Annotated in this window: 99 protein-coding genes, 3 tRNA genes and 1 pseudogene (2 of these 103 running past the window's edge); 66 read left to right on the forward strand and 37 right to left on the reverse strand. The window is 68.7% G+C overall.

The features are described from left to right. Both C5E07_RS01590 and C5E07_RS01595 read right to left on the reverse strand, forming a co-directional pair. Positions 1-976 carry the 5' portion of a M20/M25/M40 family metallo-hydrolase gene (locus C5E07_RS01590; RefSeq protein WP_104298165.1) on the reverse strand. The gene continues 434 nt to the left of window position 1, outside the view, so 976 of the gene's 1410 nt are visible here — the first part of the coding sequence; the start codon lies at positions 974-976; the stop codon falls past the left edge of the window. 57 nt (positions 977-1033) lie between these two features. Next, entirely contained in the window at positions 1034-1564 is a 531-nt protein-coding gene (locus tag C5E07_RS01595; protein WP_104298166.1) for a MarR family winged helix-turn-helix transcriptional regulator, read from the reverse strand. A 60-nt stretch (positions 1565-1624) separates the two neighbouring features. On the opposite strand from C5E07_RS01595, the pseudogene C5E07_RS19690 reads away from it, so the two are divergent. Further along, positions 1625-2419 (forward strand): annotated as a pseudogene (locus C5E07_RS19690) (EamA family transporter); the annotation flags it as partial. A 52-nt stretch (positions 2420-2471) separates the two neighbouring features. Here C5E07_RS19690 and C5E07_RS01605 read toward each other — a convergent pair. Further along, positions 2472-3518 (reverse strand): zinc-binding dehydrogenase, encoded by a 1047-nt coding sequence (locus C5E07_RS01605; RefSeq protein ID WP_104298168.1) that lies wholly within the window; start codon positions 3516-3518, stop codon positions 2472-2474. A 161-nt stretch (positions 3519-3679) separates the two neighbouring features. Here C5E07_RS01605 and C5E07_RS01610 point away from each other — a divergent pair, with 161 nt between their 5' ends. The 7 genes from C5E07_RS01610 (at position 3680) to C5E07_RS01640 (ending at position 10808) form a co-directional block, all read left to right on the forward strand. Beyond that, entirely contained in the window at positions 3680-5044 is a 1365-nt protein-coding gene (locus tag C5E07_RS01610) for an ABC transporter substrate-binding protein (protein ID WP_104298169.1), read from the forward strand. Next, complete coding sequence (locus tag C5E07_RS01615; RefSeq protein ID WP_258063741.1) at positions 5041-6012, forward strand: carbohydrate ABC transporter permease; 972 nt, start codon at positions 5041-5043, stop codon at positions 6010-6012. Before C5E07_RS01610 ends, C5E07_RS01615 begins: the two co-directional genes overlap by 4 nt. Continuing rightward, positions 6005-6952, forward strand: a complete 948-nt coding sequence (locus C5E07_RS01620) for a carbohydrate ABC transporter permease (protein ID WP_258063562.1) — start codon at positions 6005-6007, stop codon at positions 6950-6952. Before C5E07_RS01615 ends, C5E07_RS01620 begins: the two co-directional genes overlap by 8 nt. Next, entirely contained in the window at positions 6949-7884 is a 936-nt protein-coding gene (locus tag C5E07_RS01625; protein ID WP_104298170.1) for an amidohydrolase, read from the forward strand. Before C5E07_RS01620 ends, C5E07_RS01625 begins: the two co-directional genes overlap by 4 nt. Beyond that, a complete protein-coding gene (locus C5E07_RS01630; protein WP_258063742.1) occupies positions 7881-8972 on the forward strand; it encodes an aldo/keto reductase in 1092 nt (363 codons plus the stop codon). Before C5E07_RS01625 ends, C5E07_RS01630 begins: the two co-directional genes overlap by 4 nt. Further along, positions 8969-9817: a fumarylacetoacetate hydrolase family protein gene (locus tag C5E07_RS01635; protein WP_104298171.1), complete on the forward strand. Its 849-nt coding sequence runs from the start codon at positions 8969-8971 to the stop codon at positions 9815-9817. The genes C5E07_RS01630 and C5E07_RS01635 overlap by 4 nt, the downstream gene beginning before the upstream one ends. Before the next feature lie 154 nt (positions 9818-9971). Continuing rightward, the gene (locus tag C5E07_RS01640; RefSeq protein WP_104298172.1) at positions 9972-10808 is read left to right on the forward strand and encodes an SDR family NAD(P)-dependent oxidoreductase; all 837 of its coding nucleotides are present in this window, start codon (positions 9972-9974) and stop codon (positions 10806-10808) included. Between the two features lie 67 nt (positions 10809-10875). On the opposite strand, the gene C5E07_RS01645 is transcribed toward C5E07_RS01640, so the two are convergent. Next, complete coding sequence (locus tag C5E07_RS01645) at positions 10876-11409, reverse strand: dihydrofolate reductase (RefSeq protein WP_104298173.1); 534 nt, start codon at positions 11407-11409, stop codon at positions 10876-10878. Next, a complete protein-coding gene (locus tag C5E07_RS01650) occupies positions 11406-12215 on the reverse strand; it encodes a thymidylate synthase (protein WP_104298174.1) in 810 nt (269 codons plus the stop codon). Before C5E07_RS01650 ends, C5E07_RS01645 begins: the two co-directional genes overlap by 4 nt. Positions 12216-12280: 65 nt before the next feature. Here C5E07_RS01650 and C5E07_RS01655 point away from each other — a divergent pair, with 65 nt between their 5' ends. Continuing rightward, positions 12281-13132: a sugar nucleotide-binding protein gene (locus C5E07_RS01655; protein ID WP_104298175.1), complete on the forward strand. Its 852-nt coding sequence runs from the start codon at positions 12281-12283 to the stop codon at positions 13130-13132. Positions 13133-13935: 803 nt separating this feature from the next. Continuing rightward, complete coding sequence (locus C5E07_RS01660; RefSeq protein WP_219820136.1) at positions 13936-15861, forward strand: amidohydrolase; 1926 nt, start codon at positions 13936-13938, stop codon at positions 15859-15861. A 932-nt stretch (positions 15862-16793) separates the two neighbouring features. Here C5E07_RS01660 and C5E07_RS01670 read toward each other — a convergent pair. Further along, positions 16794-17525: a FadR/GntR family transcriptional regulator gene (locus tag C5E07_RS01670; RefSeq protein WP_104244939.1), complete on the reverse strand. Its 732-nt coding sequence runs from the start codon at positions 17523-17525 to the stop codon at positions 16794-16796. 121 nt (positions 17526-17646) lie between these two features. On the opposite strand from C5E07_RS01670, the gene C5E07_RS01675 reads away from it, so the two are divergent. The 10 genes from C5E07_RS01675 (at position 17647) to C5E07_RS01720 (ending at position 29860) form a co-directional block, all read left to right on the forward strand. After that, a complete protein-coding gene (locus tag C5E07_RS01675; RefSeq protein ID WP_104244937.1) occupies positions 17647-18792 on the forward strand; it encodes a mandelate racemase/muconate lactonizing enzyme family protein in 1146 nt (381 codons plus the stop codon). Between the two features lie 279 nt (positions 18793-19071). Beyond that, complete coding sequence (locus C5E07_RS01680; RefSeq protein ID WP_219820135.1) at positions 19072-20217, forward strand: Gfo/Idh/MocA family protein; 1146 nt, start codon at positions 19072-19074, stop codon at positions 20215-20217. Positions 20218-20287: 70 nt separating this feature from the next. Further along, positions 20288-21202 carry a sugar phosphate isomerase/epimerase gene (locus tag C5E07_RS01685; RefSeq protein WP_104298177.1) on the forward strand — a complete coding sequence of 305 codons (915 nt, stop codon included), beginning with the start codon at positions 20288-20290 and terminating at the stop codon, positions 21200-21202. Between the two features lie 171 nt (positions 21203-21373). Next, positions 21374-22129 carry an SDR family NAD(P)-dependent oxidoreductase gene (locus C5E07_RS01690; protein WP_104298178.1) on the forward strand — a complete coding sequence of 252 codons (756 nt, stop codon included), beginning with the start codon at positions 21374-21376 and terminating at the stop codon, positions 22127-22129. Then, the gene (locus C5E07_RS01695; RefSeq protein ID WP_219820133.1) at positions 22126-23313 is read left to right on the forward strand and encodes an aldose 1-epimerase family protein; all 1188 of its coding nucleotides are present in this window, start codon (positions 22126-22128) and stop codon (positions 23311-23313) included. The genes C5E07_RS01690 and C5E07_RS01695 overlap by 4 nt, the downstream gene beginning before the upstream one ends. 98 nt (positions 23314-23411) lie before the next feature. Further along, positions 23412-24830: a CaiB/BaiF CoA-transferase family protein gene (locus C5E07_RS01700; protein WP_146080464.1), complete on the forward strand. Its 1419-nt coding sequence runs from the start codon at positions 23412-23414 to the stop codon at positions 24828-24830. Next, a complete protein-coding gene (locus tag C5E07_RS01705; protein WP_146080465.1) occupies positions 24827-26092 on the forward strand; it encodes an extracellular solute-binding protein in 1266 nt (421 codons plus the stop codon). The genes C5E07_RS01700 and C5E07_RS01705 overlap by 4 nt, the downstream gene beginning before the upstream one ends. Beyond that, complete coding sequence (locus tag C5E07_RS01710) at positions 26089-26883, forward strand: enoyl-CoA hydratase/isomerase family protein (RefSeq protein ID WP_104298179.1); 795 nt, start codon at positions 26089-26091, stop codon at positions 26881-26883. The genes C5E07_RS01705 and C5E07_RS01710 overlap by 4 nt, the downstream gene beginning before the upstream one ends. 731 nt (positions 26884-27614) lie before the next feature. Continuing rightward, positions 27615-28835 (forward strand): fumarylacetoacetate hydrolase family protein, encoded by a 1221-nt coding sequence (locus tag C5E07_RS01715; protein WP_104244997.1) that lies wholly within the window; start codon positions 27615-27617, stop codon positions 28833-28835. Continuing rightward, positions 28832-29860, forward strand: coding sequence for a LacI family DNA-binding transcriptional regulator (locus C5E07_RS01720; protein WP_219819572.1), 1029 nt, complete (start codon positions 28832-28834; stop codon positions 29858-29860). The genes C5E07_RS01715 and C5E07_RS01720 overlap by 4 nt, the downstream gene beginning before the upstream one ends. 131 nt (positions 29861-29991) lie before the next feature. Here C5E07_RS01720 and C5E07_RS01725 read toward each other — a convergent pair whose 3' ends face one another. From C5E07_RS01725 to C5E07_RS01750, 6 genes are all read right to left on the reverse strand, one after another. Beyond that, a complete protein-coding gene (locus tag C5E07_RS01725; RefSeq protein WP_219820132.1) occupies positions 29992-31566 on the reverse strand; it encodes an AMP-binding protein in 1575 nt (524 codons plus the stop codon). Between the two features lie 156 nt (positions 31567-31722). After that, the gene (locus C5E07_RS01730) at positions 31723-32136 is read right to left on the reverse strand and encodes a RidA family protein (RefSeq protein WP_104244985.1); all 414 of its coding nucleotides are present in this window, start codon (positions 32134-32136) and stop codon (positions 31723-31725) included. A gap of 276 nt (positions 32137-32412) precedes the next feature. Beyond that, positions 32413-33447, reverse strand: a complete 1035-nt coding sequence (locus tag C5E07_RS01735; RefSeq protein ID WP_104298181.1) for an ABC transporter permease — start codon at positions 33445-33447, stop codon at positions 32413-32415. Beyond that, on the reverse strand, positions 33444-34463 hold the full coding sequence (locus tag C5E07_RS01740; RefSeq protein ID WP_104298182.1) for an ABC transporter permease: 1020 nt from the start codon (positions 34461-34463) through the stop codon (positions 33444-33446). Before C5E07_RS01740 ends, C5E07_RS01735 begins: the two co-directional genes overlap by 4 nt. Then, positions 34460-36148: a sugar ABC transporter ATP-binding protein gene (locus tag C5E07_RS01745; RefSeq protein WP_104298183.1), complete on the reverse strand. Its 1689-nt coding sequence runs from the start codon at positions 36146-36148 to the stop codon at positions 34460-34462. Before C5E07_RS01745 ends, C5E07_RS01740 begins: the two co-directional genes overlap by 4 nt. A 75-nt stretch (positions 36149-36223) precedes the next feature. Next, the gene (locus tag C5E07_RS01750; protein WP_104298184.1) at positions 36224-37306 is read right to left on the reverse strand and encodes a substrate-binding domain-containing protein; all 1083 of its coding nucleotides are present in this window, start codon (positions 37304-37306) and stop codon (positions 36224-36226) included. 317 nt (positions 37307-37623) lie between these two features. Here C5E07_RS01750 and C5E07_RS01755 point away from each other — a divergent pair, with 317 nt between their 5' ends. After that, a complete protein-coding gene (locus C5E07_RS01755) occupies positions 37624-38412 on the forward strand; it encodes a hypothetical protein (protein WP_104298185.1) in 789 nt (262 codons plus the stop codon). Between the two features lie 149 nt (positions 38413-38561). Here C5E07_RS01755 and C5E07_RS01760 read toward each other — a convergent pair whose 3' ends face one another. Further along, complete coding sequence (locus C5E07_RS01760) at positions 38562-39896, reverse strand: uracil-xanthine permease family protein (RefSeq protein WP_104240255.1); 1335 nt, start codon at positions 39894-39896, stop codon at positions 38562-38564. Positions 39897-40190: 294 nt separating this feature from the next. Here C5E07_RS01760 and C5E07_RS01765 point away from each other — a divergent pair, with 294 nt between their 5' ends. Continuing rightward, entirely contained in the window at positions 40191-41651 is a 1461-nt protein-coding gene (locus C5E07_RS01765) for an NCS2 family permease (protein ID WP_104240336.1), read from the forward strand. A gap of 136 nt (positions 41652-41787) precedes the next feature. Next, positions 41788-43377 (forward strand): carboxylesterase/lipase family protein, encoded by a 1590-nt coding sequence (locus C5E07_RS01770; protein ID WP_104298186.1) that lies wholly within the window; start codon positions 41788-41790, stop codon positions 43375-43377. A gap of 24 nt (positions 43378-43401) precedes the next feature. Here C5E07_RS01770 and C5E07_RS01775 read toward each other — a convergent pair whose 3' ends face one another. Both C5E07_RS01775 and C5E07_RS01780 read right to left on the reverse strand, forming a co-directional pair. Continuing rightward, the gene (locus C5E07_RS01775; RefSeq protein WP_104298187.1) at positions 43402-43938 is read right to left on the reverse strand and encodes an NINE protein; all 537 of its coding nucleotides are present in this window, start codon (positions 43936-43938) and stop codon (positions 43402-43404) included. Positions 43939-44042: 104 nt separating this feature from the next. Beyond that, positions 44043-44963 carry a DUF368 domain-containing protein gene (locus C5E07_RS01780; RefSeq protein ID WP_104298188.1) on the reverse strand — a complete coding sequence of 307 codons (921 nt, stop codon included), beginning with the start codon at positions 44961-44963 and terminating at the stop codon, positions 44043-44045. Between the two features lie 222 nt (positions 44964-45185). On the opposite strand from C5E07_RS01780, the gene C5E07_RS01785 reads away from it, so the two are divergent. Further along, the gene (locus C5E07_RS01785; protein ID WP_104298189.1) at positions 45186-46868 is read left to right on the forward strand and encodes a molybdopterin-dependent oxidoreductase; all 1683 of its coding nucleotides are present in this window, start codon (positions 45186-45188) and stop codon (positions 46866-46868) included. 143 nt (positions 46869-47011) lie between these two features. After that, a complete protein-coding gene (locus C5E07_RS01790; protein WP_146080466.1) occupies positions 47012-47641 on the forward strand; it encodes a hypothetical protein in 630 nt (209 codons plus the stop codon). A gap of 37 nt (positions 47642-47678) precedes the next feature. On the opposite strand, the gene C5E07_RS01795 is transcribed toward C5E07_RS01790, so the two are convergent. From C5E07_RS01795 to C5E07_RS01805, 3 genes are all read right to left on the reverse strand, one after another. Continuing rightward, positions 47679-47751: transfer RNA gene (locus C5E07_RS01795), tRNA-Phe, on the reverse strand. A 79-nt stretch (positions 47752-47830) separates the two neighbouring features. Further along, a tRNA-Asp gene (locus tag C5E07_RS01800) sits at positions 47831-47907 on the reverse strand. Between the two features lie 92 nt (positions 47908-47999). Then, positions 48000-48072, reverse strand: a tRNA-Glu gene (locus C5E07_RS01805). Positions 48073-48432: 360 nt separating this feature from the next. On the opposite strand from C5E07_RS01805, the gene C5E07_RS01810 reads away from it, so the two are divergent. Beyond that, a complete protein-coding gene (locus tag C5E07_RS01810; RefSeq protein WP_104240266.1) occupies positions 48433-50217 on the forward strand; it encodes a peptidoglycan DD-metalloendopeptidase family protein in 1785 nt (594 codons plus the stop codon). Between the two features lie 524 nt (positions 50218-50741). On the opposite strand, the gene ppa is transcribed toward C5E07_RS01810, so the two are convergent. Further along, positions 50742-51230, reverse strand: a complete 489-nt coding sequence (gene ppa / locus C5E07_RS01815; RefSeq protein WP_104240267.1) for an inorganic diphosphatase — start codon at positions 51228-51230, stop codon at positions 50742-50744. A 236-nt stretch (positions 51231-51466) separates the two neighbouring features. Here ppa and C5E07_RS01820 point away from each other — a divergent pair, with 236 nt between their 5' ends. The 4 genes from C5E07_RS01820 (at position 51467) to ftsH (ending at position 55601) form a co-directional block, all read left to right on the forward strand. After that, on the forward strand, positions 51467-51727 hold the full coding sequence (locus C5E07_RS01820) for a PLDc N-terminal domain-containing protein (protein WP_104240337.1): 261 nt from the start codon (positions 51467-51469) through the stop codon (positions 51725-51727). A 95-nt stretch (positions 51728-51822) separates the two neighbouring features. Beyond that, a complete protein-coding gene (tilS, locus tag C5E07_RS01825) occupies positions 51823-52851 on the forward strand; it encodes a tRNA lysidine(34) synthetase TilS (RefSeq protein WP_104298190.1) in 1029 nt (342 codons plus the stop codon). A gap of 61 nt (positions 52852-52912) precedes the next feature. After that, positions 52913-53470: a hypoxanthine phosphoribosyltransferase gene (gene hpt / locus C5E07_RS01830; protein ID WP_104240269.1), complete on the forward strand. Its 558-nt coding sequence runs from the start codon at positions 52913-52915 to the stop codon at positions 53468-53470. Positions 53471-53624: 154 nt separating this feature from the next. Then, positions 53625-55601, forward strand: a complete 1977-nt coding sequence (gene ftsH / locus C5E07_RS01835; RefSeq protein WP_104240270.1) for an ATP-dependent zinc metalloprotease FtsH — start codon at positions 53625-53627, stop codon at positions 55599-55601. Positions 55602-55725: 124 nt separating this feature from the next. Here the strand turns inward: ftsH and C5E07_RS01840 are convergent, their stop codons facing one another. Beyond that, on the reverse strand, positions 55726-55932 hold the full coding sequence (locus tag C5E07_RS01840; protein WP_104298191.1) for a hypothetical protein: 207 nt from the start codon (positions 55930-55932) through the stop codon (positions 55726-55728). Positions 55933-56121: 189 nt separating this feature from the next. Here C5E07_RS01840 and folP point away from each other — a divergent pair, with 189 nt between their 5' ends. The 11 genes from folP (at position 56122) to C5E07_RS01890 (ending at position 66847) form a co-directional block, all read left to right on the forward strand. Continuing rightward, positions 56122-57984 carry a dihydropteroate synthase gene (folP, locus tag C5E07_RS01845; RefSeq protein ID WP_104298192.1) on the forward strand — a complete coding sequence of 621 codons (1863 nt, stop codon included), beginning with the start codon at positions 56122-56124 and terminating at the stop codon, positions 57982-57984. Beyond that, positions 57977-59206 carry a 2-amino-4-hydroxy-6-hydroxymethyldihydropteridine diphosphokinase gene (gene folK / locus C5E07_RS19695; protein WP_181057705.1) on the forward strand — a complete coding sequence of 410 codons (1230 nt, stop codon included), beginning with the start codon at positions 57977-57979 and terminating at the stop codon, positions 59204-59206. Before folP ends, folK begins: the two co-directional genes overlap by 8 nt. Then, positions 59203-59802, forward strand: a complete 600-nt coding sequence (locus C5E07_RS01855; RefSeq protein WP_104298194.1) for a DUF3180 family protein — start codon at positions 59203-59205, stop codon at positions 59800-59802. The genes folK and C5E07_RS01855 overlap by 4 nt, the downstream gene beginning before the upstream one ends. A 144-nt stretch (positions 59803-59946) precedes the next feature. After that, the gene (locus C5E07_RS01860) at positions 59947-61032 is read left to right on the forward strand and encodes a response regulator (protein WP_181057707.1); all 1086 of its coding nucleotides are present in this window, start codon (positions 59947-59949) and stop codon (positions 61030-61032) included. After that, on the forward strand, positions 61029-61991 hold the full coding sequence (locus tag C5E07_RS01865) for an ATP-grasp domain-containing protein (RefSeq protein WP_104298196.1): 963 nt from the start codon (positions 61029-61031) through the stop codon (positions 61989-61991). Before C5E07_RS01860 ends, C5E07_RS01865 begins: the two co-directional genes overlap by 4 nt. Next, on the forward strand, positions 61984-62763 hold the full coding sequence (locus C5E07_RS01870; protein ID WP_104298277.1) for a PHP domain-containing protein: 780 nt from the start codon (positions 61984-61986) through the stop codon (positions 62761-62763). Before C5E07_RS01865 ends, C5E07_RS01870 begins: the two co-directional genes overlap by 8 nt. Next, a complete protein-coding gene (locus tag C5E07_RS01875) occupies positions 62760-64259 on the forward strand; it encodes a glycosyltransferase family 2 protein (protein ID WP_258063743.1) in 1500 nt (499 codons plus the stop codon). Before C5E07_RS01870 ends, C5E07_RS01875 begins: the two co-directional genes overlap by 4 nt. Then, positions 64256-64396, forward strand: coding sequence for a hypothetical protein (locus C5E07_RS19340; RefSeq protein ID WP_160071101.1), 141 nt, complete (start codon positions 64256-64258; stop codon positions 64394-64396). The genes C5E07_RS01875 and C5E07_RS19340 overlap by 4 nt, the downstream gene beginning before the upstream one ends. Further along, complete coding sequence (locus tag C5E07_RS01880; RefSeq protein ID WP_104298197.1) at positions 64393-64752, forward strand: response regulator; 360 nt, start codon at positions 64393-64395, stop codon at positions 64750-64752. Before C5E07_RS19340 ends, C5E07_RS01880 begins: the two co-directional genes overlap by 4 nt. Beyond that, positions 64752-65120: a response regulator transcription factor gene (locus C5E07_RS01885; RefSeq protein ID WP_104298198.1), complete on the forward strand. Its 369-nt coding sequence runs from the start codon at positions 64752-64754 to the stop codon at positions 65118-65120. Before C5E07_RS01880 ends, C5E07_RS01885 begins: the two co-directional genes overlap by 1 nt. After that, entirely contained in the window at positions 65117-66847 is a 1731-nt protein-coding gene (locus C5E07_RS01890) for a cell wall metabolism sensor histidine kinase WalK (protein ID WP_104298199.1), read from the forward strand. The genes C5E07_RS01885 and C5E07_RS01890 overlap by 4 nt, the downstream gene beginning before the upstream one ends. A 57-nt stretch (positions 66848-66904) precedes the next feature. Here the strand turns inward: C5E07_RS01890 and C5E07_RS01895 are convergent, their stop codons facing one another. Then, the gene (locus C5E07_RS01895) at positions 66905-67981 is read right to left on the reverse strand and encodes a GTP-binding protein (protein ID WP_104298200.1); all 1077 of its coding nucleotides are present in this window, start codon (positions 67979-67981) and stop codon (positions 66905-66907) included. Positions 67982-68024: 43 nt separating this feature from the next. Between C5E07_RS01895 and ykgO the strand changes: the two genes are divergently transcribed. Further along, positions 68025-68147, forward strand: a complete 123-nt coding sequence (gene ykgO, locus C5E07_RS01900) for a type B 50S ribosomal protein L36 (protein ID WP_104240281.1) — start codon at positions 68025-68027, stop codon at positions 68145-68147. A 177-nt stretch (positions 68148-68324) separates the two neighbouring features. Then, positions 68325-69314 (forward strand): UDP-glucose 4-epimerase GalE, encoded by a 990-nt coding sequence (gene galE / locus C5E07_RS01905; RefSeq protein ID WP_104298201.1) that lies wholly within the window; start codon positions 68325-68327, stop codon positions 69312-69314. On the opposite strand, the gene C5E07_RS01910 is transcribed toward galE, so the two are convergent. Both C5E07_RS01910 and C5E07_RS01915 read right to left on the reverse strand, forming a co-directional pair. After that, on the reverse strand, positions 69304-70479 hold the full coding sequence (locus tag C5E07_RS01910; protein ID WP_104298202.1) for an acyltransferase: 1176 nt from the start codon (positions 70477-70479) through the stop codon (positions 69304-69306). The two genes, galE and C5E07_RS01910, sit on opposite strands and share 11 nt — an antisense overlap. Before the next feature lie 29 nt (positions 70480-70508). After that, positions 70509-71594, reverse strand: a complete 1086-nt coding sequence (locus tag C5E07_RS01915) for an acyltransferase (protein ID WP_104298203.1) — start codon at positions 71592-71594, stop codon at positions 70509-70511. Between the two features lie 355 nt (positions 71595-71949). On the opposite strand from C5E07_RS01915, the gene C5E07_RS19345 reads away from it, so the two are divergent. The 6 genes from C5E07_RS19345 to C5E07_RS01945 all read left to right on the forward strand — a co-directional run bounded on the left by C5E07_RS19345 (position 71950) and on the right by C5E07_RS01945 (position 79640). Then, a complete protein-coding gene (locus C5E07_RS19345) occupies positions 71950-72555 on the forward strand; it encodes an SGNH/GDSL hydrolase family protein (protein ID WP_181057711.1) in 606 nt (201 codons plus the stop codon). Between the two features lie 212 nt (positions 72556-72767). Then, positions 72768-74231, forward strand: coding sequence for a polysaccharide biosynthesis tyrosine autokinase (locus C5E07_RS01925; RefSeq protein WP_104240285.1), 1464 nt, complete (start codon positions 72768-72770; stop codon positions 74229-74231). Between the two features lie 123 nt (positions 74232-74354). Beyond that, positions 74355-75656, forward strand: a complete 1302-nt coding sequence (locus C5E07_RS01930; protein WP_104298280.1) for a UDP-glucose/GDP-mannose dehydrogenase family protein — start codon at positions 74355-74357, stop codon at positions 75654-75656. Positions 75657-76586: 930 nt separating this feature from the next. Further along, the gene (locus C5E07_RS01935; protein ID WP_104298204.1) at positions 76587-78281 is read left to right on the forward strand and encodes a hypothetical protein; all 1695 of its coding nucleotides are present in this window, start codon (positions 76587-76589) and stop codon (positions 78279-78281) included. 60 nt (positions 78282-78341) lie between these two features. Beyond that, the gene (locus C5E07_RS01940; protein ID WP_104298205.1) at positions 78342-78932 is read left to right on the forward strand and encodes a YdcF family protein; all 591 of its coding nucleotides are present in this window, start codon (positions 78342-78344) and stop codon (positions 78930-78932) included. Positions 78933-78938: 6 nt separating this feature from the next. Next, on the forward strand, positions 78939-79640 hold the full coding sequence (locus C5E07_RS01945) for a PASTA domain-containing protein (protein ID WP_146080467.1): 702 nt from the start codon (positions 78939-78941) through the stop codon (positions 79638-79640). Here the strand turns inward: C5E07_RS01945 and C5E07_RS01950 are convergent. After that, positions 79620-80756, reverse strand: a complete 1137-nt coding sequence (locus C5E07_RS01950) for a glycosyltransferase (protein WP_104298207.1) — start codon at positions 80754-80756, stop codon at positions 79620-79622. The genes C5E07_RS01945 and C5E07_RS01950 overlap by 21 nt on opposite strands. A gap of 317 nt (positions 80757-81073) precedes the next feature. On the opposite strand from C5E07_RS01950, the gene C5E07_RS01955 reads away from it, so the two are divergent. Further along, entirely contained in the window at positions 81074-82156 is a 1083-nt protein-coding gene (locus tag C5E07_RS01955) for a glycosyltransferase family 4 protein (RefSeq protein ID WP_104298208.1), read from the forward strand. A 5-nt stretch (positions 82157-82161) separates the two neighbouring features. Continuing rightward, positions 82162-83223, forward strand: coding sequence for a glycosyltransferase family 4 protein (locus tag C5E07_RS01960; protein WP_104298209.1), 1062 nt, complete (start codon positions 82162-82164; stop codon positions 83221-83223). A gap of 10 nt (positions 83224-83233) precedes the next feature. On the opposite strand, the gene C5E07_RS01965 is transcribed toward C5E07_RS01960, so the two are convergent. The 6 genes from C5E07_RS01965 to C5E07_RS01985 all read right to left on the reverse strand — a co-directional run bounded on the left by C5E07_RS01965 (position 83234) and on the right by C5E07_RS01985 (position 89836). Next, positions 83234-84319 (reverse strand): hypothetical protein, encoded by a 1086-nt coding sequence (locus C5E07_RS01965; RefSeq protein WP_146080468.1) that lies wholly within the window; start codon positions 84317-84319, stop codon positions 83234-83236. Between the two features lie 11 nt (positions 84320-84330). Next, positions 84331-85161, reverse strand: coding sequence for a polysaccharide pyruvyl transferase family protein (locus C5E07_RS01970; protein WP_181057713.1), 831 nt, complete (start codon positions 85159-85161; stop codon positions 84331-84333). Positions 85162-85196: 35 nt separating this feature from the next. Further along, positions 85197-86495 carry an O-antigen ligase gene (locus tag C5E07_RS19350; RefSeq protein WP_181057715.1) on the reverse strand — a complete coding sequence of 433 codons (1299 nt, stop codon included), beginning with the start codon at positions 86493-86495 and terminating at the stop codon, positions 85197-85199. A gap of 79 nt (positions 86496-86574) precedes the next feature. Beyond that, positions 86575-87396, reverse strand: a complete 822-nt coding sequence (locus tag C5E07_RS01975; protein WP_104298212.1) for a polysaccharide pyruvyl transferase family protein — start codon at positions 87394-87396, stop codon at positions 86575-86577. Beyond that, positions 87387-88319 carry a hypothetical protein gene (locus C5E07_RS01980; protein WP_104298213.1) on the reverse strand — a complete coding sequence of 311 codons (933 nt, stop codon included), beginning with the start codon at positions 88317-88319 and terminating at the stop codon, positions 87387-87389. Before C5E07_RS01980 ends, C5E07_RS01975 begins: the two co-directional genes overlap by 10 nt. 35 nt (positions 88320-88354) lie before the next feature. Then, on the reverse strand, positions 88355-89836 hold the full coding sequence (locus C5E07_RS01985; protein ID WP_181057717.1) for a lipopolysaccharide biosynthesis protein: 1482 nt from the start codon (positions 89834-89836) through the stop codon (positions 88355-88357). Positions 89837-90135: 299 nt separating this feature from the next. On the opposite strand from C5E07_RS01985, the gene C5E07_RS01990 reads away from it, so the two are divergent. The 10 genes from C5E07_RS01990 (at position 90136) to C5E07_RS02045 (ending at position 100451) form a co-directional block, all read left to right on the forward strand. Continuing rightward, positions 90136-90378 (forward strand): acyltransferase family protein, encoded by a 243-nt coding sequence (locus C5E07_RS01990; RefSeq protein WP_104298215.1) that lies wholly within the window; start codon positions 90136-90138, stop codon positions 90376-90378. Positions 90379-90966: 588 nt separating this feature from the next. Then, positions 90967-92877 (forward strand): hypothetical protein, encoded by a 1911-nt coding sequence (locus tag C5E07_RS02000; RefSeq protein ID WP_104298217.1) that lies wholly within the window; start codon positions 90967-90969, stop codon positions 92875-92877. 81 nt (positions 92878-92958) lie between these two features. Next, entirely contained in the window at positions 92959-93876 is a 918-nt protein-coding gene (locus C5E07_RS02005) for a UTP--glucose-1-phosphate uridylyltransferase (RefSeq protein WP_104240298.1), read from the forward strand. A 173-nt stretch (positions 93877-94049) separates the two neighbouring features. Continuing rightward, complete coding sequence (locus C5E07_RS02010) at positions 94050-95534, forward strand: phosphatase PAP2 family protein (RefSeq protein ID WP_219820087.1); 1485 nt, start codon at positions 94050-94052, stop codon at positions 95532-95534. Positions 95535-95696: 162 nt separating this feature from the next. Continuing rightward, the gene (locus tag C5E07_RS19355) at positions 95697-96800 is read left to right on the forward strand and encodes a hypothetical protein (protein ID WP_181057719.1); all 1104 of its coding nucleotides are present in this window, start codon (positions 95697-95699) and stop codon (positions 96798-96800) included. Positions 96801-96952: 152 nt separating this feature from the next. Beyond that, complete coding sequence (locus C5E07_RS02025) at positions 96953-97315, forward strand: hypothetical protein (protein ID WP_219820088.1); 363 nt, start codon at positions 96953-96955, stop codon at positions 97313-97315. Positions 97316-97417: 102 nt separating this feature from the next. After that, entirely contained in the window at positions 97418-97804 is a 387-nt protein-coding gene (locus C5E07_RS02030) for a VOC family protein (RefSeq protein WP_104298218.1), read from the forward strand. A 7-nt stretch (positions 97805-97811) separates the two neighbouring features. Continuing rightward, positions 97812-98339, forward strand: coding sequence for a DUF3995 domain-containing protein (locus tag C5E07_RS02035; protein ID WP_258063744.1), 528 nt, complete (start codon positions 97812-97814; stop codon positions 98337-98339). 10 nt (positions 98340-98349) lie between these two features. Further along, positions 98350-99069: a response regulator transcription factor gene (locus C5E07_RS02040; RefSeq protein WP_104298219.1), complete on the forward strand. Its 720-nt coding sequence runs from the start codon at positions 98350-98352 to the stop codon at positions 99067-99069. Next, positions 99069-100451, forward strand: a complete 1383-nt coding sequence (locus C5E07_RS02045) for a HAMP domain-containing sensor histidine kinase (RefSeq protein ID WP_104298220.1) — start codon at positions 99069-99071, stop codon at positions 100449-100451. The genes C5E07_RS02040 and C5E07_RS02045 overlap by 1 nt, the downstream gene beginning before the upstream one ends. 16 nt (positions 100452-100467) lie before the next feature. Here the strand turns inward: C5E07_RS02045 and C5E07_RS02050 are convergent, their stop codons facing one another. From C5E07_RS02050 to C5E07_RS02060, 3 genes are read right to left on the reverse strand one after another with little or no spacing between them, the layout of a single operon-like run. Continuing rightward, the gene (locus C5E07_RS02050) at positions 100468-100725 is read right to left on the reverse strand and encodes a type II toxin-antitoxin system RelE/ParE family toxin (protein WP_104298221.1); all 258 of its coding nucleotides are present in this window, start codon (positions 100723-100725) and stop codon (positions 100468-100470) included. Continuing rightward, complete coding sequence (locus C5E07_RS02055; RefSeq protein ID WP_104298222.1) at positions 100722-100985, reverse strand: type II toxin-antitoxin system Phd/YefM family antitoxin; 264 nt, start codon at positions 100983-100985, stop codon at positions 100722-100724. Before C5E07_RS02055 ends, C5E07_RS02050 begins: the two co-directional genes overlap by 4 nt. Positions 100986-101040: 55 nt before the next feature. Then, positions 101041-102003, reverse strand: coding sequence for a TAXI family TRAP transporter solute-binding subunit (locus C5E07_RS02060; RefSeq protein WP_146080469.1), 963 nt, complete (start codon positions 102001-102003; stop codon positions 101041-101043). Positions 102004-102154: 151 nt separating this feature from the next. On the opposite strand from C5E07_RS02060, the gene dctA reads away from it, so the two are divergent. Further along, a complete protein-coding gene (gene dctA / locus C5E07_RS02065) occupies positions 102155-103714 on the forward strand; it encodes a C4-dicarboxylate transporter DctA (protein ID WP_104298224.1) in 1560 nt (519 codons plus the stop codon). A 419-nt stretch (positions 103715-104133) separates the two neighbouring features. Here the strand turns inward: dctA and C5E07_RS02070 are convergent, their stop codons facing one another. Beyond that, positions 104134-104916, reverse strand: a complete 783-nt coding sequence (locus C5E07_RS02070) for an IclR family transcriptional regulator (RefSeq protein ID WP_104298225.1) — start codon at positions 104914-104916, stop codon at positions 104134-104136. Positions 104917-104942: 26 nt separating this feature from the next. Beyond that, a complete protein-coding gene (gene kduI / locus C5E07_RS02075) occupies positions 104943-105776 on the reverse strand; it encodes a 5-dehydro-4-deoxy-D-glucuronate isomerase (RefSeq protein WP_104240313.1) in 834 nt (277 codons plus the stop codon). Positions 105777-105872: 96 nt separating this feature from the next. On the opposite strand from kduI, the gene C5E07_RS02080 reads away from it, so the two are divergent. The 4 genes from C5E07_RS02080 (at position 105873) to C5E07_RS02095 (ending at position 110070) form a co-directional block, all read left to right on the forward strand. Further along, positions 105873-106622, forward strand: coding sequence for an SDR family oxidoreductase (locus C5E07_RS02080; protein WP_104298226.1), 750 nt, complete (start codon positions 105873-105875; stop codon positions 106620-106622). Continuing rightward, positions 106619-107260 (forward strand): bifunctional 4-hydroxy-2-oxoglutarate aldolase/2-dehydro-3-deoxy-phosphogluconate aldolase, encoded by a 642-nt coding sequence (locus C5E07_RS02085; RefSeq protein ID WP_219820089.1) that lies wholly within the window; start codon positions 106619-106621, stop codon positions 107258-107260. Before C5E07_RS02080 ends, C5E07_RS02085 begins: the two co-directional genes overlap by 4 nt. Beyond that, the gene (locus tag C5E07_RS02090) at positions 107257-108204 is read left to right on the forward strand and encodes a sugar kinase (protein ID WP_104298228.1); all 948 of its coding nucleotides are present in this window, start codon (positions 107257-107259) and stop codon (positions 108202-108204) included. The genes C5E07_RS02085 and C5E07_RS02090 overlap by 4 nt, the downstream gene beginning before the upstream one ends. Before the next feature lie 63 nt (positions 108205-108267). Beyond that, positions 108268-110070, forward strand: a complete 1803-nt coding sequence (locus tag C5E07_RS02095) for a beta-galactosidase family protein (RefSeq protein WP_104298229.1) — start codon at positions 108268-108270, stop codon at positions 110068-110070. A gap of 160 nt (positions 110071-110230) precedes the next feature. Here the strand turns inward: C5E07_RS02095 and C5E07_RS02100 are convergent, their stop codons facing one another. Then, positions 110231-113146: a glycoside hydrolase family 32 protein gene (locus C5E07_RS02100; RefSeq protein ID WP_104298230.1), complete on the reverse strand. Its 2916-nt coding sequence runs from the start codon at positions 113144-113146 to the stop codon at positions 110231-110233. A gap of 149 nt (positions 113147-113295) precedes the next feature. Continuing rightward, positions 113296-114163, reverse strand: partial view of a LacI family DNA-binding transcriptional regulator gene (locus C5E07_RS02105; protein ID WP_308471349.1) — the 3' portion only. The gene runs 185 nt beyond the window's last position; the window shows 868 of its 1053 coding nt (coding positions 186-1053); its start codon lies off the right edge, out of view — the gene reads right to left on this strand; its stop codon occupies positions 113296-113298.

Consider the following 114163-nt stretch of genomic DNA (forward strand, 5'->3'; position numbering starts at 1 on the left):
GGCGTGTCGTCGCGAGGGTCGTCCGGACGAGCGCGGCGGCGTCACCGCCGAGGCGGGCGAGTGCGTGCGCTGCGAGCTGGGGTGCCCTGGTGAGGGTCTCGAGGATGACCTTGCCGGAGCCGTGCGCGTGCGGCGTGAAGGTCGCGAACATCTCACGGGCCACCGGGTTCAGGCGGGCGGGGAACGGGCGTCGCTCGACGCGAGACACCGCCCTCGCGAGGCGCGCCGTCGGTGTCAGCCCGGAGGGTGCTGAGGCGTGCCCCGCGTCGCCGCTCGCCTCGAGGATGACGTTGACCGAGCCCTTCTCGCCGACCCCGATCATGGCGGCTGGCACGTCGATGAACGGCAGGGGAGCATCCACCACGGCACCGCCCTCGTCGAGCACGAGCCACGGTGTCAGGCGGCGCTCGCGGAAGAGCGCGGCGGCCGCGGTGGCGGCGCCGGAGTGCGTCTCCTCGTCGCCGCCGAACCAGAGGTACACGTCGCGCGGGGGCGTGTGGCCCTCTGCGAGCAGCGCCTCGACGGCCTCCATGATGACGCAGAGCGGCCCCTTGTCGTCGAGCGTTCCGCGGCCCCAGACGGAGTCGTCGGCGATGACGCCGTCGAACGGCGGATGCGTCCATCCTTCGGCTTCGAAGGCGGGGACGACGTCGAAGTGCGCCATGAGGACAAGCGGGCCGGATGCCGTCGCGTCGAAGTCGCTGCTGCTGCCGTCGCCGCCGGGGCTCGCGCTGCCCGGCCAGCGGTAGAGCACGCCCCGTTCGGTCACGAGCTCGCGCTCGAGTTGGGCGTTCGCGAGCGGGTACAGCTCCTGCAGGAGCACGAGGAACTCCGCGAACGGGGCGAGGGGGTCGGCGGCGTCGGCGTCGGCGTCTTCGACGGTCCGCACGCGGACCATCCGGGAGAGGCGCGCGGCGATGCCGTCGACGCCCTCGTCGTCGAGGGGGTGGCGGTCCGGGCGGTGCGGATCGAGCATGTCGTCAGTGTAGGTCGCGCCCCGGCCGTCGCTGCGTGGCGGCGGTGGAGGGGGGTGTCAGCTGCCGGGGCGGCGCGCTCCGGCGGCGTCGCGGTTCTCGACCTCGGCGAGCCAGGTGCCGAGGATGCGGGCGAGGGCCGCCCGGTCGTCGGCGCTCACGTCCCCGAGGAGCCGCTCCTCGTTCTCGAGGTGTCGTGTGTAGGCCGCGTCGATGAGCTCGAGCCCGCGCTCGGTGAGCTGCACGACCCGGCCCCGGCCATCCGCATCGCTCACCCTTCTCGTGACGAGGCCCGCGCCTTCGAGCCGGTCGACGCGCTTCGTCATGGCGCCTGTCGTGACCATGGTCGACGCGGCGAGCTCGCTCGGGGTGCGCTCGAAGGGGGCGCCGGCTCGTCGCAGGGTCGCGAGCACGTCGAAGTCGCCTTCGCCGAGTCCGTACTCGCGGTAGACGCGTGTGAGCTCTTCCGTGAGGTGGATGCCGATGCGGTGGATGCGGCCGATGACGCCCATGGGGGAGGCGTCGAGGTCGGGGCGCTCGCGCTCCCACTCGGCCAGGATCTGGGTGACGCGGTCGTCGGGTGCTCGCATGTTGACAGCATACCTTCCGTGGAAGCTAGAGTGGCTTCCATGGAAGCTAAATGGCGCTGGATGCTCATCACCGCGATCGCACCGATCGCCTGGGGGAGCAACTACGCCGTGATCGGGGCGTTCCTGCCCGCCGACTCGCCGCTCTGGGGTGCCGTGCTGCGTGCGCTCCCAGCGGGGCTGGTCCTCCTGCTCATCGCCAGGAAGCTGCCGGAAGGGGCATGGTGGTGGCGCGCGCTGGTGCTCGGCACGATCAACATGAGCGCGTTCTTCGCGCTCGTGTACGTCGCCTCCCAGCTGCTGCCGTCGAGCATCGCCTCGATGATCATGGCGGTCTCGCCCATCGTGATGATGCTGTTCGCCGCGTCGATGCTCGGCGAACGGCTGCGAGCGCTCCCCGTCGCCGGCGCCGCGGTGGGGCTCCTCGGGGTCGTGCTCATGCTCGCGGCCGGATCGACCGCCATCGACTGGCGGGGTGTGCTCGCCTCCGTCGCGGCAATGGCGCTCGCCTCATTCGGCTTCGTGCTCGTCAAGCGGTGGGGGAGCGACGTCAGCCTCCTGCCCCTGACCGCCTGGCAGCTGGTGGGTGGCGGCCTCGTGCTGCTGCCCGTCGCGCTGCTTGTCGAAGGGCCCATCCCCAGCTACGACGGACCAGCCATCGCCGCGCTCGCGTACGTCGGACTCTTCTCGACGGCACTCGCCTACCTCGCCTGGTTCGGCGGGCTCAAGAACCTGCCGGCGGGCACGACGGGGCTCATCGGCCTCCTCAATCCCGTGACGGGGGTCGTGCTCGGAACGCTCCTGGCGGGCGAGGCGCTTGAGGGTCAGCAGGCCATCGGGATGGGGCTCGTGCTCCTCGGGATCCTGCTCGGCCAGCCGATCATCCCTCCGCTGGTCCGGCGCATCCGGTTCAGGTGGAGCAGTCGGAGCGCGAGAGCGACGGGGCGCGAACGTCGACGAGCACCTTCATGGCCCGGCCGCTCTCGAGCGTCGCGAAGGCGTTCGCCGTCTCGCCCAGGGGCACCGTCTCGGTGATGAGCGCGTCGGCGGGGATGACGTCGCGTGCGAGCAGCGACGCGGCCCGCTCGAAGTCCTCGCGCTCGTAGACTCGCGCCCCGACGATGGTGAGCTCGCGCCAGAACACGCGGTGCAGGTCGATGGGGCGCGGCTGCGGGTGGATGGCGACGATCACGAGCGTGCCCCGCACCTTCACGAAGCTCGTCGCGGTCAGCACTGCCGCCGCGGATCCGGAGACCTCGAACACCACGTCGGCGCCGGCCCCGCCGGTCCAGGTCTCGATGGCGTCGGCGGCGTCGGGGGAGGTGGGGTCCGCGACCTCGATGCCGAGCGCCTCTGCGGCAGCCCGACGCTGGGGGTCGAGTTCGAAGAGCCGGACCTCCGCTCCCGCCTCGCGCGCGACGGTGGCGATGAGCACCCCGATGGGGCCCCCTCCGATGATGAGGGCCTTGTCGCCCGCCGTGAGCCCAGAGCGCCGGACGTCATGGGCGGCGACGGCGACGGGCTCGACGAGCGCAGCGTGCGCGAGCGACATACCCTCGGGCAGTCTGACGAGGGTGGATGCCGGCACGTTCCAGTACTCCTGCAGCGCGCCCGTCGAGTCGATGCCGATGAAGTCGAGGTTCTGGCAGATGTGGCTGTGGCCCGCGAGGCAGGCGGGGCACGTGCCGTCCCAGGCGAGCGGCATGACGGTCACGGCATCGCCGTCGGCCCAGCCATCGACGCCGGGGCCGACGGCGGCGATCGTGCCGCTCATCTCGTGGCCGATGACGCCGCTGTGGGTGATGCGCTGATCCATCGCGCCGTGCAGGATGTGGAGGTCGGTGCCGCAGATCCCGACGTAGGCCACGGCGATCTGCACTTCTCCCTCGCCGGGTGGCACGCTCGTGCTCGTGCGGATCTCGATGGTCTTCTGGCCGACGTAATGTGCTGACAGCATCGTTGCTCTCCCGGTCGAGTCTTCAATAGGTGATACATAGTACCAATTGTTGGCAGCGCTACCAGAATCCCTTGCTCTAACGTCAGACGTATGATGTAATCGCATCAGCCCCGACCTGCGGGCAGCAGTCGTCAACGACGTCGACCAGAAAAGGACGCACAATGTTGCAAGATTCGTCCCAGAAGCGCCGCAGCAGGCGCATCGCCACCATCGCGGCAGCTGCTGCCTCAGCTCTCCTGCTCGCCGGATGCTCCGGGGGAGCCGGCGGCGAAGTCAACAGCGAGTACGGCTTCGCGACTGCAGAGCAGGTCGCCGACAGTCCCATCATGGTCTGGGTCGACGCGGCCCGCGAGCCGGCCATCGCCGCCTTCAAGGAAGCCAACCCCGACGTCCCGATCGAGTACGAGGTCTACGACGGCAACGCCGGCGGCAGCGGCACCTTCCAGACCCGCATCGCCCTCATGGACCAGGCCGGCGAGGGCTGGCCCGACGTGGTGTTCTCCACCCAGCAGAACGACGCCTCGTGGGCCTCGCAGCCCGCGCCGGGTGGCGGGCAGGGCTTCGCGGCTCCCCTCAACCAGGGCTTCTTCGACCAGGAGTTCCTCGACGGCTTCTCCGCAGGCGCCCTCGACCCCTCCACGATCGAGGACACCGTCTACGGGCTCCGCAACGACCTCGCGCAGGTCGTCACCTACTACAACCAGCCGCTCCTCGACCAGTTCGGCTACGAGGTGCCCACCACGTGGGAGGAGTACGGAGAGCTCGGCGACAAGCTCGCGGCAGAGCACCCCGGCTACATCCTCGGCAGCGTCGGCGACGCCTTCATGCCCTACGTCTACTACCAGGGCACGCAGTCACCCGTCTTCCAGACCGAAGGCGACACCTTCGTCGCCGACATGGAGGCCTCGAACTCCGTCGAGATCAGCAAGATCCTCGACAAGATGATCGCCAACGGCACGATCGTTCAGGACAGCGTCTTCAGCGCCGAGTTCACGTCCAAGTACGCCGACAAGGTCGTCGTCATGCCCGGGCCGGTCTGGTACACGGGCGCCGTCTTCCAGAGCGCCCTTCAGGTCCCGGAAGGTCAGCTCGGCGTGGCAGCTCCCCTCGCCTGGGAGGGCGAGGAGATCGCCACCGGCAACGTCGGCGGCGGCATCTGGTACGCCTCGAGCCACACGCAGAACCTCGAATCGGTCAAGACGTTCCTCGAGTTCGCGGTGAGCGCCCCCGAGTTCCAGGTCGAGCTCTCGAGCGGCTACCCCGCCTACTCCTCCGCCGCCGAAGGATGGCTCGGCAAGCTCGCCGAGACCAACTACTTCATCGACGGATTCGAGCAGCAGATGATCGACGCCGGCGGCAGCATCTGGAGCGGCTGGGCATCCGCACGCTTCAGCCCGGAGACCGCCTGGGCGACCACCGTCATGCCGGCGATCGCAGACGGCAAGACCATCGAGTCGGTCCTCCCGGACTGGCAGACCGAAGTGCTCAACGAAGCACAGGTGAACGGGTACACGGCCGCCGAATGACCTCCACCCAGGCTGCACCCGCGGTCGGCGCCGCTCTCCTGAGCGACGCCGACCCGGCGGGGCCGAAGAAACCACGCACGGCGAAGCGCAAGCGCGCCGCCAACCCACTCGCGAACGAGACCCGCTTCGGCTACGTCTTCATCAGCGGCTACGTCCTGCTCCTCCTCGCCTTCGGGATCATCCCGACCCTCTACGCGGTCTTCCTGTCGATCACCAAGGACGGCGTGTTCGTCGGAATCGACAACTTCGCGCGGGTCTTCGGCGACTACCGGTTCCTGCCCGCCGTCGGCCACGTCACGCTCTACATCGTGTTCTGGCTCGTCAGCCTCATCATCCTCGTGACGTTCCTGGCGATCATCGTGCACTCGATCCGCGCCAAGTGGCTGAGCGTGAGCATCCGCTTCCTCTACTACATCCCAGGAGCCATCGCAGGGGCGTCGAGCGTCATGCTCTGGCTGTTCCTGCTCGACCCGACCGTCAGCCCCGTCGCCGGACTGCTGCGCGCGATGGGCTACGACTCGCTCATCCGCACCGTCTCCATCGACAACCTGCCCATCGTCTTCACGGTCATCGCGTTCTGGACCGGCGCTGGCAGCTGGATCGTCATCATGTACGGCGCCCTCAACAACATCAGCAACGAGGTCATCGAGGCAGCCAGGGTCGACGGAGCCAACCCGCTCCAGGTCGCCCTCTACATCCAGCTGCCCATGATGACCAAGTGGATCTCCTACATGGGCATCATGTCGCTCGCCGCGGGAACGCAGCTCTTCGTCGAGCCGCGAGTGCTCTCGCAGGCCAGCCGCGGCGTCGTGCCAGAGGACTATTCGCTCAACCAGCTCGCGTACCTCTACGCGTTCAAGCAGGGCGACTTCTCCGGCTCGGCCGCCATCTCCATCACGCTGCTCGTCGTCGCCCTCGCGCTCTCGACGGTCTTCATCCTCAAGGGAAAGCTGTTCGAACGTGACTGACACCGTGCACACCAGGAACGTCGAGCACCAGGACACGGCGCATCCCGTCACCAAGGCGCTCGCCCGCAAGCTGACGCCGGGCGAGTGGATCATGCGCATCGTGCTCGGCGCCGTCATCGCCTCGTTCGTCGTGTTCTTCCTGCTGCCCATCGTGTGGCTGCTGCTCGCGGGCACCAAGGATGCGCGTTCGCTGCTGCTCGAGAACCCCATGTCGTTCGGCTCGTTCGAGCAGCTGGCCGCGAACTGGGAGCAGCTCTTCAGCTTCCAGAACGGCATCTTCCTCACGTGGATCGGCAACTCGGCCCTGTACTCGTTCGGCGCGCTCGTGATCACGCTCATCGTGAGCGTTCCCGCCGGCTACGCGCTCGCGCTCGGCAACTTCCCTGGCCGCAAGGCGCTGCTGCTCGTGACGCTCATCGTCATGCTCATCCCCAACACGGCACTGGTGCTGCCGATCTTCCTCGAGCTGAGCGCGGTGAAGCTCATCGGGTCGCCGCTCGCCGTGATCCTGCCCTTCTCGTTCTTCCCCTTCGGCGTGTACCTGACCTACATCTACTTCTCGACGGCCGTCTCGCGTGACCTGCTTGATGCGGCGCGCATCGACGGCGCGAGCGAGCTGCGGGTCTTCGCGCAGGTCGCGATGCCGCTCGCGGCGCCCGTCATCGCCCTGGTCGGGTTCTTCAGCTTCACGGGCAACTGGAACAACTACTTCCTGCCGTTCCTCATGGTCGGCGGCAAGAACGTGCCGGTGCAGGTCGGCCTCGCCAACCTGCTCTCGAACGTGCCCCAGTTCAACCCCACAACGGCCACGAGCATCGTCATCGAGCTGCCGACGCTGGCCCTCGCGACGCTGCTCTCGGTTGCGCCGATCGTCATCATCTTCCTGTTCTCGCAGCGCTTCCTCGTCTCCGGGATGACCGCGGGCGGCACGAAGGGATGAACGGCGAGACGCTCTCCGCAGTGGATGCGGGTCCCGGCGGCGGCGGACGCCGCGAGCTCGCGGCGCGCATCCCCGTCGACACGCACGTGCACCTCTGGGACCGCTCGCTCGTGCCGCAGACCTGGATCGACCCTGACTCGATGTCGGCCATCGACCGGGACTTCTCGGGCGACCACCTGTCGGAGCAGCTGCGCGAGGCGGGCATCTCGCGCGCCGTGGTCGTGCAGTCCGACCGCACCCTCATCGAGAACGACTACCTCTTCGACGAGGCTCAGCGCGCCCCGGAGCTCGCCGGAGTCGTGGGCTGGGTCGACCTGCGGGCCGGAGCTGCGGGCGTGCGCATCCAGCTGGACGTGCTCAGCGGGCACGCGGGCTCGTCGAAGCTGGTCGGCATCCGCCACCCCGTGCACATCGACGAGGACGAGCGCTGGCTCTCGCGCGACGACGTCGCCGACGGTCTCGCCGAGCTGGGCGCGCGGTCGCTCGCGTTCGACCTCGTGATCCGGCCGTGGCAGCTCGAGCAGGCGGCCCGGCTCGCCGCCCGAGTACCTGGCACGAGCTTCGTGCTCGACCACCTCGGCAAGCCGCCCCTGTCGACGGGGGAGCTCGACGCCTGGAACGCGGGCCTGCGGCAGCTCGCGGCGCTGCCGAACGTCGCCGCCAAGGTCTCCGGCCTCACGATCGAGGACGACTGGGGCGACTGGTCGCAGGAGGCGCTCGAGCGCGCGATCGACCCCGCGCTCGAGCTGTTCGGACCGTCCCGCCTCATGTTCGGCTCCGACTGGCCGCTCGTGCGCCTCACGCGTGGTGGCTACCGGGCCTGGATCGACGCGTATCGATCCGCCACGTCCGCCCTCAGCGCCGACGAGCAGCGGCAGATCGACGCCGGCACCGCCGAGCGTGTCTACGGAATGAGCGAGGTGGCGTCGTGAGCGCCGCCGACGGCTCTGCCGGGATCGGGGTCGGACCTCTGGAGTCCGCATCCGCCCCCGCCGACTCGCGAGCACGCAGCGGAGGCCTCGAACGGCGACGCCTCGGCGAGACCGACGTGCGCGTGAGCCGCATCGGCTTCGGCGCCGCCTCCCTCGGCAACCTCTACCGCGAGACGGGTGACGAGGAAGCGGCAGGAGCAGTCACGGCGGCGTGGGAAGCGGGCATCCGCTTCTTCGACACGGCACCGCACTACGGGCTCGGGCTCTCGGAGCGGCGCCTCGGCGCGGCCCTCGCGGCCTACCCGCGCGACGAGCTCGTCATCTCGACGAAGGTCGGCCGCCTGCTGGTGCCCAACCCGAATCCGACGGGCGTCGACGACGGATTCGTCGTGCCCGACGACCTCACACGTGCCTGGGACTTCAGCCGAGACGGCGTGCTCCAGAGCCTCGAGGGCAGCCTCGAACGGCTCGGCACCGACCGCGTCGACATCGTCTTCGTGCACGACCCCGACGCGTTCAGCGAGGGCGCCGCCCGCGAAGCGCTCGTGACGCTCCGCGAGCTGCGCGACGAAGGCGTCGTGGGTGCCATCGGCGTCGGCACCAACGAGACCCACCAGCTCGGCGAGCTCTTCGACGAGCGCCTCATCGACGTCGCCATGCTCGCCGGCCGCTACACGCTCCTCGAGCAGCCGGGCCTCGACGCCGTCCTCGAACCTGCCAGGCGCTCCGGCGCCTCCGTCATCGCGGTCGGCGTCTACAACTCGGGCCTTCTCTCGACCCCACGCCCAGGATCGGACGCCGTCTACAACTACCTGCCGGCCCCGCCGGAGGTGCTCGAGCGGGTGCACCGCATCGCCGAGCTCTGCGAGCGGCACGGCGTCACGCTCCCGGATGCGGCACTCGCGTTCCCTCTGCAGCACCCCGCCGTCGCCGGCATCGCCCTCGGCATGCGGAACGCGGCCCAGGTGCACGACAACCTCAGACGCGCATCCGTCGCCGTGCCGGACGAACTCTGGCGCGACCTCGCCGACCACAGGCTCATCGACCCGAGAAGCTTCACCACCGACCACCAGGAGGACCCCAAGTGAGATTCGTTCAGCGCCGTGACGGCAACCGAGTCGTGCCAGGCATCGTCGACGGCGACCACGTCTACGACCTCGCCGGCGTCGACCGGGTCGACGGCGCGCTCCTCGCCCGCTCCGACGACGAGCTCGGCGAACTCGAAGCGGCCGCCCTCGGCACCGTCGGCCGCGAGCTCGAGGGCCTCGATCTCGCGGCCCCCATCGCGCGCCCCGGGAAGATCGTCTGCATCGGCCTCAACTACCGCGACCACGCCGAAGAGACCGGCGCCGCCATCCCAGAGGAACCCGTCATCTTCATGAAGGACCCGTCGACGATCGTCGGCCCCTTCGACGCCGTGCGCATCCCCCGCACCTCCGTCAAGACCGACTGGGAAGTGGAGCTCGGCATCGTCATCGCTCGTGAAGCCCGCTACCTCGCCTCGCCGGACGCCGCCGCCGCCGTCATCGGCGGCTACGTGCTCTCCCACGACGTCAGCGAGCGCGAGTTCCAGCTCGAACACGGCGGCCAGTGGGACAAGGGCAAGAGCTGCGAGACCTTCAACCCCCTCGGCCCGTGGGTCGCGACGCCGGACGAGATCGCCGACGTGCAGGCCCTCGGCCTCCGCCTCAGCGTCAACGGCGTCCCGCGGCAGAACGGCACGACCGCCGACCAGGTCTTCGACGTCAACCACGTCGTCTGGTACCTCAGCCAGTTCATGGTGCTGCAGCCGGGCGACCTCATCAACACGGGCACTCCCGCCGGTGTCGCCCTCGGCATCGAGGGCAACCCCTACCTGCGCGACGGTGACGTCGTCGAGCTGTCCATCGACGGCCTCGGCACCGCCCGCCAGCGCTTCGAGGACGCCTCGTGATCGCGTCCGCGTCCGCGTCGGCGTCGGCGTCGGCGTCGGCGTGCGCGTCCGCGGTCCCCGGCGCTGTCGCCACCAGCCGTCTGCGGATGGGTTTCGCGCTTCGGGATGGCTTGCACGCCATCCCGAAGCGCGGAAGCCATCCGCAAACAGCGGGATGCTCGGGGGCAGCGGCGTGAGCGGCGGCGGCACGAGCCCCAGCACCGGCGACAGCAGGAGCAGCGGCGGGACCGACCGCGACGGAGAGTTCGGCGGGAGGGTCGCGATCGTCACGGGCGGCGCATCCGGGATCGGTGCCGCCGTCGCGGAGGAGCTGCTGGCTCGCGGCGCGCAGCTCGCCGTGTTCGACCTCGACGGGGCCTCGGTTGCAGGGCCGGCACTCGGCGTGAGCGTCGATGTGTCCGACCGGGCCTCGGTGGATGCCGGGGTCGCGGCCGTGCTCGACCGCTTCGGGCGGCTCGACGTCGTCGTGAACTGCGCGGGCATCGGCGCCTTCGGCACGGTCGAGGACTCGAGCGACGACGACTGGGCGCGCGTGCTCGACGTCAACGTGCGGGGCGTCGCCCGCGTGTGCGCGGCAGCGATGCCGGCCTTGCGCGAGTCGGACGCGGCGGCCATCGTGAACCTCACCTCGATCGCCGCGACGACGGGAATCCAGCAGCGCGCGCTGTACTCGGCGACGAAGGGCGCCGTGCACGCGCTGACGCTCGCGATGGCGGCCGACCACGTGCACGACGGCATCCGCGTCAACGCCGTCTCGCCGGGCACGACCGACACGCCCTGGGTGCAGCGGATGGTCGCGAACGTCGCCGATCCGGAAGCGGAACGCGCCGCCATGAACGCCCGCCAGCCGACGGGCAGGCTCGTCACGCCGGCCGAGGTGGCAGGGGCGGTCGCGTACCTCGCGTCGCCGCTCTCCGCGTCGACGACGGGCAGCGTCCTGTCGGTCGACGGGGGCTTCGGCGGGCTCCGAGTGAGACCCGTGCAGGCGTAGGCCCGTGTCCAGTCTGCGCTGACTGCCCGAGGCCCGACGCCGTCGTTGCGAGCCCGGCGCCTCTGGCCTAGCGAGACAGGCTGACGAACCTGTACCGGATGCCGGTGCGCGAGGTGAGCCAGCCCTCCGACGGCTCACGGGCTTCCGCCGACCACTCCTCGCCAGACCAGTCAGGGGCGTGCGCGTCGCCAGGGACGTCGAGGTCGATCTCAGTCACCTCGAGGCGGTCGGCGCGCGCGATGGCCTCCCGGTAGAGCTCCCCTCCGCCCATGACCCACACGTCGGCGTCGGCGTTTGCATTGGCGTCGGCGTTTGCATTCGTGCCCGTGCCCACGAGGGCGAGCGCCTCCTCGAGCGACCCGGCGCGCTCGGCCCCCTCTGCGGCCCAGCCGGCCTGCCGCGTCACGACGATATTCCGACGCCCCGGCAGGGGACGGAAGCGTTCCGGGAGCGAGTCCCAGGTCTTGCGGCCCATGATCACGGGATGCTTGAGCGTGACGGCCTTGAAGTGCGCCAGGTCCTCGGGCACGTGCCAGGGGATGCCGCCCTCGGCCCCGATCACGCCGCCGCGCGCCTGCGCCCAGACGAGCCCGACGCTCATACCGCGATCGCCGCGCGGATCGTGGGGTGGTGCTCGTAGTTCGCGACCTCGAAGTCCTCGAACTCGTAGTCGAAGATCGTGTCGGGGGTGCGGTGGATGCGCAGCTGCGGGTACGGGTACGGGTCCCGCGTCAGCTGCTCCCGCACCTGCTCCTCGTGGTTGTCGTAGATGTGCACGTCGCCGCCCGTCCACACGAACTCACCGGGCTCGAGCCCCGTCTGCTGCGCCACCATGAGCGTCAGCATGGCGTAGGAGGCGATGTTGAACGGCACGCCGAGGAACAGGTCGGCGCTGCGCTGGTACAGCTGGCAGGAGAGCTTGCCGTCGGCGACGTAGAACTGGAACAGGGCGTGGCACGGGGGCAGCGCCATGGTGGAGATCTCGGCCGGGTTCCAGGCCGTGACGATGTGGCGGCGGGAGTCGGGGTTGTCGCGGATCTGTGCCACGACCTGCTCGATCTGGTCGATGTGGCCGCCCTCGGGGGTCGGCCAGGAGCGCCACTGCACGCCGTACACGGGGCCGAGGTCGCCGTTCTCGTCGGCCCACTCGTCCCAGATCTTCACGCCGCGCTCCTGCAGCCAGCGCACGTTCGAGTCTCCGCGGAGGAACCACAGCAGCTCGTACGCGATGGACTTGAAGTGCACGCGCTTCGTCGTGATGAGCGGGAAGCTCTCCGACAGGTCGAACCGAAGCTGGCGGCCGAACACGCTGCGCGTCCCCGTGCCGGTGCGGTCGGACTTGCGGGCGCCGGTCTCGAGCACGTCGCGCAGCAGGTCTTCGTACGGGGTCTTGATCTCCGAAGTCACGTCCCGAGGATACGCCTCGGCGCCCTCTAGGGCATCTCGCGGGAGGCGACACCTACGCTCGTGGCATGAGCACCCCCGCAGCCTCCCCGTCCGCGCCCGAACGTCTGCTGATCGCCGGCTTCGGCAAGCTCGGCGCGCGACTGGGGGAGCGGTACGCGGCCCGCGGCACCGAGGTGCTCGGCGTGCGGCGCGGCGAGCGCACGGCGGGCGAGGGCATCGAGCTCATCCGCGCCGACCTGACCGACTCGGGCGCCGCGCCCCTCAGCATGCCCGGCGTCGACGCGCTGGTCATCACGCTCCCGCCGCCCTCTGTGGACGGCGTCGTCGCGCCCGACGGCTACCGGCGCTCCCTCGAGACGCTCGCGGCGAGCCTGCCGAGCATCCCGGAGCGGGTCGTGTTCGTGTCATCGACGCGTGTGTTCGAAGGCAGGGGCGACGGCTCCTCGATCAGCGAGACGGACGCGCCGGCACCGACCTCGGACCGGGGCCGCGCGCTCGTCGACGGCGAGCGACGCGCGGTCGAGCTATTCGGCGCCACCGTCGTGCGGCCATCGGGAATCTACGGCCCGGGGCGGGACAGCCTCATCCGGCGTGTGCTCGCTGGCGACCCCATCCAGTACGCCCGCCGGACGAATCGGGTGCACGAGACCGACCTCGTGCGCGCCATCGAGGCGCTGCTCGAGCGGGCAGACGCGCCCCAACTGCTGCACGCGACCGACGCCAGCCCGGCTTCCCTCGGCGAGGTCGCGACCTTCGTGGCGGGCGAGCTGGGCGTGGATGCGCCCCCGCGCATCCACCCGGAAGAAGCGGGCGGCACCCTGCTGAGCGGCGAGCGGATGCACGCATTCCTCGGTGCCCTCGACTACCCCGGCTACCGTGACGGCTACGCCGAGATGGTGCGCCTGCGCGCGGCTTGACCCCGTCCGCCGCCGCCCTCCCGCTGCGCCTGCCCGTCTTCGCCCGGCCTTCGCGCGTCCCTCCCCGCTCCGCCCGCCCCTCCCCGCCGCGCAGGGCTGAGTTGTGGTCGTTCTCACGCGTTGTTGACGACCACAAGTCCGCTTTGGGCGTGCGCGCGCCCCGCCCACCTTGCCCGTCGGCGTTCTCCCGCTGTGCCTGCCCCTCCCGCTGCGCCTCGCCCTTTTTGCCCGGCCTTTGCGCGTGCCTCCCCGTTCCGCGTGCCCTTCCGCTGCTTCCTGGTTATGCACGTCCCTCCCCGTTCCGCGCAGGGTTGAGTTGTGGTTGTTCTGGCGCGTTCTTGACGACCACAAGTCCGCTTTGGACGTGCGCGCGGCCCGCCGCCGCATCCGCCGCAGTTCTCCCGCTGCGCCACGACTTCGCGTGCCCCTCCCGGTCCGCCCGCCCTGCGCGGGCCCCCTTCTGCTCAGGCCTCGTGTGCTTCCCCCGCTTGCCCAGAGTTGAGTTGTGGTTGTTCTGGCGCGTTCTTGACGACCACAAGTCCGCTTTGGACGTGCGTGCCGAGCTTGGCGGGCACGCCGGATGCCCGGGCGCGGGTTGGGGGGATGGCGGGGTGCGGGGTGATTGGTGCGCACAGCTTGGTGCGGACGGGGCGGTCGCCAGCGCGAGTTCGAGAGAAGCGACGCGCGCGGCAGCGATGCCGGTGCGCGGCATACTGGTGGCGTCGCCGCGAGGCGCCTGCTCCGCCCCGAGCTCCACCCCGCACTCGTCGCCCGTCACCAAGGGCGACGCCCGAAGGAGTCGCATGCCCGAGCCAGAAGCCCCCGACGAGACCGCGGGTGTGCCCTCACCCGCGTCCAGCTCACCATCGGTGCTCGACTCCGGGCAGTCCGTTCCGGGACAGCCCGTTCCCGTGCAGCCTGTTCCGGAGCAGCAGGTTCTCGGGCACCCCGTTCTAGGACAGCACGTTCCCGCGTTGCCCGACTCCGCGCAGCCCGTTCCCGCGTTCGCTGACGCTGACGCGTTCATCCTCACCGCCGGCACCATCGTGACGATGGATGCGCAGCTGCCGCGTGCATCCGCCGTCGCGGTCGCCGGCGCGAAGATCGTCGCCGTCGGCACGCTCGCCGAGTGCGCGGAGGTTCTGCCGGGGGCCCCGGTGCTCGATAGCGGCGCGCCCGTGCTCATGCCCGGCTTCATCGACCCGCACAGCCACCCGTTCCTGAGCGGACTCGCCACGCAGCTGCCTGCGCTGTCGATCGCGCCGTGGAAGGCGCCGCGCTGGAGCGACGTGCTCAGCATCTTCTCGCAGGCGATGGCGGAGAACGACGCGGGTCTTCCCCTGCTCTTCAACGGCTTCGATGCGCTCCTGCACGGTCGCCCGGCCCCGACGGCCGCCGACCTCGATGAGATCTTCGGCGACCGGATCGCTGTGGTCGTCGACAACTCCGGGCATGCCTGTTCGTTCACGTCGGCGCTCATCCGCAGTCGCGGCTGGGACGCGCATCCGCCCGCCGACCCGATCGGGGGATCCTTCGCGCGCGACGCCGACGGCGCCCTCACCGGCATCTCATACGAGATCCCCGCCAACACGGCCGTGCTCGGACCCGTCATGCAGCAGCTCGGCGGCAACCCTCTCGGCAGCGCAGCCGAGTACTACGCCCTCATGGCGCGCGCCGGCATCACCTCGACGTCCGACATGACGTTCTCCGCCGACCTCGCCCCCGCCTACGAGGCGCTCGCCGTCATGCCGTCTTCGCCGCTGCGTGTGAGCCTGTGGGAGGTGTCGACCGCCGCAGATCCGGGGGCTTCCGCAACGTTCGCCGCGGGGGAGGAGCGTCTCGTCAAGCAGGGCGTGAAGCTCTGGACCGATGGGTCCCCGTGGATCGGCAACGTCGCCACCTCGTTCCCGTACGTCGCGAGCGAGGCGACCGAGCGAGCGGGCATCGACCCCGCGACGGCGGGTGGCGCATCCGCCATGAACTACTCGCGAGCACAGGTGGATGCGATCCTCGACCGCTGCGCGCCGCTCGGCTGGCAGATGTCGTTCCACGCGAACGGCGACCTGGCCATCGACTTCGCTCTCGACGCCTACGAGCGCGCGCTCGCCGAGCACGGTCTGCTCGGCACCGACCACCGCTGGCGCATCGAGCACGCGGGGGCTGGGCGCCGCGAGCAGTTCGAGCGGGCCGCGCGCCTCGGCGTCCACGTCTCGCTCGCGCCGTTCCAGTACTACTTCTGGGGCGACCTCCTCGACGGGCACATGTTCGCGCCCGAGCACGGCGCGCGCTGGCAGGCGTTCGCCGAGGCGGTCGAGGCGGGGGTCGTGGTGTCGCTGCACAACGACGGCTCCGTGTCCCCGCCGGCCCCCATCCTGAACGTGCAGACGGCCGCGACCCGGCGCACGAGCAGCGGGCGCATCCACGCCCCGCAGCAGGCGATCTCGGTGGATGCGGCGCTCAAGTCCCACACGATCGACGCGGCCCGCACCCTCCACCGGGAGCATCTCGTCGGATCGATCGCGGTGGGCAAGCTCGCCGACTTCGTGGAGCTGAGCGCCGACCCGTACGAGGTGACGCCCCGCTACCTCTCGGAGCGCGTGCAGGTCCTCGGAACGTGGGTGGATGGGGCGCGCGTCGACCTGCTGGAGTTCCTCGCCGCGGCGCACGCCAGCGACCCCGCGCCGCACGTCCACCACGCGGCACGCGGCCACACGGGGCACGGCTGCTGAGTCGCGCGGGCCAGGCCGGGCCGGGCGGGCAGGGTCAGTCCGGGCCGGGCCGGGCCGGGCCTGGCGGGCAGGGTCTCGCGTGCGGGGCCTGGCGGGGCCGGTCCTGGCGGGCCGGGTCTCGCGTGCGGATTCTCGCGGGCTGGGCCGGGCCGCGCGCGGTTGCGTGCCGAGTCTTGCGCGCCGGGCCGCGCGCGCCGGCCCGCCAGAGTTGTGGCCTGGTGCGGTTGGGGCCGGGGTAAGCGGCATCTCCCCACAACTCTCTGCGGGAGGGGCGTCGGCGTGGCGGCCGGGGTTCGTCCGCGTGCGTATCCGCGTCCGCGGAGTTGTGGTTTGGTGCGTTTGGGGGCGGAGTGGGGAGCACTTGGCCACAACTCTCCGAGCGTCCTGGGTCCTGGTGTGAGTGGACAGGTTCCGCTGGCCGCTGGCCGCTGGCTGCTGGCTGCTCGCCCTTCGCCGTTGGGGCTCGGGCTCAGAGGTCGGTGGACCCGACCCGACTCGGCGCCCACAGAGTTGTCGCTTGGTGCGGTTGGGGGCGGGATGGGCAGCGCTTGCCCACAACTCTTTGATCGCTCGCGCTCTTTGGAACCGCGTCCGCTCCCACAGCGTTGTGGCTTGGTGCGGTTGGGGTCGGGGGTAGCGGCATCTCCCCACAACTCTCTGCGGGAGGGGCGTCGGCGTGGCGTCGTGGGTGCGTCCGCGTCCGCGTCCCCGTTCGCGTTCGCGGAGTTGTGGCTTGGTGCGGTCGGGGCGGCGTGGGGAGCACTTGGCCACAACTCCGGGGCGCGCTGCCGCTGCCGCTGCTGCTGCAGTGGAGCCCGAGCCCGAGCCCGAGCCAGAGCCAGAGCCCGCCGCAGAGCCCGAGCCCGAGCCAGAGCCCGCCGCAGAGCCCGAGCCCGAGCCCGCGCCCGCGCGAGCCCCAGGCGCCGGCCGCGCTAGTCGCGGATGCGGCGCCGCTCCCACGCGAGCGCGATGTGCTCGCGCATCTCTCTGGCGGCCGCCTCGCTGTCGCCGGCTTCGATGGCGGCGTAGACGCGCTCGTGCTCTTCGAGGGTGAGGCGCACGGCGTCGGCACCCGGAGCGCCGTAGTAGCGGCTGCTCTCGCCGGCGCGCTTCGACAGGCTGCGGGCGATGCCCGAGGCGAGGCGGTCGCCGGCGGTGTCCATGACGGAGAAGTGGAAGGCGACATCCGCGGCGGCGAACGCGTCGCGCTCGTCGGCGGTGGCGTGCATGGTCTCGAGGTGGTCGTGGATGACGCGCAGCTCGTCGTCGCTCCGGCTCGTGGCGGCGGCCGCGGCGATGCTCGACTCGAGCTGCCCGCGCACGACGGCGAGCTCGTCGAGGATGCCGAGCGTCTCGTCGTTCTCGATCATGGTGCCGAGCACGACCTTGTCGAGGATGTTCCACTCGGACTGCGGGGCGATCTGCGTTCCGCGTCCTTGCACGACGGAGACCATCCCCTTCTCCTCGAGGCGCTTCATGGACTCGCGGATGACGGTGCGGCTGACGCCGAAGTTCTCGCACAGCTCGGTCTCGGTGGGGAGGAGGTCGCCTGGTGCGACTTCTCCGGTGACGATGGCGGAGACGAGGTCGTGCACGACCTGCACGCCGAGCCTCGCGGCGGGCGTGCGGTGGGTGCCGAGCCGGGGCGTCGTGGTGCTGGACATGCGGTGATTGTAGTCACGAAGTGGCCCGCGAATCCGCGCACACGAGCAAAAGCCAGAAAAACGTATGACGAATAAATCATGTGATGTATGCTGAATCTCCCATCTGAAGATCAAGGACGATATGAAGATCACCGGCTTCCGCTTGCTCACCACCCGGCACGACTGGGGGCGGTCGATCGGCGACGTCAACGGCCACATCCGCGCCGCAGTCACCGACGTCCCGATCGTGATCCTCGAGACCGACGAGGGGGTCGAGGGGGTTGGCATCGGCTCGCACGCCGACGTCGCCAGGCTCTTCCCGGCGCTCGAGGGGGAAGACCCCCGAGGGGTCTCGGCGCTCTTCGACCGGATGCTCGCGCAGGTCTTCAAGTCCGGTCACGCGGGTGCCACCTACGGCGGGGTCGCGACGCTCGATGCCGCGCTCTGGGACCTCAAGGCGAAGCTCGCCGGCGAGCCCCTCTGGCGCCTGCTCGGCGGACGCGACAGGTTCGTGCCCGGGTATGCATCCGGCCTCGACATCGCACTCGACGACGGCGAGCTCGTCTCCTTCTATGAGGACTTCGCCGAGCGCGGCTACGTCGCCGGCAAGCTCAAGGGCGGCGTCGACCCGGTCGCCGATCTGCGTCGGCTGCGGCTCCTGCGCGGCGTGCTCGCTCGCAACACCCCGAGTCCGGGCCTCATGCTCGATGCCAATGAGTCGTGGCAGGTGAAGCAGGCGGTGAGGTACGTCTCCGCGATCGAGAGCGAGATCGACCTCCTGTGGGTCGAGGAGCCGCTGCGGCGCTGGGATGCGCTCGGTCACGCGCGCCTGTCGGCGGCGGTGCGCGCGGCGGTCGCGACGGGGGAGAACCTGACGGGCGTCGACCAGTTCCGTCCGCTCTTCGACGCGGGGGCGCCCGACATCGTGCAGGCTGGCGCCATCTGGGGGGTCACGCACGTGCTCCGCCTCGCCTACGCGGCGGATGCCAGGAACCTCCCCGTGAGCCCGGTGGGCTACAACACGAATCCGGCCGTCGCCGCCGCCATGACCGCGGTGCCGAATCACCTGACGACCGAGGTGCAGGCCCTGCACTGGGCTCACGGCATGAGCGTCGATCAGGAGTTCGCCGACGGTGGCATCGTGCTCGGGGACCAGGTTGGGTCCGGCATCAGCATCGACGAGTCTGCGATCGTGGATGCGGGGCGCGGCTGGGCGGACCCGGCCGGCCCGCACATGCGCCCGTCTCGTGCTGGGCTGCGGGTCGTGCTCGATGGCGTCGAGCGCTGAGCTGGCGCCTGGTGGGCGGCGGGCGCTGCGGTTGGCGCGCGAGAGTTGTGGGCAGGTGTCGCTGGCGGCCAGGACGAGCGCGTCGGGCCACAACTCGGCGCGGTGGGGGCGCCTTTGGGGTGCGATCACGTCGGCGGGCGAAGAACCTGCCGTGAGGACTTGCGGCGGGGTCCTCGCATCGGTACATTAGGTGCAATGGCAGCGCTACCAGTAGCGCTCACATAGACCGGTTTCCCATCCGGTTCGCACACGCTCACGCAACGGCGCGAAGGAGTCGCAGTGTCCACGAGTTCCCTTGAAACGCAGGCCGGAGAGGCCGAGGCCGGCAGCGCCGCCCTCCTGCCGGACGGCCCCGTGCGGGCCCGCTCCGCCAAGATCGGCGCCATCGGCGCTGGCGCCATCATGGCAGACCAGCACCTCGCGGCCTACAGCGAAGCCGGTTTCCCCGTCGTCGCGATCGCCTCCAGAACCAAGGCCAACGCCCAGCGCGTCGCCGAGCGGTGGGGAATCCCGACCGTGCACGACACCCCAGAGCAGCTCATCGAGGACCCCGAGGTCGAGATCGTCGACATCGCGTACCCGCCCGACCTGCAGCCCGCGCTCATCCGCAAGGCCCTCGCGCAGCCGCATGTCAAGGCGGTGCTGGCCCAGAAGCCCCTCGCCCTCACGCTCGACGAGGCCATCGCGCTCCGCGACGAGGCCCAGGCTGCCGGGAAGATCCTCTCCGTCAACCAGAACATGCGCTACGACCAGTCGATCCGCGTGCTCAAGCAGCTCCTCGAGCGCGGCGAGCTCGGCGAGCCCGTCTTCGTCGAGATCGACATGAAGGCCGTGCCCCACTGGCAGGGCTTCCTCGAGGGCTACGACCGCCTCACGCTCGCCAATATGAGCGTGCACCACCTCGACGTCCTCCGCTTCCTCTTCGGCGACCCCGACGAGATCATGACCGTCACCCGCTCCGACCCGCGCACCCAGTTCCCGCACACCGACGGCATCGTCGTCTCCACCCTGCGCTTCCCCGGCGGGCTCCTTGCCCTCTCGACGGAAGACGTGTGGGGCGGCCCGCGCGAAGAGGGGTTCGACGACGACTTCTCCATCACCTGGCGAGTGGAGGGGACGCGCGGCGTCGCGAAGGGCACGATCGGCTGGCCGAGCGGCACGCCGTCGACCATCACGTACGCCTCGGCAGCCCGCGCCGACGGGGGGCCGTCGACCGACGGCAAGTGGGTGACGCCCACCTGGGACACGCACTGGTTCCCGCACGCGTTCATCGGCGTCATGGAGCAGCTCCAGCACGCCGTCGAGACCGGCAGCGAGCCCGCCCTCACCGTCGCAGACAACGTCAAGACCGTCGCCCTCATCGAGGCCGGCTACCGCTCCATCGCCGAACGGCGCCCCGTGCGCCTCGACGAGTTCCCCCTCTGACCTCGACCCCCGCATCCACTCACCACCCCTCAACGGGCCAACGGCCCCAAGCGAAGGAGCAAAGAAGCTCATGATCCAAGTCGGCATCTTCAGCGGATACTTCCCCTACGACCTCAAGACCACCGCCCAGAAGGCGCGCGAGCTCGGCTTCAACACCGTCCAGCTCGACCTGCACTTCAAGGACCTCGACCTCACGGCGGGCCAGATCACGAAGGAGAAGGCGAAGCTCGTCGCCGACACCTTCCGCGACAACAACCTCCCCATCTCGGCGATCTCGGGATACACGAACATCGTGCACCCGGACCCGGATCATCGCCGCGCGAACGTCGACTACCTGAAGGAGATCATCCGCAACGCGCGCTCCTTCGGAACGCCGTACGTCATCAGCGAGTCGGGCACCTTCAACCCCGACAGCGAGTGGGACAGCGACCCGCACAACAAGACCGAGGACGCCTACGAGCAGGTGCGCGACGTGCTCGCCGAGCTCGCCCAGGAAGCGTACGACCACGGCTCGATCTTCCTGCTCGAGACGTACGTCAACAACGTCATCGGCTCGGTCCGCGAGACGGTGCGCGTGTTCAACGACATCCGCTCGCCCGGCATCGAGCTGCTCATGGACCCGACCAACTACTTCGACGCGTCGAATATCGACGACCAGGCCGGCGTGCTCAACGAGGTCTTCGACACGCTCGCCGACAAGGTGCGCGTCGCCCATGCCAAGGACGTCAAGCGGGCGGGCGACGACAAGAGCGAGAAGCACGCCGACATCGGCGACGACGACGCGCTCGCGTCGCACACCTTCCGCGGCGTCGGCGAGATCGAGCTGCCGGCCGCGGGCCTCGGCTCGCTGGACTACGAGCTGTATCTGCAGCGACTCGCGGAGCGCAGCCCGAATGCGCCGCTCATCATCGAGCACCTCGACGAGTCGGACATCCCGCGCGCGAAGAAGTTCATCGACGACATCCTGCGCAAGTACTCGATCTAGCCGGCGCTCGCGCCCAACGGGGCGCGGCGCGCAGCGGCCAGCTTCCGTGATGACTCGAGCCGGATCGCCCGAAGAGGGTGGCGTCCGGCCGAGTTGTCACGGAGATTGGACGGGGCGGGCAGCGGTGCACGCAGGGTCAGCAGACAACAACGGGCTTCGGCCGGAGGAACCATGACGGAAACAGGTGAGAAGCCGGTCGCGATCGTGACCGGTGCTGGCGGATCGCTCGGACGGGCCACCGCCCTGCGACTCGGGCGCGACGGCTACGCCGTCGCCGTGCTCGGGCGAGGCGGCGCGACGCTGGCGGAGACGGCGGACGAGCTGCGGGCTGCGGGCATCCCCACCTACGTGCTCGAGGTCGACCTGCGCGACGCCGCCGCCATCAAGGCGGCCGTGCGCGAGGCGGAAACCGAGTTCGGGCCAGTGCACGCGCTCATCAACAACGCCGCGATCTACCCGCCGACGCCGTTCTTCGACATCACGGTGGAGGAGTTCGACGACGTCGTCGCGGTGAACCAGCGCGGCTACTTCGTTGCGGCGCAGGCGGCGGCCGAGCTGATGCGCGAGCGCGGCACCGGCGCGATCGTCAACATCGGCTCCATCACGTGGAGCGGCGGATGGGACAAGCTCGCGAGCTACGTCACGACGAAGGGCGCCGCCGTCGCAATGACGCGGGCCCTCGCCCGTGAGCTCGGCGAGTTCGGGATCCGCGTGAACCTCCTCTCTCCGGGGGCCTTCCCGACGAAGGCCGAGGAGATCCACGAGAATCCCGAGCAGTACACGCAGTTCGTGCTCGACCACCAGTCGCTGAAGCGGCGCGGTGACCCTGACGAGGTCGCGAGCGTCATCTCCTTCCTGGTGGGCAACGACTCGAGCTTCGTGACCGGGCAGACGATCAACGTCGATGGCGGATGGGTGATGATGTGAGCGAGCAGCAGACTTCAGGGGCGGCGGCACGGACCGGGGCGGCGGGCGCCGGTGGCACGGACGGGGTCGACGTCTTCGGCGCCGAGCTGTCGATGGCCGATCTCCGGAGGCGCACGGGCGACCTCTCCGCCGTGGCGGGCATCCGCCAGGTGGTGCTCGACAACGGCGTGGAGCGCGGCGTGCGGGCGATCGACCTGCGCACCTCCGCTGGCCTCGAGCTCGAGGTGCTCGTCGACCGGGCGTTCGACCTCGGCTCGATGCGCTTCCGCGGTGCCCCCATCGGGTGGCGCAGTGGCAACGGGTTCCGGCATCCCGGCCTGCACGAGCACAACGACGAGGGCGGACTCTCCTGGCTGCGTGCGCTCGATGGGCTGCTCGTCTCCGGTGGGCTCGACCACACGCTCTTCGGCGGCGAGGTGGATGCGACCCGCTACAACTACCCGCCGAAGCAGACCGTCACGCACGGGCTGCACGGGCGGCTGACCGCGATTCCGGCGCGGCTGCTCGAGGCGCGTGAGCTCGAGCGCGACGGTCGAGTGGTGCTGCGGGTCGTCGGCGAGGTGATCCAGGCGACGGCGTTCGGTGAGCATCTGCGCCTGACGCGCACGATCGAGCTCGACTTCGACGGTCGCGAGGTGCGCTTCGACGATGTCGTCGACAACCTCGGGTTCGACCCGACGCCCCACATGTTCCTGTACCACATCAACGTCGGCTGGCCCTTCCTGGACGAGGGTGCGAGGTTCGTCGCACCCATCACGAAGCACCTCTGGCAGTCGGACTCGGTGGCCGAGCAGGGCGCGAGCTACCGGGTCATGCCCGCTCCGATCGACGGGTTCGTGGAGCAGGTCACCGAGCATGAGCTCGTGGCCGGCGACGACGGCAGGCACCGCGTCGCGCTCATCACGGCCGGTGGCGAGCGGGGGATCGAGCTGAGCTGGGAGGCTGCGGGCATGCCCCACTTCTTCGAGTGGCAGAACCTGCGCAGCGGCCAGTACGGCATCGGGCTCGAGCCGAGCACGCACCACGTGTCCGGGGATGCGGCTTCGCGCCAGGATGGCACGGCCCTGTTCCTCGAGCACGGGGAGTCGCGCAGCTACTCGACGACGATCCGCGTGCTCGACGGTGTCGCGGAGACGAGCGCGGCCGAGGCCGCTATTCGCGCTATCGGCGATCAGCCGGAATGAACCTTCATGCCCGGGGCTGACGACGAGGTTGGATCCGGGCGTCCTACACTTGACATGTTAGCGCTGCCAGCGGCGCATCCACCGAAACGAGGAACACCATGAGCGGCGCAGACGGCACCAGCGACACCCACCAAGCAGACTCCGGGGCAGGCGGTGGGATCCTCTCCGGCATCCGCGTGCTCGACTGCTCGATCGCCATGGCCGGCCCCTTCGCCGCGCAGCGCCTCGGCGACCTCGGCGCCGACGTCATCAAGGTCGAACCACCAGCAGGCGAATGGCAGCGCCACGCACCGGCCGGAGGCGCGGCGGGCAACGAGATCAACGTCTCCTTCCTCTCCCTCAACCGCAACAAGCGCTCCATCGCGCTCGACCTCAAGTCCGACGACGGCCGCGAAGTGCTGCGAGAGCTCGTCGCCACGAGCGACGTGTTCCTCCAGAACTACCGGCCGGGTGTCGCCGCCCGCCTCGGCGTCGACTACGAGACGCTGCGCGCCATCAACCCCAGCATCGTCTACGTGTCCGTCTCCGGATACGGCGAGGACGGGCCCTACAAGATGCGCCCAGGCCAGGACCTTCTGCTCCAGGCCATGAGCGGTGCCATGCTCTCCACGGGCCGCGACGGCGAACCCCCGCAGGCCGCCGGCCAGTACCTCGTCGACGCCATCACCGCATCCACCGCCTTCGAAGGCGTGCTCGCGGCGCTCTTCCACCGGGAGCGCACGGGCGAAGGCCAGCTCGTGACCGTCAACATGCTCGACGCCATCACGACCCTGCAGATGCAGGAGCTGTCCGTGTTCACCGCAGGCGGCGTGCCCCAGCAGCGCAGCGCCGAACCGCACGCGCACGTCTACATCCGCTCGCCCTACGGCTCCTTCGCGACCTCGGACGGCTTCATCGTGCTCGCCATGCCCGACCTCGAAGAGCTCGGCCGCACGATCGGGGAGGACAGCTTCATCGGCCTCCACACGCTCGACGACTCGTGGCGCCTCCGCGACGAGGTCTTCGCCAAGACCGCCGCCCGCCTCGCGACCAACACGAGCGCGCACTGGCTCGACGCCTTCTCGAAGACCTCGATCTGGGCCGGCCCCGTGTACGGCTACGCCGACCTCGTCGCCGACCCGCAGATCGCGCACAACGGCACCTTCGTCGAATACGAGCACCCGACCGAAGGGCTCGTCAAGACGCCGGGCTTCCCCTACAAGTTCTCCAAGACGCCCGCCCGCATCGACCGTGGCGCGCCCCTCACCGGTGAGCACACACGCGAGATCCTCGGCGAGCTCGGTCACGCCGCCGCGCACATCACGGAGCTCGCCGAGCGCGGCGCCATCGCCGTGCGCGACACCCTGACGAACGTGCAGGAGCACCTCGACGGCGCCGTGCTCGCCGACGGCGCCGTCCTGCCGGGCGGATCGGACGCGGCGCTGCCGGGAGAAGGCGCACCGGAGAGTGTCGCCGCGGCCGCCCCCGCGGCCGCCCCAGCGCCGGCCCACGCGGAAGCCGCCGGCGAACGATCATGAGCGAGAGCTCGCCGTCCTCCCCGGACACCAGCACGGGCGGGGCCCGCTACCGGGGCCTTACCTGGGACCACCCCCGCGGCCGGAACGCGCTCGAAGCGGCGGCAGCGCTCACCGCCGCAGCCCCTGGAAGCCGACAGGCGCTGATCGAGTGGGACGCGCATCCGCTCGAAGGCTTCGAATCGGCCCCCATCGCCGAGTTGGCCGAGCGCTACGACCTCATCGTGCTCGACCACCCCCACCTCGGCGAAGCGCTCGCGAGCGGCTCGTTCGTGCCGCTCGAGGAGATCTTCGACGCCGCCCTGCTCGACCGCGTGGCCGCCGACGCCATCGGCCCGAGCTTCACCTCCTACTCGCTCCAGGGCTCGCAGTGGGCGCTGCCGCTCGACGCCGCGACGCAGGTCTCCGCCGCCAGGGCCGACCTCCTCGCGGGCGAGATTCCGAACACCTGGGACGACGTCCTCGCCCTCTCGGAGCGCACCAGCGTGGCCCTCTCGCTGGCTGGCCCCCACGCCTTCCTCACCTTCGCGTCCGTGCTCGCGGGCGCTGGCGCGCCGCTTGCCGACGCCCCCGACTGTGGCTCCCTCTTCTCCTCCCGCCCCCTCGCCCGCGAGGCCTTCGAGGTGCTCGCGACCATCGCCCGCCGCTCACCCGCGGCGACGCACAGCGAGAACCCCATCGCCCTCCTCGAGCGCATGAGCAGCACCGACTCGCTCGCCTACGTGCCGCTCGTCTACGGCTACGTCACCTCCTCCTCACCCACCCTCCAGTTCCGGGATGCACCCCGCTGGGGCACCTCCGCCCGCCTCGGCTCCACGATCGGCGGGACCGGCATCGCCATCTCGAGACGCTGCCGCGTCACCCCGGAGCTCACCGCCCACCTCGCGTGGCTGCTCGACGCAGAGACGCAGCGCACCTTCATCCCGGAGCACGACGGCCAGCCCGGCCTCCGCTCCGCCTGGCACGACGACGCCGTCAACGAGGCCTCGCACGACTTCTACGCCAAGACCGCGACGACCATCGAAGAGTCCTGGGTGCGGCCGCGCTACGACGGGTACATCGCCTTCCAGACGGCGGCGTCCGCGCTGCTCCGCGACGCGCTGCTCGGCGACGTCTCCTCGTCGACCGACGCTGCAGCTTCGACAGCCCTCGCCGAGCGGTGCCTCGACGCGCTGGACGCGGCCTTCGCTGCATCCACGCGCATCGATGCCCCAGCCACGCGCATCCACCCAGCCACCCCAACCACCTCAGGAGTCACCCCATGACCGGCAGCGTTCCCCAGCTGGAGACCGACGAGATCCTCGTCGACCTCGACGGCTTCACCGCGACCGTCACCATCAACCGCCCCGCGAAGCTCAACTCGGTGACGCAGGAGATGTCCGACGCCCTCGTGAGCGTCGCGACCTGGGCCAACGAGAGCGACGACGTGCGCGTCGTGATCCTCACCGGGGCCGGCGAGCGCTCGTTCTGTGCGGGCAGCGACATCCGCTCCCTCGACAAGTACGCGACCCCGTGGGACTTCCGCAACCGCGAGGACTACTGCGACGCACTCCGAGCGCTGCGCAAGCCGATCATCGCCGCCATCAACGGCTACGCCTTCGGCGGCGGACTCGAGACGGCCATGATCTGCGACATCCGCCTCGCCGCCGACACCGCGTCGCTTGCCGCCCCAGAGATCAAACTCGGCTGGATCGGCGGCGGTGGCATGGCCTCGTTCCTCGCCCACTCGGCGGGCGCCAGCAACGCCGCCCTCATGCTCCTCACCGGGGACCCCATCTCCGCGCAGCAGGCTCAGGCCTGGGGCATCGTGTCCGAGGTGCTGCCGGGGGAGCAGCTGCTCGCACGCGCCCGTGAGCTCGCCGCGACCATCGCATCCCGCCCGCCCATCGCCGCCGAGACGGCGAAGGCCAACCTCCGCGCCTCGTTCAACATGGGCCAGGACGCGGCCGTCGCCTACGAACGCGACCTCCAGACCATCACCTTCGCGACCGCCGACGCCGACGAGGGCCGCGCCGCCTTCGCCGAGAAGCGCCAGGGCACCTTCCGCCGCCGTTAGCCACGGCTCGCGCCATGCTGCCGCACGTCCTGTCCCACCCCGCCGCACCTCGTCTCGTCTATCCCGTCCAGTTCAGTCCCGTCCCGTCCCGTCCCGTCCCGTCCAGTCCAGTCCAGTCCCGTCCCGTCCCGTCTCCGGGTCCTCGTCCACCCCACCAGCCCCCACCCCACTTTCGATTCGGGATGGCTTCCTCGCTTCGGGATGGGATGCAAACCATCCCGAAGCGTGAAACCCATCCCGAATCGGGTGGCGCACGGCACGCCTCGCCACCTCACGCCTCGCCACGGAACGCCACGCCACGCCACCGCACGCCACGCCACCTCCGGCCCGAACTCGAGGACCTCGCTTGACCCGCCCACTTTCGTTTCGGGATGGCTTCCTCGCCTCGGGATGGGATGCAAACCATCCCGAGGCGTCAAACCCATCCCGAATCGGGTGGCGCACGGCACGGCACGGCACGCCTCACCACCGCAGGCCTCGCCACGGAACGCCACCGCACGCCACGCCACCTCCGGCCCGAACTCGAGGACCTCGCTTGACCCGCCCACTTTCGTCTCGGGATGGCTTCCTCGCCTCGGGATGGGATGCAAACCATCCCGAGGCGTGAAACCCATCCCGAATCGGGTGGGGTGCAGACCCGAGACCCGAGACCCGAGCCCCGAGCCCCACGCCCCGAGCCCCACGACCCACGCCCCACGACAATCTTCACGACCAGAACCTCAGGAGCTCACATGACATCGCAGCAGACAGCAGCAGGCCAGCAGGCGGCAGCAGGATGGTCGGGCAGCGCAGCCCAGGCGCTCCCGGCCGACGGCACGACCGGCACTCTCGTCGGTCGCGTCTGGGACCCGGCCGTCGGCGGCCCATCTCCGGTTCTCGTGACCGAGGCGGGCGTGCTCGACCTGAGCCGGACGTTCGCGACGGTGAGCGACATCACCGAGGCCCCCGACCCGGCCGCGGCCGTGCGGGCTGCGGCAACGGATGCGCCCAGCCTCGGGTCGCTCGAGGAGCTCTTCGCGAACACGGAGCCCGATACCCGCGACGAGTCGAAGCCGTGGCTCCTCGCCCCCGTCGACCTCCACGTGCTGAAGGCAGCCGGCGTGACGTTCGCGGTCTCCATGATCGAGCGGGTCATCGAGGAGCGGGTGCGCGGCGACATCGAGGCGGCGGCACGGATGCGCGAGCAGATCCTCGCCGAGATCGGCACGGACCTCGCGAGCCTCAAGCCAGGTTCGGAGGAGGCGACGGCCCTCAAGGCGTACCTCGTGGGAGAGGGCCTGTGGAGCCAGTACCTCGAGGTCGGCATCGGACCCGACGCGGAGATCTTCACGAAGGGCCCGACGCTGTCCGCGATGGGCACGGCCGTCCAGGTGGGCGTGCACTCCTCCTCTGAGTGGAACAACCCGGAGCCGGAGGTGGCGCTGCTCATCGCATCCACGGGCGCGATCGTGGGCGCGACGCTCGCGAACGACGTGAACCTGCGCGACATCGAGGGCCGTTCGGCGCTGCTGCTGCCGAAGGCGAAGGACAACAACGCGTCGTGCGGACTCGGCCCGTTCATCCGTCTGTTCGACGGCGACTTCGACCTCGACTCGGTGCGGGGGATGACCGTGGAGCTCGACATCGTGGGCCTCGACGGCTTCACGCTGCACGGGTCGTCGGACCTCGCCCAGATCTCCCGCGACCCCGCCGACCTCGCCGCCCAGCTGCTCGGCCCCCACCACCAGTACCCGGACGGGGCCGTGCTGATGCTCGGCACCATGTTCGCGCCCATCGTCGACCGCGACCAGCCCGACCACGGCTTCACGCACCACGCCGGGGACGTCGTGCGCATCTCCTCACCTGCCCTCGGTAGTCTGGTGGGCCAGGTACAGAGCAGTGAGGGGTGTGCGCCGTGGACATTCGGGATCGCAGCGCTCATGCGCAACCTGGCGGCCAGAAGGCTGCTGTGACCAGGCGGTCGACGCAGAAGGTGACGCTCACCGACGTCGCCGCGTCTGCGGGCGTCTCGCCGCAGACGGTGTCGCGGGTGCTGCGGACGCCGGAGCTGGTGTCCGCTGACACGCTCGAGCGGGTGCAGTCGGCGATCGGCGCGCTCGGCTACGTGCCGAACCTGGCCGCGTCGAACCTCGCGTCGAACCGGTCGATGACCGTCGCTGCGATCGTCCCGTCGATCTCCGCGTCCGTGTTCGCGGATGCGCTGCACGGCTTGGAGGCGATGCTCTCGCCGTTCGGCTATCAGCTGTTCATCGGCACGACGGGGTACAGCCCCGAGCATGAGGAGGAGCTCGTCCGCGCGTTCCTGGGGCGTCGGCCGGATGGCATGTTCATCGTCGGTGCGCAGCACACGGATGCGGCATCGACGCTGCTGCGTGCATCCGGGATCCCCGTCGTCGAGGCGTGGGATTCGAGCGAGAACCCCGTCGACAACCTGATCGGCTTCTCCAACGAGGACGCCATCCGCGCGCTCGTCGAGTATGTGCAGGGCAAGGGGTACGAGCATCCGACGTTCGCGGGCTCCTTCCAGTCCGGCGACTTCCGCGCCGCGGCGAGACGCGAGAGCTTCGAGGCCTCGGTCGCCGAGCTGTACCCGGGCGAGCCGGTGCGGGTCGTCGACTCCGGGGTCGCGTCGGTGGACCTCGAGACTGGCCGTGACCTGCTCGACGCGGCGCTCCGCGAGCATCCCGAGACCGATGCGCTCATGTTCGCGAGCGATGTCTTCGCGGCGGGTGCCGTGCTGGAGTGTGCTCGCCGCGGGGTCTCCGTGCCGGGTGAGCTCGCGGTGACGGGGTTCGGCGACTTCGAGTTGTCGTCGCACCTCACGCCCACGCTCACGACGGTTGCTGTGCCGAACCGTGAGATCGGCACGAAGGCGGGCGAGCTGCTGCTGGCGCGCATGAGTCGTGGTGGCGCGGATGCTCCCCAGGGGGAGACGGTCGACCTCGGCTTCGAGATCGTGGCCCGCGAAAGCGCCTAGCGTCCCTCTTCTAGCCCCCTCTTCTCGCCGAGGGCTGAGTTGTGGTCGTTTTGCGGCCGTCTTGACGACCACAACTCAGCTCTCGGCGGGCGTAGGCGCGCGCGGGCGGGCGGGCGCGGCGCTCGCGCGCGTCAGCGGCCGCGGAGGTCCTTGCGAAGGATCTTCCCCGAGGCCGACTTCGGGATGACGTCGATGAACGCGACGGCCCGCACCTTCTTGTGGGGCGCGACGTGGCCCGCGACGAAGGCCTCGACGCCCGCCTCGTCGAGGGGCGAGCCCTCGCGGCGCACGACGAATGCCTTCGGGATCTCCTGCCCGTCGGCATCCAGCGCCCCGACGACGGCCGAGTCGGTGATGTCGGGGTGCGTGAGCAGCAGCGCCTCGAGTTCGGCGGGCGCGACCTGGTAGCCCTTGTACTTGATGAGCTCCTTGAGCCGGTCGACGATGGTGAACTCGCCCAGTGGGCCGACCGTGGCGATGTCGCCGGTGTGCAGGAAGCCGTCGCTGTCGACCGCCTCGTGGGTGGCGTCGTCGCGGCCGAGGTAGCCGAGCATGATCTGGGGTCCGCGCACCCAGATCTCGCCCGGCTCGCTCTGCCCGTCTTCGACTGCGTCGATCTCCTTGCCCGTGTCGACCGAGACGAGCTTCACCTCCGTGTTGGCGATGGGCACGCCGACGGACCCGAGCGACATGCCGGTCTCCGTGGGCGGCAGCACGTGCGTGACGGGGCTCGCCTCGCTCATCCCGTAGCCCTGCCTCGTGCGGGTACCGATGCGGTCGGCGACGGCTTTCATGAGGGCGGCGTCGATGGGGGCTGCTCCGGAGAAGACGGACCGCACGCTCGACAGGTCGAACGTGTCGATGAGCGGATGCTTCGCGAGGGCGACTGCGATGGGCGGCGCGATGAACAGGTACGTGCATCGATGCGTCTCGATGATGCGGAGGAACTCGCCGAGCTCGAACTTCGGCATGGTGACGAGTCTGGCCCGCTTCTTGATGGCGATGTCGAGGAGCACGGTCATGCCGTAGATGTGGAAGAAGGGGAGGAGCGCCAGCACGACGTCGTCGTCCTCGACGTCGAGGACGGGGTAGGTCTGCACGACGTTGGCGACGAGGTTCGTGTGGCTGAGCATGACGCCCTTCGGCTTGCCCGTCGTGCCGGATGAGTAGGGGAGCACAGCGACGTGCGTGGCGGGGTCGAAGCTCACCTCTGGGGCGGGGAGTCCCGCGGCGAGCAGCTCGCGGAGGTCGTGGTAGCCCTCTGCGCCGTCGAGGACGATGATGGCGTCCTGCTCGAGGCCGGCGGCGATGGCGCCGGCGTGCGCCTGCTGGAGGAGGGGGCTCACCGTGAAGAGGAGCTTCGCGCCGGAGTCGCGCAGCTGCGTCTCGATCTCCTCCGCGGTGTAGAGCGCGTTGATGGTGGTGGCTGTCGCGCCGGAGCGGAGGATGCCGTGGAACACCGATGCGAAGGCGGGCACGTTCGGGCAGTGGAGGGCGACGACGTCGCCGAGTCCGAGCCCGCCCCCGGCGAGCGCGCCCGCGATGAGCTCGATGTGCTGCTTGAGGGTCCCGAAGGTCGTCTCGGCGCCGGTGGTGCCGTCGACGATCGCGGTGCGGGCGGCATCTGCTTCGCTGAGCTCGGAGAAGAGGAAGTCGAAGACCGAGACGTTCGGGATCTGCTCGTCTGGGTAGGGGCTCTTGAACACGGCGATCTCCTTTGATCGATACGCGGGCGGCACGGCGGGCGGATTGCGCCCGTCCGCGCCTGTCAGGTGGGTGCACGTCTCGCACCCGCTGCCCATACTGCTGACCGCAGATGGGAGCAACCCCAGCGACCCGCTCAGGAGGACGCCGACGGCGGGTTACTCCGCAGGCGCGACGGCGGCCACGGCTTCGATCTCCACGAGCTGGTGGTCGTAGCCGAGCACGGTGACGCCGAGGAGGGTGCTCGGGACGTCGTGGTCGCCGAACGCGTCGCGGACGACCTCCCACGCGGTGACGAGGTCGGCTTGCGAGGTGGATGCGACGAGCACGCGGGTGCTGGCGACGTCGCTGAGCTCGGCCCCGGCTTCGGCGAGGGCGACGCGCAGGTTCTCGACGCACTTGGCTGCCTGCCCGGCGTAGTCCCCGATCGCGGCGGTCGTGCCGTCGTCGTTGAGCGGGCAGGCGCCGGCGGGGAAGATGAGGCGGGCGCTGGGCTCGACGGCGGAGGCGTAGGCGTACTCGGCGGCGTCGCTGAGTGTGCTGGCTCGGATGAGGGAGACGAAGGTCGACACGGGTGTTCTCCTGCGCTGGATGCTGGTCGGACGGGGGGGAGACGCTTCGGGTCGGCGGTGCGACGGGGAGGTGCGCTTCGCGGACTTCCGGAGCACAGAGAGCGTACCTACGTTCTGGGGGCGACGCAGCCGGCACGCGAGGTTGGCGAACGGTCAGGGCTGCGGCGACGGGAGTCCTCGCCGCACCACCCTTCGGCAGAGTTGTGGCCTCCTGTCGCTCCCGGGGGCGGGAACAGCAGGAGGCCACAATTCTGCGCCAGCGAGGCGGAATGCGGGCTAGCCGCGCTTGCGCCCGTAGAGGGAGATCACGACGAGGATGATGGCGCCGTAGATGAGCTGCTGCACGTTGGAGCCCAGGTTGAGGACGGTGACGAGCGTCGCGACCTGGCCGAGCACGAGCGCGCCGCCGACCGTGCCGACCACCGATCCTCGGCCGCCGAAGATGGACGCTCCACCCACGACGACTGCGGCGACGGAGGAGAGCAGGTAGCTGTCGCCCATGGTCGCGGACGCCTGCTGGAAGTAGCCGACGATGACCATGCCGGCGAAGGCGGCGAGCATGCCCGAGATGACGTACCCGGTGATGCGGATGCGGTCGACGGGGAGGCCTGCGAGCCTCGCCGTCTCGGGGGCCGCACCGACGAGGAAGAGGGAGCGTCCCCATCCGGTGTAGCTGAGGACGAGCTGCAGCACGACCATGAGCACGAGTCCGAGGGGGAGGACCGCGGCCATGGAGAGTCCGAGGACGCTGATCTGCGCGGAGGTGATCGCCGTGATGAAGTCGGGGATCTGCGTCAGCTCGGAGAAGTTGAACTGCAGCAGGATCACGCCGAACAGGAGGCCGTTCATGGCGATCGTCGTGACGATGGGGGTGAGGCCGAGCTTCGCGATGACGAGCCCGTTGAGGAGTCCGATGACGGCGCCTGCGAGGAGCGCGCCGAGGAACGCGCCGAACGGGCCGAGGGGGCCGACCATGGCGAGGAACGACAGCGCGGAGAACGCGATCGTGTTGGGGACGGACAGGTCGATGCCGGCCTGGATGACGGCGAACGTCTGCCCGAACGAGGCGATGGAGAGGATGATCGCGAAGGTCGCCGTGCCGATGAGCGACTCGATCGTGATGAGGTTCGGGCGGATGATGCCGCCGATGAGGAACAGCACGAGGAATGCGACCAGCGGCCACACGCTGCGGGGGACTCGCGCGAGCAGCGACTTGGACGGCGCGTACTCGACCTCGTGGTCGCCGGGGGCGGGGGCTCCCTCGCCTGCCGTCCCGGCATTGCCGACTGCGGCCGGAACTGTTGCGGTCATGACCGTGCTCCCTTCCGAGCGAACGACAGCTTTCGCCAGACGACGGGGATGCCCACGACCGAGACGATGATGAGCGCCGAGATGACGTACTGCCAGTACGAGTTGATGCCTGCGAAGAAGAGCAGGTTGCCGATGAGGCCGAGGGTGATGCCGGCGAGGATGGTGCCGATGATGCTGCCTCGTCCGCCCGTGAAGCTGGCGCCGGCGAGGGCGACGGCGGCGATCGAGGAGAGCAGGTAGGGGTCGCCGCTTCGCGGGTCGCCGGTCATGGTGGAGCCGGCGAGCATGATGGCGCCCGTGGCGGTGAGCACGCCGGCGATGCCGAAGGCGGCGAGCTTCGTGAGGCGGGCGTTGAGGCCCGCGGCGCGGATGCTGTCCATGTTCGATCCGACGCCGTAGATGTGCCTGCCGAGGGCGCTGCGCTGCAGGACGAACCAGAGCAGCACGGCGATGATGGTCAGCCAGACGAGGGCGACGGGCACGAAGGGGATGGCCTCGCCGCTCGTCGCAAGGTGGAACTCGGTGGTGATGTTGCCGCCTGGCCTGTCCATGACCTCGCGGGCGAGCGAGCCGAAGATGAAGGCGCTCGCCAGCGTCACCGCGATGGCGGGGAGTCCCCCGTAGGAGACGAGGAATCCGTTGAAGAGGCCGCAGGCGAGGCCGGTCGCGAGGCCGAGGAGCACGGCGATGGGGATGGGCACGACCTCGGTCTGGGCCGCGAAGACCACGTTGGAGAGGCTCATGATGGCGCCGATGGAGATGTCGATGCCGCCGACGAGCACGATGAGCAGCTGGCCGAGCGCGACGAACGCGAGCGGCACGACGAGGTTCGCGGCCGTCTGCAGCTGGAAGCGCGTGAGCAGCTCCGGGTTGATGATGAGGTAGACGACCAGGAACACGACGAACGCCGCGGCGGGGGCGAACGCGCCCTCGCGTCGCAGCCTGACGAGTCCCTGTCGGCGCGCGACGGCCCGGGTGGCCGGCTGCGCCGGTGGAGGGGTGACGGTGGCGGTCATCTGCTGCTCCTCGATGTCTTCTCGCGCGCTGCCCTGCCGCGCGTTGGCGTCTTCGCGGCTTCGCTCGCCGCTTCCTCGAGCTCGGCGGCCGAGACGGTCTGGATGCTGCCCGTCACGCCGACAGCGGCGCCGACGATGGCATCCGCGGTCAGTCGCTCACCGGCGAGCTCGTCGGTGATCTGCCCGTTGTAGAGCACGAGCACCCGGTGGCACACGTGCACGAGCTCCTCGACCTCGGTGGAGAACCAGAGGACGCCGACGCCCTGCTTCGCGAGGTCGACGATCGCGCCGTACAGCTCCTGCTTGGCACGCACGTCGATGCCGCGCGTGGGGTCGTGCAGCAGGATGACGGACCGGGAGCGGTTCATCCACCTGCCGAAGACGAGCTTCTGCTGGTTGCCGCCGGAGAGCGAGCCGGCCGCTTCGAGGGGGCCGCGCGTTCGCACGGAGAGGGCGGCGAGCACGCCGTCGAGCCAGCCGCGCTCGCGGGCGAGACGTGGCTTGCCGCCGAGCTGCCAGGCCTTGAACCAGGGCGCGAGGAGGTTCTCTCCGACGCCGAGCTCGAGCGCGAGCCCTTCCTTCTTGCGGTCTTCCGGCACGTAGCCGAGGCCGCGGCGCACGCCGCGGACGGGCGTGAGGCGGGTGACGGAGTCGCCGTCGATCGTCCACGAGTCTGCCGTGGCGGCGGATGCGCCGAACAGCGCGCGCAGCAGCTCAGCCTGCCCGTGCCCCGCGAGACCGCCGATGCCGACGATCTCGCCCGCGCCGATGGTGAGCGAGATGCCGTGCACGCCTTCGGCTCGCAGCCCTTCCACGTCGAGGACGTCGCCCTCGCGGGTCCGGGCGGGCGGGTCGGGGAAGAACCGCTCGGCCTTGCGGCCGGCCATGAGCGAGATGAGCTCGTCGTCGGTCCAGGAGCCGCGAGAGAACTCTCCGGCGAGGCCGCCGTCGCGCAGCACGATGCCGCGGTCGGCGATCTCGGCGATCTCCCCGAGTCGGTGCGACACGTAGATGACGCTGCCGCCGCGTGCGGTGAGCTCGCGGATGCGGGTGAACAGCCACTCGACACCGGGAGGGGTGAGGGCGGATGACGCTTCGTCGAGGATGAGCAGCTTCGGCTCGCCGGCGAAGGCCCGCGCGATCTCGACGAGCTGCCGGTTGGCGAGCGACAGGTCGGAGACGAGCGCCCGAGGGTCGATCTGGGGGAGGTCGAGCGAATCGAGCAGGGCGCTCGCCGCGCTGATTGCCTTCTTCTGCGAGAAGCCGCGCAGCGGTGCCCCGTCCGGGAGGCTCAGGTTCTCGGCGACGGTCCATTCGGGCACCAGGGCCAGCTCCTGGAACGCGCAGCGCACGCCGGAACGACGCGACAGTCGCACGCTCCCTGAGGCGAGCGGCGCATCCTCGACCGTGATGGTGCCGGACGTGGGGGTGACCGCGCCCGCCAGCATCTTCGCGACGGTGCTCTTTCCCGCGCCGTTCTCGCCCACGAGGGCGAGCACCTCGCCGGGGTGGCAGACGAAGCTCACCCCCTGCACGGCCTTGACCGGGCCGTAGCTCTTCACCAGGTCGGTCGCGACGAGGAGCGCCTCGCCCGACCCCGCGTTCCCGGTGCGTGCCGGCCGGGTGGCTTCCGCCTGCCCGGGCGCCGCGGCGGCGTCCGCGGCGCCCACTTCACTTGCATTCATGACTCGATGTGTCCTCGCTGATCGATTCGAGTGAGAGCTCGCGGCAGCCCTGCTGGTGAGGGCTGCCGCGGTGCCCTAGGACCCGGAGTAGTACTCCATGACGTCCTCGAGCTTCAGGTCGAGGCCGGGGAAGTCGTAGCCGAGCTGGAAGTTCGCGGGGCGATCTTCGAGGCAGTAGTCGGCGGCGTTCTCAGTGGTGATCTCGAGCGGCGGGAAGAACTGCTCGCGTTCGATCTCCTGGCCTTCGAGGAGCAGGACGGCCTGCTCGAGGCCCTTCGCGTAGATCGACGGCTGGCCGAAGATCATGTTGCCCGTGAAGCCTTCCGGGGCGTACTTGACGAGGGCGCAGGCCTCGCCGTTGTAGCCGGAGCCGCCGACGGTGGGGACGAAGGGGATGCCGGCGGCCTTGTAGGCCTCGGCCACGCCCTGGCCTCCCGTGAGGAAGGAGTAGACGCCGCCGATGTCCGGGTTGGAGCGGAGGATGTTGGCCATCGACTCCTGCGCCGTGGCCTCGTTCCAGCCGTTGGTGTCCTGGGCGACGACGGATGCGCCGCCGGCCTCGAGCGCGTCGATGACGCCCGGCATGGAGCCCTCGTTGAGGGGCACACCGGCGAGGCCCTCGAGCACCGCGACGTCCTTGTTGTCGGTGAGGTTCTCGAGCAGCCATTCGGCGCCGATGGTGCCGGCGCTCGCCCAGTCGGTGGAGACGGTGTAGACGTCCTCGCTCTCGTAGGGCCCGCCGTTGGCGATCACGGGGATGCCCTGCGCGGTCGCCTGCGCGATGGCGGGGTCCGCGCCGCTGGAGGAGGCCGGGTCGAAGAGGATGAGGTCGACGCCGTCGGCGATGAGGTTCTGCATGGCGGCGTTCTGCTGGGCCGCGTCGTTGTCGTCGGTGCGCACGATCTTGAGCTCGACCTTGTCGATGTACTCGGGGGAGTTCGCGAGCGCCTGGAGGGAGGCGAGGCCCATCTCGCGCCAGGCCTGGCCGCCGAGGGGCTGCTGGAAGCCGATGACGAACTTGCCGTCCTCGCCTCCTGCGGAACCGCCGCCACCTTCTGCCGGTGCGCTCGTGCATCCGGCGAGGAGGACCACGGCGGAGGCCGTGGCGACGAGTGCTGTGCCCATCCTGAAGCGCGATTTGGGTCGACGAGTGTGCATGATTTCTCCTTTGAAATCTGGCGGATGCTGCTGGCGGCGTGAGTGGGGTGGAGGGCCTCTGACCGAGATCCGGGGCTGTTCGCCAGCTTGCTTCGTGACACTAGCCCAAAAATGGCAGCGCTACCAGTAGCGCTGCCAAATTGGCTGTGGACAGTTATCCGAATGCGGTCGCCAAGCCGGTGGCGGGTCTCCGTGAGCTGTCCCGCGCGTCTTGCCGCACATGTCTGCTGGGGTGGGGAAGGGCCTGAGTGGCTGAGGGGTCTGCGGCCGGGGCGGGGCTGCGCTGAGTAGTGTGGCCAAGGACGAGGGGATGCGACGTGAGACCACAAGCGGAGATTCCAGAGGCCGTCGGCGCGAAGACGCGAGCGCGGCTCCAGGAGACGCTCGCGCGACGTGCCGAGCTGCTCGGTGGCGGGGCGGATGCACGCGCCGAGTCGAGCGAGAATGCGGGTGCTGCCGCATCCACCGGAGCATCCACCCCGGCACCCACACACCCAGCGCCCGAGCCGACCTCGGGTGCCGCCGAGAGCATCGGCGAGGCGTCCCGGCACGAGTGGGTGGCGCCGCCGATGCACTCCGACGCGGCGATCCGCGCGCAGACCGGGCAGGGATGGGACGACTGGATCGACGCGATCGACGCGGGTGTGGGGCGCGACGCGGCGCATCCGCGCATCGTCGAGTGGGTCATGGCGAACTCGGCGCAGAACGGCTGGTGGAGCCAGGGCATCGCGGTCAGCTTCGAGCGCATGACGGGCCGGCGTCTCGCGGGGCAGATGCCGGACGGCACGTTCACGGCGAACCGCTCGCGAACGCTGCCCGTCGACCGCGAGGTGCTCAGGGCGCTGATCGCCGACGACGCGGCCCGGGGTGCGCTGCTCGGCTTCGAGACGGAGTTCCGCTCCAAGGTCGCGTCGAAGACCTACAAGGTGCTCATCGCTCGCGACGCGCAGCCGTTCGGTGGGCTCCTGTTCACGTTCGACGCTGCACCGAACGGGCGCACGAAGCTCGCGATCGCGCACGAGAAGCTGCAGGTGGTCGACGAGATCGAGCTGTGGAAAGCCCACTGGGGCGCATGGCTTGACGCCCTCGAGCTGGCCCTCTCCTAGCCCTCCTAGCCCTCCTAGCCCTCCTCACTCTCCCTCCCTCCCTCCTCTCCCGAACGTCGAAAGCGGACTTGTGGTCGTCAAACTCGAGGTTTGACGACCACAAGTCCGCTTTCGGCAGAGTTGAGGGGTGGGCGTAGCGAGGGATGCGGCTAGCGCGTTGTGCGCTCCGCATCCGCTGCCCCGTCGGCGCCGGCGACGAGGTCGTCACCAGCGTCGTCGGCGTCGGAGCCACGGAGCCGGGCGATGCCGCTCATGAGGTGGTAGACGACGAGCGTCGCCACGGTGCCGAGGACGATGCCGCCGAACGTGACCTGACCGCTGTTGATGGTGAAGTCGCCGATCGCGACGATGAGGCCGACGCCCGCCGTGAACTGGTTGGTCGGTGACGAGAAGTCGACCTTGTTCTCGAGCCAGATGCGCACGCCGATGATGCCGATCAGGCCGTACAGGGCGGTGGTGATGCCGCCGAGCACACCGCCGGGGACGCTCGCGATGAGCACGCCCACCTTGGGGGAGAGGGCGAGGAGGATGGCGGCGATCGCCGCGACCCAGTATGCGGCCGTCGAGTAGACGCGGGTTGCCGACATGACGCCGATGTTCTCGCCGTACGTGGTCGTGGGGGAGCCGCCGCCGAAGCCGGAGAGCACGGTCGCGAGGCCGTCCGCGAGCAGCGCGCGGCCGGCCATGGGGTCGAGGTTGCGGTTCGTGAGCTGGCCGACGCCCTTCACGTGACCGACGTTCTCGGCGATGAGCGCGAGCACGACGGGCACGAACATGAGGTAGACGAGGAGGTGCTCGGCGGCGAAGACGGGGGCCGTGAACGTGGGGAGCCCGATCCACGCGGCCTCGTCGAGCCCGGCGAGGTCGACCTGGCCCATGAACGCGGCGACGATGTAGCCGACGACCACGCCGATGAGGATCGACAGGCGACCGATCATGCCCTTGAAGGCGACGGCGACGACGATGACCGTCAGCAGCGTGATGGAGGCGACGATCGGGGAGGCTTCGAAGTTGTTCTTCGCGGCGGGTGCGAGGTTGAAGCCGATGAGGGCGACGATCGTTCCTGCCACGACGGGCGGCATGAGCAGGTTGATCCAGCGCGTGCCCGCGAGGTTCACGATGAGGCCGACGACGGCGAGGAGCGCGCCGACGACGATGATGCCGGCGAGGGCGACGCCCTGCCCGTCGGATGCGACGGCGGCGAGGATCGGCGCGATGAACGCGAACGATGAGCCGAGGTAGCTGGGCACCCGGTTGCGGGTGATGAGGAGGAACAGCATCGTGCCGATGCCGGAGAACAGCAGCGTCGTCGATGGCGGGAAGCCGGTGAGCAGCGGCACCAGGAATGTCGCTCCGAACATCGCGACGACGTGCTGCGCGCCGAGGCCGATGGTGCGCGGCCAGGTGAGCCGCTCCTCGGGGAGCACGATGTCGCTCGCGGGGACGTTCTTGCCGTCTCCGTGCAGTTTCCAGGGCAGTGCCACGGTGGTCTCGCTTCCAGGTCGTTCGGCGGGGTTGGGCCTGCGCGGGGGAGCGGCGCGTGACCTCTACGAGATTAGGGGATCGGGTGAGGGTCGGCGCGCCCGGGGTCGCGGCGGGGTCGGTCGCTGCGTTCGGTGCGCGCCTCGCGGGTCTCGCGCGCTGACTACGCTTGTCCCTGTTAACGCGAGCAGCACGATCAGGGGAGCCGCATGAGCGACAGCCACGAGTCCGCAGGCGATCACGAGCAGGCGGGAGCTGGCGACCTCGGTCACGCGGCGGCTCCGGCCCGCGCGACGATGGTCGCGCCGACGAGACGCGGCAGCGGCTCGACGTTCAAGGAGCGCATCGACACGTTCTTCGAGATCACGCATCGGGGCTCGAGCGTGCCGCGGGAGATCCGCGGCGGGCTCGTCACGTTCATGACGATGGCGTACATCGTCATCCTGAACCCGCTCATCCTCGGCGGCTTCTCGCAGGACCAGGCCACGCTCGACGTGGAGGGCGGTTGGCTGCAGGCCTCGCAGGTGGCGGCGGTCACGGGGCTCACGGCGGGTGTGATGACGATCCTCTTCGGTGTCATCGCGAACCTGCCGTTCGGTCTCGCAGCGGGGCTCGGCATCAACTCCTTCCTGGCCGTCAACGTCGTGCAGCAGGTGACGTGGGCTGAGGCGATGGGGCTCGTCGTCATCAACGGCCTGGTCATCGTGGTGCTCTCGGCGACCCGTCTGCGCGAGATGATCTTCCACGCCGTGCCGCCGCAGCTGAAGACGGCGATCACGGTGGGCATCGGCCTGTTCCTGGCCTTCATCGGGCTCGTGGATGCGGGCTTCGTCACATCCTCGGGGAACGCGTCGCCGCCCGTCCAGCTGGGTGTCGGCGGCTCGGTCACTACGGTGCCGACGCTCATCTTCGTGGTGGGGCTCATCGTGATGGGCGTGCTCATGGCGCGCCGCGTGAAGGGCGCGCTGCTCATCGGAATCGTCGGCACGACGGTCGTCGCGGTTGTGGTCGAGGCGATCATGAAGCTCGGCCCGGCGTTCGAGAACGAGGGCGGATGGTCGCTCAACGTGCCGGTGCTGCCGACGCAGATCGTCTCGGTCCCGGACCTGGGCCTGATCGGCGCGTTCGATTTCGGCGCGTTCGAGCGCATCGGCGTCCTGGCGGGCGTGATGCTCGTCTTCACGCTCGTGTTCACGAACTTCTTCGACGCGGTCGGCTCCCTGACGGGTCTCACGCGCGAAGCGGGCCTGCAGGACAAGCAGGGCAACTTCCCTCGCCTCAAATCGTCGCTGGTCGTCGAGGGCATCGGCGCCGTCGCGGGTGGCGCGACGTCGAGCTCGTCGAACACGATCTTCGTCGACTCTGCGGCCGGAGTCGGCGAGGGGGCCCGCACTGGCCTCGCGAGCGTCGTGACGGGCGTCATGTTCCTGCTCGCGATGTTCTTCACCCCGTTGACGCAGATCGTGCCGCTCGAGGTGGCCGCCGCGGCGCTGGTCGTCGTCGGTGTGCTCATGGTGTCTCAGGTGCGCGAGCTGAAGTGGGACGACTTCTCCGTCGCGCTCCCCGTGTTCTTGACGATCGTCATCATGCCGCTCACCTACTCCATCGCGAACGGCATCGGCGCCGGCTTCATCTCGTGGGTGCTCGTGCAGACCCTCACGGGCAAGGCCCGCAAGGTGTCTCCGCTGCTGTGGATCGTGGCGGTCGGCTTCCTCATCTACTTCGCCCGGGGCCCCATCGAGGGCATGTTCGAGTAGTCCCGCTCGGCTGGCGGGACGCGTCCATCCCGTGACGTGACGCGCACGAGTCGGCCGGCTCCGCGGCACGCCGCAGCTGGCGTGTGCGGTGGGAAGCTGGCACTCCACTCGTCCCTCCCGAACGCCGGAGCAGCTCATGGACTCAGCCGCTGGACCGAACACGACCCCCCGAGGCCTCTCCGTCTCGGATCCGCTCGTCGAAACGCGAGACGGAACGCTTCGCGGGACTTCAGACGGACGCACCGAGCGCTGGCTCGGTGTCCGCTATGCGCAGGCGCCAACAGGTGATCGCCGCTGGCGTGCCCCGGTGCCCGTGGAGTCGTGGGCGGGAGTGCGGGACGCGCGAGCCCTTCCGCCGATCGCCCCGCAGCTTCGCATGAAGGCTGTCGACATGGGGGAGCGAGCGATGACGGATGAGGACTGCCTGTTCGTGAACGTGTGGCGCCCAACGGCGGCCGGTGAACCTGGTGCGGCCCCGCGGGCCGTCATGGTGTGGGTACACGGCGGCGCGTACGTGATCGGAGGAACCTCGGAGCCGATCTACGACGGGGCGGCGCTGGCGGAGCGCGGCGACCTGATCGTCGTGTCGCTCGGCTACCGTCTCGGCGGTCTCGGATTCCTCGAGCTCTCGACGCTCGAGGGAGCAGCGCAGGCGTTCGATTCGAACCTCGCGATGCGGGATGTTCTCTGCGCGCTCGAGTGGGTGCAGACGAACATCGGCGCGTTCGGAGGTGACCCCGAACGGGTGACGGTCTTCGGGGAGTCAGCTGGTGCAGGCATCGTCTCGACGTTGCTCGCGACGCCGTCAGCGCGGGGACTGCTCTCCGCGGCGATCGTCGAGAGTTCACCGGCGACGAGCATGTACGGCCTTGCACGAGCGAAGATCGTGGCCGAGCGATTCGTCGCCAAGCTGGGCATCGACGATGCTGCCGCGCTGCGTGCGCTCCCGGTCTCGAGCATCATCGAGACCTCGGCCGAGCTGTTCGCTGAGATCCCGACCGAGTTTCCAGGGACGCTTGCGTTCGCGCCTGTCGTCGACGGAGATCTGGTTCCGGAGCATCCAGTGACGGTGCTCAGCGAGGGCCGAGGGCTGCCTGTTCCGCTCATCATCGGAACGAATCGTGATGAGGCGACGTTCTTCAAGGCCTCGAACTCACCACTGCTTCCGGTCGGTGAGCAAGCGCTGACGACCATGATCACCTCCATCGCCGCCGAGAACCCCACCGTCGAGATGCCGGATCGCGAGCACATCCTGGAGGCCTATGAGGGCGTCCGGCAACGGCTTGTGGGCCTCGGCGTGGTGAGGGATGTGGCCTTCCGGATGCCGACGGCGTGGATAGCTGAGGGCCACTCGCGGATCGCCCCCACGTTCCTCTACAGATTCGACTTCTCGACACCGCTGTTGAGAGTGCTCCGACTCGGCGCGACGCATGCGTCCGAGCTTTCGCTCGTCTGGGGCAACCTCGACACTGACCCTCGTGGACTGGCGTACAAACTCGGCGGGCGAAGGCAAGCCGGGGAGGTGTCTGACCGGATGCTCGCCCTCTGGACGTCGTTCGCGCGCGAGGGGCGGCCCACCGACGGGGGCTTGCCGGGCGCGGTGCCGTGGCCCGCGTTTGGGGCGGCCCGCTCGACCCTCGTCATCGACCATGCAGATCGGGTCGTCGACGACCTCGACGCGGACCTCCGTACCGCCTGGGGCGACCGGGCTTTCTCGCTCAGCTGAGCCGGGACCGGCGCCGGACGTGCGCTAGTACTGACCCGGGTACGATCTGCCGCCGCCGGCCGGACCGTAGCCCTGGTTCGCCGCGTACGCGCCTGCCCCGGCGAGGCGAGCGTTGGCTTCGCGCACGAACTGCGGGATGAGGAAGAGCTCGACGATGACCCAGATCGCGACGCCGAACATGAGCAGGAGCCCGATGCCGAGCCACGAGGTGGCGATTCCGACGAGGTACAGGACGAGCTGCGTGATGGCGATGCCGGTGCGCCCCAGATAGAAGTTGTGGATGCCGAGCCCGCCGAGGAAGATCGCGAGCACGTAGGTGATGCCGACCTCCTTGCCTCCGCTGACCACGACGGTCTGCTGGTAGAGCATGGGAGCCCCGGTTGCCTGCGACTGCGCTGGCGCGTACTGGCCCCACTGCGCGCCGTCCCAGTAGCGCTGTCGTCCTGTCGGGTCGGGGTACCAGCCGGCGGCGGGGGAGGATGGTGCGCCGTTCGCCTGCGACGATCGCGATTGGCCGTCGTCGGGCTGCGAGGCGTACGGGTCCGTTGGAACGAGGCTCATCGGGCACTTCCCTGCTGTCGAGTGGATGCGCGTCTCATGCTACCGAGCACCTCCGACATCGCGCGGGCTGGCCTGTGAAATCGCGCCCGGACGCCCGGCGCGAGCTACGCGTGCGCTTCGGGAGCGCGACGGAGCGCGCGGCGCACGAGCAGGCCCTCGGCGATGAGGAGGGCGGCGACGATCGCGGCACCGAGGAGGAACCAGAGCACGGGGCCGACGACGTCCCCGGAAGCCCAGAGCAGTTCGCGGTCCTCGGTCTGCCAGGGCCAGAGGGCGCGGAGCGAGCCCGCCATGAGGCCCGTCATGAGGGCCAGCGTCACGCGGCGGTGCTTGGAGAGCAGCCACAGCAGCACCTGGACGAAGAGGGCGAGGCCCGTGATGGCGCCGACGGCGAAGATGGCGACGTACCCGAGGTCGAGCGAGTTGAGGGCCCGCAGCGTCGGCTCGTACATGCCGGTCGTGACGAGCACGAAGGAGCCGGAGACACCGGGCAGGACCAGCGCGCAGACGGCGACGGCGGCGGAGACGAAGATGGCGAGCGCGGAGGGGTCGGCGTCGTTGGCCGAGGGGAGCCCCGTGAGCACGAAGCTCAGGACCGCGGCGGGCACCGCGATGGCGTAGTCCCGCAGCTGCCAGCGGGCGCCGAGCATGCGTGCGGGGACGATGAGGGAGACGGCGATGAGTCCCGCGAAGAGCGCCCGCGAGGGGATGGGGTGCGCCTCGATGAGCGGGGCGACGAGGCGAGCCCCGACGACGATCGCGACGAGCATCCCGATGCCGATCGGGAGCACCATGCCCCACCTCACCTGCGCGAAGTGCTCGCGAGCCCGGTTCAGGCCTCGTCGGCGCAGCGTGTCGGCGACGGCGCGGACGACACCCCGCACGAGGTGGCCGGCCGAATCGATGAGGGTCTCGTAGACGCCGATCAGCAGCGCGATGGTTCCACCGCTCACGCCGGGGATGATCTCGGTCACGCCGATGAGCGCGCCCCGAAGCAGATTGGCGAGGACGTTGAGCGCTGACAAACCGGCCCTTCTCGGGCGCCGGGGTCGGAACGGCGCCGGATGCACGTGCGCCGGGTGACGCGGCGCAAAGCCCCCAGTCTGCCAGGCGCGGTGGGTGACCGCACCCGAGCCGGTCTCGTGCAGGCGGCCCCTGGGGCCCGCCTCTGGTCACTATTCACAGGGGATGCACACCATCCGCCCACACTCAGCCCGGCCGGGTTTCGCGCGCGTAGCGTGTCCGCCATGTCCCTCGAAACCAGTCCCGAACAGGTGAGAACGCGCCGTCGTCGCCTCCGCGAGTCCGTTCCGGCGGGCCTCGCCGGGATCGGCGCGGCGGCCCTCGGCGTCGGCCTCGGAGAGCTCACGGCTGCGTTCCTGCAGACCACCGCGAGCCCCATCGTCGCGGTGGGCGCGCTGCTCATCGACCTCGCCCCGCCGTGGGCGAAGGACACCGCGATCGCCCTGTTCGGAACCGCGGACAAGATCGCGCTGATCGCGCTCGTCGCGGTGGTGCTCGTCCTCCTCGCCGCGGTCGCCGGGGTGCTCGAGTTGCGGCGCCCGCCGTGGGGTCGGGTCGTCCTCGGACTCATCGCCGCCATCGGCGCCGTCGCTGTCGCCACCCGCACTCCCTTCTCTCCGCTCGACACGGTGCCTCCGCTGCTCGCGATGGTCGTCGCCGTGCTGACGCTGCAGTTCCTCGCCAAGACCCTCGACGGTGCTGAGCAGCGCGCGCGTCAGCGGTCCCGCGAGGCGGCCGTCGCGGCGACGCGGAGCTCCGCGGTCGGAGCGACGGGCCGTGCCGCCGCGTCCGACTGGGATGAAGACCTCGACGTTCGCGGGGACACGACGCCCGCCGGAGTCGATCGCCGCCGCTTCCTGATCTACACCGGTGCCTCCGTCATCGTCGGTGCCATCGCCGCGGCATCCGGTGCCGCACTCTCTGCCGGGACCCGCGCCGTCACGGCGGTGCGTGAGGCGATCGCGCTGCCGCAGGCGGCCGTGCGCGCCGCGGCGGTTCCCGCCGGAGCCCAGTTCGAGATCCCCGGTCTCCCACCGGTCGTCACGCCCAACGAGGACTTCTACCGCATCGACACCGCGCTGAGCGTGCCGCTCGTGAACCCGGAGGGCTGGTCGCTGCGCATCCACGGCCTCGTCGACAACGAGGTCACGATCACCTGGGACGAGCTCCTCGCCCTGCCGCTCGAAGAGAGCATCACGACCCTCATGTGCGTGTCGAACGAGGTCGGCGGCGGCCTCATCGGCAACGCCCTCTGGCTCGGCTACCCGCTGCGCGAGCTGCTGAAGCGCGCTAGACCACAGGCCGACGCCGACATGGTGCTCTCGAAGTCCGTCGACGGCTGGACGGCGAGCACCCCCATCGGCGCTCTCACCGACGACCGCAACGCGATCCTCGCGGTCGGCATGAACGGCGAGACCCTGCCAGCCGAACACGGATTCCCCGTGCGGATGGTCGTGCCAGGCCTCTACGGGTACGTCTCGGCGACGAAGTGGGTCGTCGACCTCGAGGTGACGCGCTTCGACCGCGTCAACGCGTACTGGACCGACCGCGGCTGGAGCGCGGAGGGCCCGATCAAGATCGGCTCCCGCATCGACGTGCCAAGCGGCGGCAGCCTCAACGCGGGCCCCACGACGATCGCCGGCTTCGCGTGGCAGCAGCACACCGGCATCGAAGCGGTGGAGGTGCAGATCGATGACGGCGAGTGGATGCCGACGGAGCTCGCGGCCCCCATCTCGGACGACACGTGGCTGCAGTGGAAGCTCGACTGGGATGCCCCGGCGGGCGAGCACTCCGTGAAGGTCCGCGCCACGTCGAGCGACGGCGAGGTGCAGACGGATGCGCGCGCCAACGTCGTCCCAGACGGCGCGACCGGCCACCACGAGATCACGGTCAACGTCACGGCCTGACGCGTCGCTGTTCTCCTGCCCCTGCTTCCGTCCCCACCCGCACGGAAGTGAGCGAGACGCACCCTCGTCTCGCGAAGAACCTGCATCTGGCTGACGGATGTGCTGCAGCGGGCCGTTGACGGCACCCCGCTAGCCTGATCGGGATGCCCCCACATTCCGCTCAAGCGCGCCCCCGTCCGTCGACCGTCCGGGATCTGCCGCGTGCCGCGTGGATCTCGGCCCGCGCGTCCACGCCGAACCTCCCGTTGGCGGTGCTGTCGGTGCCGATCTACGCGTTCTCGATCCTGCCGATGACCCTGCGGGGTGGCCTCTACCTCGACAGGACGCGCACGGGAACCGTGCTGTTCGAGCGCCGGAGGCCCATCCTCGACGGGTTTGTCGTCGCGCTCGTGACGATCGCGGCGTTCGTGCTCTGGGTGGCCTGCATCCTGGTCTTCGACGCCACGACCGTGCTGCTGCTCGGCTTCTCCGTCTACGCCGTGCTGCTCGCGGGTGCCGTGATCGCGCTGGTGCAGCCGGGTGGGACGACGCTGTCGGCGTCCGGTCCTGAGACCCCGAAAGGGGATCGGTGGATGGTCGCGGCCCTCGCGCAGCATCCTGGCACGCGGCTGACGGCAGTCATGCTCGCGAGGCGCCTCATCGAGCACGCGCCTGCCGGTTCCGTGCTGGTCGCGGCGGCGGCGACGGATGCACTGCTCGAGCGCTACGTGCGGGCCGGCTTCACCGCGGGGCGGGCGCGGCGCGTCTACCGCCTGGCGCCTGCGCAGACATAAAGAAACCCCGCCATGTAGAAGCTAGGCGGGGTTTCAGTGGCTCCGACGGGCGTCGATCCCGTGACCTCACGATTTTCAGTCGTGCGCTCTACCAACTGAGCTACAGAGCCGGAGGCCGAGGCCTCGTGGCGACGCACTGATGTTCGTCACCGTTGCAAATTGCCCTCTTCGAGAAGAGGGCAAGATGCTTGGCGACCCTGACGGGACTTGAACCCGCGACCTCCGCCGTGACAGGGCGGCGCGCTAACCAACTGCGCTACAGGGCCTTACTGTGGTGTCTCAGCCGGGGCTGATTCATCCGTATTCGATTGCGACAGTTCAATGTACAGCATCTCAGCACCTGGTGTTGTCACGACCGTGACCCCAACGGGATTCGAACCCGTGTTAACGCCGTGAAAGGGCGCCGTCCTAGGCCGCTAAACGATGGGGCCGAGTGCTTGTAGCTGACTTGACTACCGAGAGAAAAGCATAGGGGCGTTTTTCCTTCGCGGCAAATCGGGTGCCGCATCGGTGCCTCTTCGGCGTGTCGTGGAGTGCTCAGGTGGTGGCGAGCGCAGGCTTCGTCGTGACCGGATGTTCCCCGAGATGCGCGGAATCCCGGTGCAGACGGCGACCCGGTACGTGATTTGTCACCCGGGTCTCTGTGACGCGCTAGGCAGATGTTGACAAACTTGTTACTGTTTCTCGTGTTGTTGGTGTGAAACGAGTGGCTGCAGTGGTAGATGCGGTCTCGCGTTGCCGCAGAGGCGTCCGCCTCGTTCCGCACCCAAGATTCATCACGAGGAGAGCGCATGCCCGCCACCAGGAGCCCGAAGCCCCTGCGACTTCGCAACCGCTGGCGCACACCGCTCGTCGGTGCGGCATCCGCAGCAGTCCTCGCCGCGTTTGCGCTCGCAGCCGGCCCAGCTTTCGCTGCCGATGACGGCTACGCGACCTGGGAGGACGTCGTCGCCGCAGAGGGCAACGTCGACCGCCAGGAAGCGCTCATCAGCGAGATCGAGCAGCAGATCGCAGACCTCGACGCGAAGGTCACCGCAGCCGCCGCGCAGGCGAAGACCGCAGGCGAAGAGCACGGCAAGGCGCAGACCGCGTCGAGCGAGAAGTTCGCCGAGGTCACCATCCTGCAGGACCAGGCCGATGCTGCCGAAGAGAAGGCATCGACCTCTCGTGAGAAGGCGGGCCAGCTCGCCGCCGCCATGAGTACGCGAGGCGCGGGCGACCCCAAGCTGGCGCTCTTCCTCAACCCCGGCGACGCCGACACGCTCCTCTACCAGCTCGGCACCATCAGCAAGCTCTCCGAGCAGACCGACGGCATCTACAACCAGGCCGTGACCGAGAAGAACACAGCGGACGTGCTCGGAACGCAGGCGACCACCGCGCACGACGAGTTGGCGAAGCTCGAGTCCGAGGCGAAGACGAAGTTCGACACGGCGCAGGCCGAGCAGGTCGTCCTCCAGAACGAGAAGTACCTCGCTGACAGCAAGAAGGCCGACCTCCAGGCCATGCTCGCTCCGCTCAAGGAGAAGCGCGATGTCACCGCCACCGACTACGCGGCCGGTGAGAAGCTGCGTCAGGAGCAGGTCGCGCAGACCAACCGCGAGCGTGCCGAGGCGGCCGCCGCGTACCAGGAAGAGGCCTACGCGCAGGCCGTCGCCGAGGCTGAGGCCGCCGGCGTGCAGGCCCCGCCGAAGCCGGACATCTCCAGCGAGGCTCCGGCAGTGAACGCGCCGCTCGCGCCTGCCGACCCGACCGACACCTCCGTCGCGCCCGAGACGCTGCGCCCGCCGCAGCAGGTCACGCCCCCGCGCCAGCCATCGACCCCGCCGACGGCGACGGCCGACCCGACTGCTCCGGTCACGCCCCAGCAGCCGACCACGCCCGCCGAGTCCCCGGCCCCGGCACCGAGCCAGGAACCGGTCACCCCGCAGCCGACGACGGCACCGGAGCCGACAGCTGCACCGGAACCCTCGACCCCCGCTGAGCCACAGCCGACGGCAGCGCCCACGGCGGCTCCCGAGCCGGAGCCCACGAAGCCCGACATCGAGATACTCCCGGAAGAGCCGCAGAAGCCTGACGTCGAGCTCGAGCCGGAACCCGAGCCGGAGCCGGAGGTCGTCCCACCGACGACGCCCGAGACCCCGAACGGTGTCCTCGCCGGCTACTACGGCCCGATCAGCAGTGGCGTCGTCACCGATGAGTACGGCATGCGCCTGCACCCGATCTTCGGCACCTACCGCATGCACAACGGCCTCGACCTCGGGGTCAACGGCGGCACGTGCGGCGCCCCGCTCTACGCGGTGCACAGCGGCACGATCACGTACGCCGGCTACAACGGCGGCTTCGGCAACCACGTCGTGCTCGACTTCGGCAACGGCACCGAGGTCTCCTACTCGCACATCATGGACGGCGGCATCAACGTCTACGTCGGCCAGACCGTGAACGCGGGAGACGTGCTCGCCTACGCCGGCACCACCGGTTCGTCCACCGGCTGCCACCTGCACTTCGAGCTGAAGTACTGGGGCACGCTGATGGACCCGAAGCCGTGGCTCGCCTCGGCAGGCATCTACTACTACTGATCCGCACGGACGTCAGCTGACGTCAGCGCGCACGAGAGGGCGGCTCCTCGCTTCGGCGGGGGCCGCCCTTCTGCGTGCTTGCGAGCCTTCTGTGCCCGCCGCCGCCCCGCCGCCGCCCGTGCCGGCCGCTGTCCGCTGCTCTTCCTGCCCGCCGCTGGCAGCCGCTGCGTCGTGTCGGTCGCTGGCCGCCGTTGTCCCCGCCCGCCGCCGCTGTCCACTTGCGTGACGGTTCGGGCATCGGCGCGCTCTGAGGGTCCCTGCGGCTGGTTTCGTCACGGAAGCTGGACAGCGACGGGATCGGCCGCACCGGGCGCTGACCAACATGAGTGCAGATTGGGGCTGATTCAAGCGGATCGACGCCGCGAGCCCCAGATCTGCACTCATGTTGGTCACGCGCAGCGCCAAGTCCCCGCAGCGCCGAGTCCGCGCACGACCAAGTCCGCGCACGACGAAGCCCCGCAGCCACTTCTGCAGTGGATGCGGGGCTTCGTCAGCCGGTCACCGGTCTGGCCGGTGAGCTGCGCCTACTCGGCGGGCTTGTACTGCGCGATGGAGCGCTCGATGATCGCCTCGGCGGCGGCGGCGTCGCCCCACGCCTCGACCTTGACCCACTTGCCGGGCTCGAGGTCCTTGTAGTGCTCGAAGAAGTGCTTGAGCTGGTCCTTGGTGGAGTCGTCGACGTCGCCGAGGTCCTGGATCTTCGCCCAGCGGGGGTCCTTCGCCGGCACGCAGAGGATCTTGTCGTCTCCGCCGGCCTCGTCGGCCATGTTGAGGACGCCGACGGGGCGCACCTTGAGTCCGACACCCGGGAAGAGCGGGTACTCGAGCAGCACGAGTGCGTCGAGGGGGTCGCCGTCGTCGGCGAGGGTGTGCTCGAAGTAGCCGTAGTCGACGGGGTACACGAACGGAGTGAAGAGCACGCGGTCGAGGAAGACGCGGCCGGTCTCGTGGTCGACCTCGTACTTGTTGTGGCTTCCGCGCGGGATTTCGATGACGACGTCGTAGCTGCCCATGGCGCTCCTTCGTTGCGCCTGGTGGCGCTCATTCTGTGTGGCTTGTCGGCGGGCCCGGTGTGGCGCTGCTCGCCGCACGAAACCGTTGGTTTCGTTCGGCTTCAGGGTAGTGGATGCGCCTCGCTCGGGGCTGCGGATGCGCGGTTCGCGTCGCGCGGTTCGGCGTCGGGCGCGGCGGGGGTGCTGTGTGACCCCGGAATGATCGCCGGGCGCACGGTCGTGGCATGCTGGTCTCCATGGTTGATCTCAAGGAAGCGCTGCACGTCGATCCGTTCATCCCGCTCCGGGAGGGGACTGGCCAGGCGCTTCCGCACGCGTTGACGCTGGGGACGGCGTTGGCGGCTGGTGTGCAGTTCACGCTGCTCGGGGCCGCGCTGCTGAGCCTGCTGCGCCGCAAGCCGAGCCAGGTGCGGGGTTCGCGACTCGCGTGGGGCGCGTTCTCGCTGGTGAACTTCGTGGGTCCCATCTCCTACTTCCTCTTCGGTCGCAAGCGTTGAGCCGTCTGCCCGTTTCCGGGGCTCGCGGGTTCGTCCTTCTGGGATGTTCCGGCTTCGAGCGTGACGGTTCGCGCGGGCGCGTTTAGGCTGTACCTGTGTCAGATCGCCCTCGCCTCACTCCAGCTGTTGCCGACCTTCGTCGAGCCGTCCGTGGTTCTCTCCTCGGGCGCGTGCAGAAGGGCGACCGCATTCTCGTCGCGCTGAGTGGTGGTCCGGACTCGCTGGCGCTCGCTGCCGCGACGGCGTTCGAGGCGAAGCGCCTCGAGGTCGAGGCTGGCGCGGTCATCATCGACCACGATCTGCAGGAGGGTTCTGCGCGGGTCGCGGAGCGCGCCGCAGAGCAGGCAGCCGAGCTCGGGCTCGCCCCGGTGAGCGTCGTGCGTGTGAGCGTGGAAGACGTCGGAGCCGGTCCCGAGGCATCTGCCCGGGTGGCCCGCTACGAGGCGATCGAGGCGGTGCGCGTCGAGACGGGTGCGCCGTGGGTCCTCCTTGGGCACACACTGGACGACCAGGCGGAGACGGTCCTGCTTGGCCTGGCTCGCGGCTCCGGAGCGAAGAGCCTGCACGGCATGGCGCCGGTCACTGGCGCTCTGCTGCGGCCGCTGCTCGGCGTCCACCGCGCGGTGACGGTGCAGGCGTGCGAAGACCAGGGGCTCTCGCCGTGGATCGACCCGCACAACAGCGACCCCGCGTACACGCGTGTGCGCGTTCGCGACACGGTCCTCCCGCTGCTCGAGAAGGAGCTCGGCCCCGGCATCTCGGAGGCGCTCGCTCGCACGGCGACGACGCTCCGCGAGGATTCTGAGACGCTGGATGCGCTTGCGCTCGAGTGGGCGCACGAGATCGTCAACACCGATGCGGACGGCCGCATCTCCCTCGATGTCGGCGGCATCGTCGCGCAGCCTCCGGCGCTGCGTCAGCGCATCTGCCGCATCGTCGCCGAGCAGGGCTTCGGCGTCTCGCTCACTCGTGGGCACACGATGGCGGTCACGGCGCTGGCGACGGAGTGGCGCGGGCAGGGCCCCGTCGATCTGCCTGGCATCCGGGTCGAGCGCGAGAAGGGTCGCATCCTGTTCGGGGCGACGGCCTCCGCGCACGACGACCACCTCGACGAGACCGCCTAGCTTCACCCGTTTCGCACACCGCGCTCGCTTCGTCGAGCGCTGAACCACCCAGGGAGCCAGGATGCGCGCTACTGATATTCCGAACGACGTCCGCGAGGTCCTCATCACGGAGGAGGAGATCCAGGCGAAGCTCGCCGAGATCGCCCGCCGTATCGAGAGCGACTACGCCGAGTGCGAGCCGCTGCTCATCGGTGTGCTGAAGGGCGCGGTCATGGTCGTGTCCGACCTGTCGCGGGAGCTGACGATTCCGCTGAAGATGGACTGGATGGCGGTGAGCTCGTACGGTTCCGGCACGGAGTCGAGCGGTGTGGTGCGCATCCTCAAGGACCTCGACACGGACCTCACGGGTCGCCACGTGCTCATCGTCGAGGACATCATCGACTCGGGGCTGACGCTGTCGTGGCTCAAGCAGAACCTGGAGTCGCGGGGCCCCGCCTCGGTCGAGATCTGCACGCTGCTGCGCAAGCCCGAGCGGCTCAAGTCGGATGTCCCCGTGCGCTACGTCGGCTTCGACGTGCCGAACGAGTTCGTGGTGGGCTACGGCCTCGACTACGACGAGCAGTACCGGCACCTGCGCGACATCATCGTGCTCCAGCCGCACGTGTACGGCGGCGAGTAGGCGCGCACGCTCGAGCGGATGCGCCGCGCGCCTGCAGCGAACACTGGACGCCGGTGTCGGGGGCCGCGGGTACCATGACTTTCGATTGAGCGCCCTGGTGCGCTGGCGAAGAACCGGCTGAAAGGCACCGAGCACGCCACTCGAGTCTCGACTTATGAAGCAAGTTACCAAGATTTTCAAGAGCCCGATCTTCATCGTGGTGCTCGCCGTGCTGGTCATCGGCCTGGGCTTCAGTCTCATCAACGGCAGCGGCACCCGCGAGGTGACGACGCAGCAGGGCCTTCAGCTTCTCCAGGAGAAGAAGGCCGACAAGGTCGTCATCGTGAACGGCGACAACCGCGTCGACATGGAGCTCGCGCAGGCCGACCCCGAGTACGGCCAGAACGTGCAGTTCTACTTCGTGGATGCGCGCGCCGACGATGTCGTTTCGGCGGTCGACTCGGCTGCTCCCGCTGGCGGCTACGACGACGACGTGCCTCAGCCGAGCTGGCTGCTCTCGGCGGTGAGCATCCTGTTCCCGCTGCTGCTCATCGGCTTCTTCATCTGGATCCTCTTCGCCGGCGGCCTCGGTGGCGGCGGCGGTCGTGGGGTCATGCAGTTCGGCAAGTCGAAGGCGAAGCTGGTCTCGAAGGAGAGCCCGCAGGTCACGTTCGACGACGTCGCTGGCGCGAACGAGGCGCTGGAGGAGCTGCAGGAGATCAAGGAGTTCCTCAAGGAGCCGGCCAAGTTCCAGGCTGTGGGCGCTCGCATCCCGAAGGGCGTGCTGCTGTACGGCCCTCCGGGAACGGGCAAGACGCTGCTGGCCCGTGCGGTCGCCGGTGAGGCTGGCGTGCCGTTCTACTCGATCTCCGGTTCGGACTTCGTCGAGATGTTCGTGGGTGTCGGCGCGAGCCGAGTCCGTGACCTCTTCGAGCAGGCGAAGCAGAACTCGCCCGCCATCATCTTCGTCGACGAGATCGACGCGGTCGGACGCCACCGTGGTGTGGGGATCGGCGGCGGCAACGACGAGCGAGAGCAGACGCTGAACCAGCTCCTCGTGGAGATGGACGGCTTCGATGGGTCGACGAACGTCATCCTCATCGCCGCGACGAACCGCCCCGATGTGCTCGACCCGGCCCTGCTCCGTCCTGGTCGCTTCGACCGGCAGATCGGCGTGGACGCCCCCGACCTCGACGGACGCGCCCGCATCCTCGGCGTGCATGCCAAGGGCAAGCCGCTCTCGCAGGACGTCGACCTCCGTGTCATCGCCCGAAAGACGCCCGGCTTCACGGGTGCAGACCTCGCCAACGTGCTGAACGAGGCGGCCCTGCTCACGGCTCGCTCCAACGCGCAGATCATCGACAACGAGGCGCTGGATGAGGCGGTCGACCGTGTCATCGCCGGCCCGCAGCGTCGCAGCCGCGTCATGAACGACCAGGAGCGCCTCATCACGGCGTACCACGAGGGTGGGCACGCGCTTGCTGCCGCGGCGATGCGCCACACCGACCCGGTGACGAAGATCACGATCCTCCCGCGTGGTCGCGCGCTCGGCTACACGATGGTGCTCCCACTGGAAGACAAGTACTCGGTCACCCGCAACGAGCTCCTCGACCAGCTGTCGTACGCGATGGGCGGACGCGTTGCGGAGGAGATCGTCTTCCACGACCCCACGACGGGCGCGTCGAACGACATCGAGAAGGCCACGAAGACGGCGCGCAAGATGGTCACGGAGTACGGCATGACCGCATCCGTCGGCTCGGTGAAGCTCGGAGAGTCGTCGGCCGAGACGGTGTACGGCCAGCAGGCGGGAGCCGGGCGCAACTACTCGGAGTCGGTTGCGGAGACCGTCGACCGCGAGGTGCGCCTGCTCATCGAGCAGGCCCACGACGAGGCGTGGAAGGTCATCAACGACAACCGCGACATTCTCGACCAGCTGGCGGCGGAGCTGCTCGAGAAGGAGACGCTCGACCACATCCGCCTCGACGAGATCTTCAAGCCCGTTCGGAAGCTCCCGGAGCGCCCGCAGTGGCTGTCGAGCCCCGACCGTCCCGTGAGCGCGCTGCCGCCGGTGCCGCTCAAGCCGCACATCCCGGTCGACCAGATGGACCCGATCGAACATGCGCAGGATGGCGGAGCCGAGCTCGGCTTCTAGGCCCCACGACACGCCGCACGCCGCACGGTGAGCGTACGCCACGCGAGAGGAATGCAGGCTCCCAGATCTGGGAGCCTGCATTCCTCGTCAGCGGGTGGGTCTCACGCGCTGCGTGGGTCGCGGCTCAGCCGGTGCCGCCTCTCGCCTTCTTGAGGGCGGAGACGGTCACGCCGATGCTGACGGCCGCGAGGGGCACGATGAGGATGGCCATCTGCAGCAGGTTCCATCCGAGCGCGAGGAAGAGCGCGGTCGCGCCGACGGTGACGACCCACAGTGCGATGGCGAGTGGGGTGGATGCGAAGCTCCGGAAGCCGGGCCGGTCGCCGGTCATGGTGACTCCTCTGCTCGTCGGTCCTTCGACCCTCTCGAGATCCACCGGGTCTTGTCAAGCTGGCGGCGTCTCGCACAGGGACCGCTGAGTGCGACGCGCGCGGCGAGGCCGGGGGTGCGCGCGGGGTTCGATTCGCGGGAGGATGGAACCAGACCCGCGCCGCGGGCCACGCGGAGTGAGGACTTGCAGATGAACGACATCGATTCGGGGTCGGTGGGGCGCATCGACCTGGTGCGTGCTCAGGCGGCTGTCCGGGAGTTCCTGTCGGCGATCGGTGAAGATCCTGATCGCCCTGGGCTCGAGCGCACGCCGGTCCGTGTGGCTGAGGCGGCGCTCGAGCTGTTCGGCGGTGTCGGTGTGGATGCGCGCGGGCCGCTCGCGAGTGCGAGGTTCCCGGTGGCGGAGATCGAGTCGCCGTTCGAAGAGGATGCTGGGGTGGCTGTGACCGGGGGAGTGTCGCAGCCTGTCGTGCTGCGAGATCTCGCGTTCCGGTCGGTATGCGAGCATCATCTGCTGCCGTTCTCGGGGCGTGTGCACCTCGCGTACGTGCCGTCTGCGTCGATCGTGGGGTTCGGCCGTCTGCACCGCATGCTCGAGACGCTCTCCGCACGCCCGACGCTGCAGGAGCGGCTCGGCGACGAGCTTGTCGACGTCATGATGTCGGCGCTGGATGCGCGTGGTGCCCTCGCGGTGATCGAGGCGAGTCACGCCTGCGCGGGGCTTCGCGGCTCCCGCCAGCAGGCCGGCACCGTGGTGACGGTGTCGGCGCGCGGGGAGCTGTCGGACCCGGTGGCCCGGGCGGAGATCATGGGGCTGATCGGCTCGCAGTCCCAGGCGCAGGTCACCTCGGCGCCCGAGGTTCCCGAGGGCGCTGCCGGATCCGATCAGCCAGTCGCGGTGCAGGGGCAGGTGCTGCGCGGTGCGCGGTTCGATCCGGTGCGCCGCTCTCGCTCGACGGCGGGCGAGGACGACGCGCCGCTGTTCGTCGAGCAGGAGGCCTCGGGGTCCGAGCAGGCGCTGGCGTTCGAGGCGTCGGCCTCGGCTGCGGAGGCGCAGTCGGGTGCGGGTCTTCCGGCCGCGGAGACGCCGACCGAAGCCGCTGGCTCAGCCGCGGTCGCCAGCTCGGTGGATGAGGCCGACGACACTGGGCCGGTGACGACGAACACGAGGCCGTTCGCCCTGCCGCAGCGCTTCACGAACCTGCTGCAGCCGGCTATCCCGAAGCGTCCGCGCATCCTGGGCATCCTGAACATCACGCCTGATTCGTTCAGCGACGGCGGCAGGTTCGAGGACCTGTTCAGCGAGAAGCGCCGCACGAAGCGGGCCATGCGACGCGCTCGGGAGCTCGTCGACCAGGGCGCAGACATCATCGACGTCGGCGGCGAGTCGACGCGGCCGGGCGCGGTGCGGGTGCCGCAGGAGGAGGAGGCGGCCCGCGTACTGCCGGTCGTCAAGGAGCTGGCGGCGCTCGGTGTGCTGGTGAGCATCGACACGATGTACGCGAAGACGGCCGCGGCTGCGCTCGCACTCGGTGCTGAGTACGTCAACGACGTGTCCGGTGGTCTGGCCGATCCGGCGATGCTCGAGGTGGTCGCCGAGAGCCGGAGCCCGTTCATCCTGAGCCACTGGCGCGGCCATTCGGTGCGCATGAACGAGCTCGCCGACTACCGCGACCCGGCGGCGGAGATCCTGGCCGAGCTGGCCGGTGCGCGAGACCGCGCCGTCGCGGCGGGGCTCGACGAGGCTCAGATCGTCCTGGATCCGGGCCTCGGGTTCGCGAAGCGCAGGGATGACAACTGGGCGGTGCTGCGCGAGCTCGAGCAGTTCGTGGCGCTCGGGCACCCGCTGCTCGTGGGCGCCTCCCGGAAGCGCTTCACGGGCGAGATGCTGCGCTCGGACGCGCAGGTGACGGAGCGTGACCTGCCGACGGCGGTCATCACGGCGCTGGCGGCGAAGGCGGGCATCTGGGGCGTGCGTGTCCACAATGTCGAGGCGAACCGGGTGGCGTTGGATGTCGTCGCCTCCTGGCGTGAAGGAGCACAGGATGACTGACCACATGAGCGGGCACGAGCCGGACCTCGATCGGCGGCGCGGTGCGGAGGTGCGGGCGGCCCAGGCGGTCGCGGCCGGCGGGCAGGCGCACGAGCACGCGTTCACGCGTGAGCGGGTCGCGGATGCGAGTGGCGGCGGCGCCGATCTGGCGCCTGGTGCGGTGGCGGCTCTTCGCCCCGGCGCGCCCGAGCCTGAGCTCGACCGCATCCTCATCACGCGCATGCATGCGCGCGGGCATCACGGTGTCTTCGATCACGAGCGCCGCGATGGTCAGGATTTCTATGTCGACGCGGAGGCGTGGGTCGATGCGGCGGCGGCTTCGTCGAGCGACCACATCGGCGACACCCTGCACTACGGGGAGTGGATGCACGCGCTGCACGCGATCGTGACGGGCGAGCCGGTCGATCTCATCGAGACGCTCGCGGAGCGTCTCGCGTCGGCGACGTTCGGCTTCGACGATGCCGTGGCCGTGCGCATCACGGTGCACAAGCCGCAGGCGCCGGTCGCGCTGGACTTCGAGGACGTGGCGGTGAGCATCCTCCGGCACCGGCCGACGCTGCGGGGCGATCATCTCGAGTCGTCGGCGGCCCACGCGGTGTCGGCGAGCGCGGAGGACGACTTCCACGCCCGTGAGGCGGCAGCAGCGGCGGCGGCGGGAACGGCGTCCGACGCGGCGATCGTGATCGGCTCCGGGGGTGCTCCGAACGTCGCACCCGCGGAGCCGGCGCGTCAGGTCCGTCAGGCCGTGATCGCGCTCGGCGCGAACCTCGGCGACCGGGAGGCGACGCTGAGGTCGGCCCTTCGGAGCATCACCGAGCTGCCTGACACGAAGCTCGTCGCGGCCTCGAGCTTCTACGAGACCCCGGCGCTCACGCTCGAGGGGGTCAGCGAGGAGGCGCCCGCGTACCGAAATGCGGTGGTGCTCGTCGACACAAAGCTGCCGGCGACGGAGCTCCTGCGGGCGCTGCACGCGATCGAGGATGCGCATGGGCGCACCCGCGAGACGCGGTGGGGGAGCCGGACGCTGGATCTCGACCTCATCCAGGTGGCCGGCGAGGTCAGCAGCGGCGAGTTGGTGCTGCCGCATCCGCGGGCGCACCAGCGCGCGTTCGTGCTCGCTCCGTGGCTGGAGGTCGATCCGCGCGCGCAGCTCGCCCCTCACGGCAGCGTCGCTGAGCTGCGGGCCGCGGCGGAGGATCGCGTCGAGCGGATCGCTCAGTGAACCTGGCGAGCAGAACGAGGCCGGGCCTGCTCGTCGGGCTCGGCGTCATCGGCGGTGTGCTGGCCTGGTGTGTGGAGACGTGGCTCGTGAGCTCCGGGCGCGCCGTCGTGGCGCCCCCGCTGACGATGCCGTTGACGCTTGCTGTTCTCGCGGGGCTGCTGCTGTGGCTTGCGTGGCCGATCCGCGCGTACACGCGCCGTCTGTGGCGTGAGCGTCGAGATGCCGAGTCTCGGAGGCGGGCCCCCGGGCTCGAGCGAGACCGGTCGTCGAGCGACGGCGCGCGTCCAGAAGATGGCGCCACGGAGCCACAACGTGAGTCGAAGGGGAAGCGCGTCGACCCGCAGTACGCGTTCCGGGTTCTCGCGTTCGCGCGCGCGGCGAGCCTCGCGTCGTCGCTGCTGGCCGGTGCGGCGCTCGGCGTCCTGGCGTTCGCGGTGACTCGCACGGTGCCGCCTGAGGAGCCCATCTGGCACGCGGTCCTCTCGCTGGTCGGGGCAGTGGCTCTGCTCGTCGTGGGCCTTATCGCGGAGTCGTGGTGTCGCATTCCTCCGGGGGGAGAGGAGCCGACGGCATCGCAGGATGCGGTCGCCGCGTAGCGGTCGTCGTCGAGGTTCCGCGTCGCCCGAATGGCGGCAAGTTCATAGGCATTCCCTTTTCGTATTCTCCGGGTATTTCTCACGCATTCGAGAATCGCCGGAAGCGGGTGCCGCCGGTTGCTTTTCCGATTACTGTTGGCGACTATGCCAGAGGCTTCGTACCGCATTCTCATCATCGAAGACGATGGCGACGTCGCCGAGTTCCTGGAGACGGTGCTTCGGAGGCGCCTCGGATGCGAGGTTCGCGTGCTTCGGGACGCGGTTGCCGTGCTGATGCACGTGAATGACTTCAACCCCGACCTGGTGCTCACCGATGTCGAGCTGCCGGGGGCGAACGGACTCGAGGTTCTCGGGAGTCTGCGAGAGATCAAGCCAGATCTGCCCGTCGTCGTCATGACGGCACACGCCTCCGTCGAGTACGCGGTGCGCGCTCTGCGCGATCGCGCCGACGAGTTCCTGCAGAAGCCCATCCCTGGTGCGCTGCTGGTGAGCACAGTGCAGCGTCTTGTCGAGGCGGCGAGGGCCAAGCGAGCGCGCAGCCCGCGCCGGCGGGTGCTCGCGATCGGTGCGCATCCGGACGACGTGGAGATCGGCGTCGGCGGCACGTTGGCGGCGCATGCGGCTGCTGGCGACTCGATCGTGATCCTCACCCTGTCTCGCGGCGGCCGCGGCGGTGACGCTGCGGATCGGCAGCACGAGTCGCTTGCCTCTGCGGAGTCGCTCGGTGCTCGTCTCTTCCTCGAGGACCTCACGGATACCGCGATTCCGAACAATGACCCGACGGTGGGCATCATCGAGCGGGTGATCGCGGAGACCAACCCGACGATCGTCTACACGCATTCTCGGAATGACCGCCATCAAGACCATCGTGCCGTGCACGAGGCGACGCTCGTCGCGAGTCGGCGGGTCGCGAGTGTGGCCTGTTATCAGAGCCCGTCGTCGACGATCGACTTTCGTCCGACGCGGTTCGTGACCGTCGACGGATTCACGGATATGAAGCTCGGTCTGCTTGCGCAATTCGCGTCGCAGGCCGACATCCGCGACTACCTGGCGCCGGACTTCGTGCTCTCCGCCGCACGGTACTGGTCGCGCTTCGGCACTGGCACGTACAGCGAGCCGCTCGAGGTGATCCGGGATGCGAGTAGCATCACTGCGGAGCGCGGCGACGGTGAGTTCGCGACGGTGCATAATCTGGGCACGACTGAGACTGAGAAGAAGAACCGCGCATGAGATTTCGAGTCCTGGTCACGGGTGCCGGCGGGCCGGCTGGAGTGGCGGTCATCCGCTCTCTCCTCGGTCGAGATGACCTCGAGGTGTTCGCCGCCGACATGGACGGCTGGGCGAGCGGCCTGTACCTGGTGGATGAAGCGCATCGGAGGCTCGTTCCTCCTGGCCTCTCCGAGGGCTTCTGCGACGCGCTGATCGACCTGGTCGCCGCCGACGGCATCGATGTGCTCGTGTCGACCGTCGACGTGGAGCTCCCGCCGCTCGCGGCGCGACGCGCGGAGCTCGGCGCGGTCCTCGCGGCGCCCTCCGCGGAGGCGCTCGCGACGTGCCTCGACAAGTGGCTGCTGGTGCAGGCGTGCGAGCCGCACGCACTGGTGCCGGCCACGGCTCTGCTCGACGACGAGGGCATCGCGCGCGACTGGGTGTTCCCGGTCATCGTGAAGCCCCGCAGCGGTGCGGGCTCTCGCGGAGTGCACCTCGTGCATTCGCGGGAGGAGCTCGAGGCGAAGACGCGGGATACTGCGCTGCTCATCCAGGAGAACCTCCCGGGCGACGAGTTCTCCGTGGACGTCGTGATGGGTGCCGACGGCGAGGCGATCGCGGCGGTTCCCCGTCTGCGTGCTCGCGTCGATTCCGGCGTGGCGGTCGCCGGCAGGACGGTGCACCGCGCTGAGCTCGAGGAGACGGCCGCCGCCTGCGCCCGTGCGGCTGGGCTCGTGGGGGTGGCGAACGTGCAGCTGCGGTACAGCACCGATGGTCGCCCCGCGCTGCTGGAGATCAACCCGAGGTTCTCTGGCGCCATGCCGTTGACGATCGCGGCCGGTGTCGATATGCCGTCGCTCGCAGTGGATATCGCGCTCGAACGGCCGGTTCCGTCGCGCGTCGAGTTCCGTGAGGTCGCGAATGTCCGCTTCCTCGAGGATGTGTTCCTGCCCTTTGACGAAGTTCTCGCTCGTGACTGACACGAAGGCGGGTCCCGGTCTCGAAGCGCTGCTGCTCGGCGACTGGCATGTCCATTCCGATTTCTCGGACGACGCGGAGAGTCCCATCTCGGCGAACGTCCGTGCCGCCGAACAGCGCGGCCTGGTGACGATGCGGGCGACCGATCACGTGCGCGGCAGCACGGCCTGGGTGCCGGACTTCGTGGCTGCGGTCGTCGCGGCGAGGCGCACCACCGGGGTCGAGCTGGTGATCGGCGTCGAGGCGAAGATCATGGATGCGCGGGGCACGCTCGACGTGCCGAGCGACCTGCGGGTGGGGGCCGGAGGGGTGGATGGCATCGTCATCGCCGATCATCAGTTCCCTGGTCCGGAGGGCCCGTGGTCGCCGCGTGAGACGCGGGAGCGTCTGGCGGCTGGTCTTGCGGTCGAGGATGCACTCGATCTGCTGATCGGGGCGACGATCGGCGCGATGCGGACGGCTGGTGGCGGTGCGCAGCTGGCGCATCCCTTCTCGATCCTTCCCAAGGTGGGCATCGAAGAGTCTCAGCTCTCTGCGGAGCACCTCTCGGCGTGGGCGTCTGCCGCTCGTGAGACGGGAACCTCCATCGAGGTGAACGAGAAGTGGGTTTGCCCGAGTTCGCGGGCGATCGAGGCTGCTCTCTCGGAGGGGGCGACGCTGGTCGCCTCGACGGATAGCCACCGTGCTGCTGACGTCGGTGTCTATGCCCGGGTTCGCGAGCTGCTGGCGGAGGTGCCCGCGTTCGGTTCGTCGGACGCCGGGGGGCTCGCGTGAGCGCCGACGCCTGGCTCGATATCGGCGGTGCGGTGCTGGCGACGATCTTCGTCGTGTTCGTCGCCATCGGCGCTATACCGGCCTTCACGATGGCCTACCAGTTCCTCATCGTGCCGCTGCACGCTCGTTTCAACCACTACGAGAAGGCTGCGCCGTACCTGCCGAACGTGGCCGTCGTCGTCCCGGCGTGGAACGAGGGGGCGGTGATCGGCGGGTCCATCGACCGGCTCATGGCCCTGGAGTACCCGCCGGAGCGGCTCAGGGTGTACGTCGTCGACGACGCGTCGACGGACGACACTCCTGACGTCGTCCTCGAGCGTGCCGGTCGGTACCCGGGCCGGGTCTTCCACCTTCGTCGCGAGAAGGGCGGGGAGGGCAAGGCGCACACCTTGAACCACGGGCTCCGCCGCGTGCTCAGCGAGGACTGGATGGAGGCGCTGCTCATCATGGACGCCGACGTCATCTACCTTCCGGATTCGATGCGGAAGATGACGAGGCATCTCGCCGACCCCGAGGTGGGGTCGGTCACGGCCTACATCAGCGAGGGCAGCCTGCGCAAGAACTACCTGACGCGGTTCATCGCGTTCGAGTACGTCCTGTCGCAGGTCGGCAGCCGGCGTGCGCAGAATGTGCTCGGAGCTCTGGCCTGCCTCGCTGGAGGTGCGCAGCTGCATTCGCGCGAGAACCTGCTTGCCATCGGCGGGCAGATCGACACGAGCTCGCTGGCGGAGGACACGGTCACCACGTTCGAGACGCAGCTCTCGGGGCGCAAGGTGGTGTTCGAGCCGCACGCTGTCGTGCTCGCCGAGGAGCCGCGTCACGTCGGGGATCTCTGGAAGCAGCGGCTTCGCTGGGCCAGGGGCAACGTGCAGCTGACAAAGCGGTACAGCCACCTCTGGTTCCGCCCGTCGAAGGAGCACAAGCTCGGCACGATCTCGTTCGGCCTCTTCTGGTTCAGCGTGTTCCTGCTGCCGGTGCTGATGCTGCTCTCGTCGGTGGGCCTCATCGGCTTGTACCTGATGGATTCGCCGCTTGCCATGCTCGTGTTCCGCGCGCTCTGGATCGTGGTGGGCTGCGCATACGTGTACATCATGCTGTTCGCCGCACAGCTCGATCCGAAGGTGGGCAGGGTGGCGTGGCGTGAGGTCTTGCTCTTCCCCGGGCTGATCTCGATGGTCGTGCTGCTGGCGGCGTTCTTCCCCGGCCTGTTCGAGCAGCGCATCCCGGCGATGTTCGGTCTGACGCTCACCGAGGGCGGATACGACGCGTGGAACCTGGCGATCTTCGCGTGGATCTCGCTGTGCATGGTCGCGGCGTGGGGCATGAAGCTGATCGACTCGACGAAGTTCGGCCGGGTGGTGAATCCGTTCCTCGTCTACCTCATCGGCTACGGGCCGATTCTCTGCGCGGTGACGTTCGACTCCTACATCAAGGAGGCGCGCGGCGCCGCGATGACGTGGGACAAGACGGAGAAGAGCGGAGCCGTGCTGGCATGAGCGAGTTGGGTGAACGCCGTCTGACGGAGGAGATCAAGCGGGACGCCAGAGCGGAGAACCGCCTGTACCTGCAGGCGACGCTGGCGTTGGTCGGCGTCGCAGTGCTGGTCGTCGTGAGAGAGGTGTTCTTCCTGTGAGCGCTGACCAGTTGCGGGTGCTGATCGTGGACGACAATGCGGACCAGCGCGAGCTGCTGCGCACGCAGTTCCGGAAGGCGGGGTGCGCCGCGAAGTCGGCGGCGACGCTCGACGAGGCCCTTGCGAGCATCCGCGTGGAGGTCCCGGACGTCGCGGTGATCGACCTGCTGCTGGGGGTCGGGAGCGGCTGGGAGGTGCGGGAGCGGATCTGCGAGCTGGTTCCCGAGGTGGCGATCGTCATCTCCTCGGTGCTCGACGAGAGCGACTACCCGAGCTCGGACGATGTGCTCCCGAAGCCGTTCACGGGCAAGCAGGTCAAGGGACTTGTCGCGCGTCTGCGTGCGAGGCGCACCTGATGGCGGCGAGGGTGGTGATCGCGGATGACGACGACGACATCCGCTTCCTGCTCGAGACTGCCGCGCGACGGGCCGGCTTCGAGATCATCGGCTCGTACGGCGATGGGGTGAGCGCGCTGCGGGCCGCCCTCGAGTCGGTGCCGGATCTGCTGCTCCTGGACGTCTCAATGCCTGGGCTGTCGGGGCTCGAAGTGCTCGCGCGCGTGCGCGCCCAGGAGGGCGACGTTCGGGCGCACGCGATCATCGTGTCGGCCAACGCCAATGTCGTGGCGCAGGAGGCTGGTGAGGCGGCGGGCGCGGATGACTATCTGACGAAGCCCTTCTCGCTGGCGAGTCTCGTCGCGAAGCTCAGAGAGGTCCAGCCATGAGCGTCTCCGTGAAGAGTCCGTTCGGCCAGTTCACGGTCGACACGACGTCGCCCGCCATCCGTCAGCTCGCGTCGGTGCTCGGCCTGCTGATAGCGCTCGGGGCCATCCTCCTCGTTCCCGGGGCCCTGATCACGGAGCCCGTTCCGGCGTGGACGGGGGTGGTGATCGTCGTCGCCCTCGCGGGAGCTGCCTTCCTGGTTCCGTGGGACACAGCGCCGCCGTGCACGCGGCTGATCCTCCCCATGGCTTCCATGCTCGCCCTTGGCCTCTTCCGCGTGGGAACCGGTGGGGCGCTGTCGATGTTCACGTCCCTCGTCCTCCTGCCGCTGATCTTCATCGCGACCGAGCCCGGGCGTCGGGCGATCTGGTGTGCCATCGGCACGCTGCTGGTAACGCTCGCGCTTCCCTACCTCATGGGGACGGCGCCGTGGAATGATCCGCAGATCCTGCGGATCGTCTTCACGCCGCTGGTGTTCGCGGTCATCGCGAGCGTCATCAACGAGATGTCCCACCGTGCCAGGGTGCAGGTGGAAAGCGCCAGGCTCTATGCCGAGGAGCGCGAGCGACGCCTGCTGGAGGTGCAGGCGAGCGAGAAGGCGCGCGAGGTGGCCACCCGTGAGCTGCGCGCCTCGGAGGCCTTCAACCTCAGCGTCTGGAACGCGGCGGTCCACGAGATCGCCATCGTGACGGAGCTCGACGGGACGATCGTGGCGTGGGGGCCAGGGGCGCGCAACCTCCTCGGTCCGTCGTCCTCTGCTGTCGTCGGCAAACGCAATGTCACGGACTTCCTCTCCGAGGTCTCCGCGTCCGCGATCCGCGGCGAAGGCGATGACGACGAGGACGGGAGCCGTCTGCTGCGCCGTCTGGTCGAGACCGCGGGATGCAACGAGCAGGCCGGCACGCTGGTCGAGCTCGTTCGCGCCGAGGACGAACCCATGCCGGCGCTCATGACGTGTGCTCCTCGCAAGACGCCGGATGGTGAGACGGTCGGCCACATCTTCATCGCCTACGACATGACGCCGGTGAACGAGGCGTCTCGGCTCAAGGACGAGTTCGTGGGCACCATCTCGCACGAGCTGCGCACGCCCCTGAGCTCGATCCTCGGCTACCTCGAGCTCGCCCGCGATGAGGAGAGCGGCCCGCTGAACGACGAGCAGCGCCACTATCTGGACGTCGCGGAGCGCAATGCGAACCGCCTGCTGTCGCTGGTCGGCGACCTGCTCTTCGTCGCGCAGGTCGATGCCGGGAAGGTGCCGATGGAGTTCTCGCCGGTGCGTCTGGGGGAGGTCGTGCGGCTTTCCCTGGAGACGGCCCTGCCGACTGCTGCGCAGGCGTCGGTCGAGTTGGTCGGCGAGGCCGGCGGCGAGGACGTCGTCCTCTCCGGGGACGCGATGCGGCTCGGGCAGGCGATCGACAATCTGATCTCGAACGCGGTGAAGTTCACTCCGGAGGGCGGCGTCGTCCGTGTCGGGGTGCGGCGTGACGGGAACGAGGTCGTAGTCTACGTCTCGGACACCGGCATGGGCATTCCCGAGGAGGAGATGCACCGCCTCTTCACCAAGTTCTTCCGTGCTACGACGGCCACGAAGCAGGCGGTCCCCGGTGTGGGTCTCGGCCTGAACATCACGCTCGCCATCGTGAAGGCGCACCGTGGGCGCCTCGAGGCGTCCAGCACGGTCGGCAGTGGCACGACGTTCGAGATCCACCTCCCGCTCTCCGCGCGCTGAGGGCGGCTACGCCCAGGGCGGTCTCGGAGGGTGGGCCGGGCTCGTCTCCTCAGCCGGTCATTCCCACCCGGGGAACGGGTCGGCGTAGTCGCACCAGGCACTGGGGCCCGCGATGAGCTCCTCGTCGGTGAGGGCGCACTCGTGGAGCAGGCTGGCGATGGCGTCGGTGCGGAGCTGGCGCCCGAAGACGGCAATCGACGTGCCGAGGGGTGCGTCGGGGTCCGAGCTCGTGACGCCCGATGCCCCGAGCTGGATGTTGCCTCCCGTGCTCGACCAGTCGCCGACGTGATCTGCCCTGTTGGCGAGGCGGAAGTGTCCGCGTGATCGGGTGATGAGCCCGACCTGCTCGGGGGTGAGGTTCGCGAGACCGGCGGCGAGGCGCTCCGGGTGGAACGGTCGTGGCTCGGTGAAGACGGTGCAGTCGATGTGGCCGCGGGCTGGCGGGAAGTGCGTGCGGTCGTCGAGGCGCAGCATCCATCCGGCGGTCGAGGCGAGCTGGTGTGCGAGCCCTGGTCGGATCGGTCTGAGGTGCCTGCCGAGGTCCGAGGCCGCGGCCGGGGTGGTGATGACCGCCGTCGGGTTGAGCTGCTGGATGAGCGTGCAGGTCTCGCTGACGTGGCCAGAGGGGTGTGCGTCGGCTCCGGTGAGCACGACGATGGTGGCGAACTCGAGCTGCTCGGCGAGCGTGGCGGAGGTGTTGGCATCCTCGGGTAGCGGCGTGCCTTCTTGGAAGAGGAGGCGTCGGATGTCGCCGATGCTCGCGACGGTGATGAACTCTCTGGCCCCGACGGTGACGTCGGCGGTGTCCGGCGCGGAGGGGTGGCTGCGTGCCTCGGCGATGACGTGGTCTATGGCCAGGCCGACGCTCTGCGTCTCGGCGTCCGAGGAGAGCTCGACGATGATGTTGCCCCTGCGTCCGTCCGCGGCTTGCCGGAGGAGGTCGTCGGCGATGTCGACGCCGAGTTCCAGGGCGTTCGTCTGCTCGTCGCCGAACTCCGTGACGGGTGTCGGTCCGCTCGGTTCTCCGCACATGAGCGCGGTGACGAGCTGTCGGCCCGAGGTCTCGAGCCCGCTGACGAGTGTCAGGCCGAGCGAGCTGGTGACGGTCTGGGCGCTTGGTCGATCGGAGGTCATGGGGCTAGTCTAATGAGAAAGGTTCTCAAGAAGAAAGGTCCTCGTGAAAGTTCGCAACTCGCTCAAGGCGCTCAAGAAGGTCCCTGGTGCGCAGATCGTACGTCGTCGCGGCCGCGTCTTCGTCATCAACAAGAAGAACCCGCGCATGAAAGCCAGGCAGGGCTGAGTCCGTTCCCATGATCGTTTCGCTTCGTTTAGGCGCGCGATCAGGGAGATCGGCCACGGTCGGCCCGGGCGGCTCCGAGAACTGCCAGAATGTCGGAGGGCGCGCTTCGGTGGGCTCGACGACATCGGCAACGGCGCGCAGGAGCGCGTCGATTGCGCACCTCTGAGGGGATTCTCCATGACTGTGCTCATCACCGGCGGCGCCGGCTACATCGGCGCTCACGTGCTCGCGGCCCTCGAGGCTCGCGGAGACAAGGTGGTTGTCATCGACGACCTCACGACGGGAACGGCGGAGAAGGTCGGTGCCACGCCGCACTTCGACTTCGACATCTCGACGACGGGTGCGGCGGACGCGCTGGCCGACATCATGCAGGCGCTCGAGGTGACGAGCGTCGTGCACTTCGCCGCGAAGAAGCAGGTGGGGGAGTCGGTCGCGAGGCCCGCGTGGTACTACCAGCAGAACATGGGTGGCCTCGCGAACGTGCTCGAGGCGATGCAGCGGGCAAACGTGAAGAGCCTCGTGTTCTCGTCATCGGCGGCGGTGTACGGACTCGGCACGGGCTCGGACGAGCCGATCCGCGAGTCTGACGTGAAGAACCCCATCAATCCGTACGGGCAGACGAAGCTCGCCGGCGAGTGGCTCGTGCAGGCGGCGGCGAAGGCGGCGGGCATCAGCGCCGTCTCGCTGCGCTACTTCAACGTGGCCGGTGCTGGCAGCGACGAGCTGGCCGACCGCTTCGCCCTGAACCTCGTGCCGATGATCTTCGAGAAGCTCGCGGAGGACAAGGCGCCGCTCGTGTTCGGCGACGACTACCCGACTCCGGATGGCACGTGCGTGCGCGACTACGTGCACGTCGTCGACCTGGCCGACGCGCACCTGGCGGTGCTCGACGCCATCGCGGCGGGCACGCCGGTGTCTGCCGAGTACAACGTGGGTCGCGGTGAGGGCTACTCGGTGTTCGAGGTGGTGGATGCGGTGCGCCGCGCGAGCGGTCTGTCGTTCGAGCCCGAGGTGGCCCCGCGTCGGCCAGGCGACCCTGCCCTCCTGGTGGCTGACGCATCCCGGATCAAAGACGAGCTCGGCTGGACCGCGCAGTACACGCTCGACGACATGGTGATGTCCGCCTGGTCGGGCTTCGAGCGCAACGGGGCCCCGCTCAAGGCGTAGCGGGGCTCCCGCTCGTCCGCAGCTTGGGGAAGACGAATGCGGCGTCACCTACCGGCCACCGCCGCAGCCAGCAGAACAGACAGCTGAGGCCGATCGCGACGACCGTGTTGATGATCAGCATCCAGGTGGGGTCGAGCAGGCCCCAGTCGCCGACCCACGAGGTGATCATGATCTGCGCGGGGTAGTGGACCACGTAGAAGACCACCGAGTTCCGGCCGATGTACTGCAGCCAGCGGGCGCTGTCGCCGTCGCGGCCGCGCGTCGTGCCGGTGAGGCGCCGCGTGATCATGATGATGGCCGCGACGCCGGCGAGCACGACGGGGATCCACACGAGCTCGTAGCGGTCGATGAGGCGCGTTGCGGCGGTGAGGGATACGTCACTTGGCGCGGTCGAGCTGGTGTCGGAGACCAGGCGGAGTGCTTGGTCGAGGCCGAAGTAGGTGCCGTGGGTCTGGCCGATGAGCAGTGCCCCGAAGCCGACGGCGGTCAGCGTGCAGGCGATGATCACCGGCCACCGCTCGAAGCGCGCGAGCTGGCCGCGGTACTGCGCGATGAGGTGGCCGGCGAAGAAGAAACCACCGTAGTAGGCCAGGTCTCCGAGCGGGACGAGGGGGACGATTCCGCGGGTGGAGAGGATCGCGCTGAGCGCCCAGAGTCCGAGCGGGACGACCGCGAACCAGGGGCCGCGGATGCGCGTGAGCAGGGGAGCGACCAGGTAGTAGATCGCCAGGTAGAAGATGAACCACAGCCAGCTGAGAGCTATCCAGCTGCTGGGCTGCGTCCAGCCGTCCTGCATGGTGACGAGCCAGTAGACCGTGCCCCAGACGAGGTAGGGCCAGAGCAGCGTGCGCAGCTTGCCCGCGAAGTACGCGGGGCCGGTCTTCGCGAGGGAGCGGCCGAGCAGCATGCCGGAGAGCAGCAGCAGCGTGCTCATGCGGTAGGGGGCGAAGAACGTGTTGAGGTCGCTGATGAGGCTCGTCGGCGCGACGTCGATGAGGAAGATGGGGATCGCGCTGGCGTGGAAGGTGACGACCAGCAGGATCGCGGCACCGCGCACGAGGTCCATCCAGTGCTCGCGGCCCGAGGCGGGCGGGGTCGCCTGGCGCGATGGGCCTCGAGGCGACGGCCGCTCGGTGGGTGCGAGTGCGTGGGCTGGTGTGGTCATCGGGCTTTCAGACGGGGCGCGGGCGGGGGTCACCGTGCACGTGCCGGGCTCAGCTGCTCTCGTCTCGGGAAGACGAAGAGCGCATCCACGACGCGGCTGCGGCGGCGGAGTGCGACAGCGGCGAACGCTACGGCAAGTGCGGCCAGGATGCACGCGGTCATCATCATGGGCTGTGCGGTGACGCCCCAGGAATCGAGTAGCTTCACGACCACGATCTGCAGCGGGTAGTGGACGAGGTAGAAGACGATCGAGTTGCGGCCGACATACTGCAGCGCGCGGGACAGCGCGGACTGGCGGGCGCCGTCGAGCGCTCCGCGGACGCGTCTCGCGAGCAGCATGGTGCCCGTGATCCCGGCGAGCACGACGGGAACCCAGATCAGGTCGAAGCGCTCGATGGCGCCGTTGTCGTCGGTTGCCGGTGTCTCCGCGCCGCCGAGGGCCAGGCCGTGCTCCTGGAGCACGAGGAGGACCGCGAAGATGGAGCTGCCGGCGAGGAGCGCGAGCATCGTCGGCGTCGTGTCGAAGCGGCGCAGCCGGTGCCGGTTCTCGGCGACGAGGTAGCCGGCGAAGAAGAAGCCGCCGTAGTAGGCGAGGTCGAAGAGGGTGCCGTCCGGCGCGGCGATGCTCAGCAGCCAGAGGGTCACCGGCACGGAGGCGAACCAGGGGCTCGGGATCCGGGTGAGCAGCGGCGCGGCGAGGTAGGCGAGGAACAGGCAGAGGATGAACCAGAGCCAGCTGCGGGTGATCCAGCCGTCCGGGCGCATCCACTCTGTCGCGTTCTCGGTGGCGATCCAGAAGATGACGAGCCACACCACGTAGGGCCAGGCGAGGGTGCGGAGCTTGCCGGCGTAGTAGTGACCGCGCGGTTTGGCGAGGGCGAGGGGGAGGAGTAGTCCAGACAGCAGCATGAGCGAGGTCATGCGGAAGGGCGCGAAGTACAGGGTGAGGTCGTCGATGACCGTGCCCGGGGTGACTTCTGCGATGTGCATGGGCACGTCGATGGCGTGGTTGGCGATGACGAGCAGGATGGCGGCGCCGCGGATGATGTCGATCCACCGTTCGCGGTGGCGGGGGAGGGTCGCCGCGGGCTGTCTCGCCGCGTCGTGTGCTGCCATGAATTCCCCGTCTCGCCGTGTCTCGACGCTACACTTCCCGGTTTTCTGGGCCGGAACATGGCGAATCGAGACAAAGTTCGGACCAATTCCGGGGCTAAATCCCGGGGATTTGAGCGTGTCGGGGCAATCGAAAGTTCCCAGGGGAGTATCAGCTTGGCCGATGGGCCGGTACGATCACATGGAAATGAAAACACGCAACCAGAGTGCGCGTCGTTGGCCCCAGCTGACACTGCTCGTGGTCGTGGCTCTCGCTGCGGTCGCGTTGGTGGCTTTGGCGTTCATGCCACGTGAGGCCCCCGCGGGGGCTGGCGCAGAACCTATTCTTACGATCTCCAGCTCAGAAGACGCCGGTTCGGTGACGAGCTCCGCTGGTGGTCCATCCGCTTCGGCGCCATCCGCGACCCCTGCGGGCACCGGCCTGACCGTCGCGTTCATCGGCGATTCCTACACCGAGGGTGTCGGCGCGAGCGACCCGTCGCTGCGCTGGACGACCCTGCTGGCTTCAGCCAACGGCTGGGAAGAGCTGAACCTCGGCGTGAGCGGCGCGAGCTACGGCCAGGGCCTCGAGGAGTGGAACTCCTACGCGCTCCAGGTCGAAGAGGCGATCGCGGCCGAGCCGGACGTGGTCATCGTCTCCGGCGGTCTGAACATGTCGGAGCTCGACCAGGAGCTCGGCGTCGAGTCGGTCTTCACCGACCTCCGTGCCGGTCTGCCGGATGCCCGCATCCTCGCGGTCTCGCCGTTCTGGGTCAGCACGGCGTACCCCGCCCAGCTGGCGCTCACGAGCGAGCTCATCGAGGCTGACGTCACTTCCGTCGGCGGCCAGTACCTGGATGTCGGTCACCTCTTCGAGGACGAGTTCCAGTACTTCGAGCTCGACGGCCTGCACCCGGACGACGCCGGCCACCAGCTCATCGCGAACGCGGTCGACGCCGGCCTTCCGGTGGAGATCGGCGGCTGATCGTCGCTCGGCACCGAAGTGTGGTCACTCTGCGACTGATTGATCACATTTCACGAATTTACAGCCCAATAACATCACACCAGTAGTATGAGGCCGGGCTCGCCCCAGCTTGCCTGAGATACCCCCTGCGCTCCGAACCGCGAGCCACCCGTTTCGTGCCAGCCGCGAAAGCGGCAGCGGCACGAGCGCAAGAGACACACGGACGGACCTTTATGGAACTGCGCGACTACCTGCGAATCCTGCACAAAAACTGGATCATCATCTTGATCTGCACGCTTGCGGGGGTCGCTGGCGGTGCCGGCGTCTCGCTGCTGCAGACACCGAAGTACTCCTCGACGGCGGAACTCTACGTCTCGGTGCGCTCCTCTGACGGTGCCGTTGTCCAGGAGCTGAACCAGGGAACCTCGTTCGCCCGGCAGGCAGTGCAGTCGTACACGACAGTCGTCAACAAGGAGATCGTGACCTCACGGGTCATCGCGGAGCTCGGCCTCAACATGACGCCGGCGGAACTCGCCTCCAAGATCACGGCGACCAACGAGCTCAACACGGTTGTCATCGAGATCGCGGTCACTGACGAGGACCCGGTCCAGGCCGCGTCCATCGCGAACTCCGTGGCCACGAACTTCATCGATGTGATCGTCAACGAGCTGGAGAAGCCGGACGGCGCGTCGCCCAGCCTCGTGAAGATCGAACCTGTGCAGTCGGCTCAGCCCTCGGGAACCGCCGTCAGCCCTCGAGTGCCCATGAACGTCGGATTCGGCGCCCTGATCGGGCTCCTGGTCGGTCTGGGAATCGCCTTCCTCCGCCAGTTCGTCGACACGAAGGTCCGGAGCACTCACGACATCGCGCAGATCACTGACCGTCCGATCATCGGCACGATCACGTTCGACCCGGATGCCGGCAAGCGTCCGCTCATCGTGCACGAGGAGCCGAAGAGCCCGAAGGCCGAGTCCTACCGTGCTCTGCGCACGAACCTGCGCTTCATGGACATCGAGAACACTCGCCACAGCTTCGTCGTGACGAGCTCGCTCCCCTCGGAGGGCAAGAGCACCACGTCCGCGAACATCGCGATCGCGCTCGCCGAGCAGGGCGCCAAGGTCGTCCTGGTCGATGGCGACCTCCGCAAGCCGAAGGTCGCGACCACCATGGGCGTCGACGGCTCGGTTGGTCTGACCGACCTCCTGAGCGGCCGCGCAGAGCCCAAGGACGTCCTGCAGCGCTGGGGCCGTGGTCGCCTCTACGTGCTCCCCGCCGGTCGCATCCCCCCGAACCCGAGCGAGCTGCTCGGCTCCCACACGATGCAGCAGGTCCACGACCAGCTGCTCGCCGAGCACGACTACGTCATCATCGATGCGCCCCCGCTGCTCCTCGTCACCGATGGTGCGGTGCTGAGCGAGCTCGCCCACGGCACGCTCCTCGTCGTCGCGAGCGGGCAGACCCCGCGCTCGGCGCTCGCCGGCGCGGTCGCCCAGCTCGAGGGCATCGGCTCCGAGGTCTCGGGAATCGTCGTCACGAAGGTTCCGACCAAGGGCCCTGACTCCTACGCCTACGGCTCGTACGGCGCCTACGGTGCGTACTACGGGACGGATGAGGCCGGCAACCCGACGACCGAGTACCGCAAGATCGGCACGGGGCAGATGCCGATCATCAGCGCGAAGTCCAGGCGCAACAACTAGTCCTCGAATGCGTTGCCCAGTGCGCGGAGACCTCCGAGCACTGGGCAACGCGCACGTTCCTCAAGAAATCATCCCCCAGCCCGGTCTTCAGTCAGTCGGGTGAGATTCATGGAGAAGAAGCAGATGCGAGTTTCCGTTATCGGATGCGGGTACCTGGGAGCCGTCCACGCCTCGGCGATGGCCGAGCTCGGTCACGAGGTCATCGGCATCGACGTCGACGAGCGGAAGATCGAGGCCCTGGCCGCCGGTCAGCCACCCTTCTTCGAGCCCGGTCTCCCCGAGATCCTGACGTCGGCCACGGCGAGCGGGAACCTCGAGTTCAGCACCGATATCGCAGCGGCGGCCTCAGCCACGGTGCACTTCATCGCGGTGGGCACCCCGCAGGCCAAGGACAGCGCTTCAGCTGACCTCACCTATGTTGATGCGGCGCTCTACGGGCTCCTCCCGCACCTCAAGGCCGGGGACCTCATCGTCGGCAAGTCCACGGTCCCCGTTGGAACCGCGGAGCGTCTCGCCGCCATCGTCGCCGAGCACGGAAGCGGCGCCACGCTCGCCTGGAACCCGGAGTTCCTCCGTGAGGGCTTTGCGGTCAAGGACACGCTCGAGCCCGACCGCCTCGTCTACGGCGTCGCTGACCAGACCGCGGCCGACGTCCTCGACGAGGTCTACGCGCAGGCCCTGTCCACCGGCACACCTCGCATCATCACCGACTACGCGACGGCAGAGCTCGTCAAGGTCGCGGCGAACGCGTTCCTCGCCACGAAGATCAGCTTCATCAACGCCATGGCGGAGATCTCCGAGGTCGTCGGTGCCGATGTCAAGGAGCTCGCGGATGCGATCGGACACGATGTGCGCATCGGTCGCAAGTTCTTGAACGCGGGTGTCGGGTTCGGCGGCGGCTGCCTCCCGAAGGACATCCGTGCGTTCACGGCTCGCGCCGAAGAGCTCGGACGTGGCGAGTCGGTCGCCTTCTTGAAGCAGGTGGATGCGATCAACCTGCGGCGTCGCCAGCGGGTCATCGATCTGGCTGTGGACGCGCTGGACGGATCCGTGAACGGCAAGAAGATCGCCGTGCTCGGCGTGACCTTCAAGCCGGAGTCCGATGACGTGCGTGATTCGCCTGCCCTCGACGTCGCCGTGCAGCTCAAGGGGCTCGGCGCGAACGTCGTCGCGACGGACCCGCAGGGCATCGAGAACGCCCGTCGGCGCCACCCGCAGCTTCAGTACGTCGAGTCGACCGAGGAAGCCCTCCGCGACGCCGAGGTGATCGTGCTGGTGACCGAGTGGGCCGAGTACCGTGCGCTCGACCCGGCCGCGGCAGCTCAGCTCGTCGCGAACCGCGCGATCATCGACGGCAGGAACGTGCTCGACCCGGCTGCGTGGCGTGAGGCGGGTTGGAACTTCGTCGGCATGGGACGACGCTAGCTGCGCGAGCTCGGAGGTGCAGGTGCGCGGGGAAAGGCTCTGGCGTCGAACGGGATCGTCAGAGTCCGTTCGTTGACTCGAAACATAACCCGGTTAGGCTTGGAGCGGCGCGAATGGGGCATCCCAGCTTGACTCGGCAAGTCCCGGCGACTTTCGGGGAACACTGACCCGCCAGTCGAAAGCGAGTCTCGCAGGTGTGCGCGTCACGTCCGACTTCGCCTTGATCAGCAAGGAGTGCCGAGCATGACAGAACCGTCCAAGCATGCGTTGAGTAGGCGAGGCCTCCTTCGAGCGGCCATCATCGGCGGCGCTGTTTCTACGGTCGGATTGTTCGCGGCGCAGAACCCCGCACATGCCGCGACCGCGTCGTTGGCGAAGATACGCACTCTGAGTTCGACCTGGACGCCGGCAGACCGCGCTTTGTACACGGAAACGTCAGCGATCGCTGCCTACTACGAACGCTCCCTGGCAGCGGTGACCAACGCGATGGTCGGCGATGGACCGGTAGCGGCGGGAGCCGGTCGACACGTGGCACCAAGAGGGTGGTTCACGGGCAAGTACTGGAGAGCAGCCGCGTCAACATGGTGGAACGCGCGCACTCAGGAGCACATCTCCACGCTCGCCTACTTCCTTGCGAACGACGAACCGTGGAATGTGGAGTACCGGGGTAACCGCGAGCTGAGGCTTCGACTCCTCGCTGCGATAGAAACCTACGCAGCAACACAGCTCGCGGATGGCTTCTTCCCTGAGGATTCAGGCGCACAGAGCGATGCTGCCGTTCCAAACCCGACGGTTGTGTCTGGTCTTGCTGCCACTGCATTCGGGGTGCAGGCCATGGCCTCCACCTTCGGTCTTCTCACGAAAGATCGTGCGACTGCCCCCGCAGCAGACCAAGGCGCAATTGACGCCGCGCTCTCCTCGCTGCGAAGCATGATCGGCAAAGCCGTGGCGACTGGTCTCGACCCCAACTCGCAGCTCTGGGGCCGCGCTGAGATTGACGTCGCCAATCAGCCAATCGGCATGATCGCTGCGGCAGTGCTCGCGGCCTTCGAGATACCAGACGATCGAACAGCACTTTTGGCAAACGTGCCCGCGACGTTGGCCATCATCGCTGAGCGTGGGATCTCAACAAGCGGCCACACCGTGGAGCGCAAGGCCTACGACTACGGGTACACGGCGAACGTTGCAGTTCCGGACCTTGCAGTCATCGCTCGCCTAGCTCGCGAGATGGGACGAGGAGACGTCGCCACCACGACCGAGGACATCGCCCAGCAGGTGACTAGGTTCGTGACACACACAGTGTTCTTCGAGCCGACTCCAGGACCGGATGGCTCCCCGAACTATGTGGAAGGCTTCCACTACGCTGGCCTTTCCGCCCGCAACACCGTCTTCACCTTCCAGCCCTACGATGCGATCCCCGGAGCCTGGAAGGCACCCCTCGGGAAGTCGAACCAGACGCAGAGCTCGCTGACCCCGAGTCGCGACCTGCTCGCGGTGACTCCCGAGTTCGCCGCGTTGCACCCCTCTCAGGAAGCGGTGCAGGCCTGGTTCGACAACTGGGTGAGCGACCCCGCCATGTACCCGATCACGGATTGGGCGGCGAGGGTGCTCTCCGGGAGCCGCGAGCTGCTCAGCCCACGTCGCCTTCTCGGGACGGTGCAGACCGTCGCACCCGCCCCGAGTGATGCTGAGCGTCGCGCCTCCGCCGCCGACTACCCGTATTTCACCGCCGCGTCGAGCAATACCCTGCTGGCGGACACCGCCCCGACGGCGCCCGAGATCCTGCCGCGCTGGTACGGGTTCGTGCAGAGGAAGAACTTCCATCTGGGCTTCCAGTACGGATTGAACAGACTCGAGAACCTCGCGTACGAGGGTGACACGAAAGCTCGCCCGCGCTACGGCCCGGGGATCCTCTGGACTCCGACCCGAGGCACGGTCGTCCTGTCCTCGAACGAGCCCGTCGCGAAGCTCTCGGGCTCCAAGGTGGTCAGGGACAACGAGGCCATCGACCGGAGCTGGGGCACCTACGCTGGCAAGACGGCGACCGGGTACGCCGAAGCCCTCACCCCGATGATCGCGACCTCGAGAAGCGCCTCAGGTGCGGTGATGGGCGCCGGGGAATCCACTGGGGCGTTCACGGTGACCGCCGTGAGCTCGGCGAAGTCGCCAGTCATGACGACGACCCTGCGGTTCAACGCCGGCCGGGTCTTCGGCAGCATGCAGGGCGAGCAGGACCGGTTTGTGCGACGCGTTCAGACACCCGGAAGAACCGGGTACCACTGCATCCCCCTGCTCCTGGGCCCGGAGGACCATATCGAGTTCTCCGTGCAGCCGTCTGCGGTCGTCGGTGCGGTGGTCGACAGCTCGGTGAGTGGACGCCCGCTCGTCGTGAACTCGCAGCTCAAGTCCACGCTCAGAGTATCGACCGACCGGTTCACCATCGTCACGGGCGCGAACCGAGCGAATCGGCTCACCTTCATGTTCTCCGAGGGCACCAGGGCGTCGGCGTCCGAGCTCTCGTTCCTCGTGTACGAGAAGACGTACTTGTCGACCGCGAAGCGGCGCGTGGTCGTCAAGGTCCCCCACGGGGCCGACTTCACGGAGACGATCGTGTTCGGCGACTGAGCGCCCCAGCGGCTCACACGCGAGTCACCAAGAGAGCGGGTATCGTTTCATCTTCATTCGGTGGTCACGACGACGTGCTTCCTTCTAGCTCTGGAGGTTCTTGTGCGTCGGCTCGTTCTCTGGCTTTCTGTTGGCGCGTTCGTCGTCGTCGCGGCGCTGGTCGCGGCGACGATCGTCTACGTCTTCCCGGCTTCGGACGATGTCGAGCATGCCAACGCCGTCATCGTCCTCGGACCAGCGACACCCGACCGTGTCGCGCTCGGCCAGCAACTCGTCGATGAAGGCCGCGCCGATCGCATGATCATCTCGGCGGGGAGGCCCGGCTGGGCCTACGACAAGGCCTCCATTCCCGAGTGCCGTGATCGCACAGCTGACTGCTTCATGCCGGTGCCTGCCACCACTGCCGGTGAGGCTCTGAAAATTGCGGAGATTGCTGAACGCGACAGTTGGACCTCGGTCGCAGTCGTTACCGCGACGCCACACGTCGCCCGCGCGCGGACCATCTTCGAGTCCTGCAGCGGGATCGCCGTAGATGTCGTGGCACCCCCAGCAGTACTTGAGCCTGGGGGGTGGCTCTACGAGTTCGCGTACCAAACAGGTGGCTATGCGAAATTTGCCATCGTCGGCTGCGCGCAACCCGACACGGCCTAGGCGATCATGACGACGCCAGAAACTGGTCGGTCGAAACCGCCGCTCAAGGCAGCACTGCTCTTTCTGTGCGCGGTGCTGCTTGTCGCTCTCTCCGGGGTGCTGCTCTTCTCGGTCAGCGACTTCACCCAGCCGAAGCCGCCCCCGACGTCCAGCGAGGCCCTTCCGCCGACGAGCGCCGTGGCGACCCAGGTGCCGGTCGTCGTGGGCCTCAGCGTGGACGAGGCGGCCGCGCGGCTCTTTGAGGCAGGCCTTGCACCGATCTACATCTCGGAGCGTGACATCGACTGGGAACCGGAGGACCGGATCGTCGTGACTGCCTGGCCCCAGTCCGGTGAGATCACGGAGGATGGGACGGTCGCCCTCCGCGTGTCGGCACCGGTGCGATCACCGCAGGGCAGCGGCTCGGGGAGCGATGCCCAGGCGCTTCTCGAGCGGCTGTGGCAGGTGCAGGACTTCGCAGACGGGTTCGATCGACCGCACGATGGTGGCGCCGCGAGCTGGTACGTGGGCGAGGTCAGCGGCTCAGTCAGTGACGGGCTCCAGGTCGAGCTCCGCGTAGACTCGGGCTCGGTGAGCGACACCGACCGGCGTCGCTTGGTCGCTGAGATCGGCACCCTGGTCAAGGGTACGTACCCCGATCTCGAGAAGGTCGTGCTGACCACCTCGGACGGAGTGCCGGTCGAGTGGTCAGCGGCGTCCGGCGGCTGACTTCTTCCCAGACCGCCCTCGTCGCGCCAGCTTGTCGAGGCTCTCCTCGTAGCGCGCGCACACGCCTTCCCACGAGTATTCCGCTCGGCCGCGAGCGAACGCACGAGCGCTCAGGTCCTCCTGCAGAGCTGGGTCGCCCAGGAGGCGGAGGACACCGTCCGCGATGGCTGACGGTGTGGGCTCGACGAAGACCGCCGCGTCGTCGAGCACCTCTCGGTTGTAGACGGTGTTCCGCGCCACGGTCGGTGCGGCGCACGACATCGCCTGAACGAGCGCCGGGTTCGTGCCGCCAACGCTGTGTCCATGGAAATAGGCTCCAGCGTGCTGCCAGAGCGAGTGCAACCGGTCGTCATCGCTGACGTGGCCGAGCCAGTGCACCCTGGCGTTCGCATCTGCGAGCTTCTGTGCCTTGTCGTCGAGCTCGCCACCGTAGCCGGTTGAGCCGACGATGACCACGTGGTGCGTCTTCGCGACGGTCTCCGCCGCTTCGAGGAACTCGCCCACCGTGTTCTCCGGCACGAACCTCGCGACCGCCAGGGCGTATCCGCGGTGCGTCAGGCCGGGCTCGATGGGGAGGTCCTCCGGCACATCGCCACCGTAGGGAATGAAGACACCGTCGCGACGGAAGTCCCTGCGCCAACGATCGCCGATGGCGTGCGCGTCGAAGACGAGCTCGTCCGCCCACCACGCGGTCGCCTTGGCTCCTCCTCGGAACATGGCCTTCGCCAGGCGCCCCCACTTGGCGCGATCCCACTCGATGCCGTCGACGTTGAGCAGCGTCGGGACTCCGCGTGCGCGGAGGAAGGGGAGCCAGAACCCATTGGCGACGTTCATCACGAGCGCGACGTCAGGGCGGCGCCTGGACGCGTCGAACATGGCCGTCGCGCCGTACGACAGCGTGCTGAGGGACTTCGACTCGATGCCTCGAGTCACGGGAGTGTGCACGCGTGGGTCGCGCGTCGGGTCGCCCTCTTTCGTGGAGCCATCCCTGCCGTAGACAGTCACGTCCCAGCCCTGGTCGACGAGGTACGGAGCAAGGCGCCGAACGGCTGTCTCGAAGCCGCCGTAGTAGCTCGGGTAACCGCGAGTACCGATGATCGCGACTGATCGATTCATCAGGTCAGGCCTCTTTCGCGTTGAGGTGGGAAGGGGGTGAACGTCAGTCCTGCGACTCGCAGGGCTGAGGTCGACCGACCTCCAGCGCAGGTGGGGGATGCGCTAACGGGGGGAAACGAGCGCGACGCGATGCGATAGCTCGATCACGCTACACTCTATGGCATCCCCGATGACGGTCCTGTTTCGTGCGAAGACTCATGCTTCTGCGAGTCAGGACCGAGCTGTTTGCACGTGCCTGAACCTACCGAAAGGCCCAGCCGATCGTGACTCGCGTCCTCCTTACCCATCCTGGTGCGGAGCTGTACGGAAGTGATCGCATGGCCGTAGCCTCGGTGCGTGCGCTCGTCGAAGCCGGCGACCAGGTGGATGTGGTGCTGCCGTCTGACGGACCGCTCGTGCCGCTCCTCACGGAGGCGGGCGCCAGGGTGCTCGTTCTCCCTCTTCCCGTGCTGCGCAAGGCGATGCTGCGCCCCCTCAAGCTGCTGCAGCTCGCAGCCACGATGCCGCGCACGATCGTGCGGTCGATGAGGGTCCTGCGTCGCCTCGAAACCGACGTGGTCTACGTCAACACGATCACGCAGCCCTGGTGGCTCCTCGCGGCGGCCTTGGCGAAGAAGCCGAGGCTCGTGCACGTGCGCGAAGCGGAATCAGAGCAGCCGGCGATCGTCCGCAAGGTGCTGCTCGCTCCGCTGGCACTCGCGACCCGAGTGGTCTGCAACAGTAAGGCCACTGAGCGATACGTGCTCGACGATGCGTCCGGCGTCACGGGCAAGACCTCGGTCCTGTACAACGGCAAGGACTGGGCCCCGTACGAGGCTCCGGCGTTCGAAGGGTTCGCGGAGCCCGTTCGCCTGCTCCTGGTGGGGCGCATCAGCCCTCGCAAGGGCACCGACACCGCGATCGAGGCTGTCCACCTCCTCAGGCAGCGAGGCATCGACACGAAGCTGACGCTCATCGGTGACGTGTTCGACGGGTACGAGTGGTACCGGGACGAGCTCGGCGCGCAGATCGCGAAGCACGGTCTCGAGGATGCCGTCGTCTTCGCCGGCTTCGACCCGGAGCCAGCGGAGCGCTTCGGAGAAGCGGACCTGGTGCTCGTCCCATCGCGGCTCGAGCCGTTCGGAACCGTGGCGGCCGAAGGCATGGCCGCGGGTCGGTGCACGATCGTCGCTCGCACGCAGGGTCTGGTGGAGATCGTCGACTCGGCAGAAGTCGGGCTGACCTTCGAGGCCGAGAACGCTGGGGAGCTGGCCGAGGCCTGCGCGCAGCTCATCGCCGACCCGGATCGGGCTGTGGCCATGGCTGCCGCGGGACGCGCCCGAGTCCTCGAGCGGTTCTCGACTGAGCAGTACGCGGCAGGGACGCGTTCCATCGTCGCCGAACTCGAGAAGAGCGTCTGAGCGACATGAAGGTCTGTATCGTCTCCGTCCCACTCACCACGAGGAGCGGCGTCTACCGCTCCACCTACGACCTCGTGACCGCCGCGCGGGAAGCCGGCCTCGACTGGTCCGGGATCATCGCCATGAGGCCGAGCGCACTCGGCTCCCCGCCGCAGGGCGATCTCGGAGTGCACGAGACCACGATCGACGTGCACGGCATGAAGCTGATCCCGGCGATCAGGCGGCTTCTGCTGAGCCGTGCCGAGTTCCGCGAGGCCGATGTCGTCATCACGATGATCGGCCAGAGCGACATCGCGGTGAGCGGCCTTGGAAGCAACCGGCCGAGCACGTGGGTCTCGTTCGTCCGCGGACTGCCGTGGCCGGCGCACGGTGAGGCGAAAGCGCTGCGCCGAGTGCTCCAGCGAGTTCTCGTGACCCGTGCCATGCGGAAAGCCGACGAGGTCTGGGCGACGACGACGGTGCTCGCCGACGGAGTCCGCTCTGCGGTCGATCCGGTGATCGTGCCGGCTGGGGTCCCCTCGGTCGAGCGCATCGCTGACGGGTCACTGGGACGGGACGGGCACCTCGTGTTCGCCGGTCGCCTCGACCGCGACAAGCGCCCACTCTTCTTCGCTGAGATCGTGCGCCGGACGGGGGCGCTGGCCAAGGCGTTCGGCGCCGGCCCATTGCAGGGCGAGCTCGAGCAGTCACGGCCCGAGACGCTCGACATCTCCGGCTGGGTGGACCCGGCCGCCCTCTGGCAGGGAGCGACGGCCTTCCTCGGCACGTCGAGCCGTGAGGCGTTCGGCAGGAGCGCGGTCGAGGCCGCGCAGCACGGCGTCCCCGTGATCCTCTCGCGGGACTACGGTGCCGCACCGTTCCTCATCACGGACCCCGAGCTCGTGGATGCCTTCGTGCTGCCGAGCGAGCCCGTCGAGCTGTGGGTCGACGCGGTTCAACGACTCCTCGACGACGAGGCGCTGCGGCGACGGCTCTCGGATCACCTCGTGGAGAACGCACGCGAGATCACCATCGAGCGGTCGGTTGCACGCGTCGACGCTCGCCTCCGGGAGTTGGCGGCCGGCTGAGAGCCTGCCCTCAGGCGGCTTGATCCGGAGCGGCGACTGCTGCGGCAACCCGCGCACGCATGTCCGCGGCTCGGGCGGCTCGGGCTCCGCGCAGCGCCCGGTACAGGCGCACGTGTGCGAGGCCGGTGGTCGCCCACGAGCGACGCTCGGAGAAGGCGGAGGCTGACGTGCGCCGTGCCGGGGCATCCCGATAGGCCGCTTCCAGCACCTCACCCGTGAGAGGTCCCTGGTAGAGCGTGAGGAGTTCCGACCCGACCTCTCGCTGGAGCGCGAGGTTGGAGGAGCTGACCGGCGCGAGCACGGGGCACCCGAAGCTCAGCGCGTAGATGAGGGCGCCCGAGTTGTACATCTGGAGGTACGGGAGCACCACGAGTCTGCTCTCGGCGAGCTGATCGAGAAGCTCGGGGTCTTCGACGAAGCGCGCATCGAACGCCGTGCCGGGATGCGCATCCGCGAGCTGCTGGATCGCGTGACGGTACTGCGCGTTCTTCGCGGCACCGAGGATGACCAGGCTCGACCCAGGCAGCCGCTGCTGGTCGTAGCTCTCGATGAGGGACTCGATGCCCTTGTAAGGGCGAACGAGGCCGAAGTGGAGGATCTGGTGCACCACGCGTTCCTGAGACGCCCAGCCCTCCTCCTTGTGCTGACGCAGAAGTGGGACGTAGTCCCCGTGGGGCACGGTGACCCCCAGCGAGAGGTCGTTGTCTTCTGAGCTGTTGAGGTAGATGCGCACGTCGACGGCCCGGATCAGGAGGTCGATCGCGAACGCTGTGGTCCGCCGCCCTGCTTCGTGGGGCTTGAGATTGTGCACCGTCCACACCAGCGTCTTGCGGGTGAGCCGGATGCGCATGACCAGGGCGACAAGGAGGAAGGACTTCAGGAGCTCACGCACGGCGGAAGGGGCGACGACAAGAGCGTCGGGCCAGTGCAGGTGGAAGATGTCCCAGCGGCCGATGAGCGCCGTCTTCCACGAGAAGAACTGCAGGTCGACGTCGTCGGCGAGCGCTTGTGCGAGAAATGCCGTGTACGGGTTCCCACCTCCGGGCGGCCGGTTGTAGGACATCAGCACTCTGGGCTTCGGGGGAACGCTCGACATGTTCAGTGCCCTCAGCTCGCCGTGGTCCACAGATCGGTGGGGAAGGCCGCTTCGAGGGGCGCGGGGTCCCAGGCGGCAAGCGGGTCCTCCGTCGAGGCCGTCCGGGCAGGAAGCAGCTGCAGAGCCTCGTCGAGGTTCGAGGCGATCGTCCAACTGCTCCTCCCCGTGCCGCGGAAGTAGTCCTCGTACTTGAAGACAGGCTCGACGGGAGAGGCGATGAGCACGACCGGCACGCCGAGCATCTCGGCGAAGACGAGTGCGTGGAGTGAGCTTGTGACGAGTGCCTCGCTCCCGGCGATGCGGGCTGCGATCTCGTCCACGGAGCGCCTGGGGCTGAAGAAGTCCGGGTGGCTGCGGTACTCCCGCGCGTCGTTGAGGTTCGGGATGACGCTCAAGCGCCGGGACGGGAGGAGCGGGTGCCGCGCGCGCAATCCGTCGCCCAGCAGCAGAGCCGGGTCGCCGTAGACCTCGGGGGCGTCGATTCCGCGCTCGCGGCGAAGCCATTCCCGGGTGAGCGGCCCCCGCACAGCGCGCACATCGAGTCGAGTGAAGCGGTGGGCTTGCTCGACCGTCTTGCCGTTGACGCCGGTTCCCCAGATCACGTCGTTGTCGACGGCGAAGTGCATGACGGATCCGACGGAGAAGAGCGTTCGCGTCGAGTCCACCGCCTGGTGGGGGCCCGAGCCGAGTCGGGACTCGGCGACCTGCGCGACGACCTGCGGGCCGATCAGATCACCGAAGTTGTTCTTCCGGGGCCCGAATGTGCGACCTGCGAGTCGCAGACGACGGTACCGGTGGGGGTTCCACATGAATGCGGGCACACCGTGGACGTGCTTGAGCACAGGCTTCTCCTGGAATGTTCGTTGGGAGGGAGTCGTCAGCGCAAGCGCAGACCCTTGGCAGCGGGACGGATCGGCAGGGCGGCGACCGGCGGCGGCAGTTCGACGGGCTTCTTCGCGAGCTTCCCGCTGAAGTAGCCGAATGTGAAGAACCAGATGTGGAGCAGGAAGCCTCCTGCGAATCCCCATCCGGTCAAGCCCACGACGATCATTGCCATGGTCAGGGTGAAGAGCGCGAGCCCGGAATCTGAGTGCTGATTCTTCCTGTTGTAGTCGCGAAGGCCCTTGATCACCAGAGCGACCATCGGTCCAAAGAAGAGGAGTGCCCCTACGACACCTTGTTCTGCCGTGACGTAGTAGAACACGTTGTGCACAGGCCACCCACGCGCGGTGAGCGCATCGAACTGGCCGAAGTAGGTGATGTAGTTTCCCGGCCCGATGCCGAGCATGAGATTTCTACCGATGTGCTCCTGCGCGACGGCAAGGAGGTGCTCTCGTTCTCCACCGAGGGGGTCCTGCTGGAAGCGGGCGAGGATGGCATCAAGAGAGAGCGCGCCAACGAGCGCGATCGCGCCACCGAACCAGATACGTCGCTTCATGACGCCCTTGCCGCGCTGGAGAATGATCCAGAGCCCGAGCATGCCGATCAGCGCGATGAAGTTCGTGCGACTCGCTGAGAGGCCGACCCCCAGCAGGCCGGCGAGCATCGCGAACGTCGCTGCGCGAGCGACCACCTTGTCGGTGGACGTGCTCAGCGGCAGCGCGATCGCCGTCAGGCAGATGACGATCTTCCCCAGGTTGCCGGGGTGCCCAGCCGTACCCGCCGAGCGTCCGGATTCGAGGATGGATGCTTCGGAGACGGCGGCGAACCAGGAGAGGCCGAAGCTCTGGCCCAGCGCGATGAGCGCTTGGAAGCCGAGGATGGCGAGGATCGCGAAAGCAAGCCAACGTTCGAGTTGAGGAGCTGTCTCGGCCCGTCCGACGAACGTCCCGACAAACCAGGCGAGAATCGCGACGAGGATGAGCGTTAGAGCGTCTCCCGAGACGTGCGGATTCGTCCAGCCGGTGGTCACCATGAGGATCAGGTAGGCCACCAACGGGATGAAGACGACAGGAATCGGTAGCCGCGGCTTAGCGAAGATGGCGATGATGACGCAGATGAAGAGGCTCACTGTGGACAACGGCACCGGGTCGAACCCGAACAGGTACACCTGGCTGCGTGGGAAGAGCGCAAGGCCCACGAGCGCGACGAGCGCGACGGTGGTCGTGGCTCCGGCGACGCGAAGGCCAATCAGTGTCGCGACGACGATGAGGATCGGCAGGAGGACTTCGGTCATCGAACCAATTCCTTTCTCGGTGCGTCAGCGCTCTGCTGACTTTCGGGTTCCTTCATACTCACAGGTCAGAGCCGCGCCGTCACGCGGAGGATGCGGATGCGATGCCGCGTTCGACGAGTTCGGCTCGAGTGGGGAACGCGAAGTCGTCGAGGGTCTTCTGAATGTGGACCGGGGAGCCGAGGCGAGGCTCGCGCAGGGCCTCGTCGATGGAGACGGGGGTCGACCAGGGGAGGTCGACTGATGCGAAGTAGTCCTGGTACTTGAGTTCAGGCTCGCCGTTGACCGGTGCCACGAGCTTGACGGGACGTCCGAGCGCATGCGCGAAGATCAGCCCGTGGAGCGACGAGGTGTAGACGAACTCCGCGCGCAGGATCTCGCGAACCAGGTCCTCCGGCTCGCAGTCGATGCTGACGAGGGAGAACTCGCGGCGGCGGCGGAAGAGCGGCAGGTCGCGGTAATGGGGGATGAAGATGACCCGACCCGCTTCGGCCTGGGTCTCGGCGCAGGTCTTGGCGTAGATGGACTCGACTGCGAGACCGGGGTCGAGCTGTGATGTGACGTTCGAGGTGTCGTACCCGGCTTCGTCAAGGGCTCGCATCGTCAGCGGCCCACGCACGGCGCGGATGTCGGAAGGCCCCTCTGCCGCAGCAGGAAGCTCACGACCCTTCGTCCCGACCCCGCACACGATGTCACCAGGCAGCGCGCGATGGATGACGGAGCCGACGAGCAGCAGGCGCCCGCCGATGTCGGTCAGGTTGTCCGGCTCGTCGTCGTAGAGGAATCGTACGAGGTCTCGATTGAAGAGGTCGCCGGCGTTGCCGACCCGCAGCTTGCCTCGTCGGGGGATCGAGAAGCGACGGGTCCGGTCGACCGGGTCCCAGTAGAACGTCTTTACTGCCACAGTGCCTGCTCCTCGATTTCCGCGATGCCGAATTTCACGTCATTGACTCCGTAGCTGAGCCGAACCGTCGACCCGAGGACATCGGCCCCGGCGAAGTAGCTTGCGCTCAGCAGATTGCGATTGTGGACGCCTCGCCGTGGGAGAGCGCTTGCGACCGAGTGCACCAGGCGGTGCTTGGAGAACTCCACCGTCGGTGTCGTCGTGTCGAGCCGAGAGATGCGCACGGGGCGTCCGACGTAGGCGCGCTTGGACCGGATGGAGAAGCGCTCGTGCGCCATGAGCACGAGCGAGCCATCTGCGGTCAGGCAGGGCTGAGAGCCGATGGTGGTCGCTCGAGGAACCCTCACCGGGTACTGGGCGTCGTGCCGCGTGAGCTCGAAGGTGATGTCCGGCGTCTCGCCGACCTGCCCGTCGACGCGGAGGAGCGTCATGAGCGGTTGCAGGCTGTAGATGCCGCCAAGCTCCCCGTCGGAGAGCTGGTGGAACGCCCAGTTCTTCTCGATGCGCTGCCGTTCGGCGTTGGCGAGCTGCACTCGGCTCGGTGCGGACAGCACGGGGGCGACCCTCATGATGAAGATGTCGTTCTGAGCTCCGCTCGGCCATCCCGTGTTGAAGGTCGCGAACACCCCGTCCTTCGTCGCGAAGAGCTTTGGGTCGGCGACCGGGGCGACCCCGTGCGAGCCTGCGTGGGCGGTGAGATCGACGACCGTCCAGTCGTCGCTCCCGACCGGGGCCGAGGCGAGATATGCCCGGAATGGCTTCTGGCCGCTCTCGTCGAGCGCTCGGAAGGAGACATGCAGTGCGTTGTCGCGCTCGAGGACGCACACGTTGAAGACGTCGCTCAGGCCAGCGTCGTGTGCTGCCGAGCGCAGACTTGTCGACAGCGCCAGGTTCTGGCGTCTGACCAGCGTGCGAAAGACCATTCGAACGTGACTCCTCGTAGCACTGCGGGGGGATGTCACGCGGACCGGCGACGCAGTTTTCGTACCAGTCCGATGATCGTCGTCCGCTGCTCACGACCGGCGACGAACCACAGGACGCCGAGATACAGTGCGAACGCGGTGATGGCCGCTGGCACGGTGTACCCGACGACGCGGGGCTCAACCGCAGCCCACGGTGTCAGGTCGAGGATCAGCAGCAACGCGACCATCGGGACGGCGGCAATTGTACATCGGATGAGCTGCCCCATGTAGGGGCCGATGGCGATCGAGGCCTGCTTCGCCAGCAGCACGAGGCGCAGCGGCCAGAGCAGGATCACGCGGACGCTGCGGGAGAGCGCCACCCCCTGGATGCCGAACGGCAAGGCGACGAACAGCAGAATGACGCCCACGATGTTCTGGGCGAGCGCGAGTCCGAAGGCGGATTTCGCTCGACCTGCTGCGATGAGCACGCTTCCATCGAAGTAGGTCACGGAAACCAGGATGATCGACGGGATCAGGAGCTGGAACACCGGAATCGAGGCCACCCATTCCTCGCCGAAGAGGTAGGGGATGAAGTCCGGCGCGAGCAGCCCCAGGATGAGGAAGACCGGGATCGCGACTGCGGACGAGGCGAAGGTGAGGCTGCGCATGACCACGTTGGTCTTCGCGACGTCTCCCTGTGTTCGGGAGAAGGTGGTCAGCGAGACGCGGCCGACCACCGAGGTCACGAGCTCCGAGGTGATCGTGAGGATCCGCTGCGCGAAGAAGTAATAGCCGAGCGCGGTCGGATTGATGGCAGCGCCGATCACGAGCTTGTCGATGTTCGCCTGCGTCGCGCTGAGCAGCTCCACGCCGAGGACACTGAAGCCGATCGAGGCCATGGAGCGCAGCGAGGTCCAGGAGAACTCGAACTTGGGACGCCAGCGTGAGGCCGCCCAGAGCGTCACGAATCCGACGAAGCTCTGCACCAGGGCCTGCCCGACGAGCGCCCAGACGCCGTAGCCCATGATCGCCATGGGGACCGCGACGCCGGCGCCGGCCACCGTGCCCGCGAGCTTGCGGATGGAGAGCTGCTTGAAGTGGAAGTCGCGTTCGAGGAGTGCCGCCGGGGTGCTGCTCAGTGCGGCGAGCACGATCGCGATCGACTGCACACGCAGGATGTCGCCAAGCTCCGGTTCGCCGAGCAGGAGCGCGATGAGCGGCGCGCTGAAGAAGAGGGCGACGTAGATGACGACCGAGATGCCGAGGCTGGTCCAGAAGGTCGTCGACGCGTCTTTGGGCTCCAGGGTGAGCCGCTGGACGAGCACCTTGTTGAAGCTCGAGTCGACGAACACCTGCAGGATCGCGGTGAAGACCGTGGAGAGGGCGAGGAGCCCGAAGTCTCCCGGTGCGATGAACCGAGCCAGGAGCGCGAAGACGCCGAGCGCGATGAACCGCGAGGCCCATCGCTCGAGGACGATCCATCCGATGCCGCGGACAGCTTTCGCGCCGATTCCGTCGTCGTCGGGTGCAACGGTCATGGTCTGGTGGCCTCCAACTGCTGGTAGCGCGAACCAAGCGGCCCGCATGACATTATCAGGGGCGTGCAGGCTTGGGGCCCACCTTCCCCACCGTTGAACCTCGGCTGGCTGGGCCGTCTGCGAGGCTCATCCCGCGACGGTCGGACCGACGGCTTTGTGTGCTCGTGGATGTTAGTCGCACAGCTCTCTTAGGCTCGTTTTCAGTGCGAGATGCTTCGCACACCATTTGCTGCGGACCAAGCGGTCCGACTCGAGCAACCGCCCCAGAATCTGCCCTGTCGTGTACGAAAGTTAGAACCATGCGCGAATCATGGATGGACGCGATGCGAGGGATCGCGATGCTGCTTGTGGTCCTCTTTCATGCTGGTACTGGTGTCGCCTACCTCGGGGATTTCTATCCGCGTGGAATTGATGCCTTCAATCAAGTGGTCGAGCCGTACCGAATGCCGGCGCTGATGTTCTTGTCGGGTATGTTGTTGCGCAGATCGCTCTCGAAGTCAGCAGTGCCGTCCTTCGGGGGTGTAGTGCACAAGATCGGGTGACCGTATCTGCTTTGGAGCCTGATCGGCTTGGTGTTGGCTGGCGACGTCATTTTCGCTGGGGCACTGGTACGCGCAGCACCGATCAGTGGTGGATGTGTGGCTGCGACGCCCCTTTGTCTGGATTATCGCTGTCGCTTCGGCTGCGACCTCGTCATGGTTCAACGTGGTCGGATTTAAAGTAGTGTACGAACCAATTTTCGTGCTTGGGGTTATTGGGTCCATCTACTTGGCGATGCGCTTGGTACCGCTCATCCCAGCTGGGAAGCCTAGGCAATTTCTAGAGTATCTTGGTGTGAATTCGATTGTTTTGTACATTGTCCACCTCTTTGCGATTAGAGTTGCGGGAACACTGCTGGCGATGGTGGATGTGACCGACCCGTATGTGCAGTATCCGATATTCGTGATCTTTGGGCTTGGGTCAGGGATACTTCTCATGCGGATAATCAAGTGGCAACCGTGGCTGAATGGACTGTTTGTGTGGCCGTTTAGTCGCCGGGTTTCTGCGTTGTAGAGGCCGCAATTCAACTGTGCTCCTCAAATAGCGTTTTATCCACTATGCTCTTGGCATCCCCCGACGTCGGAGAACTCATGAAGAAGTTCCACGCCCTTGTATGCGCGCTGCTCGCCGGACTCCTCGTCGGAGGCGTCGCCGCAGCCCCCGCAGCGGCAGAGCCTGCCATCGTGGCGCAGGTTGCCAGCGAGGAGCCAGAGCTGCTCTCCCTGGAGATCGTGTCCTCCCTCAAGGTCAAGGGAGGCGAAGAGATCCGATTCAACTGGACCGTCCGCAGCAAAGCGGACATCGACTACTCCTACGTCAGCCTGCAAGCTGTAACCCCGAAGAGAGGGGAGCAGGACTATCAGGACGTTGGCTTCGACGTCACGGAGCCGACCACGCGGGACGGGGACATCGTCTCCGGAACGGACTCGCTCGTCGTGGGCGGGTCGTCTTGGGGTGCGCGCACTTGGTACGTCTCCGTCTTCCGGTTCATTGATGTCGAAGGCAACATCCTTTTCGCGTACCACGGCGACAACGACACAGTCGCGAATGTCCCGAGGATCCACGTCGATGGCAGGAATGGTGACAAGGACGGCCCCGAGCTCTTGTCTGTGTCCATGGAACCACCTGGTGACCTGGTGCTCGGCGACCAGTTCACCATCGACTACACCGCACGGGACCCAGCCGGAGTCGCAAGCGTCGGCTTCACCGTCTCCACTCCTGATGGGTCCGAGCGGGCAGCGGGGTCCGCGCCTGACCGTGTCGACGGGGACATCGTCTCTGGAACGGTCACCTTCACGGTCGATCGACCGTACTGGAGGATCAGCGAGTACACAGTGGTGAGTTCCCGGCTGCTCGACTCGTTCGAGAATGCGCGGGTGGTCAATGCGGCAGACAACGCGGTGCTCACCGCGCTGCCGTCCTTCAACGTGACCTACATCGGGGAGCCTGACAACTCGCCTCCCGAGTTCGTAACCGCGAGGTTCCTCTCGCCTCAGATCATCTGGGGCCAGCAGGAAGTGCTCGTCGAATGGCGGGCTCGAGACGACAGCGAGATCCAGGACATGGTGGTCATCCTTGAAGGTCCGGATGGTGAGGAGTACGTGATGTACAACCGTGGTCTGATTCCCCGGACGAAGGACGCAGACGGCCTGTTCACCAGCATCGCCTTCACTCACTTCGAGCCTCCCGCGGGCCCGGACGGGACCTACACGGTCACCGGCATCGCTTTCAGGGATATCTACTACAACATCAGCGTCGTGAATGCGGAAGACAACTGCATCCTCGCGTCCCTGCCCACCTTCACCTTCCTCGGCTACTGGGTGACCGAGCCCCCGGCGCCCACGGCTGCCCCGACGCCCAGCGAGACCGAGGTGCCGGCGGTGTGCCAGACGGCCGCCCCCACCGAGTCGCCGGTTCCGACCGAGACGGCGGTTCCGACGGAGACTGCTGTTCCGACCGAGACGGCGGTTCCGACGGGGACTGCTGTTCCAACGGAGACGGCGCTTCCGACGGAGACTGCGGTTCCGACGGAGACGGCGCTTCCGACGGAGACTGCGGTTCCGACGGAGACTGCGGTTCCGACGGAGACGGCCCTTCCGACGGAGACGGCCGTTCCGACGGAGACGACGACAGCGACCGCCGCGCCCACTTCAACCCAGGCGCCGACCGCCTCGGCTCCGCCGGAGACGGCTCCTCCCACCCAGTCCACGGAACCGGTGCCCGGTGAAACGGAGCCCGAGCCCACCTGGTGGGCAACGCCGACCGTGCATCCAGTGCCGTCCGAATCCGCGACCCGACCAGCGGCCCCCGGATCTCCGTCTGCATCATCGACCGCTGGCGTGCCGGCGGCGACCGCAGCACCGACGGATGGCGGAACAGGCCTCGCGACGACCGGAACCGACGGAGGCGGCCCTTGGGCGATCTTCCTCGCCGGGAGCGCCCTGCTCCTCGGGGCTGCCTTGTTCCTCGGGCGGCGGATGCCCACGAAGTCGCAGAAGTAGCGGACCTGCCGCGAAACGCGCAGGACCTCGCGGACCGGGCTTCGAAACCTCCTGGATACCGAATTCCAATACGCTAGCTTCATGCGCGCACCAATAACCAAGGCTGTCATCCCCGCGGCAGGCCTCGGGACTCGCTTCCTGCCTGCCACGAAGGCCATCCCGAAAGAGATGCTCCCCGTCGTCGACCGCCCCGCCATCCAATACGTCGTGGAGGAGGCTGTCGAGGCCGGCCTCTCCGACGTGCTCATGATCACCGGCAGACATAAGGCGTCGCTCGAGAACCACTTCGACCGCGTGGCCGAACTCGAGACGCTCCTCGCGGCTCGCGGTGAGCACGAGAAGCTCGCCCGCGTGAACGCCGCGACCAACCTCGCCGATGTGCACTACCTCCGTCAGGGCGACCCGCTCGGCCTCGGCCACGCCGTGCTTCGCGCCAAGCAGCACATCGGTCACGAGCCGTTCGCCGTGCTCCTCGGCGACGACATCATGTCCTCCGGCGGATCCCTGCTCAAGCGCATGATCGAGGTGCACGAGCAGACCGGCGCCAGCGTCGTCGCGCTCCAGGAGATCGACCTCGACCAGATCTCCGCGTATGGAGTCGCCGCCTACGACACGAGCATCCCGCGCGAACAGGGCGTCGTCGGCCCCGACACGATCCAGCTGACCGGGCTCGTCGAGAAGCCCGCCCGTGAAGACGCGCCCTCGAACCTCGCCGTCATCGGTCGCTACCTGCTGCGCCCCGAGGTGTTCGAGGTCCTCGAGCGCACAGCCCCCGGCCGCGGCGGGGAGATCCAGCTCACCGACGCCCTCGAGGTGCTCGCCGGCGACCCCGAGGCGTTCGGCGGAGTCGTGGGCGTCGTCTACGGCGGACGCCGCTACGACACCGGCAACAAGCTCGAGTACATCAAGGCGACCGTCGAGCTCGCGAGCCAGGACCCGAAGCTCGGTCCCGAGCTCCGCCCTTGGCTGCAGTCTTTCGCGGCGCAGATCGCCGACTGAGCCGAGACGATCACGAGACGGGGGCCCTGCGCAGGACGCGCCGGGTCCCCGTTCTGCTTCTCGCAGATCTCCGCGACCTCGTTCACTAGCCGGTCACCTAGTGGACATCGGCTGATTTCCCCGGGCCTCTACGCTCGCCGGGTTCATCCCCCGACCGTTAGGCCGAACCCCGCATGCGCATCACGACGTCTCGACGACGCCTCGCTTCCACCATCGCTGTGACGACCGGGCTGGGGGTGCTCCTCTCCGGCTTCGGCGCGGGGGCAGCATCCGCCGCCGAGCCGTTCACCGACGACCAGCTCGCCTACGACTACCCGTCGAACGCCGAGTACGACTACGTGCCGATCATGGACCAGTTCTCCTGGCTCGTCACCGACCGCGCCGACATCATCGCGCTCAACGACAGCCAGACCGTCGACATCAACACCTCGGCCACCCCCGAGCAGGTCGAGCGCGCGATCGTCGACCAGTACGACGACATGTCGGTCTCCATGGCCGACGGCCTCGGCGAGAACCTCGGTGCGATCTACACCGAGGCGCGCCTCGCGGGCGAGCTCCCGAAGATCGACGCGCTCCTCGCGAAGAGCGGCGGCCTCGTCGGGTACTACTCCTCGTCGAACCCGTCGAAGAACTACTTCGACTACGACCGCCCCTACATCCGCTTCCCCGAGCTGCTCCAGTACCGCGACAAGGAGGGCGGCGACGCCTGGGACTCCACGAGCGGCGCCTACCCCAGCGGTCACACCTCGCAGGCGTACTGGCAGGGCACGTCGCTCTCGATGATGCTGCCAGAGCTCGCCCCGCAGATCCTCGCGCGCACCTCCGAAGCCGGGAACAACCGCATCGTCATGGCAGCGCACTACCCGCTCGACGTGATGAGCGGACGCATGATGGGACAGCACATCGTCGAGCGCCGCATGAGCGACCCCGCGTTCCGCGAGCTCTTCGCCGAGGCCGAGGCCGAGCTGCGCGGCGTGCTCGAGGCCGGATGCGGCGCCGCCCTCGCCGACTGCATCGAGGCCGACACCCCGTACCTCTCCGACGGCGACGCCCTTGCCCTCTACGAGCAGCGCATGTCCTACGCCTTCCCGCAGATCGCGCCCGCCGGGGAAGCCGTGACGATCCCCGCGAACGCCGAGTCACTGCTCATCACGAGCCACCCCGACCTCACGCCCGAGCAGCGCCGCCAGGTGCTCGAGCTCACCGCGCTCGACTCCGGCTACCCGCTCGATGAGGGCGCAGAAGGCAGCTGGCAGCGCCTCAACCTGGCCGCCGCCATGGCAGCTCAGGTCGAGGTCGACGCCGACGGGAACATCAGCCTCATCGACGCCGGAGCCGAGCAGCCCGAGCCCAGTACGCCGGGCACCGCCGAGCCCACCGTGACCCCAGCCCCGACGGTGGCGCCCACCGCCACCACGGAGCCCACCGCGTCCGCGACTGCGGCGCCTACCGCGTCGGCGACGACCACGCCCCCCGCCTCCGCCACGTCGACGACCGCACCGGTCGCTGGCGGCGGCAACGCCGACAACGGCTCGGACGCGCTCGCGACAACCGGCGCCGAGAACGTCGGCGCTGGCATCCTCGCCGCATTCGCGCTGCTCGCGACCGGTCTGACCGCACTCGTCGTGCGGAAGCGCTCCGCGAAGACGAACAGCTAGCAGACGGCGAGAACACGAGGCCCGCAGGCCCGCCGCGCCCGGAGCATCCACCAGCTGTCGGGGCGGCAGGCCTGCGGGCTTCGTGTTTGTTGACCTCATCATGAGTCACGTTCGGATAAATCATTGGTTCCGTTGCCAGCGGAATCGGGCTATTATCTGAACATGGATACCGAGGTCATGGGCATGCGGGCACCGCACGCAGCTGAACAGCTGGTCGGTATCGCCAGTTCGCTGATCAGTGACCGTCTCCCCGCGAGCTGGGGCGTCACCCAGGACACGCAGACGACATCTCCTGATTCATGGGTGGATGGATCTTTGCTCTTGCGCGCGCCCGACGCCACCGAGGTGCGTGTGCTCGTGGAAGTGAAGAGGGCGCTCAACATGAGGGATGTGTCTCTCCTGACTGCGCAACTCGATACGCACCTCGAGAGTTTTCCGAAAGCTATCGGTATGGTCGCGGCCAACTACCTCTCGAAGTCAGTTCGCGATCGTCTAGCGTCGGCTGGCTACTCCTATGTGGACGCTACGGGGAACCTCCTGCTGAACTCAAGGGAGCCGCTTGTCTACATTTCAGACCGTGGGGCGGACAAAGATCCGTGGCGGGGTCCCGGGCGGCCTCGAGGAACGCTCAAGGGCGCTCCAGCTGCCAATGTGGTGCGGGCGCTTCTCGACTTTTCTGGCCCCTGGAGAGCGCGCGACCTCGTGCAGGTATCCGCCACCTCGACGGGGTCGGTCTATCGTGTCGTCGAATTCCTCCAAGAGCAGGAGCTGGCAACGCGAGACGCCGCTGGGATTATCACGGTTCCCGATTGGGCAGCTCTCCTCCGCCGTTGGAGTGATGACTACCAGTTCCAAGGCACGAACAACGTTTCGCAATGGATTGCGCCACGTGGTCTCGACTCCTTCCTCGACCGAGTGCGAGGTCGCGGCCGGAGCGACTACGCCATTACAGGTTCGGTCGCCGCGGCCACCTGGGCCCCGTACGCGCCGGCCCGAACCGCCATGGTCTACTGCGCGCACCCGGAGGAGGCCGCCAGCGAGTGGGGGCTGAGGGCCACGGACCGCGGCGCGAACGTTCTCCTCGCCGCCCCAAACTTCGACGTTGCCCTCCAGCGATCCGTGGAGACAGACGGTGGTCTTCTCATGGCAGCGCCCACACAAGTTGCCGTCGACCTCATGACGGGGCCCGGGCGATCACCGTCAGAAGCCGAAGAACTCGTGAAATGGATGGAGCGCAATGAAGACACCTGGCGAACCGAGCGTTGACCTCCTTGTTCGCGCCCGCTCCGTGCTTCTGGATGCGCTCGAAGCGCTGCGCGAGCACCACGATTCCGTCATCGTCATCGGGGCACAAGCGGTCTACTTGCGCACCGGCGGTCTCGACGTCGCGCTTGCCGAGTCCACGAAAGATAGCGACGTTGTCATCGACCCGCGAGGTCTGGAACCTGATCCGCGTCTCGAAGCTGCATAAGATCGCAGAGCGCGTCAACAAACCGGATCGTTTGAACGACAAGGACGCCCACGACAGCTACAGGATTCTCCGGGCAGTGGGCACTGCCGAGCTGGCTGCGTCGATCAACAATCTCCTCGCTGATGACCTGACCAGGGAAGTCACGCGAAAAGCGCTCGACCACTTGGAAGAGCTCTTTGCATCAAGTTCGGATGCTCTCGGATCCGTGATGGCTGGCCGTGCTGAAGAAGGCGTGGGAGAGCCTGAGCAGGTTTCGGTCGCCGTCTCGCTTCTGGCCGAAGATCTGCTCGAAGCACTTGGGAAGAGGTAGACGTTCGCGCCAACGCAGAGCGGCCCCGTCCGCCCCACCGAACTTCCTGCGCATCCACCCCAACCACTGGCGTCGTCGTTCACCTCGCGGTGGACTTGACCCATGGCAAAGACAACACGCGTGCTCAGCGTCTCGGTTCCCGTCTCCGACGTGGACGCGGCGCTCGCCTTCTACACGGACGTGCTCGGCTGCGAGCTCGTCATGGACGTCGAAGCATGGCCAGGCGCCCGCTACGTCGAGGTGCTCCCGCCTGGCTCGAGCGTCGGCATCGTCCTGCTCCCGCACGACAGCGAGATCCCCATCGCCGTGCGCCTCGGCACCACCGACGCGCAGGAGGCACACGACCGGATCAAGGCCAGCGGCGTCGAGCTCCACAACGCCGAAGTGCTGCGCTGGGAGAGCGTTGCACCCATGTTCTCGTTCGAAGACCCAGACGGCAACGGGCTCGTCTACCTGGAGGACCAGGCCGGCCAGACAACGGGGGAGTAGGGGCTGGATGCGCGAAGACACCCGCACTCGCCACTCGCGCAGCGCCGCGCGCATGCTCGTGCTGGCTGCGGCCGCGATCGGCGTCGTGCACGCCGCCTTCAGCGCCTACTGGGCGCTCGGCGGAACCTGGCTGCTGTCGACCATCGGGGCGATCGCCGTCGAGTTCTCGAGGCGAGAACCGCTGGAGTCGGGCCTCCTGCTCGGAGCCGTCGCGCTGGCCAAGCTGCTCGCCGCGCTCATCCCGGTCGCACTCGACGCGCAGCGGATGCCCTGGCCGCGAGTCTGGCGCGCCATCTGCTGGGTGGGCGGCCCCGGCATCGTGCTCTACGGGCTCGTCAACATCGTCGCCAGCGGCGCCGTGCTGCTCGGGGTACTCGTGCCCGAAGGCGGCTACGACCGGGATGCCATGATCGGGCACGCCCTCCTCTGGGACCCGCTCTTCCTCCTCTGGGGGCTCGCCCTCACCGGCTGGCTCTGGCTCACGAGGCCAGTGGCCCGGAGAGTGCCACCGACCCCCGAGGGACGCGTCAAATAAACTCGGTCCCATGCGCGTGCTGCTCTGCGAAGACGACGACCAGTTGGCAAGGGGGCTGAGCCGCGCTCTCAAGCACGCCGGACACCGCGTCACGCGGGCCGCCGACGTCGCCGAAGCCCTCGCCTGCATCCGCGACGAAGTGCCCGAGCTGGCACTCGTCGACATGTCCCTCCCCGACGGGCCCGGCACGCAGATCATCGCAAAGCTGCGCCAGCATCCGGCCATCGGCATCATCGTCGTCAGCGCGCACGGCCGCGAGCAGGACCGCATCGCGGGGCTCCGCGCCGGCGCCGACGACTACGTCACCAAGCCCTTCAGCGTCGCCGAGCTGCTCGTCCGCATCGAAGGCCTCGCCCGGCGCACCCGCGAGATGCGCCGCTCCACGAGCATCCCCGAGTCTTCCGTCATCGAAGTCGGGATGCTGCGCCTCGACACCGAGACGCGCACCGCGACCATCACCCCAGACGACGGCGCCACCCCCACCGCTCAGGCGCTCACGCAGAAGGAGTTCGAGATCCTCCGGCTCCTCGCGGCGCGGGCAGGACAGCCGGTGACGCGCGAGGACCTCCTCGACCGCGTCTGGGAGAGCAGCGTCGAGACCGGCACCCGCTCGCTCGACACCCACATGGCCACACTGCGCAGCAAGCTCGGCGACACCGTCACCATCACCACCCTCCGCGGCGTCGGCTACAGCCTGACGGCACCCGCCAACCCGGACGGGCCCACCTGATGCACCGGCGACTCGTGCTGTGCGCCGTCCCGCTGCTCGTGCTGCTGCTCATCATGATCGCCGTGCCCACCGCCGTCACGATCGCCGACCGCCACTCGGCGGAGCTCACCAACGACCGCCTCAACGATGCCGCCCGCTTCTCGACCGCCGCCTACACGGCCATCGGCACCGATCCCGTCCGCCTCCAGGCCGAGCTCGACGACTACGCCGAGCTCTTCGACACCCCCACCTGGCTCCTCAACCGCGACGGGCAGATCATCCACTCGGCAGGCCTGCCCTACGCGGTCGACGACGCAGATCTCGCGCTCGTCGACGCCGCGCTCTCCGGGCAATCGCCCGACATCACCACCACCGTCTGGCCGTGGGGGCCCGAGCGGCTCACGATCGTCGCCCCCGTCGGCCGCGACTCGCAGGTCGTCGGCGCCCTCGTCTTCGACGTGCCCACCGAAACGGCCCGCGCCACGATCCTGACCGAATGGCTCATCCTCGCCGCAGGGCTGCTCGTTCCGGGCGCCGTCGCCTTCTGGCTGCTCTGGCCCATGTCTCGGTGGATCCTCCGCCCCGTGCAAGAACTCGAACGCTCCGTCGACGCCGTCGCGCGCGGCGACCTCGACGCGAAGGCCGGCACCGACGCGGGCCCGAGCGAACTGCGGCTCCTCGCCTCCACCTTCAACTCCATGGTCGGCACCGTCTCCGCGACCGTCACGAGGCAGCAGGAGTTCGTGTCGGATGCGTCGCACCAGCTGCGCACGCCCCTCGCCTCCACGCGCATCTCGGTCGAGAACCTCGAGCCGTACCTCCGCGACGACGTCGAAGCCCGAGAGGTGCACGCCGAAGCCATCGAGACCATCGACCGCATGACCGGCACCGTCGCGGGACTGCTCGACGCGACCCAGTTCCAGAGCCGGCCGCCGCGCATCTCGGCGATCGGCGACGCGCTCGCCGGGGCGGCGTTCCGGTGGGCAGAAGCCGGCGCACGAGCGGGCATCGCCGTGCAGACCGTGCACCTCCAGGGGGAGACGCTGGAAGTGCAGGAGCCGGCCGGCGGCCTCGACGCCGTCGTGAGCGAGCTCGTCACCAACGCCATCAAGCTCTCCGGCGGCACCGAGGTGCGTGTCGCTGGCAGGCCGGACATCGGCTCGCGCAGCTACGTGGTCACGGTCGACGACAACGGCATCGGGCTCGCACCTGACGACCGCGAGCATGCCACGCAGCGCTTCTGGCGCTCACCCCGCACCAGCAACCTGCCGGGAACCGGCCTCGGCCTGAGCATCGTCGCGCAAGCCCTGCGAGATATCGGGGGCGGGCTGACGCTCGCGGATGCGCCCGGCGGCGGCCTCCGCGTCGAAGCCGCGGTGCCCCTGGCGGAATCTCAGTCCTAGCCGAGCGGAGCATCTGCTAGCGATAGACCTCGCGACGGTGCGCGGCACGCACGATCGTGATGACGAGTTCCTCGTCGTAGATGTCGTAGATGACGCGGTAGTCGCCGATGCGAAGTCGCCACGCGGTCTCCTCGCCCACCAGCTTGCGAGCCCCTTGCGGGCGTGGTGTTTCCGACAGCGACTGGATCGCATCCAGCACGCGCAGTTGGACTGGGCGAGTCAGTTTGCGGACCTGTTTTGCGGCGGCCGAGGTGAACTCGACGCGGTAGGTCACGCGCCGAGCTCACCGCGAAGCTCATCGAGGGAAACCCGGTCGCCATCATCTGCCGCTTTCGCATGGCGATACGACTCAACATCGCGATGCATCTCGAACGACTCCAGAGCTTCGAGGTCCGCGACGCTGATGACGACTGCGGCGAGCTTGCCGTTCCGAGTCACTCCCACCCGTTCACCGGCATACATGGCCCGACCGAGCACGTCGGAGAGCTGCTTGCGAAGTTCTCGGGTGCTGATCTCACGCGTTACAGAGTCCATGTGTCAAGAGTAGACGTTGTGTACACAGTTGTCACCGGTTGCTGGCGAGTGGCCCCTATGGCTTGTTCGCCGTGAACCAGCCGGCGGCCCCGGGATGCAGCGCGATGGGAGTCGTCCCCGCGCCCGTCCGAGGGTTGATCTGTCCCGCCTCAGGGCGCACGTGCGACAACGCATCCGAGTTCTCGAACAGACAGGCGGTGAGGAACTCGGCCAGCGAATCCGCCATGCCAGGCCTCACCGCGAGCACCGTCGGCACCGCGAGCGTCGTCGCCGCCTGCAGGCCCTCGTACATCGTCGACGGGATCGTGACCGGGAAGTACACGAGCGAGAAGCGGTCGATGAGATGCTCCGCGTTCGCGCCGACGTCGATGAAGCGCACCCGCTGCCCGGCGCCGATCTCGCTGATCGCAGGGGTGGGCATGCCCGTGAGGCTCGCCGCCGCCTCGACCGCGCCGCCCGCGAGCGCCGCCACGGAATCGGCCTGCGAAAGGCTCACGTAGTCCGCCTCGACGCCCAACTCGTCCAGGATCGCCGACGTCGTGAAGCGGGTGCCAGACAGCTCGAGTCCCCCCGCGATGGTCTTGCCATGCAGGCCCCGCAGGTCGGTGATGTCCGAGTCCTCCGGAACCACGAGGTGCAGCACCGAATCGAAGACACGCGCAAGCGCTACGATCTCGCCCTCGAACTCCGCAGCGACATCGACGTTGATGAGCGCCGCATCCACCTCGCCTGAGCTCAGCAGCTGCGCGTTCTCGAGCGATGATGCGGTGTCGCGCACCAGCATCTCGCCGGCCGGCCACGAGGCATTCACCGCGTCGGCGTAGGCCGCCCCGATCTCCCGGAACACCGCCCCCTCTGGGCCGGTCGCGAGCGTCAGCACCTGCCCGGAAGGCTTCGGCGAGGCGCACGCCGCGAGCGCAAGCGAAGACAGCGTGGCTGCCGCGCCTCCCAGGAGCGCTCGCCGCGTGAGGCCGCCTGCTGGCAGCTCAACGGACGACATCCACGGTGCAAACGCCACGGTTCGAGCCTAACAAGCGGGCATCCGCGACCGAATGTCAAGAACACCTTAAGGATGCGCCGAGCCCCTGGGCTCCTGGCTTGTGGGCGCCCACCCTTGGACGACGAGCCGTCACCGATGACGCACACGCTGGAGTTCAAAGGAGAACACCGTGACACACGACTCGAGCCCCGACAAGGGCAAAGCGGTCAAGACCACCCCGAGCTCACCAGGCCGGGCAGCAGGCAGCACCCCTCCCGTCAAGAAGAAGAAGCCGTTCTGGCACCACCTCTACGTGTGGGTGCTGGTCGGCATCGCGCTCGGCGTCGCCGTCGGCCTGATCTTCCCGGCCTTCGCCTCCGAGCTGCGCTGGCTCGCGACGCTCTTCATCAACCTGGTCAAGGTCGTCATCGCGCCGACCATCTTCGCGACCGTCGTCGTCGGCATCGCTGGCCTCGGCAACCTCGCGAAAGCGGGCGGCCTCGCCCTGCGCACCGCCGTCTACTTCAACATCACCACCGTCGTCGCCCTGGGCCTCGGCCTCATCGCCATCAACGTGTTCCAGCCGGGCGCCGGCCTGAACTACGACGTCGCGAGCTTCGACGGATCGGCCGCCGACGCCACCATCGCCGACGCGGGCGACGCCGGGGGAGAGGGCCTGCCCGGCTTCATCCTCGGCCTCATCCCCACCTCGTTCATGTCGGCGTTCGTCGATGGCCAGCTCCTCCAGGTGCTGCTGCTCGCCATCCTGACCGCCATCGCGATCGCCATGCTCGGCAAGCGTGGCGAGAAGGTCGTGCGCGCCATGGACTCGCTCGCGAAGGTCATGTTCGGCATCATCAAGATCGTCATGTGGGTCGCCCCCATCGGGGCCTTCGGCGGCATCGCCTTCACGATCGGCAAGCACGGCGCCGAGATCCTCGGCAACCTCGCCTTCTTCATGGGCTCCTTCTGGCTCACCTGCCTCATCTTCGTCTTCCTGGTGCTCGGCCCCATCTGCCACTGGGCTGGCTTCAGCATCTTCAAGTACCTCCGCTACATCAAGGACGAGCTGCTCATCGTGCTCGGCACCTCCTCCTCCGAGACGGTGCTGCCGCGCATGATGACGAAGCTCGAGGCGGCCGGCGTGCCCAAGCACGTCGTCGGCCTCACCATCCCGACCGGCTACTCGTTCAACCTCGACGGCACCGCCATCTACATGTCCATGGGCGCCATCTTCATCGCGCAGGCGTTCGGAGTGGACGTGCCCATCGGCACCCAGATCGCACTCCTCGCGTTCATGCTCATCTCCTCGAACGGAGCAGCGGGCGTCTCCGGCGCGGGACTCGTGACCCTCGCCGCATCCATCGCCGCGTTCGACCACATCATCCCCATGGTGGGGCTCGCGCTCATCGTCGGCATCGACCGCTTCATGTCAGAGGGCCGCGCCCTCACGAACCTGACGGGCAATGGCATCGGCACACTCGTCATCGCCCGCTGGACGAAGGTGCTCGACCGCGATCGACTGCAGGAAGTGCTCGACAACCCCAACGACGTCGACGTCGAGCACCTCATGAGCCTCGATGGCGAGGAGGACGCCGAAGCTCGCGCCGAGGGGGAGAGCAACCTGGAGCTGGCATCCGACAGCATCGACCGCAAGACGGGGTTCGCGGTGGACGGGCCGGCTACGGACTCAGCTGAGGGGGCCTCGGACCGCAGGAGCTCCTCCAGCGAGTCGAACGCCCGCGGCTGACCGGACACCGGCAGGGGCCCGCGGCGTCGATGTGACGCCCCGGGCCCCTTTCGCCGGCGCGCCGTCGCGCCGCCGCCGCCACCTTCTCCGCCGCCGCTGACCAACTTCAGTGCTGATCCGGCCGCTTTCTGCCCGAACTGGCGCGAAACGGCCGTCTGAGCACTGAAGTTGGTCAGCGGTTCCGGTTGGGGCGACGGTGTGAGGCTTCGCCACTTCGCCACTTCGCCACTTCGCCGCCTCGGCCACCACCTCGGCCGCCACTACCGCCGCCACCTCTGACCAACTTCAGTGCTGATTCGGCCGGTTTTGGCCTGGAGCGGCGGGAAACGGCCGTCTGAGCACTGAAGTTGGTCAGGCAGCAGCGGCGGGTGTCTCCGAGAGTCGGCGGCTCGGCGCTACGCCCCTACGCCCCTGCGCCCCTACGCCCCTACGCCGCGGGGGGCGCCGAGCTCGCGGGAGATGCGGTCGGCTGCGGCGATCGCGGCAGGCGCGAGGGCTTCGATGCTGAGGCCCGGGTACTCGAGCTCGATCGAGGACACCGAGAGGCCGTGCGTCACGGCGCCGGTGTGGTCGCGGATGGGTGCCGAGACGCACACGGTGCCCGTCTCGTTCTCGCCCAGGTCCGTCGAGTAGCCGCGCTCGCGGACGCGGGCGAGCTCCTCGTGCAGCAGGCCGAGGTCGGTGATCGTGAGGTCGGTGCGCCGGGGCAGGCCGACGCGTTCGGCAAGCGCATCCACTCGCTCGGGCGCCCAGTCGGCGAGAACGACCTTGCCCATGCCGGAGCTGTGCAGGGGCACGCCGAGGCCGACGCGCGAGCGCATGCGGTACGGCTTCGCCGAGTCGCGGCGGATGAGGTAGACCATCTCGCTCTCCGTCGCGACGCCCACGTGGATGGTGCAGTCGACGGAGGCGGCGAGCTCGTCGACGATGGGGCCCGCGACCTGCGAGATGTCGACGCTCGCGAGCGCCCGGCCCGCGAGGGCGAGCAGGTTGGGCCCGGCCCGGTAGCCCTGCTCGGAGTTGCCCCCGAGGTAGTGCTGCGCGACGAGGGTGCCCAGGATGCGGTGGACGGTGGCCTTCGCGAGTCCGGCTTCGGCGACGATGTCCGTGAAGCGCGGATGCGCGAGGGCCGCCGCGAGCACAAGCAGCGTCTTCTCGCTTGCGCCCGCGGGCGGGGTCGGCGACTGGCCTGCGTCGTCCATCCTGACCACCCTCGTTGTTGGAGTCGTCACCGCATCGCGGTGATCGGGACAGAGTCCATGTCGTCGAACGACTGGTTCTCGCCGGCCATCGCCCACACGAACGAGTAGCTGGAAGATCCTACTCCCGAGTGCAGCGACCAGCTCGGGGAGAGCACGACGTCGCCGTTCGCGACCATGAGGTGGCGCGTCTCCTTGGGGTCGCCCATGAGGTGCACGACCCGCTGGTCCTCTTCGAGGTCGAAGTAGTGGTACACCTCGGTGCGACGGTCGTGGGTGTGCGCCGGCATGGTGTTCCACATGCTGCCGGCGTGGAGGCTCGTGACGCCCATGACGATCTGGCAGCTCTTGACGCCGTTCTCGTGGATGCACTGGCGCAGCGTGCGGCGGTTCGACGTGACCTGGTCGCCGAGCTCGCGGATCGTGCCCTCTTCCGGGGTGACGAGGGTGTTCGGGTAGGCCGTGTGCGCGGGGGCGCTGAAGCCGTAGAACTTGGCGGGGTCGGCGGCGTCGTTGCTCTCGAAGGTGACGTCGACGGTGCCGCGGCCGAGGTAGAGCACGGCGGTCTTCGCGAGCTCGTAGCGCTCGCCGTCGGCGACGACGGCGCCGGCGCCGCCCGTGTTGACGATGCCGAGCTCGCGGCGGTCGAGGAAGTTCTCGCTGCGCAGCTCGTCGACGGTCTGGAGCGTGAGGGGGCTGTCGGTGGGGACGGCGCCGACGGTGACGACGCGGTCGAAGTGCGTCGCGACGACGCGGATCTCGCCTGGCGTGAGGAGCTGCTCGACGAGGTAGCGGTCACGGAGTGCCTGCTGGTCGAGGGTGGGGATGTCTTCCGGGCGACCCGGGCGGTACTGCTGGGACAAGGGAGTTCCTCTCGTTATTCGTTCGTGGCACGTCTATAGTAGGTGAATGAAACCGAGTTCCGCCAGGTGGACCTGGCCTCACGCGAAAGGGTCGCTATGACCAGCTTCGACCTCACTGGAAAGACCGCGGTCGTCACCGGCGCCCGCCGCGGCATCGGCCTCGGCATCGCCACGGCACTCGCTGAGGCGGGGGCGGACATCATCGCCGCGTCCTCCCAGCAGGAAGCCGACGGCGGCGAAGTCGGGGCGCGTGTCCGCTCGCTCGGCCGCAGCTTCGAGGGCCACGGCGTCGACTTCACCGACCGTGCCGCCGTCGAGCAGTTCGGCGCATCCGTGAAGCACGCCGACATCCTCGTCAACAACGCAGGCACCATCCGCCGCGCGCCCGCCGCCGAGCACTCGCTCGACTGGTGGGACGAGGTCATCCAGGTGAACCTCTCGAGCCAGTTCGTGCTCAGCCAGATCGTCGGCGCGGCAATGGTCGAGCGCGGCAACGGGCGCATCATCTTCACCGCCAGCCTGCTCAGCTTCCAGGGCGGCATCAACGTGCCCGGGTACACGGCGTCGAAGTCGGCCATCGCGGGCCTCGTCCACGCCCTCAGCAACGAGTGGGCATCCCGCGGCGTGACCGTCAACGCGATCGCCCCCGGCTACATCGCGACCGACAACACCGAGGCGCTGCGCGAAGACAGCGACCGCTCGCGGTCCATCCTCGAGCGCATCCCCGCGGGTCGCTGGGGCGAGGCAGAAGACCTCGGCGGTGCCGCCGTGTTCCTCGCGAGCCCGGCCGCTGCCTACGTCACGGGCGTCGTCCTCCCCGTCGACGGCGGATGGCTCGCACGATGAGCGCCCTGTTCGAGGGCCACTCCGTCGTTCCCCTCTCAACGCCGAGCACGCAGGCGCAGGCCGAGGCGCTTGCCGACGGTCTCGTCGCGGGCGGCATCGGCATCGTCGAGATCGCACTGCGCGGCGACGGGGCACTGGATGCGCTGCGCCACATCGCGGGGCGCCCCGACCTCATCGTGGGTGCTGGCACCGTGCTCGACACCGAGCAGGCCAAGCAGGCGCTGGATGCGGGGGCGCAGTTCCTCGTCTCGCCCGGACTGTCGGCGGAGGTCGTCCGAGTCGCGCAGCACGCCGACGTTCCGATCCTCCCGGGAACGCTCACGCCGAGCGACATCACGGCGGCCCGCGACCTCGGGCTGTCGCAGCTCAAGCTCTTCCCGGCCGGCAACTTCGGCGGACTGTCCCTGCTCAGCACGTACGCCTCCGTGTTCCGCGGCATCACGTTCATGCCGAGCGGCGGCATCAGCATCGCCAACCTCGCCGAGCACCTCGAGCATCCGGCGGTCTTCGCCGCGAGCGGAAGCTGGCTCGGCAGCTCGAAGCTGCTCGACGAGGGTGCAGACGCGGTCGCCGAGGCGGCCCGCGCGGCCGCCGACATCGCGACCCGCGTGAGCGCCGCCAAGGTCGGCCGCACGTGAGCGGCATCGTCACGATCGGGGAGGCGCTCGGGCTGGTGATCGCGCGCCGGGCCGGCGGCTTCGACCTGCAGTCCGACGCGGAGATGAGCTTCGGCGGTGCAGAGAGCAACGTCGCGATCGCCGCCGCCAGACTCGGCGTCGAGGCCGCGTGGATCGGCCGGGTCGGCGATGACGCCGTCGGCAGGCGCATCCTCCGGGCACTCAGGGCCGAGCAGGTGCAGCTGCACGAGACGGTCGACGCGGATGCACCGACCGCGATCATGCTCAAGGACCGGCCCCGCCCGGGCCGCAGCCGCGTCACCTACTACCGCGGCGGACTCGCCGGCAGCCGCATCACGCCGGCCGACGTCCCAAGCGAGGCCATCGTGGGCGCCCAGGTCCTGCACGTCACGGGCATCAGCCTCGCCCTCAGCGACAGCGCCGCCGAGACGGTGCTGAGCGCCGTCCGCCTCGCTCGCGAGCACGGCGTGACCGTGTCGTTCGACGTCAACCACCGCAGCAAGCTGTGGTCGGCCGAGGCCGCGGCTCCCCGCTACCGCGAGCTCGCCGCGCTCAGCGACATCGTCTTCGCCGGAGACGACGAGGCCGCCATGCTCGTCGGCGAGGCATCCCCGCTCGAGCAGGCCCGCGCCCTGCAGGCCCTCGGTCCCCGGCAGGCCGTCATCAAGCGCGGCGAGCACGGCGCGTCCGGCGTCGACGGCGACCTCGAGGTCGAGGTGCCGGCCTTCGCGGTCGACGTCGTCGACACGGTCGGCGCCGGCGATGCCTTCGCGGCCGGCTACCTCGTCGAGTTCACGCGTGGGGCGCCCCTCGAGCAGCGCATGCTGACGGCCGCCGCGTGCGGAGCCAGCGCCTGCCGCAGCGACGGCGACTGGGAGTCGCTGCCGAGCTGGGGTGACCTGCGCGAGCTCGTGGACGGCGTCGGCGACGCCGTCCAACGCTGATCCACCCCGGTTCCTCTCAACACCCCCGATGTCAGCGAAGACAGAAGACAGGAGTCTGCTCACATGACCTTCGAGATCGGCGAAGAGCACTTCCTGCTCGACGGCGAACCCCACCGCGTGCTCTCCGGGGCGCTGCACTACTTCCGCGTGCATCCCGAGCAGTGGGCCGACCGCATCCACAAGGCCAAGCTCATGGGCCTCAACACGATCGAGACCTACGTCGCCTGGAACGCCCACGAGCCCCGCAAGGGGGAGTGGGATGCGACCGGCTGGAACGACCTCGGCCGGTTCCTCGACCTGATCGCGGCCGAGGGGATGCACGCCATCGTGCGCCCAGGCCCCTACATCTGCGCGGAATGGCACAACGGCGGGCTCCCGACGTGGCTCACCGCGATGCCCGGGGTGGGGCTGCGACGCTCGGAACCCAGCTACCTGCACGAGGTCGAGACCTACCTGCAGCGCGTCTACGACATCGTCGCGCCGCGGCAGATCGACGTCGGCGGCCCCGTGGTGCTCGTGCAGATCGAGAACGAGTACGGCGCCTACGGCAACGACACCGCCTACCTCGAGCGGCTCGTCGAGGTCACCCGCGAGGCTGGCATCACGGTGCCGCTCACGACGATCGACCAGCCCACCGACCAGATGCTGAGCGACGGCAGCGTCGACGGCGTGCACCTCACCGGCTCGTTCGGGTCGCGCGCCGACGAGCGCCTCGCCACCCTGCGGCGCCACCAGCCGACCGGCCCGCTCATGTGCGCCGAGTTCTGGGACGGCTGGTTCGACTGGTGGGGCGCCTTCCATCACACGACGAGCGTCGAGGATGCGGCTCGCGAGCTCGACGCGCTGCTCGCCGCCGGCGCCTCCGTGAACTTCTACATGGTCCACGGTGGCACCAACTTCGGCCTCACCAACGGGGCGAACCACAAGGGCAGGTACCTGCCCATCGCGACCTCCTACGACTACGACGCGCCGCTCGACGAGGCAGGGAACCCCACCCCGAAGTTCTTCGCGTTCAGGGACGTCATCTCGAAGTACGCCGACGTGCCGGCGGAGACCCCCGCGCTCGCGGTCCCAGCCCCAGAGCTCGAGGTGCCGCTCTCCGTCGTGGCACCGGATGCGTGGCTCCCGCCCGTCAGTCCCGAACGCCACACGACGCCCCCGACCTTCGATGCCCTGCAGCACCTGAGCGCCCTGGTCGCCTACGAGACCGAGCTGCCGCGCGCATCCGCACCCCGCCTGCTGGAGTTCGAGGACGTGCGCGACTTCGCGTGGCTCTCCATCGATGGCGTCCCCTTCGGCACGCTATCGCGCACTCTCCACGAGACGTCGATCGTCGTGCCCGCCGGGACGCGGCTGCGCGTGCTCGTGGAGGAGCAGGGTCGCGTCAACTACGCCGAGCGCATCGGCGAGGAGAAGGGCATCATCGGCACGCCGCTCCTCGACGGGGCTCCCCTCGAAGGCTGGACGGCGACGCCCATCGACGTCGCAGAGGCCGGAATCGCGATCGGCCCGGCGCTCACCGGCGCACCCGGCGCCGGTGGTGCTGCTCTTGCTGCGGCCGACGCATCCGCGCCACTGGCTCATCCCGAGACGCCGCTCGGGCTCACCGGGCTTCGCGGAGAGTTCGAGCTCGAAGCGCCGAGCGACCTCTACCTCGACACCGCCAAGTGGGGCAAGGGGTACGCCCTGGTGAACGGGTTCCTGCTCGGGCGCTATTGGCGCAGCGGACCGCAGCAGACGCTCTACGTGCCGGGCTCGGTGCTCCGCGCCGGCGTCAACACGGTCGCGATCGTCGAGCTCGAGGTGACGGCGTCTCCCGTCGCTCGCTTCGTCGCGCAGGCCACGCTCGGCCCCCTCGAGGAGTAACCGGGGACCGTCCCGCGCCCCGCACACCCGCCGGCCCCTGCGCCCGCCCCGTCTGCGACGCTGCCCGGCGTTTCGCCCTCTGGGAGTGGTCTCAGAGGGCGAAACACCGGGCAGCGATCGGCGATAGGGTCCGCCGGGCCCTATCGCCGGGACGCCCTTGCTACTGACGTCGGCGACCGAGTCGTCGAGCACCCAGCACCGCTCCGCCGCCGACAAGCGCCAGGCCGAAGAGGACCGCCGCCAGGGGGAAGTCCGCGCCGGTCGACGCCAGCCCCTCCGGAGTCGGCGTCCCGGTGTCCGATCCTCCCTGAGGCGTGGATGTGGGTGCGGACGTGGACGTGGGTGCGGATGTGGATGCGGAGGTGGCTGACGGCGAGGGCGAGGCGCCCCCGGTCGGAGTTGCCGTGGCCGTCGCGGTCGGCGGGGTGACGACGGCTCCGGGCTCCTGCCACATCGTCGGCGTGACCGGCGTGACGGTGATGCTGCGCAGCGTCGCCGCTCCACCCTCGGACCAGGCGGTGATGGCGTCCGCGCCCTCGTTCGGGAACACCTGATCGGTGATGGTCACCATCCCGTCCGCCGTGAAGAGCTCGACGGATGCGCGATCCAGGTAGAGGGAGAAGGTGACCGAGCCGTCATCGTCGAGGGCGACCGGCGCATCCTCCACCGATGCGAAGGCGGGGTGGAAGTCGACGTTGCCGGAGTTCGTCCGGTCGACGAACAGGCGTCCCTGCGAGGCGTCGTAGCCGATGCGGGTTCCCGACTCGGCGTCCCCGAAGACCGTGATTCCCGCCCGCTGCGCCTCGCCCGGTTCCAGGGTCACCTCGAGCTTCACGACGTCTCCCGAGAGTCCGAGATCCACCGCGCCGTCGAGGGCGACGTCCGTGCGCGTGGCCGCGCCTGCAACGTCGAGCTGCTCATCGACCTGGGGAACGACCTGCTGCTTGAGGCGCGGTCCCGCCGGAGTCGAGGTCAGGACGACCTCGCGCGGGAGCGTCATCGAGCTGCGCCACGTCGAGGTGGGGATGTCGTTGGCGTAATCCCAGTTGTTCATCCAGCCCTGCATGATCCGGCTCCCCTCCGGGGTGCCGAAGTACGAGACCGTCGCGTAGTAGTCGCGGCCCCAGTCGAGCCAGTCGTAGCTCTCGAGCGTCGATGGGACGCTCGTGTCGGCGAACATGATCTGGTCCAGCATCAGGTGGCCCCAGCCCGACCTGTTCTGATCGACCGCCTGAATCATGGCCTGCTGTCCGCGGAGGTCGGAGACGTCCCAGCTCGCCCAGTCGAGCGTCTCGCTGTTCCTGCCGGTCGCCGTGCGCACGACTTCGCCGTCGACGATGAGGTTGACCGCGGTCTCCTCCGAGCGAAGCTGCGAGGGCTCGTCGCCGATCACGAGGTGATCGAAGGTGAGGTGCCCCCAGCCGCCTGTCGCCTCGTCTCGAACGCGGAGCTGCGCATCCTTGCCGGCGAACTCGCTGATGTCCCACGACTGCCACGTCATCTGCCCGGCGTTGGCGCCGGTCTGCGTGCGCACGACGCTGCCATCGACGAGCAGCTCGACCTGGAGGGTGCCGTCGGTGCGGTTGCCCCCGCCGACGAGGAAGGAAGCGAAATCGCCGTCGAGCGTGAAGGAGGGCGACGTGATCGTGCCCGTGTTGTCGTCTCCGAGCGGCCCGCCCTCCCACGTGTTGACGCGCTTGTCGCCGAGCGCGTACTCGCCGCTCGTCGTCGAGGGACTGCGTGCCGGGTCGAGGGCGAAGTCGCCCGTCGCCTCCCAGCCTGAGCCGAGGAGGTTCTCGCCATCGGCGAGCTCGAAGTCGAAGACGGTGGTGCCCGCCGGCGGTTCGTTCCCGAGCTGCGAGCCGTCCACGTGCGGGTGGTTGCCTCCGCCGACGAGCAGGTTGATGACGTCGGATTCGATCGTGAACTGCGGGGACTCGAGCGAGCCCACCGGCCAGTCCCCGCCGTGGAAGCCGTTCGCGAAGCCGGCTCCGATGGCGCCCTTGACTGGGCCCTGGCCTGGCAGCGTCCCGGCCGCCGGTGCAAGCCCCCACGGGCCATCGGCCTCGTTCCCGGACTCGTTGGTGACGGTCCACCCGCTGAAGTCTCCGCCGTCGAAGGTCGCGAACGGGGTTCCTTCTGCCGTGGTGCCTGGCTCGACGGTGGTCTCGCTGGTGAACTCGGTGCCGTCGAAGTCGCCGACGAAGTACTGGCCCCCGCTGCCGCCAGCCACGGCACCCGGGTTGAGATTGACGACCATGACCCATTTCGTCTCATCCGGGTTGCCGTCGACGGGCAGCTCGAAGAGCTCCGGGCACTCCCAGATGCCCTCCGTGGAGTTCGCGGGCCCGAACTCCGAGAGGTGCTCCCAGGAGCGCAGGTCGGTGCTCTTCGCGAGGATCACCTTGTGGTCGACCGCCTCGACGGCCGCCATGACCCAGTACGCACCGGCCGGACCGTCGTACCAGAAGACCTTCGGGTCTCGGAAGTTGGCGGAGCCGCGGTCGTAGACGGGATTGCCCTCGTGCTTCGTCCAGGTGTATCCGCCGTCATTGCTGTAGGCGAGCGACTGGGCCTGGATCCCGGGGTGAGTCGGATGATCCTGGGTGTACGCGCTCGTGTAGATGGCGACGAGCGGGGGCTTGTCTCCGGTGCCGAAACCGGAGCTGTTGGTCTCGTCGACGACGATGGAGCCAGAGAAGATGTCCTCGATCGCGACTCCGGAATCGTCGAAGGTCTGGGGGAGTGCGAGCGGCTGCTCCTCCCAGTGCATGAGGTCGGTGGAGGTCGCGTGGCCCCAGCTCATGTTCCCCCAGCGTGTGCCCTCTGGGTTGTGCTGGTAGTAGAGGTGATAGACACCGTCGACGTACACCATGCCGTTGGGGTCGTTCATCCAGTTCTTCTCGGGAGAGAAGTGGAACTGCGGGCGGAACTGCTCCTGTCCCGCCTCGGCCGACTCCTCGGCGGTGGCTGTGGCGGCTGTGCCGGCGAGGACGGCGAACGCGATGCTGGTTGCTGCCAGCGCGGCGAGAGCCTTCCGCGTCGTTCTCGGGTGTCTCGGTGACGTCGATGTCATGGATTCGCTCGATTTCTTCTCAGTGCGTCGAATGCAACGGACTGGACTGACAACGATGTCAATCCATTTCGAGCGATGCTAGAGACTGTCCACCGGACAAAGCAAGAGTCGATTGGCGTCGACCTCGACGAGTGGGGGTGAGTGCCTCGTCAGGAGGTGGGGGCGAGGATCTCGCCGCTGCCGCGCTCGATGAGGCGGGTTGGGACGGTGACGCGCTGGGCGGGGCCACGGTCGCCGCCGAGGCGGTCGAAGAGCAGCTCGGCGGCGCGCTGCCCGATCTGCTGTGGGTCCTGGGCGATCACGGTGACGCCGGGAACCAGCAGGTCTGCAAGTGGGAGGTCATCGAAGCCGACCAAAGCGATCTCGTTCTGCAGTCCCCGCTCCCGGAGGGCGCGCAGGGCCCCGATGGTGACGAGGTTCTGGGCGCTGAAGACCGCCGTCGGTGGCGTTTCGGAGTCGAGCAGTCGGCCGAGCGCCGCGCGCGAGGTCTCCTCGTCGTGGAGCTCCGTGACGATCGTGGCGAGCCGTGTGGGGATGCCGGCCTCACCCAGGGCTTCGAGGAAGCCTCGACGGCGCTCTTCGGCTGTCTGGATCGAGAGTCGGTCGGTGAGGAGCGCGATCCGCTGGTGGCCGTGCTCGATCAGGTGCGCCGTCGCCCGCGCTGCCGCGGCCTGGTTGTCGCTCGAGACGACGTCGAGGTCGAGCCCCTGGGGGACACGGTCGACGAACACGGCCGGGATGTCCCGGTCGCGGAGGGTGGTGAGGTAGGTGGGCTGCTGGGTCGTCGTCAGGATCAGGCCGTCCACGCGCCGTCGCATGAATGCGCTGACGGCACCCTCCTCGCGGGTGGCGTCGTCGTCGAGCGACGATGCGAACACGGCCACGCTGTGGTGCAATGCCGCGTCCTCCACGGCCCGGTGGATCGCGGCCGCGAACGGGTTGTCGACGCTGCCGACCAGGAGGCCGATCGTCCGGCTGCGTCCGTCAGCTCTGCGGAGGTTCCCGGCGGCGAGGTCC

Source organism: Pseudoclavibacter sp. RFBJ3, from assembly GCF_002931375.1.
Taxonomy (GTDB): domain Bacteria; phylum Actinomycetota; class Actinomycetes; order Actinomycetales; family Microbacteriaceae; genus Pseudoclavibacter.

What these genes read in the sequence shown, in the direction of transcription:
- C5E07_RS01595 (WP_104298166.1), bottom strand. Translation starts at nt 1,564, where the DNA reads ATGCGAGCACCCGACGACCGCGTCACCCAGATCCTGGCCGAGTGGGAG.
- C5E07_RS01605 (WP_104298168.1), bottom strand. Translation starts at nt 3,518, where the DNA reads ATGCTGTCAGCACATTACGTCGGCCAGAAGACCATCGAGATCCGCACG.
- C5E07_RS01610 (WP_104298169.1), top strand. Translation starts at nt 3,680, where the DNA reads ATGTTGCAAGATTCGTCCCAGAAGCGCCGCAGCAGGCGCATCGCCACC.
- C5E07_RS01615 (WP_258063741.1), top strand. Translation starts at nt 5,041, where the DNA reads ATGACCTCCACCCAGGCTGCACCCGCGGTCGGCGCCGCTCTCCTGAGC.
- C5E07_RS01625 (WP_104298170.1), top strand. Translation starts at nt 6,949, where the DNA reads ATGAACGGCGAGACGCTCTCCGCAGTGGATGCGGGTCCCGGCGGCGGC.
- C5E07_RS01640 (WP_104298172.1), top strand. Translation starts at nt 9,972, where the DNA reads ATGCTCGGGGGCAGCGGCGTGAGCGGCGGCGGCACGAGCCCCAGCACC.
- C5E07_RS01645 (WP_104298173.1), bottom strand. Translation starts at nt 11,409, where the DNA reads ATGAGCGTCGGGCTCGTCTGGGCGCAGGCGCGCGGCGGCGTGATCGGG.
- C5E07_RS01655 (WP_104298175.1), top strand. Translation starts at nt 12,281, where the DNA reads ATGAGCACCCCCGCAGCCTCCCCGTCCGCGCCCGAACGTCTGCTGATC.
- C5E07_RS01660 (WP_219820136.1), top strand. Translation starts at nt 13,936, where the DNA reads ATGCCCGAGCCAGAAGCCCCCGACGAGACCGCGGGTGTGCCCTCACCC.
- C5E07_RS01670 (WP_104244939.1), bottom strand. Translation starts at nt 17,525, where the DNA reads ATGTCCAGCACCACGACGCCCCGGCTCGGCACCCACCGCACGCCCGCC.
- C5E07_RS01675 (WP_104244937.1), top strand. Translation starts at nt 17,647, where the DNA reads ATGAAGATCACCGGCTTCCGCTTGCTCACCACCCGGCACGACTGGGGG.
- C5E07_RS01685 (WP_104298177.1), top strand. Translation starts at nt 20,288, where the DNA reads ATGATCCAAGTCGGCATCTTCAGCGGATACTTCCCCTACGACCTCAAG.
- C5E07_RS01690 (WP_104298178.1), top strand. Translation starts at nt 21,374, where the DNA reads ATGACGGAAACAGGTGAGAAGCCGGTCGCGATCGTGACCGGTGCTGGC.
- C5E07_RS01700 (WP_146080464.1), top strand. Translation starts at nt 23,412, where the DNA reads ATGAGCGGCGCAGACGGCACCAGCGACACCCACCAAGCAGACTCCGGG.
- C5E07_RS01705 (WP_146080465.1), top strand. Translation starts at nt 24,827, where the DNA reads ATGAGCGAGAGCTCGCCGTCCTCCCCGGACACCAGCACGGGCGGGGCC.
- C5E07_RS01710 (WP_104298179.1), top strand. Translation starts at nt 26,089, where the DNA reads ATGACCGGCAGCGTTCCCCAGCTGGAGACCGACGAGATCCTCGTCGAC.
- C5E07_RS01715 (WP_104244997.1), top strand. Translation starts at nt 27,615, where the DNA reads ATGACATCGCAGCAGACAGCAGCAGGCCAGCAGGCGGCAGCAGGATGG.
- C5E07_RS01735 (WP_104298181.1), bottom strand. Translation starts at nt 33,447, where the DNA reads ATGACCGCAACAGTTCCGGCCGCAGTCGGCAATGCCGGGACGGCAGGC.
- C5E07_RS01740 (WP_104298182.1), bottom strand. Translation starts at nt 34,463, where the DNA reads ATGACCGCCACCGTCACCCCTCCACCGGCGCAGCCGGCCACCCGGGCC.
- C5E07_RS01745 (WP_104298183.1), bottom strand. Translation starts at nt 36,148, where the DNA reads ATGAATGCAAGTGAAGTGGGCGCCGCGGACGCCGCCGCGGCGCCCGGG.
- C5E07_RS01750 (WP_104298184.1), bottom strand. Translation starts at nt 37,306, where the DNA reads ATGCACACTCGTCGACCCAAATCGCGCTTCAGGATGGGCACAGCACTC.
- C5E07_RS01765 (WP_104240336.1), top strand. Translation starts at nt 40,191, where the DNA reads ATGGTCGCGCCGACGAGACGCGGCAGCGGCTCGACGTTCAAGGAGCGC.
- C5E07_RS01770 (WP_104298186.1), top strand. Translation starts at nt 41,788, where the DNA reads ATGGACTCAGCCGCTGGACCGAACACGACCCCCCGAGGCCTCTCCGTC.
- C5E07_RS01775 (WP_104298187.1), bottom strand. Translation starts at nt 43,938, where the DNA reads ATGAGCCTCGTTCCAACGGACCCGTACGCCTCGCAGCCCGACGACGGC.
- C5E07_RS01785 (WP_104298189.1), top strand. Translation starts at nt 45,186, where the DNA reads ATGTCCCTCGAAACCAGTCCCGAACAGGTGAGAACGCGCCGTCGTCGC.
- C5E07_RS01790 (WP_146080466.1), top strand. Translation starts at nt 47,012, where the DNA reads ATGCCCCCACATTCCGCTCAAGCGCGCCCCCGTCCGTCGACCGTCCGG.
- C5E07_RS01810 (WP_104240266.1), top strand. Translation starts at nt 48,433, where the DNA reads ATGCCCGCCACCAGGAGCCCGAAGCCCCTGCGACTTCGCAACCGCTGG.
- ppa (WP_104240267.1), bottom strand. Translation starts at nt 51,230, where the DNA reads ATGGGCAGCTACGACGTCGTCATCGAAATCCCGCGCGGAAGCCACAAC.
- C5E07_RS01820 (WP_104240337.1), top strand. Translation starts at nt 51,467, where the DNA reads ATGGTTGATCTCAAGGAAGCGCTGCACGTCGATCCGTTCATCCCGCTC.
- hpt (WP_104240269.1), top strand. Translation starts at nt 52,913, where the DNA reads ATGCGCGCTACTGATATTCCGAACGACGTCCGCGAGGTCCTCATCACG.
- ftsH (WP_104240270.1), top strand. Translation starts at nt 53,625, where the DNA reads ATGAAGCAAGTTACCAAGATTTTCAAGAGCCCGATCTTCATCGTGGTG.
- C5E07_RS01840 (WP_104298191.1), bottom strand. Translation starts at nt 55,932, where the DNA reads ATGACCGGCGACCGGCCCGGCTTCCGGAGCTTCGCATCCACCCCACTC.
- folP (WP_104298192.1), top strand. Translation starts at nt 56,122, where the DNA reads ATGAACGACATCGATTCGGGGTCGGTGGGGCGCATCGACCTGGTGCGT.
- folK (WP_181057705.1), top strand. Translation starts at nt 57,977, where the DNA reads ATGACTGACCACATGAGCGGGCACGAGCCGGACCTCGATCGGCGGCGC.
- C5E07_RS01860 (WP_181057707.1), top strand. Translation starts at nt 59,947, where the DNA reads ATGCCAGAGGCTTCGTACCGCATTCTCATCATCGAAGACGATGGCGAC.
- C5E07_RS01865 (WP_104298196.1), top strand. Translation starts at nt 61,029, where the DNA reads ATGAGATTTCGAGTCCTGGTCACGGGTGCCGGCGGGCCGGCTGGAGTG.
- C5E07_RS19340 (WP_160071101.1), top strand. Translation starts at nt 64,256, where the DNA reads ATGAGCGAGTTGGGTGAACGCCGTCTGACGGAGGAGATCAAGCGGGAC.
- C5E07_RS01885 (WP_104298198.1), top strand. Translation starts at nt 64,752, where the DNA reads ATGGCGGCGAGGGTGGTGATCGCGGATGACGACGACGACATCCGCTTC.
- C5E07_RS01890 (WP_104298199.1), top strand. Translation starts at nt 65,117, where the DNA reads ATGAGCGTCTCCGTGAAGAGTCCGTTCGGCCAGTTCACGGTCGACACG.
- C5E07_RS01895 (WP_104298200.1), bottom strand. Translation starts at nt 67,981, where the DNA reads ATGACCTCCGATCGACCAAGCGCCCAGACCGTCACCAGCTCGCTCGGC.
- galE (WP_104298201.1), top strand. Translation starts at nt 68,325, where the DNA reads ATGACTGTGCTCATCACCGGCGGCGCCGGCTACATCGGCGCTCACGTG.
- C5E07_RS01910 (WP_104298202.1), bottom strand. Translation starts at nt 70,479, where the DNA reads ATGACCACACCAGCCCACGCACTCGCACCCACCGAGCGGCCGTCGCCT.
- C5E07_RS01915 (WP_104298203.1), bottom strand. Translation starts at nt 71,594, where the DNA reads ATGGCAGCACACGACGCGGCGAGACAGCCCGCGGCGACCCTCCCCCGC.
- C5E07_RS01925 (WP_104240285.1), top strand. Translation starts at nt 72,768, where the DNA reads ATGGAACTGCGCGACTACCTGCGAATCCTGCACAAAAACTGGATCATC.
- C5E07_RS01930 (WP_104298280.1), top strand. Translation starts at nt 74,355, where the DNA reads ATGCGAGTTTCCGTTATCGGATGCGGGTACCTGGGAGCCGTCCACGCC.
- C5E07_RS01935 (WP_104298204.1), top strand. Translation starts at nt 76,587, where the DNA reads ATGATCGGCAAAGCCGTGGCGACTGGTCTCGACCCCAACTCGCAGCTC.
- C5E07_RS01945 (WP_146080467.1), top strand. Translation starts at nt 78,939, where the DNA reads ATGACGACGCCAGAAACTGGTCGGTCGAAACCGCCGCTCAAGGCAGCA.
- C5E07_RS01950 (WP_104298207.1), bottom strand. Translation starts at nt 80,756, where the DNA reads ATGAATCGATCAGTCGCGATCATCGGTACTCGCGGTTACCCGAGCTAC.
- C5E07_RS01955 (WP_104298208.1), top strand. Translation starts at nt 81,074, where the DNA reads ATGGCCGTAGCCTCGGTGCGTGCGCTCGTCGAAGCCGGCGACCAGGTG.
- C5E07_RS01960 (WP_104298209.1), top strand. Translation starts at nt 82,162, where the DNA reads ATGAAGGTCTGTATCGTCTCCGTCCCACTCACCACGAGGAGCGGCGTC.
- C5E07_RS01965 (WP_146080468.1), bottom strand. Translation starts at nt 84,319, where the DNA reads ATGTCGAGCGTTCCCCCGAAGCCCAGAGTGCTGATGTCCTACAACCGG.
- C5E07_RS19350 (WP_181057715.1), bottom strand. Translation starts at nt 86,495, where the DNA reads ATGACCGAAGTCCTCCTGCCGATCCTCATCGTCGTCGCGACACTGATT.
- C5E07_RS01980 (WP_104298213.1), bottom strand. Translation starts at nt 88,319, where the DNA reads ATGGTCTTTCGCACGCTGGTCAGACGCCAGAACCTGGCGCTGTCGACA.
- C5E07_RS01985 (WP_181057717.1), bottom strand. Translation starts at nt 89,836, where the DNA reads ATGACCGTTGCACCCGACGACGACGGAATCGGCGCGAAAGCTGTCCGC.
- C5E07_RS01990 (WP_104298215.1), top strand. Translation starts at nt 90,136, where the DNA reads ATGCGCGAATCATGGATGGACGCGATGCGAGGGATCGCGATGCTGCTT.
- C5E07_RS02000 (WP_104298217.1), top strand. Translation starts at nt 90,967, where the DNA reads ATGAAGAAGTTCCACGCCCTTGTATGCGCGCTGCTCGCCGGACTCCTC.
- C5E07_RS02005 (WP_104240298.1), top strand. Translation starts at nt 92,959, where the DNA reads ATGCGCGCACCAATAACCAAGGCTGTCATCCCCGCGGCAGGCCTCGGG.
- C5E07_RS02010 (WP_219820087.1), top strand. Translation starts at nt 94,050, where the DNA reads ATGCGCATCACGACGTCTCGACGACGCCTCGCTTCCACCATCGCTGTG.
- C5E07_RS19355 (WP_181057719.1), top strand. Translation starts at nt 95,697, where the DNA reads ATGGATACCGAGGTCATGGGCATGCGGGCACCGCACGCAGCTGAACAG.
- C5E07_RS02030 (WP_104298218.1), top strand. Translation starts at nt 97,418, where the DNA reads ATGGCAAAGACAACACGCGTGCTCAGCGTCTCGGTTCCCGTCTCCGAC.
- C5E07_RS02035 (WP_258063744.1), top strand. Translation starts at nt 97,812, where the DNA reads ATGCGCGAAGACACCCGCACTCGCCACTCGCGCAGCGCCGCGCGCATG.
- C5E07_RS02040 (WP_104298219.1), top strand. Translation starts at nt 98,350, where the DNA reads ATGCGCGTGCTGCTCTGCGAAGACGACGACCAGTTGGCAAGGGGGCTG.
- C5E07_RS02045 (WP_104298220.1), top strand. Translation starts at nt 99,069, where the DNA reads ATGCACCGGCGACTCGTGCTGTGCGCCGTCCCGCTGCTCGTGCTGCTG.
- C5E07_RS02055 (WP_104298222.1), bottom strand. Translation starts at nt 100,985, where the DNA reads ATGGACTCTGTAACGCGTGAGATCAGCACCCGAGAACTTCGCAAGCAG.
- C5E07_RS02070 (WP_104298225.1), bottom strand. Translation starts at nt 104,916, where the DNA reads ATGGACGACGCAGGCCAGTCGCCGACCCCGCCCGCGGGCGCAAGCGAG.
- C5E07_RS02080 (WP_104298226.1), top strand. Translation starts at nt 105,873, where the DNA reads ATGACCAGCTTCGACCTCACTGGAAAGACCGCGGTCGTCACCGGCGCC.
- C5E07_RS02085 (WP_219820089.1), top strand. Translation starts at nt 106,619, where the DNA reads ATGAGCGCCCTGTTCGAGGGCCACTCCGTCGTTCCCCTCTCAACGCCG.
- C5E07_RS02095 (WP_104298229.1), top strand. Translation starts at nt 108,268, where the DNA reads ATGACCTTCGAGATCGGCGAAGAGCACTTCCTGCTCGACGGCGAACCC.
- C5E07_RS02100 (WP_104298230.1), bottom strand. Translation starts at nt 113,146, where the DNA reads ATGACATCGACGTCACCGAGACACCCGAGAACGACGCGGAAGGCTCTC.